80 protein-coding genes and 2 riboswitches (1 of these 82 running past the window's edge) are annotated in these 115,343 nt (G+C 45.0%); of the genes, 21 read left to right on the forward strand and 59 right to left on the reverse strand.

The genetic code is table 11. The annotated features are described in order from the left end of the window. The first annotated feature begins 375 nt into the window (after positions 1–375). On the forward strand, positions 376–1,317 hold the full coding sequence (gene glsA, locus AC0YN6_RS22225) for a glutaminase A (RefSeq protein WP_475749567.1): 942 nt from the start codon (positions 376–378) through the stop codon (positions 1,315–1,317). 74 nt (positions 1,318–1,391) lie between these two features. Here glsA and AC0YN6_RS22230 read toward each other — a convergent pair whose 3' ends face one another. From AC0YN6_RS22230 to arfA, 5 genes are all read right to left on the reverse strand, one after another. Beyond that, complete coding sequence (locus tag AC0YN6_RS22230; RefSeq protein ID WP_475749569.1) at positions 1,392–1,955, reverse strand: DUF1232 domain-containing protein; 564 nt, start codon at positions 1,953–1,955, stop codon at positions 1,392–1,394. Positions 1,956–2,037: 82 nt separating this feature from the next. Then, complete coding sequence (locus AC0YN6_RS22235) at positions 2,038–3,885, reverse strand: ABC transporter ATP-binding protein (RefSeq protein WP_475749571.1); 1,848 nt, start codon at positions 3,883–3,885, stop codon at positions 2,038–2,040. Continuing rightward, positions 3,878–5,608, reverse strand: coding sequence for an ABC transporter ATP-binding protein (locus AC0YN6_RS22240; protein ID WP_475749573.1), 1,731 nt, complete (start codon positions 5,606–5,608; stop codon positions 3,878–3,880). Before AC0YN6_RS22240 ends, AC0YN6_RS22235 begins: the two co-directional genes overlap by 8 nt. Positions 5,609–5,772: 164 nt before the next feature. Next, a complete protein-coding gene (locus AC0YN6_RS22245) occupies positions 5,773–6,693 on the reverse strand; it encodes an ArsR/SmtB family transcription factor (RefSeq protein ID WP_475749574.1) in 921 nt (306 codons plus the stop codon). Positions 6,694–6,780: 87 nt separating this feature from the next. Next, positions 6,781–8,289, reverse strand: coding sequence for an arabinosylfuranosidase ArfA (gene arfA, locus AC0YN6_RS22250; protein WP_475749576.1), 1,509 nt, complete (start codon positions 8,287–8,289; stop codon positions 6,781–6,783). A gap of 317 nt (positions 8,290–8,606) precedes the next feature. On the opposite strand from arfA, the gene AC0YN6_RS22255 reads away from it, so the two are divergent. Both AC0YN6_RS22255 and AC0YN6_RS22260 read left to right on the forward strand, forming a co-directional pair. Next, positions 8,607–9,533, forward strand: a complete 927-nt coding sequence (locus AC0YN6_RS22255) for a sensor domain-containing diguanylate cyclase (protein WP_475749577.1) — start codon at positions 8,607–8,609, stop codon at positions 9,531–9,533. Positions 9,534–9,670: 137 nt separating this feature from the next. Next, positions 9,671–9,790, forward strand: a complete 120-nt coding sequence (locus AC0YN6_RS22260) for a hypothetical protein (RefSeq protein WP_475749578.1) — start codon at positions 9,671–9,673, stop codon at positions 9,788–9,790. Positions 9,791–9,799: 9 nt separating this feature from the next. Here the strand turns inward: AC0YN6_RS22260 and AC0YN6_RS22265 are convergent, their stop codons facing one another. After that, positions 9,800–10,366, reverse strand: a complete 567-nt coding sequence (locus tag AC0YN6_RS22265) for a Uma2 family endonuclease (protein WP_475749580.1) — start codon at positions 10,364–10,366, stop codon at positions 9,800–9,802. Between the two features lie 133 nt (positions 10,367–10,499). Here AC0YN6_RS22265 and AC0YN6_RS22270 point away from each other — a divergent pair, with 133 nt between their 5' ends. Together AC0YN6_RS22270 and AC0YN6_RS22275 are read left to right on the forward strand one after the other, a co-directional pair. After that, complete coding sequence (locus AC0YN6_RS22270) at positions 10,500–11,951, forward strand: SpoVR family protein (protein ID WP_475749582.1); 1,452 nt, start codon at positions 10,500–10,502, stop codon at positions 11,949–11,951. A gap of 117 nt (positions 11,952–12,068) precedes the next feature. Continuing rightward, entirely contained in the window at positions 12,069–12,242 is a 174-nt protein-coding gene (locus AC0YN6_RS22275) for a hypothetical protein (protein WP_475749583.1), read from the forward strand. A gap of 68 nt (positions 12,243–12,310) precedes the next feature. Here the strand turns inward: AC0YN6_RS22275 and AC0YN6_RS22280 are convergent, their stop codons facing one another. Next, positions 12,311–12,544, reverse strand: coding sequence for a hypothetical protein (locus AC0YN6_RS22280; RefSeq protein ID WP_475749584.1), 234 nt, complete (start codon positions 12,542–12,544; stop codon positions 12,311–12,313). Between the two features lie 495 nt (positions 12,545–13,039). Between AC0YN6_RS22280 and AC0YN6_RS22285 the strand changes: the two genes are divergently transcribed. The 6 genes from AC0YN6_RS22285 (at position 13,040) to AC0YN6_RS22310 (ending at position 19,533) form a co-directional block, all read left to right on the forward strand. Further along, the gene (locus AC0YN6_RS22285) at positions 13,040–14,611 is read left to right on the forward strand and encodes a spore germination protein (RefSeq protein ID WP_475749585.1); all 1,572 of its coding nucleotides are present in this window, start codon (positions 13,040–13,042) and stop codon (positions 14,609–14,611) included. Positions 14,612–14,641: 30 nt separating this feature from the next. After that, positions 14,642–15,844, forward strand: coding sequence for a Ger(x)C family spore germination protein (locus tag AC0YN6_RS22290; protein ID WP_475749586.1), 1,203 nt, complete (start codon positions 14,642–14,644; stop codon positions 15,842–15,844). Positions 15,845–15,850: 6 nt separating this feature from the next. Beyond that, entirely contained in the window at positions 15,851–16,084 is a 234-nt protein-coding gene (locus AC0YN6_RS22295) for a hypothetical protein (protein WP_475746308.1), read from the forward strand. An 83-nt stretch (positions 16,085–16,167) separates the two neighbouring features. Continuing rightward, positions 16,168–17,271 carry a GerAB/ArcD/ProY family transporter gene (locus tag AC0YN6_RS22300; RefSeq protein ID WP_475749587.1) on the forward strand — a complete coding sequence of 368 codons (1,104 nt, stop codon included), beginning with the start codon at positions 16,168–16,170 and terminating at the stop codon, positions 17,269–17,271. A gap of 54 nt (positions 17,272–17,325) precedes the next feature. Next, a complete protein-coding gene (locus AC0YN6_RS22305) occupies positions 17,326–18,435 on the forward strand; it encodes a GerAB/ArcD/ProY family transporter (protein WP_475749588.1) in 1,110 nt (369 codons plus the stop codon). A gap of 99 nt (positions 18,436–18,534) precedes the next feature. Next, positions 18,535–19,533, forward strand: coding sequence for an NAD(P)/FAD-dependent oxidoreductase (locus tag AC0YN6_RS22310; protein WP_475749589.1), 999 nt, complete (start codon positions 18,535–18,537; stop codon positions 19,531–19,533). 60 nt (positions 19,534–19,593) lie between these two features. Here AC0YN6_RS22310 and AC0YN6_RS22315 read toward each other — a convergent pair whose 3' ends face one another. From AC0YN6_RS22315 to AC0YN6_RS22430, 24 genes are all read right to left on the reverse strand, one after another. Continuing rightward, positions 19,594–20,247, reverse strand: coding sequence for a helix-turn-helix transcriptional regulator (locus tag AC0YN6_RS22315; protein ID WP_475749590.1), 654 nt, complete (start codon positions 20,245–20,247; stop codon positions 19,594–19,596). A 44-nt stretch (positions 20,248–20,291) separates the two neighbouring features. Next, positions 20,292–20,654, reverse strand: a complete 363-nt coding sequence (locus tag AC0YN6_RS22320; RefSeq protein ID WP_475749591.1) for a globin domain-containing protein — start codon at positions 20,652–20,654, stop codon at positions 20,292–20,294. Between the two features lie 118 nt (positions 20,655–20,772). Further along, complete coding sequence (locus tag AC0YN6_RS22325) at positions 20,773–21,540, reverse strand: polysaccharide deacetylase family protein (RefSeq protein ID WP_475749592.1); 768 nt, start codon at positions 21,538–21,540, stop codon at positions 20,773–20,775. 83 nt (positions 21,541–21,623) lie between these two features. Beyond that, a complete protein-coding gene (locus tag AC0YN6_RS22330) occupies positions 21,624–22,313 on the reverse strand; it encodes a YhcN/YlaJ family sporulation lipoprotein (protein WP_475749593.1) in 690 nt (229 codons plus the stop codon). Between the two features lie 114 nt (positions 22,314–22,427). Continuing rightward, positions 22,428–26,531: a beta-N-acetylglucosaminidase domain-containing protein gene (locus AC0YN6_RS22335; RefSeq protein WP_475749594.1), complete on the reverse strand. Its 4,104-nt coding sequence runs from the start codon at positions 26,529–26,531 to the stop codon at positions 22,428–22,430. 211 nt (positions 26,532–26,742) lie between these two features. After that, positions 26,743–27,609, reverse strand: coding sequence for a carbohydrate ABC transporter permease (locus AC0YN6_RS22340; protein WP_475749595.1), 867 nt, complete (start codon positions 27,607–27,609; stop codon positions 26,743–26,745). A 12-nt stretch (positions 27,610–27,621) separates the two neighbouring features. Continuing rightward, positions 27,622–28,539: a carbohydrate ABC transporter permease gene (locus AC0YN6_RS22345; RefSeq protein ID WP_475749596.1), complete on the reverse strand. Its 918-nt coding sequence runs from the start codon at positions 28,537–28,539 to the stop codon at positions 27,622–27,624. Positions 28,540–28,624: 85 nt separating this feature from the next. Beyond that, on the reverse strand, positions 28,625–29,986 hold the full coding sequence (locus AC0YN6_RS22350; protein ID WP_475749597.1) for an extracellular solute-binding protein: 1,362 nt from the start codon (positions 29,984–29,986) through the stop codon (positions 28,625–28,627). Between the two features lie 212 nt (positions 29,987–30,198). Next, on the reverse strand, positions 30,199–33,195 hold the full coding sequence (locus AC0YN6_RS22355) for a sialidase domain-containing protein (RefSeq protein ID WP_475749598.1): 2,997 nt from the start codon (positions 33,193–33,195) through the stop codon (positions 30,199–30,201). 275 nt (positions 33,196–33,470) lie between these two features. Then, positions 33,471–37,382, reverse strand: coding sequence for a glycosyl hydrolase family 95 catalytic domain-containing protein (locus AC0YN6_RS22360; protein WP_475749599.1), 3,912 nt, complete (start codon positions 37,380–37,382; stop codon positions 33,471–33,473). An 83-nt stretch (positions 37,383–37,465) separates the two neighbouring features. Continuing rightward, entirely contained in the window at positions 37,466–43,336 is a 5,871-nt protein-coding gene (locus AC0YN6_RS22365; protein WP_475749600.1) for an Ig-like domain-containing protein, read from the reverse strand. 77 nt (positions 43,337–43,413) lie between these two features. Further along, positions 43,414–46,119: a cohesin domain-containing protein gene (locus AC0YN6_RS22370; RefSeq protein WP_475749601.1), complete on the reverse strand. Its 2,706-nt coding sequence runs from the start codon at positions 46,117–46,119 to the stop codon at positions 43,414–43,416. A gap of 97 nt (positions 46,120–46,216) precedes the next feature. After that, the gene (locus AC0YN6_RS22375) at positions 46,217–51,103 is read right to left on the reverse strand and encodes a discoidin domain-containing protein (RefSeq protein WP_475749602.1); all 4,887 of its coding nucleotides are present in this window, start codon (positions 51,101–51,103) and stop codon (positions 46,217–46,219) included. A 118-nt stretch (positions 51,104–51,221) separates the two neighbouring features. Then, positions 51,222–55,175 (reverse strand): family 20 glycosylhydrolase, encoded by a 3,954-nt coding sequence (locus tag AC0YN6_RS22380; RefSeq protein WP_475749603.1) that lies wholly within the window; start codon positions 55,173–55,175, stop codon positions 51,222–51,224. A gap of 99 nt (positions 55,176–55,274) precedes the next feature. Next, complete coding sequence (locus AC0YN6_RS22385) at positions 55,275–60,362, reverse strand: endo-alpha-N-acetylgalactosaminidase family protein (RefSeq protein WP_475749604.1); 5,088 nt, start codon at positions 60,360–60,362, stop codon at positions 55,275–55,277. Positions 60,363–60,540: 178 nt separating this feature from the next. Then, on the reverse strand, positions 60,541–61,554 hold the full coding sequence (locus AC0YN6_RS22390) for an S-layer homology domain-containing protein (RefSeq protein ID WP_475749605.1): 1,014 nt from the start codon (positions 61,552–61,554) through the stop codon (positions 60,541–60,543). A gap of 189 nt (positions 61,555–61,743) precedes the next feature. Further along, positions 61,744–63,414, reverse strand: coding sequence for a response regulator transcription factor (locus AC0YN6_RS22395; protein WP_475749606.1), 1,671 nt, complete (start codon positions 63,412–63,414; stop codon positions 61,744–61,746). 17 nt (positions 63,415–63,431) lie between these two features. Beyond that, positions 63,432–64,790: an ABC transporter substrate-binding protein gene (locus AC0YN6_RS22400; RefSeq protein WP_475749607.1), complete on the reverse strand. Its 1,359-nt coding sequence runs from the start codon at positions 64,788–64,790 to the stop codon at positions 63,432–63,434. Positions 64,791–64,951: 161 nt separating this feature from the next. After that, positions 64,952–66,739 carry a sensor histidine kinase gene (locus AC0YN6_RS22405; protein WP_475749608.1) on the reverse strand — a complete coding sequence of 596 codons (1,788 nt, stop codon included), beginning with the start codon at positions 66,737–66,739 and terminating at the stop codon, positions 64,952–64,954. 252 nt (positions 66,740–66,991) lie between these two features. Then, on the reverse strand, positions 66,992–67,882 hold the full coding sequence (locus AC0YN6_RS22410; protein WP_475749609.1) for a transglutaminase family protein: 891 nt from the start codon (positions 67,880–67,882) through the stop codon (positions 66,992–66,994). Then, positions 67,879–68,874 carry an alpha-E domain-containing protein gene (locus AC0YN6_RS22415; RefSeq protein ID WP_475749610.1) on the reverse strand — a complete coding sequence of 332 codons (996 nt, stop codon included), beginning with the start codon at positions 68,872–68,874 and terminating at the stop codon, positions 67,879–67,881. The genes AC0YN6_RS22410 and AC0YN6_RS22415 overlap by 4 nt, the downstream gene beginning before the upstream one ends. Before the next feature lie 15 nt (positions 68,875–68,889). Next, entirely contained in the window at positions 68,890–70,347 is a 1,458-nt protein-coding gene (locus tag AC0YN6_RS22420; protein WP_475749611.1) for a circularly permuted type 2 ATP-grasp protein, read from the reverse strand. 116 nt (positions 70,348–70,463) lie between these two features. Next, the gene (locus tag AC0YN6_RS22425; protein ID WP_475749612.1) at positions 70,464–71,468 is read right to left on the reverse strand and encodes a protoglobin domain-containing protein; all 1,005 of its coding nucleotides are present in this window, start codon (positions 71,466–71,468) and stop codon (positions 70,464–70,466) included. 164 nt (positions 71,469–71,632) lie between these two features. Next, positions 71,633–73,528, reverse strand: a complete 1,896-nt coding sequence (locus tag AC0YN6_RS22430; protein WP_475749613.1) for a PrkA family serine protein kinase — start codon at positions 73,526–73,528, stop codon at positions 71,633–71,635. A gap of 251 nt (positions 73,529–73,779) precedes the next feature. On the opposite strand from AC0YN6_RS22430, the gene AC0YN6_RS22435 reads away from it, so the two are divergent. Further along, positions 73,780–74,505, forward strand: coding sequence for a DUF2161 family putative PD-(D/E)XK-type phosphodiesterase (locus tag AC0YN6_RS22435; RefSeq protein ID WP_475749614.1), 726 nt, complete (start codon positions 73,780–73,782; stop codon positions 74,503–74,505). On the opposite strand, the gene AC0YN6_RS22440 is transcribed toward AC0YN6_RS22435, so the two are convergent. The 3 genes from AC0YN6_RS22440 to trmL form a co-directional block, all read right to left on the reverse strand. Continuing rightward, positions 74,489–75,685 (reverse strand): aminotransferase-like domain-containing protein, encoded by a 1,197-nt coding sequence (locus AC0YN6_RS22440; RefSeq protein WP_475749615.1) that lies wholly within the window; start codon positions 75,683–75,685, stop codon positions 74,489–74,491. The two genes, AC0YN6_RS22435 and AC0YN6_RS22440, sit on opposite strands and share 17 nt — an antisense overlap. Before the next feature lie 342 nt (positions 75,686–76,027). Next, positions 76,028–76,276 (reverse strand): AbrB/MazE/SpoVT family DNA-binding domain-containing protein, encoded by a 249-nt coding sequence (locus AC0YN6_RS22445; protein WP_475749616.1) that lies wholly within the window; start codon positions 76,274–76,276, stop codon positions 76,028–76,030. 176 nt (positions 76,277–76,452) lie between these two features. Continuing rightward, positions 76,453–76,917 carry a tRNA (uridine(34)/cytosine(34)/5-carboxymethylaminomethyluridine(34)-2'-O)-methyltransferase TrmL gene (gene trmL, locus AC0YN6_RS22450; protein WP_475749617.1) on the reverse strand — a complete coding sequence of 155 codons (465 nt, stop codon included), beginning with the start codon at positions 76,915–76,917 and terminating at the stop codon, positions 76,453–76,455. A gap of 150 nt (positions 76,918–77,067) precedes the next feature. Between trmL and AC0YN6_RS22455 the strand changes: the two genes are divergently transcribed. Then, positions 77,068–77,790 carry a response regulator transcription factor gene (locus tag AC0YN6_RS22455; RefSeq protein ID WP_475749618.1) on the forward strand — a complete coding sequence of 241 codons (723 nt, stop codon included), beginning with the start codon at positions 77,068–77,070 and terminating at the stop codon, positions 77,788–77,790. 103 nt (positions 77,791–77,893) lie between these two features. Here the strand turns inward: AC0YN6_RS22455 and serC are convergent, their stop codons facing one another. The 11 genes from serC to liaF all read right to left on the reverse strand — a co-directional run bounded on the left by serC (position 77,894) and on the right by liaF (position 90,613). Then, on the reverse strand, positions 77,894–78,979 hold the full coding sequence (gene serC, locus AC0YN6_RS22460) for a 3-phosphoserine/phosphohydroxythreonine transaminase (protein ID WP_475749619.1): 1,086 nt from the start codon (positions 78,977–78,979) through the stop codon (positions 77,894–77,896). Between the two features lie 217 nt (positions 78,980–79,196). Next, positions 79,197–80,621, reverse strand: a complete 1,425-nt coding sequence (gene glnA, locus AC0YN6_RS22465) for a type I glutamate--ammonia ligase (RefSeq protein ID WP_475749620.1) — start codon at positions 80,619–80,621, stop codon at positions 79,197–79,199. A 287-nt stretch (positions 80,622–80,908) separates the two neighbouring features. Then, positions 80,909–81,970, reverse strand: a complete 1,062-nt coding sequence (aroF, locus tag AC0YN6_RS22470) for a 3-deoxy-7-phosphoheptulonate synthase (RefSeq protein ID WP_475749621.1) — start codon at positions 81,968–81,970, stop codon at positions 80,909–80,911. Positions 81,971–82,214: 244 nt separating this feature from the next. Next, the gene (locus AC0YN6_RS22475; RefSeq protein ID WP_475749622.1) at positions 82,215–83,201 is read right to left on the reverse strand and encodes a 4-hydroxy-3-methylbut-2-enyl diphosphate reductase; all 987 of its coding nucleotides are present in this window, start codon (positions 83,199–83,201) and stop codon (positions 82,215–82,217) included. A 46-nt stretch (positions 83,202–83,247) separates the two neighbouring features. Beyond that, on the reverse strand, positions 83,248–84,762 hold the full coding sequence (locus AC0YN6_RS22480) for a sensor histidine kinase (protein ID WP_475749623.1): 1,515 nt from the start codon (positions 84,760–84,762) through the stop codon (positions 83,248–83,250). 4 nt (positions 84,763–84,766) lie between these two features. After that, positions 84,767–85,459, reverse strand: coding sequence for a response regulator transcription factor (locus tag AC0YN6_RS22485; RefSeq protein ID WP_475749624.1), 693 nt, complete (start codon positions 85,457–85,459; stop codon positions 84,767–84,769). Positions 85,460–85,547: 88 nt separating this feature from the next. Then, a complete protein-coding gene (locus AC0YN6_RS22490) occupies positions 85,548–87,209 on the reverse strand; it encodes a S1C family serine protease (RefSeq protein WP_475749625.1) in 1,662 nt (553 codons plus the stop codon). 192 nt (positions 87,210–87,401) lie between these two features. Next, positions 87,402–87,815, reverse strand: a complete 414-nt coding sequence (locus AC0YN6_RS22495) for a YugN family protein (protein WP_475749626.1) — start codon at positions 87,813–87,815, stop codon at positions 87,402–87,404. Between the two features lie 75 nt (positions 87,816–87,890). Continuing rightward, positions 87,891–88,556 (reverse strand): response regulator, encoded by a 666-nt coding sequence (locus tag AC0YN6_RS22500; protein WP_475749627.1) that lies wholly within the window; start codon positions 88,554–88,556, stop codon positions 87,891–87,893. 17 nt (positions 88,557–88,573) lie between these two features. Next, positions 88,574–89,587, reverse strand: a complete 1,014-nt coding sequence (locus tag AC0YN6_RS22505; protein WP_475749628.1) for a sensor histidine kinase — start codon at positions 89,585–89,587, stop codon at positions 88,574–88,576. Between the two features lie 6 nt (positions 89,588–89,593). Further along, on the reverse strand, positions 89,594–90,613 hold the full coding sequence (gene liaF, locus AC0YN6_RS22510) for a cell wall-active antibiotics response protein LiaF (protein ID WP_475749629.1): 1,020 nt from the start codon (positions 90,611–90,613) through the stop codon (positions 89,594–89,596). A 269-nt stretch (positions 90,614–90,882) separates the two neighbouring features. On the opposite strand from liaF, the gene AC0YN6_RS22515 reads away from it, so the two are divergent. Next, positions 90,883–92,178 carry an ammonium transporter gene (locus AC0YN6_RS22515; RefSeq protein WP_475749630.1) on the forward strand — a complete coding sequence of 432 codons (1,296 nt, stop codon included), beginning with the start codon at positions 90,883–90,885 and terminating at the stop codon, positions 92,176–92,178. A gap of 67 nt (positions 92,179–92,245) precedes the next feature. On the opposite strand, the gene AC0YN6_RS22520 is transcribed toward AC0YN6_RS22515, so the two are convergent. The 9 genes from AC0YN6_RS22520 to metA all read right to left on the reverse strand — a co-directional run bounded on the left by AC0YN6_RS22520 (position 92,246) and on the right by metA (position 101,729). Further along, on the reverse strand, positions 92,246–92,629 hold the full coding sequence (locus tag AC0YN6_RS22520) for a hypothetical protein (RefSeq protein ID WP_475749631.1): 384 nt from the start codon (positions 92,627–92,629) through the stop codon (positions 92,246–92,248). A gap of 154 nt (positions 92,630–92,783) precedes the next feature. After that, positions 92,784–92,924, reverse strand: a complete 141-nt coding sequence (locus tag AC0YN6_RS22525) for a hypothetical protein (protein ID WP_475749632.1) — start codon at positions 92,922–92,924, stop codon at positions 92,784–92,786. Between the two features lie 61 nt (positions 92,925–92,985). Further along, a complete protein-coding gene (locus tag AC0YN6_RS22530; protein WP_475749633.1) occupies positions 92,986–93,588 on the reverse strand; it encodes a 3D domain-containing protein in 603 nt (200 codons plus the stop codon). A 60-nt stretch (positions 93,589–93,648) separates the two neighbouring features. Next, on the reverse strand, positions 93,649–95,586 hold the full coding sequence (gene thrS, locus AC0YN6_RS22535) for a threonine--tRNA ligase (protein WP_475749634.1): 1,938 nt from the start codon (positions 95,584–95,586) through the stop codon (positions 93,649–93,651). 445 nt (positions 95,587–96,031) lie between these two features. Then, on the reverse strand, positions 96,032–96,964 hold the full coding sequence (locus tag AC0YN6_RS22540; protein WP_475749635.1) for a putative sporulation protein YtxC: 933 nt from the start codon (positions 96,962–96,964) through the stop codon (positions 96,032–96,034). Positions 96,965–97,138: 174 nt separating this feature from the next. Continuing rightward, positions 97,139–98,275 carry a cyclic dehypoxanthinyl futalosine synthase gene (mqnC, locus tag AC0YN6_RS22545; protein ID WP_475749636.1) on the reverse strand — a complete coding sequence of 379 codons (1,137 nt, stop codon included), beginning with the start codon at positions 98,273–98,275 and terminating at the stop codon, positions 97,139–97,141. A gap of 169 nt (positions 98,276–98,444) precedes the next feature. Next, a complete protein-coding gene (locus tag AC0YN6_RS22550) occupies positions 98,445–99,617 on the reverse strand; it encodes a trans-sulfuration enzyme family protein (protein ID WP_475749637.1) in 1,173 nt (390 codons plus the stop codon). 3 nt (positions 99,618–99,620) lie between these two features. Next, positions 99,621–100,784, reverse strand: coding sequence for an aminotransferase class I/II-fold pyridoxal phosphate-dependent enzyme (locus AC0YN6_RS22555; RefSeq protein ID WP_475749638.1), 1,164 nt, complete (start codon positions 100,782–100,784; stop codon positions 99,621–99,623). A gap of 27 nt (positions 100,785–100,811) precedes the next feature. Further along, on the reverse strand, positions 100,812–101,729 hold the full coding sequence (gene metA / locus AC0YN6_RS22560) for a homoserine O-acetyltransferase MetA (RefSeq protein WP_475749639.1): 918 nt from the start codon (positions 101,727–101,729) through the stop codon (positions 100,812–100,814). 100 nt (positions 101,730–101,829) lie between these two features. Beyond that, positions 101,830–101,938: riboswitch (SAM riboswitch) on the reverse strand. Positions 101,939–102,245: 307 nt separating this feature from the next. Between metA and corA the strand changes: the two genes are divergently transcribed. The 5 genes from corA (at position 102,246) to AC0YN6_RS22585 (ending at position 106,554) form a co-directional block, all read left to right on the forward strand. Next, positions 102,246–103,181, forward strand: a complete 936-nt coding sequence (gene corA, locus AC0YN6_RS22565) for a magnesium/cobalt transporter CorA (protein ID WP_475749640.1) — start codon at positions 102,246–102,248, stop codon at positions 103,179–103,181. A gap of 153 nt (positions 103,182–103,334) precedes the next feature. Next, positions 103,335–104,237, forward strand: a complete 903-nt coding sequence (locus AC0YN6_RS22570; protein ID WP_475749641.1) for a LysR family transcriptional regulator — start codon at positions 103,335–103,337, stop codon at positions 104,235–104,237. 44 nt (positions 104,238–104,281) lie between these two features. Next, positions 104,282–105,091 carry a histidinol-phosphatase gene (locus AC0YN6_RS22575; RefSeq protein WP_475749642.1) on the forward strand — a complete coding sequence of 270 codons (810 nt, stop codon included), beginning with the start codon at positions 104,282–104,284 and terminating at the stop codon, positions 105,089–105,091. Between the two features lie 162 nt (positions 105,092–105,253). After that, positions 105,254–106,099, forward strand: a complete 846-nt coding sequence (locus tag AC0YN6_RS22580; RefSeq protein WP_475749643.1) for an EamA family transporter — start codon at positions 105,254–105,256, stop codon at positions 106,097–106,099. A gap of 146 nt (positions 106,100–106,245) precedes the next feature. Further along, a complete protein-coding gene (locus AC0YN6_RS22585) occupies positions 106,246–106,554 on the forward strand; it encodes a winged helix-turn-helix transcriptional regulator (RefSeq protein WP_475749644.1) in 309 nt (102 codons plus the stop codon). Positions 106,555–106,714: 160 nt separating this feature from the next. Here the strand turns inward: AC0YN6_RS22585 and sdhB are convergent, their stop codons facing one another. Genes sdhB through AC0YN6_RS22600 form a run of 3 tightly spaced genes read right to left on the reverse strand, consistent with a single transcriptional unit; the run spans position 106,715 to position 109,935 of the window. Further along, positions 106,715–107,479, reverse strand: coding sequence for a succinate dehydrogenase iron-sulfur subunit (gene sdhB / locus AC0YN6_RS22590; RefSeq protein ID WP_475749678.1), 765 nt, complete (start codon positions 107,477–107,479; stop codon positions 106,715–106,717). Between the two features lie 2 nt (positions 107,480–107,481). Next, positions 107,482–109,239, reverse strand: coding sequence for a succinate dehydrogenase flavoprotein subunit (gene sdhA / locus AC0YN6_RS22595; RefSeq protein ID WP_475749645.1), 1,758 nt, complete (start codon positions 109,237–109,239; stop codon positions 107,482–107,484). Positions 109,240–109,263: 24 nt separating this feature from the next. Beyond that, positions 109,264–109,935 (reverse strand): succinate dehydrogenase cytochrome b558 subunit, encoded by a 672-nt coding sequence (locus tag AC0YN6_RS22600; RefSeq protein WP_475749646.1) that lies wholly within the window; start codon positions 109,933–109,935, stop codon positions 109,264–109,266. A gap of 304 nt (positions 109,936–110,239) precedes the next feature. Between AC0YN6_RS22600 and AC0YN6_RS22605 the strand changes: the two genes are divergently transcribed. Further along, the gene (locus AC0YN6_RS22605; RefSeq protein WP_475749647.1) at positions 110,240–111,148 is read left to right on the forward strand and encodes a LysR family transcriptional regulator; all 909 of its coding nucleotides are present in this window, start codon (positions 110,240–110,242) and stop codon (positions 111,146–111,148) included. A gap of 78 nt (positions 111,149–111,226) precedes the next feature. Here the strand turns inward: AC0YN6_RS22605 and AC0YN6_RS22610 are convergent, their stop codons facing one another. Both AC0YN6_RS22610 and AC0YN6_RS22615 read right to left on the reverse strand, forming a co-directional pair. Continuing rightward, a complete protein-coding gene (locus AC0YN6_RS22610; protein WP_475749679.1) occupies positions 111,227–111,889 on the reverse strand; it encodes a potassium channel family protein in 663 nt (220 codons plus the stop codon). Between the two features lie 18 nt (positions 111,890–111,907). Beyond that, a complete protein-coding gene (locus AC0YN6_RS22615; protein ID WP_475749648.1) occupies positions 111,908–113,248 on the reverse strand; it encodes a TrkH family potassium uptake protein in 1,341 nt (446 codons plus the stop codon). Between the two features lie 91 nt (positions 113,249–113,339). Further along, a riboswitch (cyclic di-AMP (ydaO/yuaA leader) is annotated at positions 113,340–113,543 on the reverse strand. Positions 113,544–113,788: 245 nt separating this feature from the next. Between AC0YN6_RS22615 and AC0YN6_RS22620 the strand changes: the two genes are divergently transcribed. Next, on the forward strand, positions 113,789–115,343 hold the 5' portion of the coding sequence (locus AC0YN6_RS22620) for a CPBP family intramembrane glutamic endopeptidase (RefSeq protein WP_475749649.1). 74 nt of this gene lie beyond the right edge of the window; 1,555 of the gene's 1,629 nt are visible here — the first part of the coding sequence; its start codon is at positions 113,789–113,791; the stop codon falls past the right edge of the window.

Raw genomic sequence — 115,343 nt, forward strand, 5'->3', positions numbered from 1 at the left:
TTTGACTTGCTCATTACTTTTTTATCGCTTTTTCTCACGATTCGTTAGAATCGTAAGGGCAGTTTATTACTCGTTGTTCAGTTTTCAAAGAGCAATCTATTCTTTCGTTTGTGTTGCTTGTTTTTCTTGTCGTCCGCGTGTTTCTCTCGGCCGGAATTAGAATATATCATGCACCCCTACAATTGGTCAAGCATTTATTTAAAAAAACTTTAAAAGAATTGTTTTTAGTCATTTTTCCATCAATAATATCCATTAATCCTAAAAACTTGAACGGAATCCCCTTCTTTATAAAAACGAGGGGATTGTTATAGAATAATAATGAAAGCAACCATTTTTCATTAACTACATATTAGGTCCGCTGGAGGGAACAACAAAATGTCATTTTCAGAAATCGATCGGATCCATGCCCTTCTGCCACAGTGGGTTGAATCAAGTAAAGAACTATGCAGCAGCGGAAAGGTCGCCTCTTATATACCCGAGCTTTCGAAAGCACCCATAGGCGCTTTAGGTATTCACATCATCGATTCTAGTGGTCATGTGATATCTGCAGGGGAAGCAGACTTGTCCTTTACAATGCAAAGTATATCTAAAGTTTTCACGCTCATACTGGCACTCATGGACAATGGCGAAGCTGTTGTCTTCGACAAGGTCGGCATGGAACCTACAGGAGACAACTTTAACTCGATGCTTAAGCTTGAGCTTGTACAGCCAGGTATCCCTTTCAATCCCCTCATTAATGCGGGCGCCATTGCGATCTCATCATTGATTGCGGGCGAGAATTCAGCTGAGAAATCTGCTCGTGTATTAGATTTCCTTCGGCTTCTTTCTAATAATAGCTCGCTAAGCTATGACATGGACGTTTATCGATCCGAAGCCGATACTGCCAACCTGAATCGCTCGATGGCCTATTTCCTAAAAGATAACGGTGTGCTTCAAGAATCCGTTGAGGACGTTCTTGAAGTTTATTTCCGGCATTGCTCCATAAGTGTCACCTGCGCAGACTTAGCTCAAATGGCGTTAGTGCTGGCGCATAATGGGAAAAACCCAATAACCGGAGTAGAGCTTATTCCCCGTCGTTATGTTCAAATCGCCAAAACGTTTATGGTTACTTGCGGCATGTATAATGCATCCGGCGAATTTGCAATCCAAGTCGGCTTGCCAGCCAAAAGCGGTGTATCCGGCGGTATCTTATCATTAGTACCTGGTCGATACGGGATTGGACTCGTTGGTCCATCACTAAATCGCAAAGGAAACAGTATTTCAGGCGTCGCTCTTCTGGAGTCCTTGTCTAATGAATTTGATTGGAGCTTATTTTAATCGATTAATAAAAAGAAGGATGTCCCTCTAGGCGATTAATATCGCTGGGTCATCCTTCTTGTTTACTACACCAGTTAAGGCTGCTCATTAATTAGCTTCACATTTTTGTTTAAAATGAAAAATTGCTCCGCCTTCTCGCGGTGCTCATCGGTAATTTGGCCGCTAAGTGCCTTATAGGCAATAAACACAGCTGTTGCATCATCGACAAAGCCAGCTACGGGAATGAAATCAGGAACAAGATCGAGCGGCAGTATCCAATAGGCAATCGCTCCAATAGCAGTTGCTTTAGCCGACAACGGAGTTTTGGGGTCAGCCGAGCAATAATACAGCGTTACAACTTCCTTAGCAAACGGCACCTTTGCTGCGTGTCGCTTTACCTTGGCCCAGAAACCTTCCTCTACATACTTCGCCTGCTTGTCATGGTCACCAATTTTTCCGACCCACTTATTTATGTCGACTTGCTCTAACGGTTTGTTTTCATTAGCATTCAGGGATGATTTAAGATCTTCATCCCTGACCTCATATGGGACAGCGTCTTCAATCAGCTTCGTACCGCAAGAGGAGCATTCTACAACCATCAGCCTGTTCGGATCGACATCGATTTCTTTTCCACAGTTGGCGCACTGGGCAATAGTCATACATCCCACCTCCTTCATATACCTAGTAATACTTCCTATCCACAAAAATAGTTACAATAAGGTTTCGATAAACGAATTAGTTTCATTCGTTAGGTTCGTTATTATTTAGCTGGCCGTTTACGAGTGAGCTATAGAAACCTTTTTGCCTCAAGAGCTCCGCATGTGGCCCCTTCTCCAAAATAGCGCCATCCCGCAGCACAATAATCTGGTCTGCTTGTTGAATGGTGTTGAGACGATGGGCGATGACGAAGCTTGTTCTTCCCTTCATCAGCCGCTGCAGCGCCTCCTGAATTTTGATTTCAGTAACGGTATCGATACTGCTTGTCGCTTCGTCGAGCACAAGTATTGAAGGATCAGCAAGAATAGCTCTAGCTATGACAAGCAATTGCTTCTGTCCTTGGCTAATACCGCTGCCATCTGATTTAAGGATTGTCTTATAGCCGTTTTTCAAACGTGAGATAAAGGAATGTGCATTCGCTAGTCTAGCTGCCTGCTCGACCTCAGAATCTGTAGCATCAAGCTTGCCGTAACGAATATTATCATGGATCGTACCCTCGAACAAAAAGGGATCCTGCAGTACAAATGCCATATGCGAGCGTAAATTTTCACGTTTAAGCGTACGCGTGTCGTGTCCATCGATCAGAATACTGCCAGAGCTCGGATCATAAAACCGGCATAAAAGCTGGATCAGCGTTGTTTTTCCCGCACCCGTTGGACCCACTAGCGCAATGGTCTCCCCTGGAGTTACTTCAAAGCATACATCACTAATCGTGGCGGTACGTCCTTCATATGCAAATGATACTTTTTCAAATACGACATTTCCTCTTACCTCAGCAATCTCACGAGCAGCTTTCTCATCCTTCCTCTCCTCTTCTTCGCTAAGTACTTCAAATACCCGCTCCGCACCTGCAACCGCAGATAACAAAGTGTTCCATTGATTAGCCAAATCATTTAGCGGACGTGTAAACTGTCTTGAATATTCTACAAATATTATGATAGTACCGACTGTAATTTGATCATTTAGAACAAATATAGCCCCAATACCTGCAATAATAGCAAAACTCAAATTGTTAAGCGCGTTCATGAGCTTTGGAATAAATCCAGATATCGTCTGAGCCCAGAAGCCCGAAACTCGAATACGTTCGTTACGTTCCTTGAAAGCGGCAATAACCGTTTTTTCCTGAGAAAAGGCCTTTACAATACGCTGCCCTGACAAGGTCTCTTCTATATAACCATTTATATCTCCAAGATTACGCTGCTGAGCCTTGAACAGTCGGCCCGTTTGCTTCGTAATCCATTTCATCCCAAATACCATTAGAGGCACGACAAGAAATGTAAGCAAGGTTAAGAGCGGACTTAGCGATAACATGACACTTACGGTACCAATCAGCAGAAGTATACTTGAAAACACTTGAATGACTGAGCTATTTAAAGATGAGCTGACATTTTCGATGTCATTCGTAACGCGGCTCATCAGTTCTCCATGCTGGCGTTTGCTGAAATACGGAATGGGCAGTCTGTGTAAATGATCAAACAATTGTACCCGCATGCGATAGACCGTTTTTTGCGAAATGGTGATCATCCAAATGCTTTGGAGCCACATAGTGACCGAGTGCAGCACATAAACAACAGCCATTAAAATAATAAAAATAAAAATTCCACTGTCTCGGTTTATTAAAAAACGATCAATCGCAGTTCCTGCCATATACGGGCCTAACAATGAAAAGCTAGAGCTCAAAATAACCATAACGATGACGGCAGCTAATCTTCCTTTGTACGCAATCAAGTAGCTCCACATTTGCTTCAGCGTTTGGGACATATTTTGAGCGCGAGGCTTCTGTTTGCCTTTTCCCTTGCCTTCTACTGCAGTCTGCTGCGCCCCTTCAACTAATTTCTCATACTGGAAAGGCTTCTTTAATTGTCTAAGCACTGGACACACCTTCCTTCCCGAACTGTGATTCGTAAATTTTCTGATACAAGCTGGAATCACGAAGGAGCTCCTCATGCTTACCATGTGCGAGCAATTCGCCTTCATCTAACAAGAGGATGGAATCAGCCGCTGCTGTTGAACTGATTTTTTGAGTGATGAGAAAGGTTGTGCATTTCATGATCTTAAGTGCCTGCAGCAGCGCTGCTTCGGTCTGTACATCAAGCGCACTTGTGCTATCGTCAAGCAGTAAAATAACCGGTTTTCTTACTAAAGCTCTAGCAATGGTAAGCCTTTGCTTCTGTCCCCCCGACAAATTAACGCCCTTCTGTCCCACAATCGTATCGTATTGCTCAGGAAGCTTCATAATCGTGTCATGAATTTGAGCTAGCTTAGCAGCTTCTACTATTTCTTCAAAGCTGGCATTCTCCTTGCCCCAGCGAATATTTTCTGACACGGAACCGGTGAAGAGCATTATTTCTTGCGGTACATAGCCTATCTGCTTGCGAAGCTGCTCGAGCTTCATAATACGATTATCATTGTCATCAACACGTATCACTCCTTCCTGTACATCGTACAGTCTAGGAATAAGTTGAATGAGCGAGGTTTTCCCAGAGCCTGTTGCACCCATAATGGCAATCGTCTCACCAGGTTTGACAGAGAATGATATGTCCCGCAGTACAGAGAGATCCGAATCAGGATATTGGAAGGTTACGTTCTCAAAGGACACGCTCCCGTCACGAAGCTTCACCGCCTCTTTACTGTCAGCCGTATCCGTTAAGTCGATGTCGGTGAGTACAACTTCTTCAATTCGTTGAGCCGATGCGCGTGCTCTCGAGAAATTGACTACAATCATAGACATGATCGACAATGCGCCAATGGTCCTCATCGCGTAGTTGAGGATGGCAATCACCTCACCAGCGGTCGCCCCGCCCTTATCCAGCTCGATCCTCCCGAACCAGAGCACTGCTATAACAATTCCATTCATAAATAGCAGAACTATAGGCATCGTAACCTCCGTCAAACGAAGTGCTGCGACAGTGCGATCCATCAATTGCTCACTCGAATAAGCGAATCGGCTCGATTCATGTTTCATCCGAACAAATACACGAATAATTCTCATCCCAATCAAATTTTGCTGCATAACATTATTAACTTGGTCCAGCTGCTGTTGAACTGAACGAAATAATTTTTCGCCCTTCTTTAACACCCAAAGAAGAAAAATTCCTAGAAACGGAATGACGGCAGCCAGCCAAATCGCTAGCTTAGGCTGTACGATAAACGCCATTATAATGCTTCCGATGACAAGCAGCGGGGCACGAAGCATTATTCGCAGACCCATAAATACAGTATTTTGCAGCTGTGAAACGTCATTTGTAAGTCTAGTAATGAGTGAAGATTCCGGAAAACGATTAAAGTTAGCAAATGAAAACGATTGCACTTTTTCATACAGTCGTTCTCTTAAATCAAACCCAAAGCTTTGGCTCACATGAGAGGCGTAGAAGGAGCTAAGTATACCTACAGCAAAAGCAATAATAGAACAACCAATTAGAAAGCCGCCCCATTTAAGTACTACCGACAGATTATTCATTCCAATACCATCATCAATAATTTTGGAAATGATAAAAGGCTGCAGCAGCTCCACCATGAGCTCCACCAGCATGAGCAGCAGAGCTGCATAAGCAGCAAATCGGTATTTTTTGAGAAAGGTGAACATCGTCAGCATCTTTGTTCCTCCGAGTAGTAATGGCTTTTATTAGCGATCATACTCATTATATCTGCTAGATAAGAAAATGGCATGCGGGATCATTAAATTCCAATCGGATTGGAAGCATGAAATTGTAGCGATGTTGCGGAGGGACTGCGCCAGTTCAAGGCAGCTAAGCTGCCCTAAACACTGCGCGCATCTTCGTAAAATACTCGAAACAAAATATCATGATTGTAGTTTCCAAAGCCTTTTCCGTACAAAGTTAAACCACCTACATGAATAGCATCCTCTTTGACACCTATACGGAATGTCCAGAAATTACGCTCGAGACCAATTTCCCCGATTCTGATGGATGACATATGCTGTCCGTCAATGAAGGTGCCGTCCTCTTGAATGCGAATCACCTTAAGCAGCCCGTATTGATTGACACGATCTCCCCACCATGCCGGTGAGAATCGCCCTCTTACTTCGCCATAATCACCAGGGCTCGTCCACATACCGATATCCATCCCATTAAGCGAGAAATCAATGTCCGATGGCCAGTTATCGTTGACGCCTGGCGCTTCTGAACCCAGCTCAAGTGTTATTTCCAGCGCTACTGGACGTTGTCCCGCAAGCAAATAATTCGGCACCTTGTATTCCACATAACCTTTGCCGAACCATAGAATACCTGCGTTCATACGCTCTGGCTCCAAGAAGAATCGCGGGTCATCAAATTGTCCAATCAACTTATCTACCGTAGCAATGCCACAAGTTGGAAACACCTCAAACTCCGTAAAATGTCCTACTGGCACGCTAACGTCGTGTACCTTCTTCACATTTTGAGCCTTGTGCGGCAGCTCGATCGTGATCGTATGCTCGGCGAGTTTACAAATTTTATGCGTGCCGCCTTGCTTGCGAACCATCTTCGTCTGTACGATGCCCGCTTTCTCCAGCTTCCGAATATGCATCGTTACGATCGCACTGCTTAGACCGATAGCTTCAGCGAGTTCCTTCACGTTCATCATGTTTTCAGCAAGCAAATTAATGATAGAGAGTCTAACCGGGCTAGCTAATGCTTCATATAATGGCAGCCATGTTTCATCTGTATTGGCATTTATCATCTTTGTCGCCTCCTTTCTCTATTCTATAATAATAGAAGGGCATCACAAAAGCCGCAATTGCGGCTTTCGGATCCCCTGTTTGTTTACTTATAGTTTAATACGGATAACGTTCCACGATGCCTTACTAAGTGAAGCTTCAATTTTCCCGCCATTTGCGAGAGCAGCATTGCCTGAGGAGTGCGGTGTTACGCGGTTAGGCGACTCTGCTGTGTTCGTCATTTTCAAATCCTCATTCTCAAGCACGATATGTTCGATAATTTGGAAAGATCCAAAACTGCGCAAATCGATTTCAAATGGAAGCGAATCTTCGATGTTACGGTTCACAGCAAAGATCGTTACTTCCTCTTTCTCTTCGTTATGAACAGCAACCGTCTCCAAGTAAGGCACGTCTGTAAAATCCTTCGTATCCTGCTTTGGAGATTTCACAAGCGGTACCAGCACCGTTCCGCGACCGAACACACTTGCATGCATGTATGGATAATAAATCGTTTGTTTCCAAGCAGGACCGCCATTTTGCGTCATGATTGGCGCAATAACATTAACAAGCTGCGCAATACAAGCCATTTTAACACGGTCAGCACGTTTAAGCATACTGATCAGCATACAGCCGACAACTAGCGCATCTTCATGATTATAAACATCCTCAAGCTGCGGAGGCGCAATTTGCCATGGGTCCAGCTTCTGATCTTGTGAATGGGAATGGAACCAGACGTTCCACTCATCAAAGGAAAGGTTAATTTTCTTCTTGCCGCGTTTCTTCGCTTGCACATAATCACAGGTTGAAATAACCGTATTAATGTAGGAATCCATACTCATGGATTGCGCAAGGAAGTTATTTGTGTCGTTATGAGGGTTCCCATAATATTGATGAATGGACACATAGTCAATCGTATCGTATGCAAGGTCGAGTACAGTAGCTTCCCACTCTGGGAAAGTCGGCATACCTATATGCGAGCTTCCGCAGGCGACAAGTTCAATAGCGGGATCAACCCATCGCATCGCTTTCCCGGTTTCGTTAGCAAGGCGACCATATTCTACCGAAGTTTTGTGTCCGATTTGCCAAGCTCCGTCCATTTCATTGCCAAGACACCAGGTTTTCACATTGTGCGGATCCTTGTAGCCATGGTGGATACGAAGATCACTCCAATAAGAACCAGACTTATGGTTTGAATACTCAATCAAGTTGCGTGCTTCATCAATGCCCCGAGTACCGAGGTTAACTGCCATCATCGCGTCTGTATTCGCTTTCTTACACCAGTCCATAAACTCATTAAAACCGATCCAGTTTGGTTCAATCGTTCTCCAAGCAAGCTCAAGCCTTTTTGGACGCTGGTCTACAGGACCGACTCCATCTTCCCAGTTGTAACCGGATACAAAATTACCTCCTGGATACCGAACGATTGACACAGCAAGTCCTTTGACAAGCTCAAGCACGTCAGAGCGAAAGCCCTGCTCGTCCGCATGCGGATGATCTGCTTCATAAATACCACCATAAACGGCACGTCCGAGATGCTCTATGAATGAACCGTATATACGTTTATCTACTTCCCCAACTTGAAAATCCTTATCCACTATCATTGTCGCTTTGTTTGTCATGATCATCCACCTCACCTGAATTAATAGTTTCATTAATTAGTTAGTTAATCATTTATAGAAATTTCTATTAACATTTAACTATAGGTTTTAGATTAATTCAAGTATTAATTTTAAACTGTTTGGAATAATGTATTTATTAATTCAAACTTGCGCGTAAGATCGTAGTTTCAACTTAAGGCAAAGCTTAAAGCTAACATAAAATATAGTTCAATTTTCCTACTATTTATCATTTGTTTCTTGAGTTAGCCCTCTTTTTAGACTACTATGGAACTATAAGATATTTCCTTTGTTTCAACACTACGGCAGGAGTTGAGAACATGAGCAGTAACATACGCTCACTAGAAGATGCAGCCGACCATATCATCGACACCCTGAAGCACTTTCTACAAATTGATACACTATTGGTATCTACTATGGATTGTAATGAAAGCAGAATCATCCGGGCGTTCAACCGTCATGAGGATTCCATAAATAACATTTCGCAATTGCCTTTGTTAAAAAGTTATTGCAATCTTGTTCTGAAGCAAGCTTCATCCATACTCAGTATCCCGAATATATTCGATGATCAGCGCACTGCTGCTTTGCCCATCACCCAGCATCTTGATGCAGTTTCGTTTGTTGGAATCGCTATAAGAACAGCTGACCAAGTACCAGTTGGTACGATATGCGCTTTTCACAGAGAGCCCATTCTTATGGACGATAATCAGCTAAGCTTCCTCAAATCGATGGCCTCTTTTTTCGGATATATTGTTGATCTAGAAAATGTCAGCGTCACAGACAGCTTAACTGGCTTATACAATCGACGTTATTTAACCGATTTATACCGTAATGGATTGGACAAGCAGTTTAGGGTGATGTTTATTGACATCGATGATTTCAAAGAGGTAAATGATTCGTTCGGTCATAACTTTGGAGATCTTCTTTTGCTCCAAATTGCCAGAAGACTTAAACAAGGCGTTAGAAAAACCGATATCCTTGTCAGATATGGCGGAGATGAATTTGTGATCTGCTTTCAACACTTGGTGGATAACCACGACATCGATTTAGTTGCCAGAAAAATAAAAAAATCCATCAGTGAACCATTTTTAATTGATGGGCATACGATTCATGTTTCTGCTAGCATCGGTGTCAGCTCGACACATGGCGCTGCTAACAGCCTAAAAGAGTTAATCAGCGATGCTGATCTGGCTATGTATGATAATAAGCAAAATGAAAAAAACTTTGATAAGTCGGACCCGCTTTGAGCTCAAACTCTAAGTGGTCGACCTCAAAGTTTTTTTATTATTTTTGGAACAGTCAATCCCGCGCTCATCGTCATATCCTTGCCCACCTTCTCATACACATGGTATGAATCGTATTTTCGAATGCGGAGGGATAACGGATGAGACAAGATGAAATGCGCGCGCTGGAGCGATCCATTGATGAGATAACAGAAATATCGCAAATGCGATTCGACTGGAGGATAAAAAAAACCGGTCGAGATTGGTATCTCACCGGCTGATTGTATTTGTTATTCCAGACTAAACAATTTAGTCATTGGCACCTGCAAATTTTTAAATACGACCGATTGAATCATTTCCTGCTCCGTATACAAATGACGCACCTGGTAACTGCCATCCTGCAGCGCATACACATGAACCGTTCGATTGCCGGGATCAACAATCCAATATTCCTGCACCCCATACTTCTGATATAAGTTGAACTTCTCATTAAAATCCTTTAATGCCGTTGATGGCGACAGCACTTCAATGATTATGGTCGGCGCACCGTGACAGCCGTTCTTGGATATTTGATCCTTCGAACATACGACCGAAAGATCAGGCTGCGTGACGTGATCAGGTATCTTATAATCCTCACTCTCGCTGAAGAACACATCAAATGGAGCAACGAACACATAGCAGCTCCGATTCTGAAAGAAAGTCCTCAGAGCGAAATGAAGCTCACCAACAATAAATTGATGCAACGAGGTCGGAGCCGGCGACATATTATAGGCTTTGCCGTTAATTAACTCCCAAGTTCCGTCCCAGGTCAGCCAATCTTGATAGGTGTGAATTTTCTTCTCATCCGGATTTGACACGATGTTCGACCTCCTTCTGATTTTACGTATCATATTAATCTAATTGTAACATGATCAAGCAGATCGTTGCTATTTTTACTCATTCATTACCATAAGTATTACCAAATAATATGAAATCTTTGGAGGTATATTAATGAGCCCAGATGAGATTCGAGCATTAGAGCGATCCATTGATGAGATAACAGAAATTGCGAAAGGTTTTGGATTAGACTTTTATCAAATGCGCTATGAGATTTGTCCAGCAGAAATCATTTATACATTTGGAGCCTATGGTATGCCGACAAGATTCAGTCATTGGAGCTTCGGAAAAACATTCAACAAAATGAAGCTTCAATATGATTTTGGCCTGAGCAAAATTTATGAGCTCGTCATTAACTCCAATCCCTGCTACGCGTTTCTTCTTGAAGGAAATTCATTAATTCAAAACAAACTCATCGTCGCTCATGTACTGGCTCACTGTGATTTCTTCAAAAACAATGCTCGCTTTGGCGTTACCAATCGCAACATGGTCGAGAGCATGTCCGCTACAGCCGACCGCATTCATCAATATGAAATGGATCATGGCACAGAAGCGGTGGAGAAATTTATCGATGCGATTCTTGCTATTCAAGAGCATGTCGATCCAACCCTTATTAAACCCTATCAACTAGATAAGAAACGTTATATCGAAATGGTGCAAAAGGACAGCGAGCGCTCGGAATGGAATATTCCCGCTTCCTCTTATGATGACTTGTGGAATCTGGACCCAGACCGGACGGCTGCTGCTGCATCAGCCGCTCAGTCTCAGGCCGCTGACGCGAAGCGGTTTCCGCCACGCCCAGAAAAAGATCTCATCTGGTTCATTGAGGAGTATTCCCCTACTCTTCAGGATTGGCAGCGTGATATCCTGTCCATGCTTCGTGATGAGATGCTCTATTTCTGGCCGCAAATCGAGACCAAAATCATGAACGAAGGCTGGGCTTCCTACTGGCATCAGCGCATAATTCGCGAGCTTGATCTCACCAGCGACGAAACGATAGAATTCGCTACGCTGAACTCCTCTGTCGTCCAGCCGTCTCGCCATAGTCTGAATCCTTACTATTTAGGATTAAAAATATTCGAGGATATCGAGCGCCGCTTCGATAATCCAACGAAAGAAGAACAAGCACGCTTCGGACGCGTTCCCGGCAAGGGCAGGGAAAAAATGTTCGAGGTGCGTGAGCTGGATTCCGACATCTCCTTCCTTCGCAATTACTTGACTAAGGATTTGGTTAACGACCTCGATCTCTACATTTTCGAGAAAAAAGGCCCTGAATGGAAAATTACCGATAAGTCATGGGAGAACATTCGCGATCAGCTCGTATACTCCAAAGTAAATGGCGGGTTTCCCAGCTTGATGGTTAAGGATGGGGATTTCAATCGTGTGGGTGAGCTTTATCTGATTCATGAATACGAGGGTATGGAGCTTGATCTCAAATATGTAGAGCGCACGCTTCCTCATGTTGTTCAACTCTGGGGCAAAAACGTGCATTTAGAGACTTTCGTTGAGGATAAGAAGATCGTGTTTAGCTGTGATGGGAAAAAGACGAGTAGGAAGTTTGTTTGATTTTTACGGATATTGTGATTTAACTCGGCCATGATGAGTTATCATGCATAATGCTTATATAAAGAACCCGATCTAATTCGATCGGGTTTTCTATTTTTCGGCCAGAAGGGGCGAGGGGTGGCACCTCCCTCTAAAATTCGGGAATCGGTACATTTTCTTGTCATCCGACAATCTAAGGACAGCGAGCGCTCGGAAAGGAATATTCCCGCTTCCTCTTATGATGACTTGTGGAATCTGGATCCTAATCGAACGGCTGCTGCTGCATCTGCCGCTCAATCCATTGTTTCCTGATCTGTGAAATGATCACTCTTAATTTGTCGAAGCCGGTTTAACGCCGTTTCGGTCCATGGGGCTATCAATTACAACTCACCATGCTTCACCATTTCAAGCAAATCATCTGTCAAGTACAGCTTACCTTGCTTAATGTCCTTCTCGGATGTTTCAATCATCTGGCGAATATCCGGATCGGAATCCAGTTCGTCTACCGGGTTGTAGACTTCATATACCAAACCGGCAATACGAATAAATTCCTTATGATTTTTCTCATACGATTCTATGACGGTGCCATCAGGAGCTTTTAGACTAAAATTCATCTTTGCAACCTCCTTTGAAGAAATCGTTATGCCTGCTGAACATAACACTAATAGCTGAATTATAGCATATTGTCACCTTCATCAATGCTCGGTAGCTCATTCCTAAAGCTTCCACTGACCTTTGTCTTAGATCGAATAACTTCGAAGGTGAATTTAACTCCTTGTGTACAAGTAACATAACTAACCGTACTCAAAATTTCATAATTAAATTAGTTGTAAGCTTTGCTTTCAGTTTCGTTCTAGATTTAGGGTATGTGGCAAATATTTTGGGGGTATACAGGTAAGTAGAAGAACGCCTTATGACAGAACAAGAAAAGTCAAAGCAAACACCCTTTGGAAACACCGTTTACGGCCTGTTGCTCTTATACAAGGATTTGAGAACTTTATAGATGTCGTTGAACATGCTTACCCAAGGAATTGGCTGCCTTAAAAAGTCTAAAACGCTCCCTGCAACAATGGATTACTGGACACCAATAATAGCCGAGGAGTAAGATCATGAAATTTTCTAAATTATTGAAACCATCGTCTGAGAAAAGTGCTGCAACAAAGAAGACAAATGAGAAAGAGCCACTGCAATCAAGCCTTAAATTAAACATACAAAAGGTGCATGATACTTTCGGCAACAGTACGGATATCGTTGTCCGCGAGGTTCAAATCAAACCCGGAAATCAGCTGTTGGGGGTATTTTATACCGATGGCTTGGCGGATAAAAAAGCGATCAACGATTTTATAATGGAATCGGTGATGCTGGATACTGGTGCGTCGGAGCAGTTTTCGTCGCCCCCGGAAGCCATACAAGCTTTGAAGAACCACGCCCTCACGATCGGCGATATCAAAGAGGTTACTGATTTTGATACGTTATGCCATTCGGTTTTGTCCGGAGAGGTCGTCTTCCTGCTGGACGGGCATGCGATAGGAGTAGCGGCCTGTACACAGGACTGGCAAGACCGCGGGGTAACCGAACCTTCGACCGAATCCGTCATTCGCGGACCGCGCGAAGCGTTCTCCGAAACGCTGCGCACGAATACCGCCTTGCTTAGGCGTAAAATTAAAGACCCGAATCTGTGGTTAGAAACCAAACAAATCGGACGGGTGACCAAAACCAATGTAGCAATAATGTTTATCAAAGGAATAGCGAGTGAAGAAGTGGTCGAAGAAGTTCGCACGCGTTTGGACCGGATCGACATCGATAGTATCCTGGAAAGCGGCTATATCGAAGAATTGATTCAAGACGAAACATTCACTCCTTTTCCGACCGTTTACAATTCGGAACGCCCGGATGTCATTGCAGCCGAGCTGTTGGAAGGAAAAATCGCCATTCTGGTAGATGGAACCCCATTCGTTCTAGTCGTCCCGGCTTTGTTTATTTCCTTCTTACACGCCGCGGAAGATTATTACCAGCGTGCGGATATCAGCAGCCTTGTTCGAATCCTTCGCTACGTCGGTGTGATGATCTCGTTACTGGCTCCTTCACTATATGTCGCGATTACGACGTTTCATCAGGAAATGCTGCCCACGCCTCTGCTGCTCAGTTTGGCGGCACAGCGGGAAGGTGTTCCCTTTCCCGCCATCATCGAGGTGCTGGTCATGGAACTAGCCTTCGAGATCTTACGGGAAGCCGGTCTTCGCATGCCAAGAACGATTGGTCCTGCGGTATCGGTCGTCGGAACTTTGGTCATTGGACAGGCGGCCGTAGAGGCGGGAATTGTATCTGCAGCGATGATCATCGTTGTCGCCATAACGGCCATTAGCAGCTTTGTATTTCCTTCCTACAGCATGTCCAACGCCTTCCGTATTCTTCGGTTCCCGATGATGGCGCTTGCCGCTTCCTTTGGGTTGTTTGGAATTATTGTCGGAATCATTGCAATTGTGCTCCATCTGTGCAGTCTTCGCACGTTTGGGGTTCCCTATATGAGTCCTTTTGCTCCGATGATACCTGTTGATCAAAAGGATGCTGTTATCCGGTTGCCATGGTGGGCCCTATTTTCCCGCCCTCGCCTCATCAATCAGACGAATGTGAATCGCGGAAAAAATACTCCGCCTCCGAAACCAAAACCGCGAGAATGAGGGTCGAATGTTTTAAGAAGGAGTTGTACCGTGAAACGAAATACGTTCTTGTTATCTTTTGTTCTTATCCTGCTGATGTTTGTGACCGGATGCTGGAGTCGCCGTGAGCTCAATGATCTCGCCATTGTGGGAGCTATCGGTATTGATAAAGTAGGGGGCAAATATGAGGTTTCCGTCCAAGTCATCGATCCGAGTGAAGTATCCTCAAAGAAACCAAGCAGCGGTCGAACGCCGTCCGTGATGTATAATGCGAGAGGAGAAACGGTGTCTCAGGCCGTCAGAAGAATGGCAACGGTTGTCCCAAGGCAACTCTATTTTTCGCATACTCGGATGCTTATTTTAGGGGAACAGCTGGCGAGGGAAGGCATCCGCGATACGCTTGACTTTATGTCGAGGTACTACGAGTTCCGAACGGACTTTTACATTGCTGTATCGAAGGGATCGACAGCAAGAGAAGTATTGGGGTTCTTAACCCCCTTGGAAAAACTCCCGGCGAACAAAATGTTTAAATCGCTTGAGGTCTCTAATAAAATTTGGGCACCGACCGCTACCACCCATTTGGATGAGTTGGTTTCTGATCTCATTAGTGAAGGAAAACATCCGGTATTGAGCACCATCCAGATTAAGGGCGATCGTAAACAAGGCGCAAGCAATAAAAATTTGGAAAAAATCGATTCTCCCGCTAATTTGATATACACGGGAATCACAGTGTTTAAAAAAGATAAACTACTTGGCTGGCTTAACGAAAAGGAAAGCAAAGGGTACAGCTATATCAACAATAAAGTGGAACGAACCGTCGGTGTTATAGCATGTCCCGGCGGAGGTAAAATATCGAACGAGGTGATCCGCTCGGAAACAAAAGTGAAAGGAAAAGTTGAAAACGGTCATCCCAAAATTGATATCGATATTCGAATCGAACAAAATGTGCAGGATGTGGGATGCAATGTCGACTTAACGAAGCCGGAGACGATAGCCGAATTGGATAAGATAGCGAATCAAAAAGTTGAGAATATAATCAAACAAACGATCGAAACTGTACAAAAGAAGTATAAAGTCGACATTTTCGGATTCGGTGAAGCTATTCATCGTGCCGATCCCAAGGCATGGGCGAAGTTGAAAAAAGATTGGGACCAGTATTTTACCAACGATTTGCAGGTAAGTGTGAATGCGGATATAAACACACGTCGTTTAGGGACCGTATCGAATTCTTTCCTGCATGAAATGAAGGAGTAGTCGAGCATGTGGGCGATCTTAGGAATTCTCGCGGCAGCCGCCGCCATCTTCATATTCGAAGCCCCTGCGCTATTCAGAAAGCAGTTAATAAAGGAACTGTGGGTATTTTCAGCCTTGCTCGTAATAGGAATCGGCTTAAGCATATCATTGAGTTTACATGTTAAGCTTCCGAACCCCCTCGACTGGTTGACCGTCATTTACCGACCGTTTAGTGATTTCTTAGAGAGCGCCTTGAAATAAGGAAGAATCGCCCTCCATAGCATGAGCGTTTATGCATCAGGTACATCATGTTTGTGAGCGTTGAATGAAAAGGGTGAAAGTCCATGCAGGGGAATAAGAAAATATCGACGAGTCAATTTATAATCGTCGTAACTTTATTTACAATTGGGAGTGCGATCTTAAACGCACCATCAGGTCTAGTTTTTAATGCCAAACAAGATGCTTGGATTCCCGTATGCGTTGGAATACTGATCGGATTATTGCTTATATGGTTGTATAACACCCTTTGTGCCCGGTTTCCCTCGAAGACGTTGGTTGAAATAAATGAAATACTGTTAGGAAAATGGTTGGGTAAATTCGTTTCTTTTATTATAAGTTTTAGTTTTCTTCTTGCCGCTTCGGCTCTCTTGTTTTTTTTAGGAAACTTTCTGACCACACAGATCATGACTGAAACACCTATTGAAACGATTCTAATTATTTTTACATTAATTATCGTTCAAGGGGTACGTCTCGGAATTGAAACGATCACACGTGCAGCCGAATTAATATTTCCTTTGTTTATTATCCTATTTATTACTCTTATCCTTTTTGTTTCTCCTCAAATCGATTTTCTAAAACTGCAGCCTGTTTTGGAGACGGGGATAAAACCGATAATATCATCTACTTTATTGATTTTAAATTTTTCTTCACTGCCGCTTATCAGTCTATTAATGATTTATCCTGCCCATATTAATCAACCGAAACAAGCAGCAAAAGCTTTCTTTGCAGGACATATTATGGGTGGAGTTGTTCTATTAATCATTACTCTTTTATGTATTCTAGTACTTGGTGTTGACAATTCGGAAAGGCAGTTGTATCCAAGTTATGTGTTAGCGAGAAAAATCAACGTGGGAGGTTTTATTCAACATATAGAAGCCATACTCGCTACACTATGGTTTATTACTCTCTATTTCAAAATTACACATTATTTTTATGCTTCTGTATTAGGACTTGCGCAAACGTTCAATATAAAAGAATACCGGCCGCTTTCATTGCCGTTAGGCATAATATTAGTGGTCACTTCTTTAATCATGTACCCCAATGTTACATATGAACGGACAGCGAGTATGGAAGCTTGGACTCCTCATTTGCTAACAATAGGGCTTCTTCTACCGCTATTGTTGTTAGGCGTGGCTATCATACGAAAAAAAAGAACAATCACGAAATGAGCTAGGCTCGGCTTGGGGAGACAATCGAACGGTTCAGAAGGGAAGTCAACGGAGATGCTCGAAAAAGGCAAAATCGGAATACGTCAATTTACCATACTTGTTGCTCTAAATACGATTGGAGATGCAATCTTGGTTTTGCCGTCCGTACCTGCAATTGAAGCCAAACAGGATGCGTGGATATCCACTATAATAGGATTGGCCATTGGCCTGCTGATCGTTTATCTATTTACGATTGTTGGCAGGCTCCATCCAAACTTAACTATAGTTGAATACAATGAAAAAATTTTGGGCAGATGGTTTGGAATAGCCGCATCTCTATTTTTTTTGGCTTATCCCTTCATCTCTGTCGCGGCACATCTCAGGGAAATTAGTGATTTTATGACAACACATATCATGCCGGAAACCCCTGTTCAAGCTATTAGTATCTTATTTCTAACTATTATTGTTATGGGGGTAAGATTGGGGATTGAAACTTTATCGCGTGCAGCGGAAATATTATTCCCCTGGTTTATCTTATTTTTTCTGATGTTCGTCCTTTTTCTATCTCCTCAAGCGGATATACATAACTTGCTGCCGGTCTTTGAGGATGGAGTAAAGCCGGTAATACGCGGATCTATTACATCCATTGCTTTCCCCTTCGCGGAACTTGTCGTTTTATTAATGATATTTCCTTATGTGAATCAGACTAGTCAGATAACAAGAAGCTCCATATTGGGAGCTCTGATAGGAGGAATCATATTAATAACGCTAATCTCTCTTTGCGTTCTCGTACTTGACGCGGATCTTGTTGCGCGAAACTTATATCCCAGTTTTTCCGTAGCCAAAAAAATAAATATTGGAGGATTTCTGGAAAGAGTTGAGGCGCTATTGGCTATTATGTGGTTTATCACGACCTATTTCAAGATAACCCTTTATTTTTATGTATTCAATTTGGGATTCGCTCAGGTGTTAAGACTTAGAGAATATCGGTTTTTAACCTTGCCTTCGGGCATGGTGCTGGTTGTATTATCAATTGTGATGGCTCCCAATATAACCTACTTCAATAAAGTATTATCTACATACTGGCCACTTATGGACTTCACGTACAGTATACTTTTCCCTTTATTGTTGTTAGTCGTATATGCCCTGAGAAAAAAGTTCAAAAGGAACAATAATACGAACTAACCTATTAAACAACATTGTCCACATTGACTCCCTCGATTGAATAAGGTAAATTTATTATATATTTTAGTATACTATATATAATAAAGGAGAGAGCTTTACATGATACATGAACAACCTGATCAATTTACAGACATAACGATTATTGGAGGCGGTCCTGCGGGGATGTTCGCTGCATTTTATGCAGGTATGCGTCAAGCAAGCGTAAAAATCGTTGACAGTATGCCTCAGCTTGGCGGGCAGCTGGCCGCTTTATATCCGGAAAAATATATCTATGATGTTGCTGGCTTCCCTAAGGTGACTGCCCAGCAGCTTGTAAATAATTTAAAAATCCAAATGAACCATTTCCCTGTGCAAATTTGCCTCGAAGAGAAAGTTCATCACGTTATTAAGAAGGACGAGCATCATTTTGAAATCGTCACTGACAAAGGCACACACTATAGCAGGTCAGTTATTATTACTGGAGGTGTAGGCGCTTTTGAACCGCGTCGGTTAGAGCTTCCAGAAGCAAAACAGTTTGAGAATTCGAACCTGCAATATTTTATCAAAGACTTAAATCAATATAGCGGCAAAAGCGTTATCATTAATGGAGGCGGAGACTCTGCAGTTGACTGGGCGCTGATGCTTGAGCCCATCGCAAAAGAGGTTACACTCATTCACAGACGGGACAAATTCCGTGCTCATGAGCATAGCGTTGAAAATCTGATGAAATCAAACGTAAATGTCGTTACGCCAGCGGAGATTACAGCACTGCATGGAGAAGACCATATCGAGAAAATAACGATTACTGCTCACAAAACAGGTGAAACACGCGACATTGCTTGCGACGCTCTCATCGTTAATTTTGGTTTCATCTCATCACTTGGTCCGATTTTAGAATGGGGATTGGAAATTGAGAATGGTTCCATTGTTGTTGATACTCGAATGGAGACGCGTATTAAAGGGATATTTGCAGCAGGTGATATTACAAGCTATCCAGGAAAAATCAAGCTCATAGCTGTCGGATTAGGCGAAGCCCCTACTGCAATTAACAACGCGAAGGTTTATTTAGATCCAACCGCCAAGCTTTCCCCTGGTCATAGCAGTAACTTAAAGCTTTAGCAGTTATCCGAATTATCGTTATCAGCAAAAAAACAAGAACAGTGAGATATTAATAACCTCTCACTGTTCTTGTTTTTTTCTCTTTTTAATGGAATAAGTACATCTTCGTTCGCCCTTAGCAAGACAATCCGTTCTTGAAACCTCTACATCACCCAGCATCGATTCAAACAACTTGAGCTCACATTGGCAGGCGTGCTGATATTTGGTCGCCACTTGCTCAATGGGACAATTATTTTCTGTTAATATAAATTGTTCATCATCGATCTTTTCCAATTCCACCATATAACCGTTCTCGTTTTGAATTTCTGCAAGTGCCATCACTCGATCTTCAAGAGCTTTGCTCTGCATTTTCGACTCGTGTTTTTTAATCATTTTATTTTTACGACCCTCAAATAGCGACTCCACAGCTGATGTGCCTAATTGTTCAGTAAGCTCATCTAGCAATTCAAGCGTTAACGTATCATATTTTCGCGGAAAAAAACCATCGGCGTGCTCCGTTAAGCAATAAACCGCTGTAGGTCTACCCATTGATTGTCTTATCGTCTTCGAGGAAATGAGATTATCTCTTTCTAACGATTGGATATGACGTCTGACAGCCATGACGGTAATTCCTAACTCTTCAGTTAGATCCTTTGTGCTTAAGCTGCCTTTCGTCTTTAGAAGCTGAACAATATATTCTCTAGTTGAAAGCTGTCCTTGTTCTATATCGGTCATACCTTATCACCTACCAATAATCGTTACATATAATTGCAATCATTTTATGAATTAACGAAAAAATGAGCAGATACTTTCAATCTTTCTAAGACTGCTTGTCGAAGCGGCTCTGATTCAACGGTTTCTTCAAGTGCTCGGCTCATACAAGACAACCATGCTTCAGCATGTTCTGTCGTTATTGTAAACGGCATATGGCGAGCCCGCATTCTTGGATGACCATTTTGCTCTGTATATAAGTCTGGCCCTCCGAAAAATTGACTTAAAAACAATTCCTGCTTATCCATAACCGAAGAGAGGTCCGGCGGAAATAGAGGCGCCAATAAAGGGTCCTTCTGTACTTTTGGATAAAAGGATTCAACTATTTTACGTATCCCAGGCTGACCGCCTAGTTCATCGAATATGATCATAAGTAACCTCCAACCTATTAATAACTATATTTTATATATTTTTATCGATAAAGTATATGATGAATTATTTCAAAAAAGCTAGGCCGCTATTCAGCAGACTAGCTTTCATTATTGTATATCATGGTTGCTCCAAAATGTTGCCGTTATCCTCGGTTTTAGACTCGATGCTTGTCGTTGACTTCATTAATTCCGTTACCGTTACGAATTCAAATCCCCTTTTATCCAGCTCGAACAAAATCGTGTCCAAAGCTTTGACTGTCTGCTGAGAACCTGGGATATAATCATGCAGCAGTACGATATCACCGTTTCTCGCATTATTTAACACTTTGTTTACGATTTTGTTTACGCCCGGGCTTCTCCAATCATTCGTATCTTGATGCCATGACCACAAAATCGTTGTATAACCTAATGTTTTGGCAACTTGAATCATTTTTTCATTGTAGTAGCCTCCGGGCGGGCGAAATAACAGCGGTTTTTTACCTGTTAATGCCTCTAGTGCATTTTCTGTTTGTACAATTTCATCACGAATGGTCGCTTGGCTGATTGACTTCAAGAAATAAACATGATTAAACGTATGATTTGCTACCTCATGTCCCTCTGCGATCTCTCGTTTAATCGTCTCTGGATAACGTTTAACCTTGTTGCCTAACACAAAGAACGTTGCTTTCGCATTATATTTTTTCAATAAATCAAGTATAGCTTCCGTTGTTTCCGGATAAGGACCATCGTCAAAGGTCAAGGCAATTTTCTTGTCTTCCGTTGGAACCTCCCATACAATTTCTCCCCTCTTCTCATAAAAAGAACGATCCCGTCTATCCGGATTAGAGAATCCCGCTAAGAACACGAGCACGAGCAGCAATAGTAGGCCACGCTTACTGATTAACAACAAATTTCCTCCTAGCAGCTTATCGATATGTATGGTTAGAGTGTAACGGCAGCTCCCAAGGAGCTGCCGTCTGCAACGATTTATTAACGCAAAGGAGCGGTTAACGCGTTACCGATATCTCTAATCATAATGGTTACATCATTGCCTAATGTCTTCAATGGATGACCATTTGTTATGCTAGTGTTCATCGTTTGAATTTTTTTATGCATGTTTTGATCCGATGTTACATGAATGTTGTACTGTGGATATTGACCTTTTAAAGCAGCATACACTTGTTTCTCAATAATTGCTTTTTTACCCATATTGTCACAATCAATACCTACGATTGCATCTTTATTATGAATAACGACCGTCGCTTTTTTCACACCGCTAACCTTATTAGCACGATTAGCTAATTGGTTTTCATTTTTTGCAGGATGAGTACTATTCATTCGGGTATCATTTCTATTTACTGTTCCATCGATTCCATCAACTCCGTCTACCCCATACGTATGATTAGTACCGTAAGGATTAGTCGTACCATAAGGAGTAGCCGTATTCGTTAATGGGTCCACACCATACGCTCTGTTATCCAAATTGTTTATTCTTCGATCAGTCGTAGTAGTGCCGTAAGGGACGATTTTATTCTCGGCCTTATTCTCAAGACGATGCATATCATTTTTAACTCTCATCATTTTTTGATTTCCAGTATGATAAGTACCACACGCCGCTATCGAAAAACTAAATGCAAGCACCATAGCTGAAGTCATAACTGGTTTTAAATATTTGTTCACTACAAAACACCTCCTGTTTGATGCTTATAACTTGTGCTAAATGAGATCATTCATACATGGGACTAAATGAGAAAGGAGCATCCCGATTACGGAATGCTCCTTCAGCAAGTACCCTTACTCTATAATTTTTCTCGCTAACAGTGCCAAATCGTCGATATTAATGATACCGTCGTTTGTTACATCTGCGTGCTTCACTTGCTCCCAATCCGGACTAGCTGAATCTTTGCCGTAGTTCGCAGCGACTAAAGCAAGATCGCCGATCGACACTTTACCATCATGGTTTACGTCTCCAGGAATGCCTGCAGGCGCCGCTGTTACTTGAAGACGGAAGTTTGAGACCTTCGCCTCCGTCTCTGTTCCCTGATCATTACCCATGATCATTTTGGATACCGCTATGCTGCTATCTTTCGTTTCTGTCACTGTCTTAGCTTTAAATACAAGCTCTAATAGCTGTGCATCTCCTGTAATGGCATGAGCAGAACCTTCGCTAACCATAATCATCCGAACTTGCCCAGGTGTATCGTTCACAGAATCCAGCAGGGTGACTCCATCTTTCAGTGAATTCGAGGTTACAAACTCAAGCGTACTCGAATCATATTCCAGGTTAATGTCAAGCGCATAGACGCTTTCTGTCACACTCTTTAAGCCGAGCTGCACAGTGAACGGCTGGCCTCCGGCGACAGAAGCGGCACCCGTCAGCTCTGTGTATGCTCCTTCAGGAGTCACCACTCCACCCGTTCTTTTTACCGGTATCATCTCGTGAATCAATGGCATTACAGCCCCATTCCAAGCAAGCTTAACTTCCAGCACATTCGTATACTTAGACGTATCAATCAAGTTGTACGACTGTGACAATGTACCCGCTTGATGCCAGCCTTTGCTGTCTCGAATCGAAACCTCCGCATTCGAGATTGCGAGCGGGCTTTGCATAATAATGACGCTGCCAAGCTCGGTTTCATTCGATAGCTTATAATTCAGTACGCCTGAGCCTGATGCAGATACTGGCGCATAGAAAGTCGACAGCTTATGGTCAATGGCTTGATTTGCTTCATTTCCGAGCAGCCCTTGCGGGTTTGCTTGAATAGAAGCATTTTCTCTTCCTGCGTTTGGCAATCCTTCATTAATGATAATCTCATTTAACGCAAGCCACGTGGAATCATTTACAGTAGAAATTAGCCTTACGTATCTAGCTGGTTTGTTATCCACCTGTACTCTTTTAAACCGATAAGGAACCTCATGCTCAGGGAAATTCAAGCTCCGGTCATTGGGATTGTTAAAGCTGTGAATCGTTTCCCATGTCTTGCCGTCAACGGAGATCTGAAGATCGCCTTTTCGGAAATAATCTCCTTCTCCATCGCCGATCACACCAGCTGCATTTTGCACATTAACGATCCCGCCCAAGTCCACTTGAACATATTTGCCAAGCCTTTGTTCTCCACCGAACCAAACTTTGCTTTCTAGCTTTCCGTTAAAAATATCCTGCAGATTTCCTTGATAGACGCTCTCATAATTATGAGTAACTACAGGATCGGAGAACTTATTCAGCTTTATCGTTAAGCGGCTTAAATCAAATGAAATGGAGTCATTCCCTTTATTGATTAATCGGATATATGCGGCATTGTTATAAGGTCCGCCAGACGTAACCGCGCTCCATTCAACGCCATTTTCCGATGATTCAAGCACTGCCTCTGTCGTGCTGCTCTCTATCGAAATATTTGAGATCTTCTCGATAGTCGGCAGTTTAATCCCTACATACTGTGATGGTTCAAGCGTAACTTGGCTCAGACTATTTAGCCCAATGATAGATGCTTCAGATGCGGTGACGCCTGTTTGCTTCAGTCCGTCCACATTCGTATAAACGACTGCTTTTCCTTTGCCCGCATTAACCGTAAACTCCCTAACAGCTGTCCACAAGTCAGGCTTTCCTCCAGGAATTCCTGCATGTGTCAAACGGTATCTAACGTATCTTGCTTCCAAATCAAGCTCGTTAGCAACGATCTTAAAGCCGGATCTTTCCTCGCCAATAGCTGTCCAAGCCTGCTTGTCACTCGAATATTCCAAGATTCCTCTTTGGAAAATATCATGATCGGTGTCCGTTCTGCCCTGCGTGATCGCAATATCTTGAACCTTAATCGTTTTGCCAAAATCGATTCCATACCAGTCGCCGTTTTTTTGCAGCGTTTGGAAATAGATCGATGTCGTGTTGTCCCCATCTATCATTTTGTTTAAGCCGGATGGTGAACCATAGGAGGTCATTGCCATCGGAATAACAAATTCAGGATCAATCGCCGTATAAATTTGCGCATCCAGCTTAGCAATTAACTGTTCTGCAAAGGGGACCAGACGCTTAGCTCCTGCTTCTACCGTTACATCGGGAAAGTTTAATTTCTTAATCGTAACCTTCTTCGATTCCGACATCGCATTTGTCGCTTTAGCCAATCCTTCCCAAGCTGAGCTGAGGTCTCCCTTCTGAAGCGCAATCGCCGATTGGATGACCGATTTGCTTGACTGAGCGACATAACGCAAGCCATCCAGCCATGGGTTAATTTCCTCAACCATATTCGCATTTTGACTTTTTTCTCTAAACGATGAGATGGCCTGCAGCACATGATTAAACTCAGTAACTAATCGCTGTCCCACCTCTTCAACGGATTGCTCGCTCGCGAATCGGCTTAAAAACAGCTCTAGATCAGCCTTTATATTTTCTGATTCCCCAAGCACCAGTCCATGCCCGCTTGGTGATGGATCGCTCAGATGATACGCGATCGTCTTAAGCTCCGCTGCAGCCTCCGGCGCAACGTAATCGAATGAGTTCAGCCAGCTCTCGTCGCTGTTGAAGTCATCCACGTTCCATGTATAATCCGCAACCGCGAACAATGCGATTTTGGATAGCTCAGCATGCCCCATTGGGTTGGATACAACACCGGAAATATTATGCGTGCCCGGTTTGAGTACTTCCGCCTTGCCGAGCAGCAGTCTCGAATCCTTATAGTCGTTAACTGGCCAGTTCAGCCACACATATGGATCTCTGCCATGAGCGTCCTTCGGCCACTGCATATCTGTTGTGTTTACCGTTCCAACAACGCCTCTTCCCGTCCACATAATTTCTACATTTTCCGGAACGTTCCTTAATGCTTGCAGGTAAGGCTTGCCCGTCTCGCCGGTCCAGCCTTGATTGTAAAAGGGCGGGCAATAGATCAATGATTTGACATCACCCTTTGATTTGACCCAATTAGCGACATCCGTAATCAGCTTCACATGTTTGTCCTTGTCGGTCAAAGATTGCGAGGTGCTGATATCGTCCATGAACAGGCCGAATTGGCGGACGCCCACGCTGTAAAGCTGGTTCAGCTTAGCAAGCAGCGTTTGCAGCTCAGCGTCGTAATTATTCCAATTGATCATGTTGAAGCCGGGATGGATCGCCCATACAAATTGCGTTTTAGATGCATGGCCGACATCAACAAGCTCTTTGATTTTCGTAAGTTCATTTGCCGGGTAAAGTGTTCGCCAAGCGGAATTATGATACTTATCGTCCTTTGGCGCAAAAATATAGGAGTTCATTTTAAATTGACCGCCAAATTGCATTAAGCTCATACGATCCTCATGCGTCCACGGAAATCCATAGAACCCTTCGATGAATCCGCGCCACTTCGCGTCGGAATAGTCTTCGTATTTCACTTTTTGAATGCTTTTTGCAGCCATTTGGTCAAAAATCATTTTCAAGGTCGCAAGCCCATAATAAGCGGCATCCGTATTCGCCCCTAATATTGCGATGCTTCCAGCCTGCGATGGCTTTTGGTCTATATCCAAAACGTAAGCGTCATTTTTTTTGAAAATTTCAGCATCATACGCGACATTTTGATTAAAAAAATCGCTTACATTACCATTCGAGTTTCTTGTGCCGATAAGAATATTCGTTTTGTCAGATACAATCGACTCCGAACGAGTTACATCAATAGATTTTGCTGCTAAAATGCTAGAAATAAAGTTAGTCGTTGGTGCATCAATCGCATCCTCAATAACGAGGTTCACTTCATCCGTAATTGTGAAGCTGGAGCCTTGATAGGTTTGATTGTGAGGCAGCGGATAAACCTCATAACGGCCATCGTTGGCCATGGTCGAGGCATCATTCGATGTTGCGGCGTAACTCACCAGGTTTGAAAATACAGTAGTTAGCATAAAGAGTGCAGTTAGCAGGCTAATCGTCTTTCTGGACATTTGCTTATTTCCTCCCTTTTCGTTTTTTCATTATTTTTAAGCTAAATGCGCTCATTTGGGCATAAAAAAAACCTCCTTCACGATTTCCGGAGATCTTGTTGTGAACATCCCTAGAGTTCATTGGGGCGATTCCATCGCCTCCAATGTCTCTTTAGCTGACTCTGCGGATGAATACGTATGCTTTGTGGATGGGCGGCGGCAGCGCTTTGCATTAACCCTTCAAAGCGCCTGCCGTAAGTCCGCCCGTGATTTGCCTTTGAAAGATCACATACATGAGAATAACGGGGATCATCGAGATCGCTAATCCTGCAAATAAAGGACCCCACTCCGTCCTGTACTGCATCTCTGCTTGCATAATCGCAATCCCAACAGGGACGGTATATTTCTCGGGATCATTGATCAGAACAGTTGCCATAATATACTCATTCCAGACGGTTAAAGCGTTCATGATGCCTACGGTCACTAGTCCCGGCTTCGATAACGGAAGCATAATACGGAAGAAAATTCCGTAATTCGAGCAGCCATCTATGGTCGCAGCCTCTTCCAGCTCCTTTGGAAGCGTCTTATAGAAGCCCACCAAGAAAAAGATAGCGAATGGGAGAATGCCGATTGTGCCGACCGAATAAACGAGCATTAGGCCAAATAAAGAATTCGACAAATGAAGATCGCTAAGCAGAAAAAATAACGGGATTAATCCAAGCGTTGTCGGAATCATCATCGAGGCGACATACACAAAGAAAAGCGTGCCTCTTCCCCTAAAATTATATCGAGCCAATATGTAAGCCGTTGTCGCGGCCAATACCAATGACACGATCATGCTGCCGACAGTGACCATAATCGAATTGAAGAAATAGTCGCCAAAATGCGCCCGGCTCCATACTTCTGCGTAATTTTTAAAGTGAAACAGCGTTGGTATATCCCACGGCTTCCCCTGCATAACCTGTTTGTTATCCTTCAATGAGGTTAAAAATGTCCAAATGACCGGGTATAGGACTAGCAGCGTCCAGAGCAGAAGCAATAGACGAACTACTGATTTCGATAGGAATAGCAGCGGCTTTTTGGTTGCAAGCTCATTCATTTGTTCACCTCATTACATTTCTATAGTGTCCCGACGAAGAATTCGGCTCAGAATCAAGGTTGTAACTAGCGATAATACTAAGATCAGAACCCCAATGGTTGCCCCATAACTGAGATGATATTGTTTGAAGCCCATTTGATACAAATAATAGCCTAGAACCTGCGTCTGATTATCGGGACCGCCCTCCGTCATTAGCTTGACGATAATGAATGAGCCATTAAGCGTCGTAATCACGATGTGAATAATGGACGTCTTGAATTGCTCCCAAATGAGCGGCAGCGTAATTTTCTTAAACTGCTGCCATTCGTTAGCACCGTCTATGCCTGCCGCTTCATACAAGGAGCTAGGAATGGCAAGAATCGATGCGATGATAAGCAGCATATAAAAGCCAATTCCTGCCCATACGCTTGGCGGCAGCAGCGACCATATAGCAAGATTCGGAGAGCCTAGCCAATTTGTTGATACAGGGTTGTCGGTAAATAAGGAGAGGAACGCATTCAGAAAACCAAGCGTCGGGTTATAAATAAAGCTCCATAATACTCCGATAACGACAACGGATATGATGTTCGGAAAGAAGAAGATGACACGGTACAAGCCATATTCCTTAAGCTTTAACCGCGTTAAGGCAACCGCAAAGAAAGTAGCCAGCAGCATGATTAGGATGACCTTCCAGAAGATGAGGAAATAATCATTTTTGATCGCTGTCGGGATAATCGAATCGGCGAATAGCTCCTTATAATTATCAATTCCGATAAAATTCATCGTTTCCGACCCGCCGGACCAGTCAAAGAAGCTTAAATACAATCCGCGGAGCAGTGGATAGATCGTAAATAATGAAAACAAGGCTAAGGTAGGAAGCAGAAAGCTTGCAATAAACAGCGTTCGGCTTCTTGCGCTCGTATTTTTCTGTTTCTTCGTTATCGAAACCATGATCCTATGCCTCCCTTATGATTTGAAAGAACAATCAGAGGAACATGCGTCCCTCTGATTGTTGGAATGAAGAGAGGTGAAGCTATTAGCGGGCTTTCGCAGCTGCTTTCTCCATCCGATCGATCCACTCATCCGGTGTAATCGTCTTTTGCAGCAAAGCGATCGTTGCATCATTTTGCGCTTGCTCAAGGTCAGCATTTAATTTGAATACCGGTGCTACGATCGTGTCACCGCCGTTGAAATAGTTCATTGCTGTTTTTACCACGTTGCTTGCGCTGGATGATTCCAAATCCGCTTTCACGTTCATGAGAGCGCCTGTAATTTCCGCCCAACGAACTGCTGCTTTTTTCGTGAAGATAAACTCGATGAACGCTTTTGCAGCTTCTGGATTTTTAGCTTTTTTCGCAATCGCGATATTGCTCGTGTATGGAATCGCTACATATTTACCACCTGCATTTTGCATAACCGACGGAATGAATCCGAATGTAAAGCCTTCAGGCGTGTCCTTGCTCATTTCATTTTCCAGCCACAAGCCGTTCGGAATCATAGCATCCTTATGCTGCAAGAACAGCATTTGCGAATCCGTATGATTCATGCCGAAGGAAGCATTGTCAAAGTAGCCTTTATCGCGCATATCAACAAGCTTAGCTAATGTTTTCTTAACGGCATCATTGTTGAAAGAACCTTCTTTAGCCGCTTCCTGATCCTTCAGGATTTGAGGGTTGTCGCCATTCTCGGAAACAAAACCAGAGTTAAGCAAACCGCCAACGATGTAGTAAGGATATTTGCCTGTGTGAATGTAAGGGTTAATGCCTGCTGCTTTAATTTGTTCGCTTGTCGCCAAGAAGCTTTCCCAATCCGTTGGCACCGCCCAGCCCTTCTCTTTGAAGAGAGCAGCGTCGTAGAACGTTCCCCACGAACCGAATACCATTGGAATCGTATAGTTTTTGCCGCCAAAATCTTGAGGACCAGCAATCAAATTGCTGACAAGCGCTTCACCGTCAACATTATTCGCTTGCTTCACCCAATCCGTGATGTCCATCAACTGGTCATCTTGAACCATCTGTGTTTCATTTGATCCCGCACCATCAATGTAGACGACATCCGGCGGATTGCCTTGAATCCAGCGCGGCTTCATTTGCTCATTGATTTGGGAACCAGCAGATTCCTTGATTTTCAGATCTGGGTACTTTTGCTGAAACTCGCCGATAACTTCTTTCCACCATGCATCGCCATATCCGCCGACGAAATATTGAATTTCAAAATCCCCTGAAATTTTCGGCTCCTCTGCAGGCTTCGCAGTCTCTTCAGTCTTCGGAGCATCTGTCGGCTTGTCAGTCGCTTCTGCTGGTTTATTGTTTCCGTTGCCGCCGCAGCCAGATAGAGCTAGCAGCACTAAAAATAGCGCCATACCAAATGTTACTCTTTTTTTGAACTTGTTCCCCATTTCGTGTAATCCTCCTTAAAGTATCGTTCAGGCTTTCTTTGTCAAAATCCTACGAACTCTAGCTGTTTTCATCCAATCTGTTTTTTCATTATATAAGTTGTAAAAGCGTTACCACATGATATCTTTTGTTGTGAAGTTGATGTTTTTTGTCCTAATCTTAATTCCTTATCCCTATTAGAAAAGGGTAGGCCATGTGGCCTACCCTTCGTTCATTATTCTAAAATGATTTTGGCAACGGCTGCGAGATCCTCAATATCGATTTTGTTGTCTTTATTGATATCCGCGCGTTTTGCTTGCTCCCAATCCGGACTAGTTGAATCCTTGCCGTAATGAGCAGCCATGATACCAAGATCGCCTATGCTAACCTTGTCATCGCCATTGATATCTCCAGGTATTACTGTTGCAGCAGGAGTCACTTCGATGCTAATCGACGTTGGAGAAGCATCTGTTTCCGCTCCGAGCTCATCCCCGAGTACAGCGGTCGAGACTTCTATCGTACCCGCAGCCGCTTCGGTCACATCCTTCGCCTTAAAGCTGAGCTCTAGCAATTTCGCATCTCCAGTTACGCCATGATCGGCACCAGTGCTAGCCAATATGAAGCGAATTTTGCCCGGCTCGCTAGTAATCGTTTCTATTATTTGAATACCGTTAATTAAAGATTTTACAGACGCATATTCCATGACAGCAGCATCATATAGCACCGTAATGTCTTGTGCGTATATGCTTTGTGCTACATTTTTCAAGCCTAATTGAATATTGAATGCTTCACCGGATACAGCTGCGCTTGCCCCCGTTAACTCAGTCGAAGCACCCTGCACTTCAATTTTGCCTGAAACGACTTGCGTTTCCAGCTTATTCTCAGCCGCTTGCGTATTCAATGCATTTCCGAAAGCGTTGTAGGCTTTTAGATTCGTTCCAAACGCTGCCTTCAACGTATAAGAGCCTGGCGCAAGCTCAGGGAACTCCGTTTCAAAGATAAATTCGGTGCCCGAGCCATTTTGGCTCGCTAATTGGAAATCGACCGCCTTATCGCCGATTGTACCTTTTAAGCTTTTGTCGCCGCTAAGTATCATAAAATGATTAAATACTGCTTTAATCCGCAGCTTATCGTTTGCCGCATATCCGTCTGGCTTAGGCGCATCAATCGCAATAGCATTTAGCTTAGCTTCAGGACTGCTTACTTGACGCTGCCATTTCAAATATTTTTCATTAAATTTGATAAAGCTCATTTGCTCGCTTCCAGTACCTTCATAGAATAGTCCAATTTCACCATTTGCTAGATTCGCTAGACTCGAATACGCATAATGACCTTCCTTCACCAGCTGCGAATATTTCCAATCGAACTCATATTTTGTTCTGCCATTCGAATGCTTTCCGTTTTCAACGATCAAGCCCGCTTTGACCGTACCGTTAATTCGGCTTGACGAGCTTCCAGGGCTGGCAAAAATAACAGCTTCCTTCCCATCAATTTGTCCGTCATAGCGAATAGCCGTCATTTGACAGTAAGCCGCAGGCAGACCCCGTTCGGTCACAACCTCAGAATCCCATGTTTCACCGCCGTCAAAGCTTGTCGCGATTTGAGCAAAGCCCGAATAATTCCGCATGAACAGCTTCAGCTGGCCATCCGGCATTTCGACAACCTGTGATTCTGTAAGCTCATTGCCTGTAAAAGTTCTTTCATTTAAAGTAACGCCGTTCACAATACGCCCTTCATTAGGCGATTCGCCGCGATGCCAGGTAACGCCATGATCATCGCTATAGATGACTGCGCTTGCTTGCGAGCTATTCTCATTTGTGAAATACACTGGGAAAACAAGTCTTCCTGCTTTATCCCCTTTAGTCAATTGAATGCCAGTTCCCGGTCCTGCTCCAAGGAAAGCCATCCACTCCTCTTTCATCCCTGGATTCAAATCCACCGGACCTTCCCACGTTAGACCCTCATCATCACTGTGCCAAAGCTCAAGATAAGAAGTTCGGATCGGCTTTAATGGCGAAGCAGGCAAGAAAATATGGCTTACCTTTACATTGTTGTTATATAAGTTTCGCTTCTGATCTACCTTGTACGTTGTTTTAACGTTTGAGCTGTCATACACCTCGCCATTTTCTCTAACGGTGTACTCGTTATTGCTTTGATCCTTAAGTAGCAAATATTGCTTTCCATTTACTGTCTTAAAGCCGCTGCCTTTCACTGACGTCGGATACCCTCCGCCATCGGGAAAGCCCAGAACTAGAGAAAAGATTCTTTTCGTTTCACGATCCTGCAGCAATGCCTGATCAATATTGGATGCGTTTCCAGGATAGTCGTTAATGAGAACTCCGTTAGCTTCCCACGTCTTCCCATTGTCCAAGCTTCTTCTTACGAGCATATCAATATTTGCCGGGGAATCGCCGCCATGATTAATCCGTTTGTCGATACCTGCCAGTAACGTCCCGGCTTCCGTTTGCAATAACGCAGGAATGCGGTAAGCGTTAGAACCATAGAGGCCCGGATAAAATACCGAAGTAGGCTCTGTAATCAAGGCACCCTCAGGCAAAGGGTTTTGAACCTGAGTTGTATTCGTTACTCCTGTAATGGCAATCAGCTCCTGGTCGGCAATCGGTTTGCTGTACACCTCTGCAAAATCAATCTCGCCGTTAAATGTGTATTGATTGGAGCCGGCAGCTCTTTCCGTACGCCCCAATTGCGCGCTATTAGGTTCAAAAACATTGCTCATAAACTTTCTTGCCGATGTCGTGTCCGTTTTAACGAGCTTTCCATCAAGGAAATATTTATAGCCCTGATTTTTGTCTACGACCATTGCCACCGTATGAACCTCATTCTGTTTCACGGCAACATCCGCTTTGACATGCGTATTGGATGCTGTCTGACCCGGCGCTTCTAATCGGTTTTCACTGCCAATGGCTGCCGGGGTAATGTAAAGATGAAAATGTCCGTTAGCCTTAGTACTATTGCTAAGCGAGAATAAAGACATAATCGAGGTGCCTGTATAACGAAATCTTACGATAATCGTGCCTTCCTCCAGCCCTTTCAGCGCACTCACTTTATCGTTCAGATTTGTATAGTTATTGTTGTAGATTTGCTGATTTTCGGCACGAAATACTAAGCTTGGATCAGTTGTCTCCAAGGGTTGTTCATTGGCCATTATCGTCGCAGGAAGCATGGTGAACATCAGGATCAATGCAAGAATGGCTGATGCAGCTCTTTTCAATGGATACAGCTCCTTTAAACCATATTTGAGTATCTCCTTACTACAAACTTAAAATCACCGTCCCTTATTCACTTATTTCGCATACCAGATCACTGCCGCCTATCTCTAGCTGCTTCAAATACCAGCTGCCACTTTATTTTATAGACTTTGTAAACATATCTAAATGATGTCTTTTGTTGTCGCTTTGATATTTATTGCTCTCATCTGCATCTCTTCTTTAATAGAAGGGGGAGACGCATGCTAATAGCTCATGCATCTCCCCCTTTTTGAAAATGTTATTCCAGCATTTTTTTAGCGACAGCTGCAAGATCTATGAGATCGATTGTATCATCTCCATTGATGTCAGCATGCTTGATTTGAGCCCAGTCTGGACTAGTTGAATTTTTGCCATAATGTTTAGCAATAATGCCAAGATCCCCGATGCTAACTTTACCGTCGCCGTTAACATCCTCAGAATTCCCTTTCACTTCCGGCGTAACCTCAATCTCCATAGAGGCAAGACCTATTCTCGTCTCGCTTCCCTCTGCATCCCCAAGCTCGGCAGCAGTAATTGCAACGCTTCCTGCAGCAGTTTGGGATGTTTCCTTTGCTTTAAAAACAATATCCAGCACCTTTGCATCACCAGTCACAGCATGACCAGCACCTACACTAGCTAGAATGAGCCGCAGAACGCCGGGCGAGCTGTGCTTCGCTTCCAGCAGCTGAACGCCGTCCTTAACTGCTGCTGCAGATACAAAATCGAATCGATCTGCATCATAGCTGAGCTTGAAATCTTGCGCATAGACGGACTGTGTAACGCTTTTGAGGCCGATGCCTAGAGTGAACGTTTTACCGCTGACTATGGACGTTGGTCCCGTTAGTTCTGTTGTCGGAAGTTCCGCTTCTTCGTCAAATGGGACATACTCGAAGGCGTCAATCATGCCTATCGTATTAGATGAGGCGTTGTTTTTCGTTCCATTCACCACAACTTTTATCGTATGTGTCCCTTTAGACAAACCAACCTTTTGGAATAGAATTTGCTGTTTTGATGTAGCCGGCCCGTAGCCATCAATATTTTCAGCCGCTAATTCACCATCGATATAAACATTAATTAAGCCATGGTTCGCCTGACGGGCGCTTATCAGCTTAATCTCTGTGCCTGCGAACGTAAATTCCGCATAGCTGCCTGCTGTGCTGCTAAACGATTCCGTACCTTTATAATCGCCTGAATCATTGTAAGGCCCCCATGTCCCTGAATACACAATCGATTGGTCGCGATCATCTACTTTGATCGGCAAGATCGGAGGCTTCACATGCGATACGAAGCGGTATTGCTGCCCTGCTTCTGTGCCGAATGATACGACACCGTCTTTCAAGGTATACTTGACTGGTTTATTGTCTCCCACGCGAACGATATCGAAGGAGCCTTGCTGAGCAAAATCTTTATATTTCACTTTTGCCTCATTGCCTTGCTTTGATGTAATTGTCGCTTCCTTAAGCGTTGTGCCTTTCCATGCCATCGCTACCTCAAAGCCGCCCCTTGCGACTAAGCCCTTCACGCTTCCCGTCTCCCAGGCGGAAGGCATAGCCGGCAACAGGTCAATCGTTCCGGTATGGCTTTGCAGCAGCATTTCCGCTATGCCCGATGTCGCGCCAAAGTTTCCGTCAATTTGGAAAGGAGGATGCGTATCAAATAGATTTGGCAAGGTGCTGCCTTTCAACTGCTCGCCAAGCAGCTTATGCGCACGGTCGCCATCTTGCAGACGCGACCATAAATTAATTTTGTTCGCCTTGCTCCAGCCTGTTCCGCCATCGCCGCGAGCATTCAAAGTCACCTTTGCGGCTGCAAATAAATCTGGCGTATCCACTTTATTAATGAGCGTGCCCGGATATAAGCCGATCAAATGCGAGATATGACGGTGCTGGTCGTTTGGATTGTCGATATCGTTTTTCCATTCCTGCACTTGTCCCCAGCTTCCGACCTTCGGCAGCCAAAGCTTGTTCCGCTTCTCGATAGCTTCCGCTCGCAAATTATCATCCACACCTAGAAGCTCGCTTGCTTCAATAAATTGTGTGAACAAGCCCCAGATGAGCTCTTGGTCGTATGACACGCCGATTGCCACATCACCTTGCTCAGGAGAATAGGATGGGGACGACACCAAGCTTCCATCCGAATCCTCTACCAAATATTCCAGCCAAAATTGCGTTGTTTCTTTAATAATGTCATACAACTGGCCTTTTAATAGGTCGATATCGCCGCTGAAAGCATAACGATCCCACACCTGCTGAACCATAAATGCATTAGCTGCTGGCGACCAGCCCCAATAAAAATCAGAGCCTGGAGCAGTATAGCCAAATGGATTGTTAACGGTATGAATGGCCCAGCCCTCTCCTTGAATGCCATGCTGTTTTTTCGCCGTAACACGTCCCGGCTCACGCAGCGAATCAATGTAATCGATATAAGGAATATCCGTCTCTGCTAGGTTAACAACTTCAGATGGCCAATAGTTCATTTGCACATTAATGTTCGTATGATAATCGCTGTTCCAAGGCGGATTGTTCACCTGATTCCACACGCCCTGCAAGTTTGCCGGAAGCGAGCCTTCCCGCGACGATGCAATCAATAGATAGCGCCCATATTGGAAGAAAAGAGCCTCCAGACTTCTTTTCTCGCTCTCTGATGCGTTCGTTTTATATTTATTCAACAGCTCATCGGTAGACATTTCAGGTGTTCCACCGTTTAAATCAAGTGATACACGATCAAACAGCTCCTTGTAATCCGCGAGATGAGATGCGCGCAGCTGCTCATACGTTTTAGCTGCCGCTGCACTCATATTTGCTTCAACCTTCGCCTTAGGCGTTATATCACTCTTGTAGGTTGGGAAGTTATTTGCGTAATCCGTAGCGGCAGTTAGCAATATAGTGACTGCATTTGCCCCGTCTACTTTAATTTTTCCTCCGCTTGCGGTAACCGTTCCGCCCTCGTTTTTCACTTTAAGCTGAGCTTCATAGCCCATCTTATTGCTAGGCACCAACCCTTTCAAAACTAAGGTGTCATTCCCTGAAGCCGCAACGGAATTGGACGGCTGCGCGCCTGTTACGCGCACGTCAAAGCTGAGCGGATGGTTCCCTTCCGTCGTCAGCCTCATAACCATCACCTTGTCCGGATAGCTCAGAAAATACTCTCGCTTATACTGCACATCATTTTGCTTGTAGGAGACGCTTGCCGTTGCGTTCTGAATATCCAGCTCACGGCGGTAATCAGCTACATTGTTTGGTACTCCTACCCCGTCGTTCATCTTAAGCTCTGACATTTGAATTTGCGTTCCGCCCTTGCTTACAAGATCAAATTTATAGTACACATAAGGCTGACTATTCGTAAACGTGTACGATTTCGTTTGCTTGCGGCTTGCAAATTCTTCATTGGTCCTTGTATCCAGTACCGTCCATTGCACGCCGTCATTAGAGCCTTTTAGCGTCCAGTTTTTCGGGTCGCGATTGACTACATCATTCGCTGATGTAAATGAATAACTAGCAATCACCTTCGCCTCGCTGTACTGCCATTGAATCCAAAATGGCGGCTGGCCGTCACCGGAATACCATTTCGTATCGACGGACCCATCCGTAAGCTTCTCAATCCCTTCGCCGTAAGCCGGATTTGACGAGCTGGCCGTTACAGTAAAGGTCGATTGCTTATTGAAGTCCAGAAACACATCACCAAATGCCTGATAAGCTCCGAAGGATGAATCATTAGCGCCCATGTTGCCCGTAATGCGGCCGACCAGCGCTTTGGCCTCATTTATTTTCCCTTCCTTCAGCAAAGTTCGAATCGTCTCCACATGCGTTTGAGCGCCTTCTTTTATCCCGTATTGATAATTCGGGTCCGCACCGGGACCGCCGCTCCACAACGTCTTTTCATTAAATTGAATGCGCTCCTGATCAACGCCTCCAAAAACCATTCCACCCATATGTCCGTTGCCGATCGGCAGCGCCTGCGTCTCCCAGCTAGTAGCCGGCTGGCGGTACCAGAGCGACAGATCGTTCTCCGAGGGCGAGGCTACTACCGCTCGTGCAGCGGCATCCGCAGAAACCTTCATTCCCAGCCCGCCCGATGTCGGTACGATATAGCTTGCAATAATGGAATAAGTCATCATTACCGATAATAAAAGTGCTGTTTTGGCGGCTATCCTATTTATTCCAATACTCATTTCATTAAATCCCCTCTCATGAGTCATATAGGGACTACCGTTTCACGGATAGCCCCGTTTGGATTTTGTTGAATCAAAGCCACTTACTCCAAAATTTTTGTTGCAATAGCTGCAAGATCCTCAATGCCGATCTTGCCGTCGCCATTGATATCCGCGCGCTTAGCCTGCGCCCAATCTGGACTTGTCGAATCCTTGCCATAATGAACCGCTGCGATACTCAGATCGCCGATGCTCACTTTACCATCTCCATTCACATCCGGGTTAGACGGAAGGTTGATCGGAGCAATATCAATGGTAAGGGAAGCTTGCGCAGCATTTGTTTCTATGCCCTCTGGATCGCTTACAATTGCTTGCGTTGTATCGATTTTCCCTGAAACTGGCTGCTCGGTTGCTCTCGCCCGCCAAGTCATCTCGATGATTGCACCATCCGAACGAATCGCATGCTCTGCCCCTTCGCTGACCACGATCAACCGTAACTGTCCAGAGGTTCCTGACACGGTTTCGATCAATTTAACATGTTCCAGCTTGGAGTCTGCCTTAACGAATTCGAATTTGTCGGCATCATAACGAACGATGATGTCCTGCGCTTGCACCGGAGCCGTAACATGCTGCAAGCCTAAATCAACCGTAAAGGTTTGCTGCGATTGCACCGCTTCCGGTCCGTTTAGCTTCATGCTCAATGGCTGCGGCGTTCCATCATCCTCGATGCTAAAATTAATGTTATAAACGGTTGTTTTCTTGCCATCCTCCGATTTCACAATCACCTTCGCGGTAGACGGAGCCGAAACAACCGGCACGATCGTAACACTTGAATTCCCCTCACCGTTTGCCGTAATTTGCGGAATGTCAGATCCGTTGCTAATAAGGACGCTGTATTCATAATTTCCGCTAGTCTGCACAAACCCGTCAATTATGCTTTTTCCGTCTAGCTGAATATCGGAAACGCTCGGCTCGCTATTTTCCGCTGGGCGCTTCGATACGACTTTCAGCTCGGTAATGGCTAAGCTTTTACCTGTCTGAGCGGTCATATTCACCCTCAACGCCGACGTCTTCACGCGATCAAAGGTGTAGTTGTTCGCTTTGTTCAATGATGGCGTCGAAGGCTCGCTCCTTAAATGAGTAACGTCCACCCAGCTGTCGCCGGATTTATATTGGATCTTGAAGCTAGCCGGATAAGATGTGCCGCTATCTGCGAACCAATGAATCTCCATGTTGTCTACATCGTATTCGGTAGGCTCGAAGTCACCAAAGGTAATCGATACCCAGTCGCCGGAACGCGGTACGCTTTGCCAGTTCGTCCAACGATTATGCGGCTCTGCCGAGTAAGAGATGACATCATCGTTAATCGCTTCGATTCGGTCAAACGATCCAGGCCCTCTGTTCGTGAAAGAAGCTTCTGCCTTCGGGTATTCGTAACCATTTTTCGCTCTGCTAATATTTTGCTGCTCACCAACTTGGTCGGTTACTCTAATACTCGCCTTCGCTTGAAGCTCAATGCCTTCTACATGGCCTGCAAGCTTAAAGATTCCAATCGTTTCTAAGCTGCCTGGCAAAATATCCGCCCAATCAACCGCCATCTGCTCTGTCGTGCCGTCACTGAAATAGACGGTTAACGTTTCGGGCAAATTAGGTTTTTGGCTGCGCAATACCGCTTTGGAAACTTGCTCGACAGCAACAGCTCCCTTGACGATGACCTTGGCCTGAGCCTTAATATTCGTCCCTGCAACGCTGCCCAGCACGCCAAACTCGCCTAGCTTCGCGTATTGAGATGGAGCAATATTCCCCCATATAACGTTGACATTTTGAGGGAGTCCCGTTTTAAAATGAGCGACAACCGTTTCAGGAAGAACAGGTGCGATGCCCCGATCTACGATAACCGTAACGGGCTCCAAGCTCTCAATTACTTTCTCTGCCGTATTTTTAGCGATCGTAATCAACAGCTCCGGCGTCGTTACTGTAGAGCCCTTGTACGTTGCAGTTGCCGTAACTCTTACCTCTCCTTCATGAAGCGCATAGAGCTTGCCATTTTCAATCTTGACAATATTAGGGTCAAAAGCAAACGTTGGATTTAATCCGGTTAAATCAACCTCCTCTCCATTTTCAAGCAGCCCGCTAACCTTCAAGTCAATCACATCGTCCGCAATAATAGCGGTTTTCTCTACTTCCAGCTTTGCAGAAATCAGCTTAGCCTCTTCCATCCGTGTACGCATGACATATTCGGAGCTTACAAGTCCGTTCTCCGAGGTTACGTAAATTTTAGCTATTCCAGGGAAAGAAAGTGCTGGCAGTATCGTTACTGTCGCATGATCCGCACCAACAGCTTCCACTACCGGTAGCTCACTTCCATAAGGCAAAGCAAGCTCATAATCATGCTTCGCGGCACTAAAGTCCGCTAAAGCTTTGCCATTGACGGTAATCCCGCTAAGATTAGCAGTCGCACCCATCGCAATCTGATCCGCATAAATTTCAACCTCCGTAAGCGCCACATACTTGCCGGCTTGCGAAGGAGTCATATGAAATTTCAGCTTGCTCGTCGTTACGGAATCAAATCGGATCACGTTCTTCTGAACGACATAAGGCGATGGGTTCGTTTGATTGTTCACATCTGCCCATGCCGTGCCATTCCAATATTCCACCTTTACCGTACCGGGCACTACCGTCCCGGAATCCGTAAATACGAACAAATCTAATTCGTTTACAGAGTAGGCCTTCCCAAAATCGACCGTAATAGAATCGCCCTCATTACGGGGTGTTCGGGTCCAATTGGTCCAACGATTTACTGGATTTTCGTTATAGCTCTTAATTCCGTCGTTAATATGAGCTAAATTATCGGACGGATTCGTGAAAGTGGCCTCGAGCTGCGGAAATAACGAGCCTTCCTTGCGCAGCATTATATTTGCCTGCTGGCTTTCGCTCGTCACTCTAATCACCGCTTTTGCACGAATGTCCGTTTCGCTTACATTTCCCTCAACGATAAAGCTGCCCGCCTGATTTACTTTGTCTGCAGGTATAGCATCCCAGTTGACAGGAACATTCTTCACGGAATCATCGCTGTAGAGCAAGCTGACTTGAGATGGCAACTCAGGAAGCACGCCAACTTTTGTCACAATTGCAACGGGCTTTACAGCAACAATGCCCATAACTGTCACATTAGCGACTGCTTTTTCCGTAATGCCTTCCACCGTACCTTCAATCGCAAACTTACCGATTTTAGCGTAAAGGGATGGATCAACCGCTGCCCAACTCACTTTTTTGGCGGAGACCGATGAATCGCTGTAATAAACTTTGACCGTTGCTGGCAATACAGGTTGTTCATTCAGGCCAGTAGTCACATGAATTCCTTCGATTCCAGCCACCTTCAGTTGATCGTCCTCAGGGATCGGCACAGTAAACACCGTAGTGGAAGCTCCGAGAAGTCCAGAGGAAGCGGCGGTCAATGTGATTTCGCCTGCCTGCTTATCCGATTGGATAATAGCCAATGCTTTGCCGCTGAACGCCTTCCGTTTATTGTCCTTAAATCTCTCGATGCTGGCCGCATTGCCATTGTCTACACCTGCTAGCTTGCCGCCTCCTGATAAGGTGAAGTTTACGAGATTGTCAGCGGTAGGCACGATGATCCCTTTGCTGTCAACAACATCTACCGTTATGAAGGACAAATCACTGCCGTCCGCCGTGATCACATGCCGATCAGCTGTCAGCTTCAAGGCAGCCGGAGCACCCGCAGTTACAACTTTATCTCTTGCAATAATCTTGCCCGCTTCATCTTTGGCAACCGCTTCCAATGTACCCGATTGGAAAGGCACCGCCCACTCCAAATACGTCTTTCCTTCCGCAGTTTCTTTATAAGGGGCTCCCCATGAGGTGGTCTTGTTCACATAGCTTCGCTCACCCAGCGATTTGCCATTAAGCAGCAGCTCTACCTTATAAGCGTTTGAGTAAGCTAGTACCCGAACCGTTTGCCCTTCTGTCCAATTCCAATGAGGGAGAAGATGTACCATTGGCTCTGCCTTCCACTGACTTTGGTAATAGTAGAAAATATCTTTCGGAAATCCAGCCGTATCCACCGCGCCGAAATAAGAGCTTTTGGCCGGAAATGCGTTGTAATAAGGTGTCGGCTCGCCGATATAGTCAAATCCTGTCCATATAAACTGTCCGGCGATATGCTTCAAATCTCTATCCCATTTCCAAGCATCCTCCGCCGTACGTCCCCAGCCCACATAATCGTTGTCATAGGAGGATTGCTGCATATCCGCATATTTCGTGCTCTGATTATAAGCGTACGGATGTGTATATACGCCTCTCGAGCGTGTTGCAGACGAGGTTTCAGCGCCATAAATTTTCCAGCTTGGATTTTGCGCATGATAGCCCGCATAATTATTTTCGCTATAGTTCAACCCTACAACATCCACTATATTGAAAATTTCCTTGACGAAGCTATTAATCGGCGTGACATTAACCTTGTCGCCCCTAGTCTTGTCTTCACCGATCGTCGTTGGCCGCGTCGTATCTACCTCTTTCACCCATCGAACGAGATTGCGGGCAATCGTCACTCCGTTAGCGTTGGTCGTATCGTAAATCTCGTTTCCTAAAGACCACATGATGATAGACGGCTCATTCTTTCCTCTATCTACCATTTCCTTAACGTCATGCTCTGCCCATGAAGAAAAAAATCTACTGTAGTCATACGTCTTCTTCGACTGATTCCAAGCGTCAAAAGCTTCCTCGATCACAAGCAGCCCCAATTGGTTGGCAGCTTCCAGCAGCTCAGGCGAGGCTGGGTTATGAGTAACCCTAATGGCGTTCACACCCATATCCTTCATGATTTGCATTTGCCTCTCTACGGCGCGAGCATTCGTTGCGGCTCCAAGAGCACCAAGATCATGATGCATAGATGCGCCATGCAGCTTCATGTATTTTCCGTTTAAAGAAAAGCCTTCATTGTTATCGAGCTTAAAATATCTGGCGCCAAAGCGAGTTTGATACGTATCTACAAGCTGTCCATCTACGAAAACTTCGGATTGCAGCGTGTACCTGTATGGGTTATCGATGCTCCACAGCGTCGGATGCTCAATGACCGCCTTATCCTCGAAGAGAGTAACCTTGCCGCTTGCAGCTGTTGCTGGGTTCGATTCGACTGTTGAGACCGCCGTCCCATCAGCTGCATAAATCGTTGATTTTACCTTTACCTGTGCCGGCTTGCCGGAATCATTGTTAACTTTTGTCTGAATCTTTACATCTGCTCTGCCCTCGGCGTAGTCAGCTTCTAAATTTGGCGTAGTGACGAAGGTGCCATATCTAGCCACATGAACGGGGTTCGTAACGGTTAAATATACATTTCTGTAAATCCCGCTGCCCGAATACCAACGGCTGCTTGGCTGGGTGTTATTCACCTTCACCGCAATTACATTCTCTCTGCCATCCGTGTACAGTTTATCGGTAATATCGTAGGAAAAAGCATTATAGCCATAAGGGTATGTACCTATCAGCTGCCCGTTCAAATAAGTAGTGCTGTTCATATACACGCCGTCAAAATCAATCGAAATACGCTTTCCTTCCATTGATGATGGGATTGTAAAGGCTTTGCGGTACCAACCGATTCCGCCGTCCAGAAATCCCCCTTCATGGGTCGCGGGCGAATTCGCGTTGAAATCAAGCTCGATGCTCCAGTCGTGAGGTAAATTAAGCTGCCGCCACGAAGAATCATCAAAGCCCGGTGCCTGTGCGCCTACGATACTGCCGCTTGTTTCTCTTTGAAAAAGCCAGTCGTCATTAAAGTTCATTCGCCGTTCTGACTCGAAGTCAGTGCTGCTGTCGGTGCTATCAACTACTGGTAGAACCGTCATTGAAGAATCTCCCGCTGCCTGGGCAAAAGCCGGAAGCGTAAAGCTGGTAACTAGCATAGTTGTCATCAAGCAAAAAGCTATCCCTTTTTGTAACCATCGATTAGGTCTCATATGATTTCCTCTCCAATTCAAATAATAGGGAGAGGGGAAGAACTGCGCTGCGCAGCTTTCCCCCCTATATCAATCCATTACGCTAAAATTTTTGTAGCAATAAATGCGAGATCTGCGATATCGATCTTACCATCGCCGTTCACATCAGCTTCTTTAGCCTTGGCCCAATCCGAACTTGTCGAATCCTTGCCATAATGAGCCGCTGCGATGGCGAGATCGCCGATGCTGACTTTGCCGTCTTGGTTGATATCGCCTGGTATTCCTTGTTCAGCAGCTGTCACTTCAACGCTGAGCGTGGAAAGCGCTGCTTCCAATTCGGTGCCGCTGCCGTCGCCAAGAGTTGCCTTCACTACCTCTATATTTCCTGTAAGCGTTTTCTTGATATTCCTCGCCTTAAAACTCAGCTCTACCACTTGCGCAGCCCCATTGATTGCATGCTCTTGACCTGTACTAGCAACAATGAGACGAATCTTCCCTGGCGTTGCCGCTGCACTTTCAAGAACCTGAACGCCATCGATCAAAGAATGAGCTTCCACAAATTCCATGACTTGTTCATCAAAGCTTAACGTAATGTCCTGAGCATACACATTTTGAATAGCTCCGCTTAGACCTAGTCGGACCTTGAATGGTTCTCCGGCTGGAACATTGACCGCTCCTGTTAACTCCGTCTTCGCATTCTCGCTTTCCGTTTCGATTGCTTCTCCGAATAACTTGAAGTCCCAGAAACTTGCTTTAGTGCTAGCGTTAGGAAGCCCCGTCACCGAAATTTTCACATAACGCCCCATGCTGCTAACATTATCCTTCAGCACGGCTCCAGCTTCCGTATTGTTCATGCGATCTACAGCAATATCCCATTTTTCGCTGCCTTCATCCCGCACTTCAATTTTGTATTTGTACACTTGATCGCTTTTTTCAAAAGAAATTGAGGAGGACTTCATCAAATGTCTGCTCCCCAAATCGACCGTCCATTCATGATTAGGATTTACGTCTAAAGCAGACCATTTCGTTGCCATGCTGCCGTCATTACCGTTTGATGCAGGAAAGTCCGGTCCCTCACTGTCGGAGGATGCTGGTTTCCTGCCTGCTATCTCGTGTGCAATAGGCTGCGCAGTCACTTCGATTTTGTCAAAATCAGGAGAGAAGGAACCTGTGCTCGTGTTGCTGAACCTGATCGTATTCATACCTTCGTTTAGATCCACGTTAATGACACTTGTGCGAACACTGCTCCAACCTCCCGATGAGGCCATGGACAGATTTGAAAAATGAATGCCGTTCACATATAATTCTGTGCTTCTTGCATCACCGCTAACGTAACTAATCGTTACCTGATAGGAACCTGCTGCCGGAGCAGCAATGTTGTTGAATTGAAGTGAATTTGCAATACCGTTTCCTACATAACCAACGACTGAACCGCCTGATGCTTCAGGCACGGCACGCAGTCTAACCGCTCCGCTTAGCGTATTTCCGCTAGCTTCAGCCTCATATTTTACAATCGCCTGCTCTTCCGGCTGTTTAGGATTGTAGGTTCCGCTCACTTTCAGCATGACGCTTCCATGCGCGGGAACGGTGTCAGAATAACTGTAAGCAAAATTGCCCATATCTTTGTGCTTCCATAGATCACGTACCGAGAACGTGTTCAGCAAGCCCATTTGGTCGGCGTTAACCGTCATCTTCACCGGAGCATTCGAGCGATTAAGCAGAACAACGGCTCTTTCACCGCTCGTTTTGCTTCCTAGTGGCTTGGAGTATACTTGCAAGCCTGGCGTTGATTCATCTACCTTCTTGCCTTGAATGCCGGCCGGGTCTTGGTTTACAGCTATCACTTCAGCGTTTTTGACAATAGATGCAAATTGGCTGCTGTAAGAGCTCGGGTCATCCATAGTCGTTACATCCAAGCCGAGCATAAGCGGAGAGGCTAGCACCGACCACATGCTGAAGTTGGATACAGATTCATCGAAGTTCAAGCTTTTTCGCCCGGGTTTATCTGAGATAACGCCGACCTCCAAGCTGTCAGGATCATTAAAATGGCCAGGACCTGCAATATCGGCATGCGGAACGGTCTGATCGATTTCATAGAGCACGCCGTCCCAATAATCGCCTTGATTGTCGATATCGAATCCGACTCTCCATGTATGGCCGATTGCCGGAGCCCAGTTCCAAGGCTTCTGTTTTCCCCACTCGCAAATATTAAGAAGGATATCCCGCTTCGGGTTCGCATTTTTCAATGCTTCGGCGAATTGCTCGTATTGCGTCTTGAAGTCAAGTCCTTGCGAATCGGCTCCGCAAGCATCTACTTTGACATAATCAAAACCCCATTCGGCAAACTGATCAACATCTTGCTGGTAATAGCCATAACTGCCAATTTGACCGCCGCAGCCTATCTTACCGATATCCGTGTAAATTCCAATCTTGAGCCCTTTACTATGTACGTAATCGGCAAGCTCCTTCATCCCATTAGGGAATCTAGCAAGGTTGGGCTGCAAGGCCCCGTTGCCGTCCCTTTTACCTTGCCAGCCATCATCGATATTGATATATTCGTAACCCAAATCTCGTAAACCGCTGCTAACTATGCTGTCGGCTACATCTCGAATCAGCTTGTCGCTTACATTGAAACGTACCGCATTCCAAGTGCTGTAGCCCATCGGCGGGGTAGCAGCTAAGTGGTCATTTGGCTTATGCGATGCAGATGCCTTTAGCGGAGCGATGCCGGTAAGGCATGTCGTCAAGAGCAAGAAAGCGCTTACCATTGTCGTGAAATATCTTTTTTTTCGTAAAGCATTCATCTTAATTACCTCCAAATATTTTTTATGAGGTCAGCCGCTTCCGCAGCGGCGGAAGCGGCTGACCTGCCAAATTTGAATAAGACTTACAGCTTAATCCCTATCCAATAATCTTTTTGGCAACTTCCGCTAGATCAAGGATGTCGATGATGCCGTTTTTATCAAGGTCCATATGTTTGATTTGCGCCCAATCCAAGCTATCCTTACCTTTGCCGTAATTAACAGCAATAAGTGCCAAATCTCCGATGCTAATTTTTCCGTCGTTGTTCGTATCGCCAGGGATTCCTGCTTCAACAGGGATGACCTCTACGCTAATAGAAGAAGATTTCAGCTTCGTCTCCATTCCATTCTCATCAGCCAGTGTGGCGTCTGTTACAGTAATTGTTCCAGTCACCGCTTCCTCGCTGTCCTTCGCCTTGAAGCTCAGCTCCAGCACCTGCACATCACCTGTCAGTGCGTTGGCTTCACCAGTGCTTGCAATAATGAAACGAAGCTTGCCCGGCGAAACCGTCATCGTTTCAATAAGCTTTACACCTTCAATTAACGACTTAGCCGAAATGAACTCCATAACAGATGAATCAAAATCGATAACAATATCTTGCGCATAAGCCATGTTCATCACATTTTTTATTCCAAATTGAACAACAAACGGCTCTCCGCTCTGTACACTTTCCTTGCCGGATAGATCAGTTTGCGGCTCTGCAGATGCTTGCTCTACTTGAAACACGGTTAATTCAGCCGCCGAAGCAAACTCGCCAACGCCTTGAATCGCTTCCAGCTTTACAAAAGCAGCTTCGATCGGTTTGAAATTGGCTTCCTTCAACAAGTTGTTTCTGAGCCATGTACCGCTCGTTACCTTCGTATAAGTCTCACCATCGATGCTTGTGTACACGTTGTAGCCGGTAATGGTTCCATTGCCGGAATCAGGCCTTGGCAAGTAACCGAGCTTACTAATTTTGAACGTTCCGCCTAAATTCACAATAATCGACTGCGGCAGCGGATCAACGTTGAACCACTTCGTATGCCAATGCGTATCCGGATCTCCGTCAAGCGCATACTTCGGATCATTGGTACCTGTTTGCGTGCTAGTTGCCGATGCGCTCATCTGGCTTTGTGGAATTTCAACTAGATTCTGCTGACCAGTTACAGTTACATCACTCGTCGCTGTAAAGCCTCCGTCTACTGTCGTCACCGTAATCGTCGCCGATCCCTCGCCCTTCGGCGTTACCTTGCCTTTGCTATCAACCGCTGCCACGCCTGGATTACTGCTTACCCACGTTACCTCTTTGTTCGCTGCGCCTTCAGGCTCTACGCTAGCGATCAGAGTAACCGGCTCACCCAGCACGTTTAGCGCGAGAGTCTCTCGATCGAGTGTTACGCCTGTAGTCTTCTGATCCCCGATTAATGACATACCGAATAATTTAAACTCGGAGAAGCTGGCTTTTGTATTCGCATCCGGCAGACCCGTAATCGTTATTTTTGCGTATCTGCCTTGGCTGCCGAAGTTATCCTTCAGCACAGCCCCAATGGTTGTGTTGCTTGAACGGTCAACGACCGTAATCCAATTTGTACTTCCAGCTTCTCTCACTTCAATCTTGTATTTATAAAGCTTATCGCTATGCTCGAAGGAAACTTCCGACGATTGAATCGAGTACATACCTCCTAAATCAACGATCCAACTATGGTTTGCTAACGCATCGTTTGCTGACCATCTTGTGCCCAAATCCCCATCATTTCCAGCAGCTGCCGGGAACGCTGGGTCCTCGCTGTCTGCAGAAGCAGCTTTGCCTTCTGAAATGAGCTCGATTCCCGGCGCCTCCTTCGGTGCTTCATAAACATCAAGCTCAGTAGCGGATACGAAGCCGCCCACTGCAGCTACTGCTTCCAGCTTCACATAACGGGCAGAAACAGCGTCGAAAGAGACATATTTTTTCAAATTGTTTCTGATCCACGTTCCGCTTGATATGTTCGTATACGTTTGGCCGTCTGTGCTGACATATAAGTTGTAAGAGGTAATCGTTCCGTTTGCAGCGTCCTTCCGCGGTGTATAACGGAATTGACTGATCTCATAAGCCTTGCCCAGATCAACAATGATCGATTGCGGCAATTTATCCGACCCGTCCCATTTCGTATGCCACACGGTATTCGCATCGCCATCGATTGCTTTAGAAGCCTCGCTTCCAGACTGGAAGCTTATTGCTTGGGCGTTCATCCCTTTTTTCGCAATCGGCGTCGGCGCAGGCTTCAGCAGATCTCGGTACACATTGATCTCCGCCGCTGAAGCAAAGTTCCCAACTCCCGCAGTCGCTTCTAATTTCACATAGAGGGCTTCAACGGTATCAAAGGTATCGACCTTCTCCACTTTATCGGCCTTCCATTGTCCGCTGCTCACCAGCGTGAAATTCGTGCCGTCCAAGCTGACGTACACGTTGTAGTCGGTAATGATGCCATCTGTGCCGCCGTATTGCCTTGGCAGGTATTTGATCTTATTTACAAATTGTTTGAATCCTAAGTTCAACGTCACCGACTGCGGCAATTGTGCGCTGCCATTCAGTGCAGTGCTCCAAATTGATTCGAAATTGCCGTCAAGCACATTGGACGCAGGAGCAGCAGCATCTGCATTCGTTGCCGTCGCAATCATATCGTCCTGCGGAATTTTGCTCGGGTCCGTATCTGTCGTAGGCAATTCAATAGCAACCGCATCAACAAGAGGTGTCGTATCCGCTATGAAGCCGGACACCTTCAATTCAAATCCTTGATTAGTTGGCAAATCCAATGTTTTCACATATAGAATGCCTCCTTTGTCCTGTGCATCGTAATACCAGCCGCTTGCTGCAGCATCCCATGCAGACTTCGTCGCAATCTCCGAAGAGCTGGATGAATCAATAGAAACGGCAGTCGGCTTATTGGGCATATGAATCATAAATTGATTCGTACGCGAAGCAAGCTTGCCTTTATAATCGCCTACGCTCGCTCCAACCTGAACGACAAGATCTCCTGTCCCTTGTTCAGGCGCCTTCGAGGTAATCAACGTTTTAGCAAATTTGCCATTGCGATGTTCTTTAGTCACGCCGTCATCCTCATACATTTCAAAGCTTGATGTTTGATAAGGATAAATATCGTACGTAATCGGATTCGCCGGAACCTGCCCGTCATAGAGCGACTCCGGGTACATCGGAATGATCGCTCCGCCCTTTACTAAAAGCGGCAGACGACCAAGCGGCGCAGCATATTCATCGAGCATTTTGGAGCCATAATGTTTATCGCCTGTCCAGTAATCAATCCATTTGCCTTTTGGCAAATAAATTCCGTTTCTGCTTGTTGTATCCGAATATACAGGAGCTACAAGGAACGAATCGCCGGACATAAATTGATACTGTGTCAGCAATCCCTTCCCATTCGGATCGTTTGGATACTCATATACCATTCCTCTGACGAGCGGTGCACCTGATTCATAAGCTTCATTCAAATATGTGTAGAAATATGGGGTCAATCGCTCTCTTAATTTCAAAATATCGCGATTGTAGCTAGTATAAGGCTCGCCCCAAACCCATGGCTGTTTATCCTTCGAGGCCCAACCTGACATACTCATCAGAATTGGAGTGAACGCCTTCCACTGCAAATCACGTACATACGTTTTGGCGCTTCCGCCAAATATGCCGTCCACATCGCCTGTAGCATAAGGGATGCCAGATAGCCCGGCTCCTATCAATGTTGGAATGTGGAACCTAATATATTCCCAATCTCCCGACTGATCGCCTGACCATACGGTCGAATACCGCTGCGTTCCCGCCCAGCCTCCGACAGACCAAACGTAACCCCGCTCATCCGAATTATTTTCAATGCCTTGGAACGCTTGTTTCGTTCCGTTTAAGGCGAAGTCATAGCCGGGTCCGACCCAAGCGACATCAAGCTTGGCGAGTCTGGTTCCGTCTACGCCAACCTCTTGCGCAATATTAGCAACGCCGTTTTGTGTCCATAGCCCAGTATGAAAGCCCAGCTTCTCCAGCTCATCCACCGTTTTTCCTAGATCGGTGTATCCGCATCCATAACCGTCATTTGGCAAAATCCATGCGCCAGGCATATCATGCTCCCGATATTGTTTGGCAACCCTGTCTACGACGTCAATCGTCGTTCCAGGAGCTCTGTTATAACAGTTCGCATCTCCAAAGCCCATTCCCCATCTTGGAATCAAGCTCGGCTTGCCCGTTAGATCGGTATAGCCATTCAAAATGTCTTTCATCGTGTCGCCATAAAAATAATAAGCATCAAAGTTTTTTTCATTATGAGTCAAAGAAAGGGTGCTATCGAAATCATAGGCCCCCGTCTGGAACGTATTGCGCAGAACGCCATAGCCAGCAGTACTGAGGTAAAATGGGGATGGGTTCGACACGGTGCCGCTTCCCCAGTTGCCGTATTTGTTCGCGATGTCAATTTTTTGGCCTCGATGCGAGAAAAAACCGTTTTGCATCCCGCCGCCATAAAAATATTCATCATCGCCCCGAACGAGCTTCTGCGTCGTAGATGAATCATTGTAGGTTAGTCCGCTCGCTTCCTCCCATACAAGCGTTTCATTATCTTTTTTATACATGGCGAACTTTAAAGAATTTTTGTAAGCGCGCAGTATAAATTTGCTTGTCTCCATCTTGTAATAAGTGCCCTCATCGGACGACGTAACCGCAACCGCTCCAAAGTCCTCCTTAATGACGATAGGCTCAGCCGGTTTAGCTGACGTTTTCCCTTTCAATTCGGTAAACTGGCCGCCGGCTCCGAGCCAAATACGTACCATATCCTCCTTCAAGAAAATAACTTTGACCTTATCGCTGCCAGAGGTTATCGTGAACGTTTTATCATCCGTTTTTTCAAAATTGGTAATCTTGCCTACTGCGGCAGCCTTAACCGCTATTGGATTAAACAATAAGAGCGTTGCCGCAGCCATAAAGATAAAAGCAAGCGCACAACCCCAGCGGTATTTAAAAGTTTCCAATTGATCTCCCCCGTTCGGTTAGTGGAATTTCGAATGATGCAGACAAGGTACAGCGTGTATCATGCAGCACAACATGCACCTTGTCTTGTCATTTTCCAAAGGTTATTGGTTGCTTAGTCTACTCCAATATTTTCTTCGCAATATACGCAAGATCGTTAATGTCGATCATGCCGTCTTTGTGCACATCTGCCCGCTTCGCTTGCTCCCAATCCGAATCGGCCGACGTTTTTCCATAGTAAGCCGCAACGATAGCAAGGTCGCCAATGCTGACTTTGTTATCACCGTTCAAGTCTCCCGGAAGCCCTGGAAGCTCATACTCGAAGTTAACCTGGACTGTGGATGAACCTGCCTTAAATTCTTCTCCGCTGCCAGTGCCAATCAAAGCATCCGACACGGTAATGGTCCCGGTTAGAGGCTGTTCCAGCTTCTTCGCCGTAAAGGTAAGCTCCGCAATCACCGAATCTCCTGCTATTCCATGCTCTGCCCCTTGGCTAGCCAAGAGCAGCCGGACGGAGCCCGCTCCTTTCTTCACCTCCAGAATCGCAACACCTTCGATCATCGATTCAGCCGACCCAAAGTCCATAAGGCTGTCTTCGTACTGGATCGTGATGTCCTGTGCGTAGACAGACTCGGTTACACTTTGAAGACCGAAGCTGACTTTGAACTGCTCACCGTATGCAACTTTGCTTGGAGCCGTAATTGTAGTAGATAAAGCTTCTGTATTTGCAGGTAATACCGTCACTTTGCTGACAGCTGTAAAGCCGCCTGATTCGGTCGTGACCGTTATATCGGCACTGCCCGCTCCAATCGCCGTAACGATTACCTTGCCATCCGCGACAACAACCTTAGCTACAGCCTCATCGCTGCTCACCCATGTTGTATTTTTGTTCGTTGCGCTTCCTGGCAGCACAGTGGCAGTAAGCTGAGCCGTTTCCCCTTTTTTCAATTGAATGGACGGTTTATCCACTCTAACGCCCGTTACCGGCACTTCAGCCACATTATTGTTAAACTGGAAATCATCAAACACAGCAATCGTAGGCCCAAATACACGTGCACCCATTTTGCCCTCTTCAATTGGAAGACTAGGCAGAGCGCCTTCAAAATATGTCTTACCATTTACGATCAGAGTAATAAACGTTCCCTCGAACTTGACCTTAACGGTTGCTGTTTCACCCTTACGCAGCATAGCACCTTGATCGGAAGTCATTGCTCCATAGCTGTCCTGCGCGTTAACCCAGTACCAGCTGCGCTGGTCAAAGCCAACTGAAGCCCATGACCCTTCATTCGCATACCGGAAAATAATGCCTGCACGAACAACATCGCTCTGCGGAGTCACTTTGAATTCAATTTCACCGTTTGTAATCATCGGAGAATTACCATCCACAAACACGTTGTTGCTGCCATTTGCAGTGAGCTTCAATGCATGCTGCCCTGCATTCCCCGGATCGTCAACGAGGGTCATGCTGCCGCCGCCAGCCCCGATCGCATGATTCCAGCCTTCCAGTGTATTCGCTTCGAAATTTTGCTTATAGCGCACTGGGATCGGTACCGGAACAGGATCATTCGGATTCGCTGGATAAACCTCGAATTCATATAAGGAATAGCCGTATTGCCCTATGCGCTTCGTACCCTGCATACGTACATATTGCGCGCTTTCCGTTGGAAATTTAACGATTTCCACGCCGCCAAGGCCCGCGCTAGTGGAATAAACATCACGCCAGGAAAGAGCATCATCCGAGACTTGAATCTTGTAGCCCTTGGCATTGGCATTTTCCCATTTCAGAACGACCTTGCCAATATCGATGGATTGACCCAAATCCACATAAATCCATTCATTGTCCGTATATTTCGATGACCAGCGTGAAGAGCTGGACTCAATCTCATCGAAGGCTAGACCTGGTTGGAATGCGCTGACTTCAACAGAAGAAGCGATTGCCGTTTTATGTGCAGCTGCATTGACCGTCCATGGAGGTGAGCCTGCTTCCTCCCCAATCTCTTTCCCTGTTAAAACGCGGTCATAAATTTTGAGCTCATCCAAAGCTCCTATGAAGGAGCCCGTCTTGCTGCCGATGGAAGCCGCAGGAAGCAGCGTCGTTTCGGATAAGGTGCTTTTGAGTTCCCCATCAATAAATAAGGATGTTCCCTTCAAATCTCCCCGAAAAGCGACATGCACCCAGCGCCCCGTTGGAATGGCGGAGTTGAAGGTGAAATCAAAGCCTTCTCGCGAGAACCCGGCATTCGCGCTGCCCTTTTGCTTCAGCTTCAGCATGCCGTACTCCGACTCCAGTAAAATCGCTTCATCTGACAACGAGTTGTCGTCCAGCTTCACCCATGCTGCCGCCGTCCAAGGGAAGCCTTTAATCGTTAAGCCAGTATCGATCCGATCCGTCTTCTCGTTAAACATCACCCCTTTACCCATTTTCCCTTCACTCGTCCGCTCCACGCCCTTTAGCGTGCCGTTGTACAAGTTTCCGGATTGATCAGCTGTCGATGTTGCATTCCCTTCTTCAAAAGAATAATGAACGATTGTTTCTCCAACCGAATCCACCTCATGCAGAAGATCGTTTCCAGGCCCAATACCAAGCAAATCGCTAAGCTGCTTGAACTCGGTGTAAGTCGAATCGCTGGATTGCCCTCTCCACATTTTTTCTGCCATCACCGGCAGCGCCTGCTTCACCCGATCATGGACATCTGCCGCGCTTACCTTCTTGCCAAGCAGATCGTTCCATACCGCGAACATGCCGCCAAGCAAGTTAGGCTCCCCATCCTTCAAACGAAGAGTGTTGCCGAAGTAGGTCGGCTCCCAGTTGTTGTAAAGCCAATTCGCATCCAAGTAATCGCGGTAATAGCCCGCCTTTGGCACCATGTACAAGTAACCATCCAGCGTATTGATTACTTTATAGCCCTGTGCGACTGAATCGGCCGGATTTTGCCAGCCATTGTTCCAGATGTGAGTAATAATGTCCTTGTCAACTGGCGTCGTTCCTGTGAATAGCGACAAGCTGCCCCACATTCTGGATACTTTCCCTTTGCTTTTTAAGTACTCGTTCATTTGATTGAGATATTGCCTGTAATACTCGAAGGTCGTTCTATCATTCCGATCAAACTCGTCAGCGCCAAAATGAATTTCTTTGCTGTCGAACCATTGATTATCCAAATATTCGTCCATGACATCTTTGACAAATTCGATCGTTTCCGGACGTGTAATATCAAGATGATCGACAGGCAAATTATCTTTTACGAGATCTGGCCTAACTTTCGTCAGCGCCAGCGCATGGCTAGGCGACTCGAACTCAGGCGTAATGTTAAGCCCGCGGACACCTGCAATATCCTGAAGCTCGCGGAAATCCTGCTTCGTATAGTGCCCGTCCTTAGCAGTCAACTCCGGGTATTTGGTGCTTTCCAAACGGAAGGCAGAATATTTATTCCAGTTCAGCCTGCTCGTATCGGAGAAAATCTCGTTATCATTAAGATGCAGCTGAAAATCATTCAGCTTGTAGTAGGACATCATTTTGGCATATTCCTTCAGATCGCTCATCGGGAAAAATTTACGCGCTACGTCCAGCATGAAGCCGCGCTCTTGGTATTTAGGAAAGTCCTTCGCGATTCCTTTCACGATGCTCGACTTTGCAGGATCCTGCTCCAAAATTTGCAGTGCTGTTCTCGTTCCGTAAAAAACGCCCTTCGTCGTATTGGCGTTTATTTTTACGTAATCGCGGGCTTCAAACGTATAACCTTCATCGCCAATCGCGCTATCTCTCGTGCTGTTCACCCCAAGAACGAAGTCACTCGTTAAGGCTGGCTGATCATTGACAATCGGAATATCCTTACCTGTTATTTCTTTCAGATCGTCCTGGAACACTTCTGCTACAGCTGCTAAATCATTGGCGGCTAGAACAATACGCGAGTTATTTGTCAGCACGAAGGAGCCGCTTCCGCCCGTCCACTCCTGCAAGCTTGGTATGACCTTCGGCTTAGCATTAACGGCAGCTTCCGCCGCACCGGCTGATTGCAGAGGTACGGAACAAAATATCATGCTAGTTATGCCGATGATACTTATCCACTTTTTCAATTGAAATTCACCCCAATTTATTAATTTGAGCAGGCAGAAAGAAAGCCAGCTGCATAATGCTATCAATCACATCATGCAGCCAGCCGTGTTGGAGTTTATTTATTCCACAATTTTTCTTGCTACTGTAACAAGGTCTTCCAGATCAATTGCGCCATCTCCGTTAATATCTGCTTTCTTCGCTTGCTGCCAATCCGAGCTGGATGCTGTTTTGCCATAGTGAGCTGCGATAATCGCCAAGTCGCCGATACTTACTTTACCGTCACCTGTAATATCGCCAGTAATGCCCTTCTCAGCAAACTCGATGTCAACTTTAGAAGACGCCGCAGTCAATTCCACACTGCTATCGGCAAGCTCCGCGCTAGTAACGGAAATCGTTCCGATCGTCTTCCCTGCCGCATCCTTCGATCTGAAGGTTAACTCAAGAACATCCGCACTACCTGTTACTCCGTGCGCAGACCCTTCGCTTGCAAGCAAGAAACGAAGCACGCCCGGCGTTTCGTCCTGGTCAGCGACGATGCTAACACCTGTAATTAACGATTTTGCTCCTACATACTCCATCACATTAACGTCGTATTGCAGCTTAATATCCTGCGCATAAATATTTTGTTTAATGTTGCGCAGTCCAAGCTTCACTGCAAATTCCGTTTTAAACGGCACGCTTGCTGGAGCGATTAGAGCCGTCGCCGGCAGCAGCTCAACATCTGCTTTTTGCACCGTAACTTTGCTTACAGCTGTAAATTTCCCGTCTACCGTCGTTACGGTAATATTTGCTGTGCCAGCTTTCAATCCCGTCACGACTACATGACCATCCTGCGAAGCCACTGTCGCAACAGCCTCGTTGCTGGAAGACCAGGTTACATTTTTGTTCGCTGCATTCTCAGGCAATACGGTTGCAGTAAGCTCAGTTGTTTCGCCTTCCTTGAGCGTCGCTTCCGCCTTGTCTAACTGAACGCCAGTTACTCCAATTTCTGATGGGTCTGCTACTTTAAACACGTTAAGCTCTGCTGCCGATGCAAAATTGCCTACACCCTCTATGGCTTCGAGCCTCACATGAGTAGCCGCTGCCTCCGCGAATCTTACCGACTTCACCTTCTCGTCACGAGCCCAACTACCGGTTGCGACTTGCGTGAAGTTGACGCCATCCGTACTAACGGACAGATTATAACGGGTAATTGTGCCGTTAAGCGCGCCTGTTCTTGGCGTATAATTAAATTGATTTACCGTATAGCTTCCACCAAGATCAAGCGTAATGGATTCCGGTAAATGCGCTGGGCTCCACTTCGTATGCCAAAGTGTGGAAATATCACCATCTAGCGCGTTTTCTGGATCATCGCCTGGCTGGAAGCTTGATGCGCTCGCCGTCATCTCCGATTGTGGAATGAGCGTATTGGCATCATAAACATGAATCAACACCGCTGCGCTCACTTGACTGCCATCCGTAGATGCCGCTGTAATCGTAGCTGAACCAATGCCTACCGCGGACACTTTGCCCGTTTGATCAACGGTCACCACATTTTCATCGCTTGATTGCCATTGCAGTTTTCTATTAAATGCATTAGCTGGAGCAACAAGCGCATTGATTTGAGAAGCTTCACCTTTATTCAATTCCATTTCTTGCTTGGAGAGCTTCACACTATTAACAAGGACTCCCTCAACCGGTACGATCGGGCCTTCATCGTTAACGCGAATGTTATCGACGACTAGCGTTCCTGTTAATTCCTTCTGGTTGTTCAATTTGTTTTTAATGATAGCTAAGTAAGCGTTTTTGGCACCTTCCGTAGCAAAAGCTAAATCTAACGTATTTTTTCCTGCCTTGAGATTTTGGGTAGCAAGATCGCGCACGACGCCATTCTCGTTGACGCGTAGAGCAACCGTGTACATATCCAGCTCGTCAGAATTGTAATCCATCGTCAGATGATATAGATTATCCTCCTTCATTCGGAGCGTGTGCGGCAGCGTTCTCAGCCATTCTCCTGTTCCTTCTTCATTCGTTTTGAGCGACCAGCTGTCGTCGAGCACATAGGTTTGAATCTGATTGCCGCCCTTTTCAACCAAGTGCGTGCGAACCGGTCCTGTTTTCGAATAAACGAATGGTCCCCAGCCCTCATCGACATTTTCGAAATCTTCAAACAGGATGGAATCTCCCGCATCTGTTTTAGTTGGGTTCTCCCAAATCCTTGCATCATCCAGCACAACATTGCCGCTGCCCTTCTCTACTTTCAAATACAAAGTGGCTGTATCGCTCACCGCATCAAACGATACTTTGATCCGTTGATATTTGGTGTTTGCATACTTATGCTGCTGCGACAAATACCCAAGCTCGGTATCCTCCAAATGGTTGACTACCTCGGAGTCGCCTTGCTTCACGCCGATTTGCACTGTCCGTTTTCCGGCCACATTCACCCATACGGAAGCGGAGTACGTTTTACCGGGTTCAAGTCCAGTAATAACCTGCTCGATCTTCGCATCATCTGAACCGCTCACCCGAAGCTGATCTTCCGCATTGTTATTTTTGACAATTTGAATATGATCTGTATTCGCTGCTGTCGAGGATTTGCTCCAGTTATTGAAGGTTTGGCTGTCAAAGCTAGGATCCTTTACCAAGCCGCCATCGCCAAATTTCATATCCTTGTTTGCCGGAGCTGTCGTTTTGTAAAGAGCATAACCGACGCCCTGCTCCGCAGTTAACGTCACTTGACCGGCTGTCACTGGCACGCTGCCCACAAGCTCATGTCCGAGATCTGTCAGCTTATACAGCTGCGCCGTTTGCACATCGCTCCAAGACGCTGGAACTTTCCATGTCGTAGCTCCGCCTGACGGATTCCAGTGATAAATTTTTTCTTCTGTTTCCGGGCTCCAAGGAATGAAGACGGTACTGTTGCTAATACTGCTGCTATCGGTCATGATTGCAATGTCATTGCCGTCTTTGCTCAAGTGGATTTTGCCATCTTGACCGCGTTGTACGACCACATTGTTTTCAAAATCAATACGATTGTCCGTCATTTTCGTAATCGGGAAATGCTGCATATATTTGGTCGGCAAATTGTGATTAAAGAATGCCGCAGTCGTATCCTTGTAGCTGTTGAAAGCAGAACCGCTTTGCCAATACCCCACACCAACCTGCTTATTCCCTTTCAACAATGGCGTTGTTAAAAATCCATCCAGCACGTGATTGCGCACGAAACGGATAATTTGGCTGCTATTCCCTTGATTCGGATAGCCTGGATCTGTTCCCCAATGCACCCATGCCGCTTGTTGATAGAGCGGGCCAGCAAATTCTGTACCGAGCATCCACCCATTTCCGTTAATATAATCGGAAAGCTTCTTCGCATTGTAATCTGCGCCTGAATAGACATCTACATATACGAATGATAGATTATCCCCGGTATCGCTCTTGAGCATATCAAGACGACGTTTTAATTCACCGGATTCCACATCTTTTGTTTTGTTTACGTAGTAAGCCTGGTCGAGCCAGCCCCAGCCTTTGCTTAGCGGCTGGTTCATATTTTCCATCTTCGTTTCGAAAGCATCCAGCATATATTCCGTAGCATTGATATGAACGCCGCCAAGGATGTTATACTTTTTGCCTTCGCTAAGTACGTAATTGAAATCATCAATACCGCCCTGACGAATTCCGATATGACCGCCATAATCCGGATGGGAATCATCATGTCCTTCGGCTTGATAGCCTTTAAACAAAATGATTTGTCCAAAACCGTCGGTCAAATTCGAAATTTTCTTCGCGTTATCGAAAGCGCGTAGAAACGGAGTTGATGTAGTAGAGCCAATGTTCATACTAACGTAAGAGAGATTATCGCGAATTTTCTCACTGCCAAACGGCACTTCCGCATGCTGGCGATAAACAATTGCGCCATCCTGCCAGTCAACTATGCTGTCATTGTTCGCATCCGGTGTCAGTATAACCTTTGCCCAAGGCAATGGCTCCGGATCTATCACATCGCTGCCTCGGTAAACCCACGATCCACCTGAGATCGCCGCTTTCTTCGTTCCGAGCTGCGTATCCGTAGCTACCTTCACGCGCACCTTATCGTAATCATTCAAGACATTGGTGATCATCGTTGCAGCTAATTGGTCCGAGTTAAGGAACGCATACGTGCGGCCTCCGCTAACATCGGTTGCTCCCGCTTTAAGGTCTTTATATTCCTCATTAACTTCATTCCAGCCGCCCGTAACCCATGCAGCCGTTTCTTGCGCTTTTTCCTGCGTTCCAAGCACGGATACGAGATCATGGTTAGGAAATTCGATCGTTTTAACTTTTACGCTGCCCTTTTCCTCAAGGCTAACGACGTTAAAATTAAGAATGTTATGAGATAATTCCATAGCAACCTTCAAATCCACATTAATTTCAGGAATATGAAGGGTGTACAATGCTGTTTCTCCTTTATCCGTCGTTGCCGCGCTTTTCGCATAGGCAGTTGCCGTAGGATAATAGGATTTGTTATTAATTTTCAATTCATTAAAACCGTTTAATTGGCCTTTCATTTCCGCGCCGCTGCTTTTCCACACGTAATTTTTCACCCGCGGGAATTCCTTGTCAATTTCTACGTTCATCAAATCGGATGTGAGCGTATCAACGACGGTAATCGGCTTTGGATCAGGAGCAGTAACCTTTACCTCGGTCACTTTCAGGTCATCAATCGCAATCGTCTTATTTGCGAACCAGCTGCGGAGTCCGATTTTACCGGCGCCTGTTGGCACACTCGGCAAGCTAGTGCTTAAAATACTAACTCCGTCAACAAACAACTCCACGCTGTCTTTCACATATTTCAGTTTAAACGTATATTGCTTACCGGCTGCAAACGTTGGACTGGTAGAAGCAATATTTCCGTAAGTTTCTACGCCAGCCTTTACAGAATCCCAGCCCCAGCTGTTCAAATCGTATTGGAGGACATTGTAATTGCTGCTGTCGACATAACGGTAAACTAGCCCAAATCTCGTTGGCGCCTCATTAAACTTCAGCTTGACCTCATACTCGCCGTCCGCAAATTGAGGCGAAGTTTGATCGTATACAATAACAGCTCCTTGCGTAGCAGCTTTAACAGCCCCATTATCAGCAGTAAACGTCGTTGACCCTTTGCCTGCTGTCCAACCCGTAATGGTTCCGTCATTATAATCCTTGAAATAGACCGTATCTTGCTCTGCTGCGAATACCGAGGCTGATGGCATGCATAGCTGTATTCCCAATAACATTGCCAAAAAAACACGATAAGGCTTGGTGCTACTATTCAATTTGATCTCCCTCTCTGTGCTTAATAAAAAATGAAACGCAACTCGAACTGCCAAACGTGACTTTTTTTGCATCCCCCCTCAAAAAAATCACTTAAGCACGATACAAAATGTATCCTTAATTACCTGACAACAAACGTTTTATGACGACAGCCGACTCCGCTCTAGTTGTAAACTTTTTAGGAGCGAAGGAGCTTGCTGTTCTTCCTTTCAACAATCCAGAAGCAATGGCGAACCCAACCGATTTTTTGGCCCATTCGCTAATGTCGCCTTCATCTTTAAAACCTTTTAAGCTGCCTGTTTTCAGGCTGTCAATTTTCACTCCCGCAGCGTATGCCTTCGCACGCATCAGCATGACGCTCATTTCCTCACGCGTTATGTTCTTATTAGGTGCAAATGACGTACTGGTTAAACCATTGATAATACCTGCCGCATAGGCGCTTTTTACCGTCTCCTCATACCATGAGCCTGCTTTAACATCAGCAAACGGATTTTTACTGCTGCCCTCCTTCAGCTTTAATGCTCTAGCGATCAAAGCTGCGAACTGCGCTCTTGTTACGTTGTTGTTTGGAGCAAAACGATCGTTATCGATGCCCTCCACTATGCTTTTATTCACCATTTGCATAATATCGTCTTTCGCCCAGTGCCCGGCAATATCGCTGAATATTTTGGTGAAATCGACGGACTGTGTTAGCGTAAAAGACTGATCCTTAAGATTCTGATCGATTATTTTCATGGAAGTCCAATTCACCTTAGAGGTACCAGCCTTTTTCGCTTTGAAGGTGATCGTGCTTATATCCATATCTCCGGCTTCACCCTTTACGTTACCGATCTTGGTGTGGGCGAACGTAATTTCATTGTTTTTGACAATTGGAGAGACAGAAAATCCTTTTATGCTCGATTCTGCTTTTACAACCTCCAATTGATTTGGATCAAACTTGAATTTCACTTCATATGCGTACAGATCCTTTATGTTTTCTCCGCTTAGCGTAATCGTAAATTGTGCTTTTGCAGACTCCTTATCCGACGCCTTCATTACAAAATCGGATGCCTTCTCCGCGCTAACTGCAGACATCCACAGCATCGTACAAATCGTACAGATCATCGTATTCATCAAAATTTTGCGATACATTATATATCCCTCCCCTTATTTTTATTGACCCCTCTATCATACAAACCGTGTAAACGGATACAAATGATCTATTTTGAAGTAAAGTTGATCATTTTTGCATTTCATGAGTTTATTTGCTCTCGAACGCAAAAAAACCTCCAAACCACATAAAAGTGATTTGAAGGTTGTTTAAGTGATGTCCCTATGAAGCTAAATGTAAGAGGAGATGACGAGACGCTTATCTTTCTCCTTACGATAGGCTACTGGGCTAAGTCCTGTTACTTTCTTGAATATCCGGCTAAAATGCTCCGGGTTCACGTATCCTACTTTCTCCGCGACATCATAAATTTTCAATCCGTTTTCGAGGCCTTCCTTCGCTTTCTCAATTCTCAAATTCGTTAAATAAGTAATGAAATTGATACCGGTTTCTTTTGCGAATTGTTTACTTAAATAGCTCTCGCTAACGCCGACCATCTCACTTATATTCGATAAATGGATATCCTCATCAAAATTATTTTCTAGAATCGCCTTTGCTTTCGCAACGACGGGGCTGAGCCAAGCGGCTGTGCATTGTGATTTGGGATGCAGTTTCTCATGCAGCTTCTCTAGAAATAGCTCTACCCAACTCATGGTCTCATCCCACGTCTCCAGACTGCGAACATGCTCAACTGGATGTGGAAATTTTTCATGCAGCGTCTCCCAAGACACGCCGTTTTTGTGCATCAGCGTGCCCGCCTCCCAGATCAGATCACTGAGTGCCGACTTGATATCGTCCGGAGAGGAAGGAAACCTCTCGACTAACCGCTCGAGGCCATGCTGCAACTGCTGCTTCCACAGCGAGCTATCTGCTTCCTTTAATGCTTTCAGCAGCTCTGACTTAAACGAAGACCACTCATCCTTCCAATCATCTGCTTCAATCCGAAATGGTCGTTCAGCTTCAGGATATAACAAACGATCGTATCCATGATAGTAGCTAAGGATCGACAGTCGTTCAGCTTGCCTAAACAAACGGCTCCACTGCATCACACCGCTTGCAACATCACTGATTCCAATCGATAGATTCAGATTCAAAAACTGCTTCAGCCTAATTTTCACATCGGTTAATACACTTTGGGTTAGACTTCTAATGGCTAGCGTGCTGCACTGCTCGGGAAATGTGAAAAACAGAGTATACTGACGATCATCATGACGGCAAACGCGGCATACTCCTTCATTCCGGTCAGTATTTGTAACGGTTCGAATCGTCTGTAGAACCATTCGATGAATATGCTCGAATGGAATGACCTCCGACAATCTAATCAGCGCTACCTCTTGATTTTTCTCTCCTAAATGATTTCTCACAAATTCCAATCCTTGCTTCAGCTCTTCATCTTGTTCATAATCCGCTAGATTCGAAGCATTCGATAAGGAAAGACGGTGCAGGATGGAGCATACCTTCTCTTCTTCGTCTTGAGAGGGTGATACGATATCCTCTGTTCTTTGGCGCCTTTTTAATTCATCTATCGTTTTTTTCAACACAGGAGCAATATACGCCTCGTCCAATTTCGCTTTGAGCATATAATCAAAAGCGCCAAGGACGAAGGAATCCCTTACATAACCGTAATCACCATACGCACTGAGCATGATGACGAGCGGCTGCCGAGTCAAGGAAGCATCGCGAAGGGCTTTAAGAAGCTCAACTCCATTCATTCGTGGCATCTGAATATCGGCTAATATGATGTCGACATCCTGCCGTTCCTGAAGCAGAGTTAACGCCTCTTCCCCATCGCCTGCCTCCCCAGCAATTTCAATGTCTGTTGAAGTTAATGAAATATACTCCCGTAGTGCCAATCTAGCTAAAGGTTCGTCATCAATAATGAAAGCTTTGTATTTCGCCATCATATTTCCCCCTTTTGATATCACTTATCAAAATATAATGGAAAATGGATATCGTTATTTTCGACGTATTGAACCGCCTTGCTCCAATTTTCATTCATTTTTTTTAGAATATCAGCTACGGATGCGCCGGCAAAAATCTCTTGAGCCATTTTCTTCTCGTCATATTGTGCGGCATTTTTCATCTTCACGAATTTCTCATCAAGCCCCTGATACATAAAGGGTACGAAAGGATGCATGTTGTTCACTTTATTAAAGAAAGGCAGATCAGATCTCACATCATTCAATGTTGAGGCGTTTTGCGAATTGTTGATGTACGATTGATAGACATCTGGACTGAACATCCACTCTAAAAAAGCTATCGTTTCTTCCGTGTTTTTGGAATTTTTGTTGATCACCATATATTGATCGGGCATGGTGACAGCTTGCAGCTTCTCCTTGGTCGTAGACCTCCAAGGCAAAGCAAATGCATCAATATCCTTATCCCAACTTACCTTAGACATATGATCGGAGTAATACCATTGGCCGAGAGCAATCATGGCTGCTTTGCCTGTTTGAAACAATTGTGTCGCTTGATCAAAGCCGATTGCAAGTGCATCATCGCCGGCAAGCTTGTTCACCGCTATCTTCTTGAGCATGTTCGCTGCTTTCTCAAAACCAGAGCCTGCGACAAACGGCCTTTCAATATCAGCGAGATTAGCCAAATAATGCTCATCCTCCGTCAAGATAGGAGGTCCAAACTCGATAAACGGATAAAATGTCCAGTCATCCTTCCCACCGATTGCTATCGGTATATATTTGCCATTTGCCTTGATTTTCTCCAGCACATTCATAAACTCGCCATAGGTCTGCGGCACCTGGACCCCAACCTCTTGAAATATACTAGGGCGATAGTATACATATTCCGAAAAGGATACGAGCGGCAAACCTAAAATATGGCCATCAAGCCCAGCCGGATATCGATTTCTGCGCGTCGCATTTAATCCGTCGAGGGGAAGAAGAGAATCTTTATAGATCGTGAGATGACCTGATTTCAAATAGAACAGGTCTGGCAAATCATTTGCCGCCAGACGAACCTTTAAATATTGGCCGCTGTTATCCGGGATCGTTTCAACTTCAACCGTTACATTTGGTTTAATGATGGAGTACTCTTTTACTTTTTTCGTCCAAAAAGCGATGTCTGTCTTTGCTTCCCAAATCCCTAATTTAATTTTCACCGGCTGATTATGGTTTGACGTTATTTCCGATTGTGAATGACTCGAGCCGAATGAATTAACTCCATTATTGATTTCGATCTTGTTAAACCCGATATAACCAACAATCAGACCAATAAAAATAAGGCTAATAAGGAAGGCGGAACCTACTCCTTTTCTCAATCTCATTCATTTATCTCCCCAATGAAGCATGGCATGTTTAGGTTTGTTTGCGCTTTCATCGTCATAGATACCATCATACACGGTAAGAGGAATGGACGATATGACATTTTTGGCTCAGACATGATCTTTTATGAATCATAATCCACTCTTCCCTGCTCTAGAGCCAGTTACCTCTTCAATGTTATGTCCGCCATTTCCTCATCGGGCTCATTAATGAATGGCAGCCGTATCTTCACCTTCGTACCATGAGGGTGATTGAACTCATACTGTAATCCGTAACGTTCGCCATAATGCAATTGGATTCTCCTGTGCACATTACGATTTCCCATCCCGCTAAAAGCATAGCTAGGCGCTTTGTCATGAGTTTGAATCATCAGCTCCTCCGGCATGCCTGCGCCATTATCTGCAATCGTAATAATCAAGTCATCTTCCACCGCTTTGATTGCAACGTCTATTCTTCCCGGATAATCGATTTCTTTCAAACCATGAATAATGCTGTTTTCCAGTATCGGCTGCAGCAGCAGCTTCAATAAATAATGACTGGAAATTCCATTATCGATATCCCACTCCGTCTGAATCGGTCTGCCGAATCGAATCTCCATAATATATAAATAATGCTTCAAGTGATCGACTTCTTCCTCGATCGTTGTCAGCAGCCCGCCTCTATTAAATGAAGAGGCTAACAAGCGGGTTAATGCATGAGTCATGTTGCGGATATTGTCCGCTTTGCTGATTAAGGCCATGTACTTGATCGAATTTAATGTGTTGATTAGAAAATGAGGATTGATTTGTGACTGAAGCGCTGCAAATTCAGCTTTGCGTTTCTCTACTTCCTGCTTCTCATGCTGATCCAGCAATTCCTTCACCTGCTCCGTCATCTGATTAAAGGAATTGCCGAGACGAACCATTTCCAGGCTGCCTGAACCGGTATACTTTGCATTTAAGTCACCCCCGGTGACGCGGACCATTTGACGGAGCAATTCGCGAATCGGCTCCGTCACATTAGATACGAAATAAAAAGAAACGAGTACAAATGCTAAAATGATCAAAATCGCAAGAAACCAAACAAATGAATTTACGCTGCTGTAATTTTCGAACAAATCCTTATACGGAAGCATCTGTACAATGTACCAATCCGAATTGTCCACTCTCGCATAAGTAATCAATTTACGATGATCTTCCGATTCATCCACGAAAGAACCTTTCACCTCTCGTCCAATTTTCGTCTGCCAACTGTCTGGAATTAAGCTGCCTCGATCAACGATCGTATTGGATGCGATAATTTCACCTTTCTCGCTTACAATGTGCAGAACGGATTCAGAATTATCACGAGACTGCAAAATTTGATCAAAAGCACCGCTTTCAAACGTAAACAAAATCATCTCTAATTTTGAAAAAGGATTAGGGTCACTGGGAGATAGCCCTGCGGCCATAATGTACGGATTATAATTGCCATAAAGCATATTTGGAAGCATGCCTAGAAAGCGTACGATGTTAGGGGTGTGGGTTGTATCACGGTACCATTCTTGCTGACGAATAGCGGATTCTTCAACCATCATGTTTTTTAAATAGGAGTAGGATTTGCCATTATCAAAAAAGAAGTTGACAGAATGGACACGCCCAGAGACGGAAGCTGTGTATTTCTCGATTAATATTTTAAGTTTATTACTCGCAAGCTGTTTCTCAATACCTTCCTTATGGTGTACGTCAAACACCGTTAAAATAACATCTTGATCGACCCCGATAGAAGCGAACAAACCTGCCATCCGATTGATTTCCTGACTTACCGAGTAAGCAACTGCCTGTGAGGTTTGCAGCGACCTTCCCGTATTTTGCTGAAGGATATCCCGCTTATAAATGTTCAATATAACCGCGCAGATCAATATGACCGGCACAATGACAACGAGAATAAAAAAAAGTCTGAGTAACGTGGACATTCGCAAATTTTTTTGCATAGTGACTCCTTAGACATTTTTTTTCAGAGCCTATCTTATTCGACAATTGGTGATAAACCGCTTTTCTAATGTGACTATATGTAGAAAAAGTAAATTTATAGATTAATCATAAGCGAGGATTCCTCATATTTATTTAGCTATAAACGTGATTATGTGGACAATTCCGTTATGATTTTGCACACCAAAAAGGAACAGTCACCCGCATTCTCCACAAGCGGTTTACTGTCCCTTTTAACGTTGTTTATCCATCATTTAATCCTCAACATTTCTTACGTCTACCGATACTTGCAATATTTGCTCACCTGTTCCTCTGTATACACCTTTAACCGGTACGATATCCTTATAATCTCGACCATGCCCAAGCTTTACGTAGCGCTCACCGACAGGATCTACATTTGTCGGATCAAAGCTGCACCAGCCAAGACCTGGTACGAAAGCTTCAACCCATGCATGCGACGCCTGCTCAAAGTCCGCGCTTCCCCCTTGCAGATCTCCAACAAAGTGATATCCACTTACATATCTAGCCGGTATGCCGAAAGCTCTGCAGCTAGCGATCATTAAATGCGCAAAATCCTGACATACACCTCGTCTGCTCAAAAACATATCCGATGTTTTCGTCTTTACATCTGTCGCTTCAGGATCATAAATGAATTCACTTCTAATCTTAGTCGATAATGCACTTAGCCAGTCCAGAACACTCGCCCGGCTCAAATCATCTACGCTTGCGACTTCATGAGCAAATTGCTCTACCTCGGTCGTTATAGCGGTGTATTCCGTCGTAAGCAGAAATTCTGTGAAACGGTTAGCTGCTTCATCCGACTTAAGCCAATTCCATGCTTGCTCTGGCGGTCGCGTGCTTAAGTATTGTTTTCGCTCTTCCGAAGTAGGCGCCTGCTTTGTCACGACGGTCATAGTCGTCCGTATCGTAAGCCGCTTATGAGGTCCGTTCACAGAAAAAGCATGAACACGATTCCCAAAATAATCCTCATACGTAAACAAAGAAGCATTCGGTTCAATCGAAATCGCTTGCTGATAACAGGACTGTCTTTCATTGGTGCTCGGTGTAAGTCTAATTTCATTGACACTGTCCGTTACTGATTCGGCATACTCGTACTGTGTCACATGTGAAATACTCAGCTTCATGCGCTTGCCTCCCCCATACAAAAAAAGGTTTTGGCGAAAACCACCCCAAGCTGTTGACAAGCTTCCAGCAAATGAGCAACGATTGTACCGTTGCGATCAATGACCATATCCTCACGCTCTAGGCATGCTAAATCTGCTTTCACCTTGCTCACTTGGCGGATCACTCTCTCATGTGCCGCCCGCAGCTGCTTATCCTGCAGCTCGATATGCCGCATATGATCATCAAGCGTGTGGAGCGCAAAATGAAGAGAACGCGGAAACGCGCCATTGAGGACGACGAACTCAACGATAGTCTCAACCGATATTCCATCTGCATAATAACGGCGAAATGCCTGATAGCCGCTTACGGAACGCAGTACCGCTTGCAAATACGGATATGCCCTCGTATTGTCCCATCCATCGCCGCTCGCTGCATTGCCTACCGCTTTAATGATACGCAGTGTATTTTCAGAGCGTTCCAAGTATCGGCCGCATTCAATAAAATGCCATTCATTTTCCCTCGGCATGACCGATTGGCTGACACCTTGAAAGAGCGCTGTCCATTCTTTAATTCGACCAAAAAACAAATGTGGAGATTCTCGCAGCAAATCATCGGGCTGCTTCTCGCGGAGCCATAAATAAAATGCATTTGTCGCATCCCACATTTCACTTGGAACCTTCTCACGAAGCGTGCGTAAATTTCCGCGAGCGTGACTGACGCAGGAAACTAAGGAATTTGCATTATCGCGATCGAGCGTCGTATAGAAGAGAACATCCTGCTCATTATAGCTGCTATACTGTTGTTCATATGCTTCTCGGCTGCCTAAGGCGTCTACGATTCTTGCCCATTTCGAGTAAGGCTCAGCCACATCGCCTTCCAGCCTTCCTTCCGCGCTGACGGTATCATCATCAACCTGAAGGTGGTAATGAACATCAATTAATCTAGCGTGGTTCTCCGCACGCTCCATATAGCGGCCAATCCAAAACAATGCCTCTGCATTCCGGTTCAGCATCGCATTCCCTCCTAATTATCGATTTAGGACCCACGTATCCTTAACTCCGCCGCCCTGTGAGGAGTTAACTACAAGCGAACCTTCTTTCATCGCAACACGCGTTAACCCTCCCGGAATGATATGCGTCTCCTCTCCCATCAAGGCAAATGCACGTAAATCAATGTGCCGAGGCGACATCTCGCCGCCTATCATGACCGGTGCACGAGATAGCTTCATTGTCGTCTGTGCGATGTAACGCTCTGGCTCACGTTTAATCGCTTCTGCAAAGGTATTAATTTCCGTCAAGGTAGCACTTGGGCCAATCAGCATTCCGTAGCCCCCAGAGAGCGAAGTCTCCTTGATCACAAGCTGGTCCAAATGATCGAGCACATATTCACGTTCTTCTTTGCGTGACAAAATATACGTTGGAACGTTATGCAGAAGAGGCTCCTCTCCCAAATAGTAACGGATCATATCCGGCACATAGGCGTAAACGGCTTTGTCATCCGCTACTCCCGTGCCTGGCGCATTAGCAATGGCTACATTACCTGCGCGGTAGGCATTCATGAGTCCCGGTACACCAAGGAAGGAATCAGGTTGAAAGGCAAGTGGATCAAGAAAATCATCATCGATGCGTCGATAAATGACATCAACTTGACGATGTCCGCGCAAGTCGCGCAAATAAATTTTGTGGTCTTTATATACGAGGTCCCTGCCTTCAACGAGGTGAATGCCCATCTGCTGCGCCAAGAAGGTATGTTCATAATACGCCGAGTTGTATTCACCTGGTGTAAGTAACACGATCAGGGGATCGCGTTTGCCATTAGGCGAAAGGGCGCGGAGTGAGCTCAAAAAACAATTTAAGCTGCGGTCTATGCTTTGAACGGAACTTGATAAATATAAATCATGGAACAACTCATTCATTAACGTTCTGCCCTTAAACAGATACGAAAAACCGGAAGGAGTTCTCAAATTATCCTCCAGCACATAATAGCAGCCCTTCTCGTCACGAATTAAATCAATGCCCGATGCTGTAATATATACACCGCCGGGAACATGTAGACCAGCCATTTCTGGACAGAAATAAGTATTTGAAACAATCATTCGCCGTGGAATGATGCCGTCTGCAACAATCTTCTGACCGTGATATACATCATGAAGGAATGCATTTAAAGCACGGATACGCTGTCTTACCCCGCGGTCTATAGCTTCCCATTCATACTTAGGAATAACTCGAGGAATATAGTCGAACGGAATCGTTCGCTCCAGCGGTTCATTCTGCACGCCGTTATACAGTGTGAAGGTAATGCCCTCCTCCATCATCCTTTGGTTAATCGCATCCTGACGAATAGCAAGCTCTGCAGCGTTCATCCTACCGAATAAACGATGAACATTCTCGTAGTGTTCGCGAACGGAAAAGTCCTTGTCGAACATTTCATCGTAAAAGGTTTGAGCATCGTAATATTGCGATTGCGACTGTTTGGCCGTCGACATGACAACCGCCTCCTTCATGATGGGCGCTGCACTAATTTGGTACTAACTAGTATATAACACGAAAGCAGGAACCCTCGGTTGAGAGAATTCCTGCTTTTTCTAAGCTGCGTTTTATTTTATGATTGATTTAATTGCTGCAAATCATTGGTAACTTTATCGACCATACTAACAAATGAAGCAAGTTCCTGGGAACGTGCGGCTTGATTACGCGCTTCAACCGTCGTCTGCTCTGATTCAAGGCGTACAGCTGACAGCTTCTTATCAATTTCTTCTAGCTTTGACTGTATCCCTTCAAGCGCGTTGCGTGATGAGGCAGCCAGCTTACGCACTTCATTCGCAACAACCTCGAAGCCTCGCCCATTCTCTCCAGCTCTTGCCGCTTCAATCGCCGCATTAAGACCTAGCAGATGTGTTTGATCCGATATTCCACGAATCAACGTACCCATCTCGTTAATGCCGTCAAGCTCCTCACGAAGCTCTCCCAATAGTGTATGCGTCTTATCTTGAGATTGCGAGGTTGAAATTGCAGTTGCAGCAATGGATTGTGCACCCTCGTCCAATTCGAACATAAGTGAAGCAAGCTCCTGCACAGCACCTGTAACGGTGGTAAGCATCCTTGAACGATTATCCGCCAGCTCCTGAACCTTCTTCTGCTCATGTTCGTTATAAGCTTCGAGTACGAATTGTGAATCTAGATTAAACAATTTCGTCAAAGCATGGACGACTTCCTTCCAACGTTCAGGAAGAACTTTTTTCAGCACATCCATTGAAATATCTAAATAGATCATATATGTACCTAGGTACCAATCCGTGGTCAATCCGATACGGGAATGAACAGCGCCTATTTTGATACGGTTATCAATATAAGACTGATCAATTACACCTTCGGTAAGTGACATATAGTACCATATTTGCGTTTCCTTTAATCGTTCTATGTTGCTTACTTTCGAAATAATCGCAACTAATTCCGGCTGTTTGCCAATGCTATCATAAAAACGATCGACTACCTCATGAACAATATTTTTAAAAATAGGCTTGCATTCCGCTAAAATTTTTAAATCCAACTCTGTAATACCTGTGTATTCAAGCTGTTTCCTGCGTTCTGCCGATAATTTGATCAATATAGTCCGACTCCTTCGGTGTATAGTAGAACACTATTACCTATTATATCGGAAAACATACAAGAAACAGTATGGTCATTTTAAAATCTTTTTATACCTAGAAGCCGTAAAGAAAAGCCGATAGACATTTGTCTATCAGCTTCTCTAATGCTCCGGCCGTTCATTTACCGGTTCAATAGGCTTCCAACATAACGCAGTAATTCATTCGAACATACCGGGCAATACGCATGTTCATCCATAAGACGCTTCGTTACTTCATTAATACGCTTCAGCTGGCTCTCATCCGGAGTTTTTGTAGAGGTCGTGATTTTGACGATATCCTTCAGATCGGCGAACAGCTTTTTCTCTACAGCCTCACGCAAACGCTCGTGACTCGTAAAATCGAATTTTTTCCCTTTTCGTGAGTAAGAGGAGATCCGTATTAATATTTCTTCGCGGAATGCTTTTTTCGCATTTTCAGAAACACCGATTTGTTCCTCAATGGAACGCATAAGGCGTTCGTCCGGATCCATCTCTTCTCCGGTTAACGGGTCCTTGATTTTGGCCCAGTTGCAATACGATTCAATATTATCCAAGTAGTTTTCGAACAAGGTGCGAGCAGACTCCTCATACGAATAAACAAATGCCTTTTGGATTTCCTTCTTCGCCAGCAGGTCATACTCTTTACGTGCGACCGATATGAAATTTAAGTACCGCTCGCGCTCATCCTTCGTAATTGAAGGGTGATGATCCAAACCTTCTTTAAGCGCACGCAGCACATCAAGGGCGTTGATACATTGCGTGTCCTGCTTAATCAGCGCGCTGGAAATTCGGTTAATGACATAGCGCGGATCAATACCGGTCATGCCTTCCTCTAAGTATTCATTTTGCATTTCCTTTAAATCCGCTTCCTTGAAGCCTTCTACCTCTTCACCATCGTACATCCTCATCTTCTTGACGAGGTCCATGCCTTGCTTCTTCGTTTCCTTCAGTCTTGTTAAAATAGAGAAGATCGCAGCCGCACGAAGCGCATGAGGTGCTATATGGATGTGGCGCATATCACTCTGTGCGATCAACTTCTTATAAATTTTCTCCTCTTCGGATACTCTCAAGTTATAAGGAACCGGCATGACGATCATCCTGGAATGCAAAGCCTCGTTTTTCTTATTGCTTATGAACGACTTATACTCGGATTCATTGGTGTGCGCGATAATAAGCTCATCTGCACTAATTAATGCGAAGCGACCCGCTTTGAAGTTGCCTTCCTGCGTCAGTGAGAGCAAATTCCATAGAAACTTCTCATCACATTTGAGCATTTCTTGAAATTCCATTAATCCACGGTTTGCTTTATTAAGCTCTCCGTCAAATCGATAAGCACGAGGGTCGGATTCAGATCCAAACTCCGTTATCGTGGAGAAATCAATACTTCCTGTGAGATCAGCAATATCCTGTGATTTCGGATCGGATGGACTGAATGTCCCGATACCAACGCGATTATCCTCTGAAATGAACACTCGCTCAACGAATACGTTTTCAATGTCGCCGTTATATTCCGTTGAAAGCCTCATCTGGCATGAAGGACATAGATTGCCTTCAATTCGAACGCTTAGCTCCTTTTCAATATCAAGACGAAGCTCATTTGGAATAAGATGCAGCGGATCCTCATGCATCGGGCAGCCTTTAATCGCATAAACTGCTCCTCTTTCTGTTCTGGAGAAACGCTCTAGACCCTTTTTAAGCATCGTAACGATTGTTGACTTGCCTCCGCTGACGGGCCCCATTAATAACAAAATCCGTTTCCGAACTTCTAGCCTGCGCGCTGATGAATGGAAATACTCCTCAACTAGTTTCTCGACCGCACGATCTAGACCAAAAATCTCTTGATCAAAAAATTTATACTTCTTATTGCCGCCAACAACTTCCACCCCATGAGATTCAATCATTTCATAAACGCGAGAATGTGCAGTCATGGCCGGGGACGGGTCCTTCCTCAGCAACTCAACGTAATCCTTGAATGTTCCTGTCCATGCAAGTTTCTCACTCTCAGCCTGATACTCCGATATTCGCTTGAAAATGTCCATACCGTGCCTCCTCCCATCGCTTCCGCATTCCACTTATCATTCTACGCCCGGGATTTGTCTCTAGACGCTCTATCGAGTGGTGTTAACTTTTATTGAGGTATTACATTCCTATGCTTATTCGGAGAGATAATTGCACACTATTTTTGTCCTTCATCCATCAAAATACGACAAACGCTCAAATTCCTTTGTTATAATGAAACATAGAATCATTTAGAAATCATTTGAAACAAACCGGAGAGGAGGATGCTAACGTGGCAGTAGCACGCGAAGAAGAGCTCTACATTCCTATAAAAAGGTACTATGAGCAGCTTGGGTTCATTGTAAAAAGCGAGGTCCTTCATTGTGATTTGGTCGCCATTCATCCTGAAAAAGCGGATACGATAATTGTCGAAATGAAAAAAACGTTCAACCTAGCCTTGCTTTTGCAAGGGGTTGAACGTCTGCGATTAAATAGCAGTGTTGTGCTCGCTGTTGAACGGAACCGAACGAAGCGCGGCGCTCACAATCAACGCTTTGGCGATCTGACAGAACTGTGCCGGATGCTGGGACTCGGTTTAATGACGGTTACGTTCTACAAAACAAAGCCGCCGTTCATCGAGATGTTATGCGAGCCAGGCGACCCTCCCCAGCGTGGCGTAAGACGTAAGAAGCAAGCGCAGCTGTACACTGAATTTAAGGAGCGCAGCGGCGACTATAACGTCGGCGGAAGCACCGGACGCAAACTCGTTACAGCTTACCGCGAGAAGGCGCTGCGGTGCGCTTATGCGCTTCAGACCTCAGGTCCTCTAGCTCCGCGAGAAGTAGCAGCTATTACAGGCTACAGACGCAGCGGAGAAACGCTGCGCAGCAATTATTACGGCTGGTTTGACCGCATCGAGCGCGGCAAATACAGCCTGCGCCCAGAAGGCGAGGCTGCATTATCCGAATATGGCAATGTTATTGCTGAATGGGCAGCCTCGGTTAGCTCCGCGCCGTAAATTCACCAAGCGCCTCAACAAAACGCGCTACCCCTTGCTCTGTACGCGCTCCTGTATTGAATGTATAGTTCAGCCTAGCTGTGTTGCGCTGCGGCTGGTCGCCATAGAATGAGCTTCCTGGTACGAACGCAACCCCTTTTTGAACTGCACACCGCAGGAGCGCTTCAGCATCCAAACCGTCTGGCAGTTCAAGCCATAGGAACATGCCGCCTTTTGGTTTTACCCAAGAGACACCCTCTAGCTGCTGACGCTCCAGAAGACTATTCATTTCCACCATACGCTCACCGTACGATTTCGATATCAGTCGTATGTGGTCATCGAGATCAAATCCTTTAAGTAATTGGCTTAATATTTGCTGATCAATCGCACTGGAATGAAGATCAGCCGCTTGCTTCGCCTTGGCAACCATGTTGATGACTTTGCTGTCTCCAATTGCCCATCCCGTTCTCAGTGCAGGCGCTACCGTTTTGGAAAACGTGCTCGTATAAAAAACGGCACCTCCCTCTACTTGTCCCTCTAGTGAAAACAGCGTAGGGAATTGCTCATTCTCATCAAATTTAATGTCTCCATAAGGATCATCTTCAATAATAGGCATTTCATTTTGTTTACATAGCGCAAGCAGCTTTTTCCTCCGTTCAACACTCCAGACACGTCCTGTAGGATTGCCAAATGTCGGTACGGCATATAGCAGCTTCGGACGATACTCACGGATAAGGCGCTCCGCATCCTCAGGAATAATCCCATGCTCGTCACTCTCTGCAGCTACTACCTTTAAACCGTGGAGCGCAAATACCTGCAAGCTCGCCAAATACGTCGGCTTCTCAACGAGAATCACATCTCCAGGCTCAGTAAGCACACCCACTAGTAAATCAATCGCTTGCTGTGAACCCGTTGTCAAAATCATTTGTGCAGCATTAACATGCATTTGCTTAACTCTCATACGCTCACACAGCTGCTCTCGAAGAGGCAAATACCCTTCCGTTAAACCATATTGCAAAGCGCTCGCTCCTGCAGTAAATACACGATCAGCCGCTTCACGTATTGCTTGTACGGGGAACAATTCCTCAGCTGGAAGACCTCCAGCAAATGAGATCATGTCCTTTCCTTGTGTCAGCTTCAGAATATCTCTAACGGCTGACGATTTAAGCTGTGACACTCTAGATGAAAAACGATAATTCATATTAATTGCTCCTCCTCGCAAGCTTTATTGCTTTGCTTCTACTCTCTATGTTAACAATGTGTTCACAACTTTTAAAGTTTTCTTTTTTGCTGACGTTGGTTATAATAAAGACAGCTTACTTGGAGGTGTCCCACAGATGAACTTTATTATCGTTATGACTGTGTTTGCATTGTTCATTACGGCGATGCTTACCAGCTCCTACAATGATGACAAAACAAAAGGTCTATAAGCCAGCTTGAACAGCTTATAGCAAACGCAACAAAAAAAATGAAGCTTCCCGAAGAGCATCAACACTCTTCTCGGAAGCTTCATTTCGTTTAAAGCAGTAAGCCAAGTCGCTGATTAGCGTTGCAATACTGCCATTTCTTCCATACACACGCCACAAACATAGCGATCCTTGAATTCACGAACTTCAACCATCGAACCGCAAAAAACGCATTTTGGACGGTAACGTTCCAAAATGATATGGTCACCTTGGACGAAAATTTCAACGGGATCGCCCTCGTTCATCAAATAACGTTTACGTAATGATTTTGGAAGTACAATACGTCCGAGTTGGTCCACTTTTCTTACTACACCTGCTGGTTTCATCACTTTCACCTCTTCTGTGTCTGGTTTCGCAAGCTATTTTTGAGAAACCTCTGCATTATAGTCTTTCGATGGTACTTCAGTATTTCCTTCCTAATTTCATAATTTCTTAATATCCTGCAATAATTGTTTGTTTTCCAACAAAAAAATTCCAAAAAATGATAAAACGATTAACATTTTCAATCCAAACCTGGAAAATTATTTTGCCGAAGCGCTTCATACACAATTATCGCTGCAGAATTGGACAAATTGAGTGACCGCACTGTATCCGTCATCGGCAATCTAATGCAAGTTTCTATATTCGCATCTATAAGCTCTTGTGGCAGACCCTTTGTTTCTTTGCCGAACACAAAGAAATCTCCATCCTGATACTCGAATTGTGAATATGTCTTGCTCGCTTTCGTGCTTGCATAGAAAAATCGTCCTTCTGGATAACTTGCGAGCACCTCTTCGAAGGAATCATGGTATTCGATATGAACCGAATGCCAGTAGTCGAGCCCCGCCCGTTTCAAAGTACGATCATCTGTGTCAAAGCCCAGCGGTCTTACTAAATGCAAAATGGTACCGGTCGCTGCACAGGTGCGTGAAATATTGCCCGTGTTCGCCGGAATTTCTGGTTCTACCAAAACGATATGAAATGGCATAGCTTTCTTTCTCACCTCTCATTTTGCCTATTATACACGAAAATGACGAATATTTTTACACCCACTTTACGTACCGTTAATCTCAAGCATAATTTCAACCCTCATAATAGAAAACATAACAGGCGGAAACACATGAAGGAGAGCTGAATCATGCGAAAAAAGATATTGATCGTGGATGACGAACCATCTATTTCGATGCTGATTGAATTTAATTTAAAGCTAGCAGGCTATGATGTACGATGCGTAGGCGATGGAGAAGCTGTATTCGAAATGCTTAAGCCCTTTCGTCCCGACTTAATTGTCCTAGACCTCATGCTGCCCAAAATGGACGGAATCCAAGTTTGCCGCGAGCTGCGGAAGCAAAGCAATGCTGTACCGATCGTTATGCTAACCGCACTTCAAGATATATCCGATAAGATTGCAGGACTTGATAACGGCGCCGATGATTATATGACCAAACCATTTAGCCCACAAGAGCTCGTTTCTCGTATTCAAGCTATATTCCGCCGAGTTCAATCTCTGCCGGGAGTTACCGATGACACGAGTTTCAACATTGGCCGATTGAGAGTTCATGTAGAGCAGCGTGAGGTATTCATTGACGGCAAATCCGTTGAGCTTACTCCCAAGGAATTCGAGCTGCTGTTGTTCCTATGCCGCCACAAAGGAAAAGTACTAAGTCGTCAACAACTGCTCCACGGCGTTTGGGATTATCATTTCCTAGGTGACACTCGAATCGTTGATGTCCATATCAGCCATCTGCGTGACAAGATTGAGAAAAACGCTCGCACACCAGAATATATTATGACCGTTCGAAATGTTGGCTATAAATTGAATGGGCCTCATATTACCGAGAATACACTAGCGCAAGCCTGACAAACTTATGATTTGCACATGCACAAAAAACCGCCTGCTTCTTTTTAAAAAAGAAGACGAAGGCGGTTTTTTTGCATCCTAATTACTGTAAACGGAAAACCGATTAGCCATTCCGTTTCTGGAAGTCGGTCATGAATTGCGCTAGTGCCTGGCAGCTTTCAAGCGGAACAGCATTATAGGTTGACGCTCTCAGACCGCCAACATCACGGTGTCCTTTCAAACCTACGAAACCTTCCTTCAGCGATTCCTTAACGAACAGGTTCTCAAGCTCTTCCGTTTGAATACGGAATGTAATGTTCATTAGGGAACGGCTTTGCGGCTGTGCACAGCCCGTGTAGAAGCCGCTGCTTTGATCAATTGCATCATAGATCAGCTTCGTCTTATCACGGTTGTACTGCTCAAGCTGAGCAACTCCTCCTTTATCCTTGATCCATTGTAGTACCAAGTTCATCATGTATACCGAGAAAGAAGGCGGTGTATTATACAACGAGCCGCTCTTAGCATGCGTGCTGTAACGGAACATCGTCGGAATCGTTTTTGAACCATTCTCGACAAGATCCTTACGAATGATGACCACGGTAACACCCGATGGGCCTAAGTTTTTTTGTGCGCCGGCATAGATCACACCAAATTTACTTACATCAATCGGCCTGCTCAAAATGTCACTGGACATATCAGCAATAAGAGGCACATCGCCAGTATCCGGAAACTCTTGGAACTGTGTTCCACCGATCGTTTCATTCGAAGTTAGATGAAGATAAGATGCATTGCTAGGAACTTCAATCTCAGCCAAAGTCGGCATACGCATAAATTTGTCAGCTTCTGTCGAAGCAGCGATTACCGTTTCTCCGACAAGTTTCGCTTCCTTTAGCGCTTTGTCAGCCCAAGCCCCTGTCATTACATATGCACCCGGCTTGCCAGGCTGCAGAAAATTAAGCGGCAGCATCGCAAATTGTGTGCTTGCGCCGCCTTGCAGCAATAGCACTTCATAATTGTCTGGTACACTGAACAATTCACGAAGCAAAGCTTGTGATTCATTGTTCACTGCTTCATACAATTCGCTGCGGTGAGACATTTCCATAATGGACATCCCTGCGCCCTGGTAATCTACAAATTGCTCCCCGGCTTGCTTCAGTACCTCTAGCGGTATTGCAGCTGGTCCTGCATTAAAATTAAATGCTCGTGTCATCTTCGGATACCCACCTCTGTTTCATTATTTATGATATGGATATGATAGCAATTTTGGAGGGCTGCATCAAGTGTATTCCACATATTAAATAAATAAAAAGTCGAACGTATGACGTAATACCGACATAAAACATTCGGTTTTCGTTCATTTTTCTCTCGAAATTCACAAAAAAACGGGCCCTTGAAGGACCCGTTTCTTATATTTCTTAACGATTGGATTAGCAATCGTAGTAAAGGCTGAACTCATGCGGATGAATACGAGTTGCAACAGCTTTCGCTTCTTTACGTTTTACTGCAACGTAGTTGTCGATAAAGTCTTGTGTGAATACGCCGCTTTCTGTCAAGAAACCGGAATCCGCTTCAAGAGCGTTAAGCGCTTCGTCAAGCGTTCCAGGAACGCTGCGGATTTCTTTTTTCTCTTCTTCTGGCAATTCGTAGATGTTTTTGTCGAATGGACCGTAGCCAAGAGCCGTTGGATCAAGCTTACGCTTAATGCCGTCCAAACCAGCAAGCAGCATTGCTGCGAAGCAAAGGTAAGGGTTAGCAGTGTTGTCAGGAGTACGGAATTCAACACGACAGCCTTTAGGTGTTACAGCAGCAATTGGAATACGAACTGCTGCAGAACGGTTGCCTTTCGAGAATACAAGGTTAACCGGTGCTTCATAACCAGGCACAAGACGTTTGAATGAATTCGTGCTTGGGTTTGTAATTGCAATCAAAGCCGGAGCGTGATAAAGAACGCCGCCGATATAGTGCATTGCCATTTCACTTAGGTTGGCATAAGCGCCTTTCTCATAGAACAAAGGACTGTCGCCGTTGAAGATAGAAGCATGAACGTGCATACCGCTACCATTGTCACCAAATAGCGGCTTCGGCATGAAAGTAGCCGTTTTGCCATATTGGCGCGCTGTGTTGTGAATAATATATTTAAATTTCATAAGATTATCAGCTGTTTTTGTCAAAGTGTCAAAGCGGAAGTTAATCTCTGCTGCGCCAGCTGTTGATACTTCATGGTGATGACGCTCTACACGAAGGCCAGACTCTTGCAACAGGCGAACCATTTCGCTGCGGATATCTTGTTGGGAGTCAACTGGAGCTACTGGAACGTAACCGCCCTTAACTGGAACTTTCGAACCAAGGTTGCCGCCTTCTTCAACACGATTCGTATTCCAGCCAGCTTCTTCGGAATCTACCTTGTAGAAAGAAGAATTGATCGAGCTTTCATAACGAACTTCGTCGAAAATGAAAAATTCAGGTTCTGGTGCAAAAAATGCTGTCGTACCAATACCCGTTGTTTGAAGATATTCCTCAGCCTTTTGAGCGATGCTGCGCGGATCACGGTCATAACGATCGCCATCAGGTGTATGGATATTACTCATAATGTTTAATGTTGGATGATCAGTGAAAGGATCAATAAATACGGACTCTGCATCCGGCATCATAACCATGTCGGAATTTTCAATACCGCGGAAACCTTGAATCGAAGAACCGTCAAAAGCTACCCCGTTTACAAAAGTATCAGCATCAACCTCAGCAGCAGGAAGAGTGATGTGGTGTGCACGACCAAGAAGATCCACGAAGCGGAAATCTACAAACATAATGCTGTTTTCTCTAATTGTATCCAAAACGTTTTGAACTGACATTATAATTTCCTCCATTTCCGAACATTAGCGTAGTGTTGAACAAGTATTGTTCAATTATTGCTCCAAATCCATGTCGTTATTATAAAACTAGCTCTCAATCTCCGTCAATAGTTATGTAAGGTATTTTTTGAACTCATGTTAGGTTTACTTACAAGTTTGTACGTTTGATCACAAATCCACCTGTATAAATGGTGAAATCCATGAATTAACAAGCCTTTAATCTCGTGGAATTACAGACAAAAAAAGCTTTGCCATCCACAGATGGCAAAGCTTCGTTCAATGTCATGTTAGATTTTCCATTCCTTAAAATCCTCGGCTGGCGCTTTCGGTGTATCAAATTGCTTGCCCACGATCGGAGCTAACTTCTCCAGGTCCTTCAAAAGATTAGCGAATTGATCCGGGAATAATGACTGCACGCCGTCACCCGTCATCGAGTTATCAGGATCGGTATGCATTTCAACAATCAATCCGTTCGCACCTGCGGCTACAGAAGCTTTAGACATTGGCTCTACCAGCTCACGACGGCCTGTTCCATGGCTTGGGTCTGAAATCACAGGCAAATGACTTAGAGATTGAAGTACAGGAATCGCTGATAGATCAAGCGTGTTGCGAGTGTAAGTCTCAAACGTTCGGATTCCACGCTCACAAAGCATAACATTTGGATTGCCGCCAGCCAAAATGTACTCCGCGGCATTTAAGAACTCATCATAAGTTGAGCTGAAACCACGCTTTAACAGCACTGGTGTTTGAATGGTGCCTAGCTTGCGCAGCAAATCGAAGTTTTGCATGTTGCGCGTTCCCACTTGAAGAATGTCAGCATATTCAGCACAAACATCTACATACTCTGGCGTCATAACCTCAGTAATCGTCAGAAGCCCGTGCTTCTTGCCTGCTTCCGCCATCATAACAAGACCTTCTACACCTACTCCTTGGAAGCTGTAAGGGCCTGTACGAGGTTTGAACGCTCCTCCGCGCAGCACTTGCCCGCCAGCCGCTTTCACCAAACGAGCAATTTCATCGATCTGCTCTGGTGTCTCTACCGCACAAGGACCGCCCATAATAACGAGATTGCTTCCTCCAATTTTTACACCTTTTATATCAATTACAGTGTCATCAGGATGGAAGTCACGGCTTGCAAGTTTGTAAGATTTGGAAATTTTAATAACGTTCTCTACACCTTTCATTTGACGCAAATGCTCGGCAAGCGTAGGTTCTGCTTTGCCAATAATTCCGATGACTGTACGATCAGTCCCTTTTGATACATGCGCCTGAACACCTGTTCTTTCAATATGGGCAACGATTTCTGAAATACGTTCTTCTGCTATGTTTGAATTTGTAATAACGATCATATGGATCACTCCTTAGTATTTGGGTGGGATTAGACAAAACTCAATCATCTATCATTCGCTTTATGACTTCTACGCTTCGTAGCTTTTATGCTTCGTAGCTTCTACGCTTTTAATCACTAAAGTAAATATACAAGAGAAATCCGTTTCCGTCAACCCTACTCTAAAAAAAAGGAGATGAAACAAACAGCTCATACGTCTTCACGCATAAATCCGTTGTTCCATCTCACTATTCATAGAGCAAAAATTATTCAGGTTTCACTTCTGTTGCCGTTGTGGATTCCGTATTGGTAGACTTCACCCGAACGTTTGGCAGCAGCTTGTTCATATTGACCGTACGACGGATTTCCCATGTCTCCGGGTTATTATGATCGTATTGCTCTAGATAGGTAATGACCTCCTTGGTAAGCGGCGTCGGCGTAGAAGCGCCGGATGTAACCGCAACACGGTCAACCCCTTTAAGCCATTCCTGTTCGATCTCTGACACATCAGATACCCGGTAAGCCTTGACTCCGGCAATTTCCTCGGATACTTGAGCAAGACGATTCGAGTTGTTGCTTCTAGGATCGCCGACAACGATGCAAAGCTGCGCTTCACCCGCTTGCTCTGCTACCGCTTCTTGACGAACCTGAGTCGCCATACAGATTTCATTATGAACCTCTGCCGTTGGATAATGCTCTAGGAGACGACTAATAACATGACGAATGTCCCACTGTGACATCGTTGTTTGGTTAGTTATAAGAATACGGCCTTCCGGCACGTTAAGGCTAGCAATTTCTTCTTCCCGTTCAATAAGGTGAACCTGCTCCGGCGCAACGCCGATCGCCCCTTCCGGCTCTGGATGACCCTGCTTGCCAATATAAATAATATGATAGCCCTCTGCCGACTTCTCGCGAATAAGATCATGAGTCCTCGTCACGTCCGGACAAGTTGCATCCACCACTGAAAGTCCCTTTTCACGAGCACGTCTGCGCACTTCTGGCGATACACCATGCGCAGTGAAAATAACGGTACCTTGATCGATTTGATCCAAAATGTCGAGTCGGTTGGCACCATCGAGCGTAATAACACCTTCTTGCTCGAACGCCTCTGTTACATGCGCATTATGGACGATCATGCCTAATATATAAATAGGTCGCGGCAGCTCCAAGTTTTTGACCGTCTGCAAAGCCAGCACCATCGCGTCGACGACGCCATAGCAATAGCCGCGCGGTGATATTCTAACGATTTCCATTCATTGCACCTGCTTTCTGACCGGATATGCTAAACTTCTATTATTCCTAAATATCATCCGTTGCTACTATTATAGACGAATGAGACGTGTCAGAAAAGCTAATTGGCAGCCAAATCGTAAACTTCGTTCCATTACCTTCGCTAGTGAGCACTTCAACATAACCTTTATGCTCATCAATAATCCATTTTGCAATAGATAAACCAAGGCCCGTACCGACAGTAACCCCGCGAGATTCATCCGCCCGATAGAAGCGATCGAAAATATGCGGTATTTCTTCTGGATTCATCCCAATTCCGGTATCTTTAATAACAAAGCCAATATGATCATCGTTCCTGACTGCGCTCAGCTCAATGTAACCCTCATACGTATACTTAAAAGCATTTTCAATAAAAATAAACAGCATCTGCTGCAAATAATTGTGGTTTGCATTGACACGTACTTCATTCAGAGCAGAAAGATCGCCTACCTTCCATTCTGCCATACGAGGAAGGAGCTGCGCTCTGCGCACGACCTCTTCTGTAAGCGGCAGGAGATCAAGCGGCGTCTTCTCCATGATATAACCCGCATCGGCTCTAGCAAGAGCCAGCAAATCGTTCACAAGCGTACTCATCCGCCTCGCCTCAGCTGATATATCGCTCATCGCTTCCTTCGACATATCCCATCGATCGGAATCAAGCGGCATCCATTCACCAGTCTCCGCATCTTGGTTGGACTCCTTGACCTTTGTCCACATCCGCTCCAGCAGCTCAATATTACCTCGTATCGTAGTTAATGGCGTACGCAGCTCATGAGACGCATCGGAAACGAATCTGCGTTGGGCCATATACGCTTCATCGAGCTCGTTGTATGCCATCTCCAAACGCGCGAGCATCACATTAAGCGTACCTGCGAGCCTTCCAATTTCATCCTTCGGTCCCATGACAGGAATTCGCACACTGAGATCTGAGCCTTTCTCAATTTGCTCTGTCGCACGAATGACACGTTCGATCGGACGTAACGCCTGTTTAGCAATAAATAAACCTATAGTAAAAGCGATGAGTACGACCAGTGAAGAGGAGAAGATGAGTGCCGTACGAATACTGTGCAAAAATTTCTCTTCGTTATATGGAATTGCACCAACTTGCAGCAGACCGACTAAATCACCATCCGTTGTATAAACAGGTCTTTGATGAATCATCATGTTATATTTTTTTTTATTAATATTCACTTGGATGTTGACAAAACCCTGTTCGGGATTAGTAGAAGCGTCAGCGTATGGGAGAACAACTCCAAATTGCATTAAATTGGGGGATTGCTGCACTGCACCCTCTACATAGTTTACGAGTTGAATATACATATCTTTCTCTTCAATTCGAGATTGTCGACCTAAACTTAGATCAAATTGATTCCAAAAAGTGGTTCCGGCAGTAAGCACAATGTCTCGATCCTGCTTCTTTAATTGCTCCTTTAAGTCCGAGTAAGTATTCCAATTTAGAAATAAATAAATCGATACGCCGAAGACAAGAAGAGTAACAGCAAGCAAACTTGAATACCAGAGCGTCAGCCTGAGTCTAATGGACATATGCTTAACCTGCCTCCCCGCGAAGCACATAACCGGTGCCGCGAACTGTCTGAATGAGACGATTCCTGCCTCCGTCCTCTACCTTCTGCCGCAGCATCGCGATATACACCTCCAGCACATTCGATTCTCCGCTAAAGTCATAACCCCATATTTTCTCCATAATGGCATCGCGTGTAAGCACCCGACGAGGATTTTGCATAAATAACAGTAATAAATCGTATTCCTTCGACGTAAGCTCAATTCTGCGTCCTGCGCGAATGGCTTCTCTAGCATCCATATCCAAAATCAAATCCTCATAAACCAGTTGATTGCTAGACTGCTCGATCTTATCTGCTTTGCGGCGCAGCAAAGCACGTGTCCGAGCAAGCAGTTCCTCAAGCGCAAACGGCTTGACCAAATAATCGTCAGCACCAAGATCAAGACCTTTGACACGATCATTGATGTCGTCCTTTGCTGTCAGCATCATAATTGGAACTGCACTGCCTCCCTCTCGTACGCGGCGGCAAACCTCCCATCCGTCCACTTGGGGCATCATGACGTCCAAGATGAGCAAATCCGGCTCCGTCTTAAGCAGCACCTTTAGTCCCTCCATGCCATTCGCAGCCGTAGTTACCTCATAACCTTCAAATGCTAAGCTTCTTCGGAGCAAAGAAATAATTTTATCATCATCATCAACGACTACAATATGCTGTCTCAACTGCTTGTCCCCCTCTATTTGCAGCAAAAAGCACAGAGCCTGCTGTCTCTCTGCGCTTTATTTGCTTTACGTACAAATGCTTAAACTACTATTGAGCGCCCGATAAATTTTTATCACCGATCTCGACCTTAAGATTCATTGCATTGCCTTTGCGCAAGATGTTCAGATCGATTTTATCGCCGACTTTTTTAGCTTTAATCGCGGTAATAAGAGCTTCTGAATTGGAATATTTCTTGCCGTCAATGCCTACGATGACGTCAAATTGCTTCAAATCCGCCAAATAAGCAGGAGAATTGTAGTACACATTGCGAACGATAGAGCCTTCTACTTTATCCATCCCTAACTGCTTCGCAATCTCTTCATTCACATCCGATAGCTCAGCTCCAATGTAAGGTACAGCCGGTTTTGGAATCGCTTTGTTCGTTTTAAGATTTTCGAGCACTTCCTGAATCGTGCTTGTCGGAATCGCAAAACCGATGCCTTGTGCTTGCGAGCTTACTGCTGTGTTAATTCCGACAACCTCACCATTGACATTCAGGAGCGGCCCTCCCGAGTTCCCGGGGTTAATTGAAGCATCCGTTTGCAGCAAATGCTCATACTTACGTTCACCTTGTGCATCTTGAATATCGATTGGACGTTCTTTCGCACTCAACACCCCAACTGTAACCGTATGGTCAAAACCGTAAGGATTGCCGATTGCGACTACCCAGTCACCAATATTAATATTATCGGAGTTGCCTAGCGGAAGCGTTGGGAACGCTTTGTCTCCTGTTACTTTAAGAACAGCTAGGTCTAATTCATAACTCGAACCGAGCAATTCAGCCGTGAATGGCTTATCATAACCTTGAACAATAACCTTGATTTGATCCGATTCTCCAACTACGTGCTGATTCGTTAAGATGTAGCCTGTTTCATCGAAGAAAAATCCAGTACCAATGCCTGATTGCTGCATGTTACCTTCCTCATTTTGTTGTCCGGTTTCCGGCTCAGTAATTCCAGGGTAGTCATCGCCAAAAAATTGGCGGAAAAATGAATCATCGAGCATACCGCCGCCGCTGTTGCTCCGTTTGGCTGTATTTACAAAAGTTTCAATTTTCACAACTGCCGGACTAGCTGTCTCGAACAGCTTAGCAATGTTATCTGGTCTAGCTGCGACTGTAGATGCTCCGCCGCTGGCGCCAGTACCGCCAGAAGCAGTCGATCCATTTCCGCTAGATTGTGTATTTGTTGTAAGTGCTGTTTCTCCCGTGAACCAGTTGTTCAAATCTGCAGTATACATCAAGGTACCTACGACAAGAACCCCAGCTATAAAAGAAGTGAATAAGGATTTAAAGGAAGTGCGACGCGGTTCCCGTACTTGCCAAGGCCCTTTAGAGGACTGCGGCGACGGGGTGAACGTCCGAATTTGCGATTGTACGGGTGTCTGTGGTCTTACCCGCTCAGATTCACTGCTCGTCTCTTGCTGCACTTGTGTATTCTGGGACAGCGTATCGTGCGTGTTGCCGTAAGGTTGGTCCTGAATGAGCTTAGGCTTATCTGCTCCAAAGCCTTGTGAGGAAGAACTTGCTCCCTCTTGTGAAGTCACCTTAGACGGTCCATAAGAATAATAATAAGATGGCTTAGCTGGCTGCTCCGGTGTCTCATTCGAAAGTGAGTCGTTTCCAGTATCGCTATTATCAGCAGCGCTATGCCCCTCTTCGTTTTTGTTGAAAAAATCGTCAAATCCTTTTTTGTTGTTTTGATCGTCCATGTATGTTCTCCTCCTTGAATCTTACTGCATCATGTGTCCATTTGGCGCTCTTTCCGAAAACATGTTATTTAATATAGTTCTATCATGCACATTCTACCTTAAAACAAACTTAAAAGGAATTTAAACAGAAATAAAAAAAACGTTCCCAAATGATTTTGGCAACGTTTTTTCGGGATCCCTTCTTGATCATAATCAGTGTGGAAAAAGCTGCTCTACTTCATTCAAAGCATCTTTTGCACGGTCGATCCACTCCGGTTCTACATCCGCATCAGGATTCGAAGGCGATTGAAATTGATCAAACAGCGCGCCCGCTACACGCACGGAAGCTTCAGGATCATTTCCTTCTCGATAGAGATGCTTAAGCACGTATGGAGTACCCAGCTTTATCGTCGCTTCATTATCTTTTTCCCCATCATCGATATGACCGGCTAATACTTCAAATGGGATGCGAAGCCATACTTTATGCGCTTCATCAAGCGAGCGGTCAAAGGTTCCGCCATCGTACTCCCAATTGCCGCCAAGCGTGAATTGCTGCGACTCCAGCAGCTCTTTCGTCTCCAAAAAATGTTGCTCCCGTGACTCCAGCACGGACGAAATAGGTATCATGAAGGCTTCTCCTTTTCACTAGCTTGTTTCTTATCTCTTTATGCTAGTAGGTAGTATACCCGCCCATTTCTTCCTTTATGTGCGACTCGCCCAGCCCTTGCGATGAGCCAGCACAGCTAGCTGCGTCCGATCGTCTAGCTCACACTTCATAAGTAAATTGCTGACATGTGTTTTCACTGTTTTTATACTAATATGAAGTTCTTCCGCTATTTCTTTGTTCGACTGGCCATCGGCGATAAGAAGCAGCACTTCCTTCTCCCGCTCCGTCAAGCCCTCATCGCCAGACTGTGCCGTCCGCTGCCGCAATCCTCTCGTTAGCGCTTGGGATACGTCAGTAGTCATAACTGGCATTCCTTTGAACGCACCGCTAATGGCATAAATCAACTCTTCAGCGGACACGGTTTTGAGCACATAGCTGACAGCGCCTGCTTCGATAGCTCCATAAACCTTATCATCCTCAAGGAAACTGGTCAGCATAACGATTTTCATGTCAGGAAATTTGGACATAATCGCCCTCGTCGCTTCGATGCCATCCATGCCGGGCATCATAAGATCCATCAAAATAATATGAGGCCTCATTTCATCCGAACTTGCTTTCAATATGTCTATAGCCGACTGTCCATTACCCGCTTCTGCAATGACCTGAAGCTTCGGTTCTAACATGAGATAAGTCCGAAGACCCGTCCTAACCATATCGTGATCATCCACTATCATCACTTTTATAAGATCCGATCCGCTCATTAATCCTGCTCTCCCCGCTACATTTTTGGTATCGTAACCTTTACCCTCGTCCCGCTTCCGGCTTTGCTCCAAATTTCAGCAGCCCCGCCAAGCTTCTGTGCTCTCTCCTGCATCGTAGACAGTCCATATGAGCCTCGCTTCACTTCATCTACCTTGAATCCAATGCCGTCATCCTGTAAAATCATGCTAACCTGCCGCTCCGTATCTGCCATTGTTAGCGTACAGCCCTTTGCTCCCGCATGCTTGACGATATTCGCCATAGCTTCTTGCGCAATGAGAAACAGCTGAAGCTCCTTCGCTTCAGATAAGCGCTCCTTCAAACGCCATTCGAGCTCACCTTGCAAATTGTTCTGCCGGCAATAATCAGGGAACCACTTATCAAGCGCTTCATATAAAGTTCGACCTTCCAGCTCCATTGGCCGCAGCTGTGCGATAAAGTTCCTCATTTGGATTTGAGCCAAATTAGACATACTGACGAGCTGCTCAAGTACGGAATCTGCTCGTTCACGATCAACCTGCTGCAGCTTAGGCAGCGAAGAAGCGCACATATGAATAGCGAATAATTGCTGGCTTACCGTATCATGCAAATCTCTCGCCAGACGTTTGCGCTCCTCGAGCACAGCCGCTTCGTTCGACGCTGATTCAATCATGACATACTCTTCTCCGCGAATTTGCAGCCATTTCATCTTTTCTTCCATCTGCTGTGCCAGCTCATTAAATTCACGATAAACCTCAATAAAGGAATTATGTCCGCCCTCTGTGATGCGAACGCCGAAATTGCCGTTTGCAGCTTGCTTTAATGATAAATGAAGCGTATCGATTCGCCGTCCAATTCGCTGCGCTGCCCAATAGCCGAAAGCCACGCTCACAAGAATGAAGACGGAAGCGGCCCCTAGCCGTACTTCCGTCTTATGAGATTCATCCATTAGTCCATTCCAGGTTAAAGCCCCCAGCAGAACGGACACGAGAGAGGAAATGACGAACATTCCGATAAGTTCCCACTTTCCGCTTCTCAAAAAACGAACCATCATAATCGATCACCCTACCTTTGTAACGCGAACATCACCGATAAATGTACTAACGACCAGCTTAATTTTTTTGTTCGATTCGGGGTAGGTAGGCGATTGAATATTGATATTTGTAAACAATCCGCCTTCTTTCTGGCCAAGCACCTTAACATCGCCGATAAATGCGCTTGATACCACCTGTACGCCTACCTCGTAATCATTAGGAACATATACTTTGACGTCGCCTATAAAAGAGGAAACATTAATTTTCGTTTCACCATCCGAAACCTGAGCTTTAGTCAAATCGAGCACTGTATCTCCAATGAAATGTGAAATATTAAGCGGCTTCAAATCCCAATAATCTTGACCGATATGAATATCGCCAATAAACCCGGAGCGATTCTGAACATTAGAATCGTTGTGATTCCACCATTCCACATGCTCCTTATGATTTCGTTTCCATTCCTGCGCATTTCTTTTGACCTCTGACTTATGATGCGCCTTCCACTCTTTAAATTCCTTCTTGCTGGATGAATAATCATCATAATGCTTCTGGTCAGCACTCTCTCGCTTCTCTTCATACGCAGTCGTGCCAAGCGGCGACTTTGTTGGATCAGGATGCAGAGGCGGCGCTGGCGGAACATTTGATTCATCCGTATAGGGCCGGTATGATTTCCAATCATCTGTCGGAGGCGATTGTCGCTTAGATTTAGGTCTCCAAATGATATTGATACCGATCAAAATTATGGCCACCGGCCAAATGTAAGGAATGATATCACCAATGGACCAAGAAAAGAGATCTAAGTTGCGCCCCAGAAAGATACAGCCTATCAGCAGAACAATTGTACCCCACCAGCCTGAACTCGCCCCGTGAATCCGACAGGATAGCAATCCGCGAATACCTACAACTATGAGAATTACTGGCCAATAAGTAGAAAACAGGTCACGAATTTCAAAATCCACATAACCTGTTTGATTCAATAAAAACAAGACGCCAACTGCAATGATGACTAACCCGGTGAATAACCGGTTTGCGAAATTTCCGTTCATGAGGCACCAGCTCCTTACGATTCCATCGTCGTTTGATATTCTTAGTATAACTGACAGCATTCAATAGAAAAAGGGACGTCCGATTGAAATCGTCATCCGTCTCCAGACTGAGCTTTTGTGGATTCCTTCCATTTCAACTTTTCACTCACGTCATGAAACATGACGTGGGTCGTTGACATTAATTACTACTTCTCTTTATAATGATGAACAGATTAGGAAAATAGAAGCAGTTACACATACGACGAATATTATGAATGGGGGATGAAGCAGTGGACGTTATCGAACTGTCAAAGGGTCTAGATACGATCTGGGTCGTCTTGACAGCAGCCATGATCCTACTCATGGAAGGTGGATTTGCTTTGCTTGAAGCTGGCTTTGTCAGGCAAAAAAATGCCGTCAGTATTATTATGAAGGTTTTTGTCGACATTGCTTTTGGCGCACTCGTATTTTACTTTTTTGGATTCGCGCTCATGTATGGACAAGACGTCGGCGGTTTAATTGGAACGACCGGCTTTCTCATAGATGGAGACCTGTCTCATATCAAACTAAATATTACTCACGAAACGTTCTGGTTATTCCAATGCGCATTCGTAATCGCCGTTATATCGATTGTTTCTGGTGCAGTTGCAGAAAGAATCAACTTTAGAGCATATATTTTATTAACCATCGCAATGACTGGCTTCATTTACCCGCTAGCCGGACATTGGGTTTGGTCAAGCAGCGGCTTTCTTGGAGCCCTTGGCATGATTGACTTTGCAGGTTCGGCTGTTATTCATGCTTTAGGCGGCTTTTCCGCACTCGCTGCTGCTATCTTTATTGGTCCGCGAATTGGCAAGTTTGGGCCTGATGGCAAAGTAAATATTGTACCGCCTTCTAATTTGCCGCTCGCTTCTGTCGGTGCATTCATTCTTTGGTTTGGCTGGTTCGGCTTTAACGCCGGCAGTACACTTAGCGCTACAAACAGCTCTATCGGTCATATTGCAATTACTACGATGTTATCGGCAGCTGCAGGTGGAGCGACATGTATCCTATTCACAATGTTCCGCTACAAGAAGGCAGATCCGCCAATGGTCATCAACGGCTCTCTTGCCGGCCTCGTAGGCATTACGGCAGGCTGCGCATTCGTATCTGACCTCGTCGCTATCGGTATCGGTTCCGTTTCTGGAATTGCAATGGTGCTGGTTACGGAGTGGCTTGAGCGACGGAGAGTCGATGATCCTGTCGGCGCCTTCGCCGTACACGGCATCAGCGGCAGCATCGGTACACTCGCCGTAGGCTTGTTCGCATTACCTGAGCTGACAACTGGCGTCGGGAAGGGCTATTACGGATTATTTTATGGCGGAGGCTTCAAATTACTAGGCATTCAAACACTTGGCCTAGTGATCGTAGCCATATGGGGCTTCGCGCTGACATTGGCGGCATTATGGCTTATTCGTAAGGTATTGCCCGTCCGCGTCTCCAAGGACGAGGAGCTCATCGGTCTCGATGTCGGTATTCACGGCGTTCCCGCTTACAGTCAAGAGCATGATTTCCTTGATTATGATCGTTTGAAAAATAGTAAATAAACAAAAAAAAGCCGTCGAAGCCATTGCAGCCGAAACGGTTTTTTTCTTGTTTATTTCTTTGTCGTAATTAATCATTCATCTCATTAGCAAGCTCATAGGACACAGTCACAATATCAGTTGGAGCAGATACGTTCTTAATGGAACGAGCGCTTTCGATTTCTAGACGGAGCGCACGGGCTTTCTCCATCGGCTTTCTTACAAAATGAATATATTCAACGGCCAGATGATGATCGGGCTTCTTGCCTGTCAGCATTCTTCTTATAGTTGACATCGACTGATATGCACGGTCTTCCATCAGTCTTCTCTTCTCATAACGCTCAACCATCTGTTCAATTTCTGCTATTTCCTGCTCTTTCTTAGCAACGTAGGCATCAATAAAAGGTAAAACCTCGCCCGCTTTACGATGATGGGCAGCAATTACAAAGCCTGAATGAATGATTGGATCTGTCATGAGAATTCACCTGTCTCGTCATGTTATTATTTCTTACATAAGTAATCATACACCAAACGAATATGATTTGAAAACACTTTTTTCAACAAAAGAAAAGAGGAACCATGAAGGTTCCTCTAGTCTGAATGCTTTGTTATCGCATAGCAAAAAAATACTACTTCTCAGCTTTTTGTTGAGCGTTGTTCGCTGCTTGTTTACCAGCAGCGTTATTCTGGTTCAACTCTTCCGCGAATTCTGCATTGAATTCTGCATTGTATTGATTGTTTTGGGCTTTATTGTTTTTGTTTTTAGCCATTGTTTTCACCTCCCCGGTTCAATGATAGTATGGCATTCTTGGCGATTATTATACGGTCAATTTAAGATTCTAAATAAGTCTGCGGAATAGGCTTCCCGGCTTCTACAGCCAGATTAATTTGATTCAGCCAAGCCTGCGAAAGCTTGCCCGTTCCTACTCGCAGTACCTCTACATGAACCGTACGCTTCCCCCACTGCTCGTAAACCTGCTTGATCGTTTCAAAATACAAATCGATACGTTTTCCTTTTATGGCTGAGCCTGTATCAGCTACTACGCCATATCCGTAGCCAGGTATATAGAGCAATGTTCCGATAGGAAAAATCTTCGTATCCGCGGCGATCGTAGATACTTGATCCCTGCGCACCTTTACCCCCGAATAGGTAATCCCGTACTGCGGATGCCCCGGTCGTTTACCGGTCGATTCCACGCCAGCGGTGTAGCCTGTAGCGATAACCTCAACCCTATTTGTTTTCTCTTTCTGTGTTGTACGTGCAGCTTCTCCTGTCTTATCTAGGCTATCGTAATTGCTTGCAACAGAGCTTTGTGCAGGCTTCTTTGATTCAGCCAGAACAATATTGCTCTTTGTATTGAAGCCAGCGCCGATAACCGTTAGGAGCAGCAAAACGATGAAACCTTTTCGAAAATAAAAAAAGCTTGTAACCATCTGGGTACTTCCTCCTCAGAAGAATATTGCCCCGATGGCCCAAGCTTTATGCGTGATTCATTATTGTTCTTTGTTTACGATTTGCTTTTGCAGCAAAGAAATCAGCTCTGCAACAGGAAGCGCGCCTAGATCGCCTTCGCCGCGTTTCCTCACAGAAACCGCTTCTGCTTGCATTTCATTCTCACCAACTACGAGCATGTAAGGTGCCTTCTCCAGTTGAGCCTCGCGAATTTTGTAGCCCAGCTTCTCATTGCGCAGATCACTTTCTACACGAATGCCGTTTTCTTGCAGCTGTTCTGCTACTTTGCGTGCATAACCTTCATAAGCAGTCGATACTGGGATTACCTTTGCTTGTACTGGCGACAACCATAGCGGCAGCGCGCCGGCAAAGTTCTCAAGCAAGAAAGCAGTCATTCTTTCCATTGTGCTTATAATACCGCGGTGAATAACGACTGGACGGTGCTTCTTGCCATCCTCGCCGACATACTCAAGCTCAAAGCGCTCAGGAAGCAAGAAATCAAGCTGTGCAGTCGACAATGTCTCTTCTTTGCCAAGTGCGGTTTTAATTTGAACGTCAAGCTTAGGACCGTAGAATGCAGCTTCTCCCTCAGCCTCGAAGAACGGAAGCTCCAGCTCTTCAACAACCTCGCGAAGCATACGCTGCGACATTTCCCACATCTCATCATTTTGGAAATACTTCTCAGTGTCCTTAGGATCACGGTATGATAAACGGAAACGGTATTCTTTAATGCCGAAATCCTCATATACCTTACGAATCAAGTTAACAACGCGCGCAAATTCTTCTTTAATTTGATCCGGACGACAGAAAATATGAGCATCATTAAGAGTCATGGCACGTACGCGGTGCAAGCCTGTAAGCGCACCTGACATTTCATAACGGTGCATTGTGCCAAGCTCAGCAATCCTCACTGGCAGGTCGCGGTAGCTGCGCATGTCGCTCTTAAACACCATCATATGGTGCGGACAGTTCATTGGACGAAGAACAAGCTCTTCGTTATCCATGATCATTTTCGGGAACATATCCTCGCTATAGTGCTCCCAGTGACCGGAAGTTTTGTAAAGCTCAACGTTAGCAAGTACTGGTGTATAGACATGCTCATAGCCCAGTCTTTCCTCTAGATCCACGATATAACGCTCCATCGTTCTGCGAAGCTTTGAACCATTCGGCAGCCATAGCGGCAAACCTTGACCAACCTCACGCGAGAATGTGAACATTTTCAGTTCGCGGCCAAGCTTACGGTGATCGCGTTTCTTTGCTTCCTCTAAGAAGTGAAGATGCTCATCAAGTTGTGCTTTCTTAGGGAAAGCTGTTCCGTAAATACGCTGCAGCATTTTGTTCTTCGAATCTCCGCGCCAGTAAGCACCAGCTACACTTAATAGCTTGAAAGCTTTAATTCGACCTGTAGACGGCAAATGCGGTCCTCGGCATAGGTCAAAGAACTCGCCTTGATCATACATCGTAATAACCGAGTCAGCAGGAAGATCACGGATTAGCTCAAGCTTAAGGTTATCATCAAGCTCGGTGAAAATGGACAATGCCTCGTCTCTGCTTACAACACGGCGGCGGATATCGATATTTTGCTGAACAATTTTATCCATTTCCTTCTCGATCTTCACAAGATCCTCAGGTGTCAATGATTGCTCCATGTCGATATCATAATAGAAGCCATCCTCGATTACTGGACCGATTCCAAGCTTAACATTCGTGTTGCCGTACAGGCGTTTGATCGCTTGTGCTAGCAAGTGAGCCGTACTATGACGATAGACTTCAAGTCCGTCTGCCGAATCAACGGTAACGATCTCAATTGCAGCATTGTTATCTATTGGCGTATATACATCGACTACCTTACCGTCGATTTTTCCAGCAATCGCATTTTTACGTAAACCCGGGCTGATGGAGCCCGCTACTTCTTCAATTGTTGTGCCAGCCGCATATTCTCTTACTGCGCCATCTGGCAAAGTGATTTGAATAGTCATTTTTATTCATCCTCCATTTTGTCTGTAAGCGTAACGCTTCATTTCTTTATCCAAGCAAAAAAGAGCACAAAAAAAGCACGCATCCCTAAAAAAGGGACGAGTGCTTGTGTGCTCGTGGTTCCACCCTACTTCGACTGCTTCAATCATTCAAACGTTGCAGTCCTCGTATTATCTGTTAACGGAGATATCCGGTACAGCATACTGCCATAGCTTTGCTTCGTAATAAGCAGGCTACAGGTTGGGCTATACAGCTTCAAAGGGGTACGTCTGAGGACATTGTGGAAGGAAATTACAGCCAAGTTTCCTCTCTCTGGACCAAATATCATAAACAGACACATGTCTTTGTCATTGCCGATTACATCGTATATGTGTGTCATTATAGCTCGACTTGTGCGATTGGTCAAGTCTATAAGCCCTATTCGTTATTTCCTTATGAAAATTCAACTTAAGGTTGAACAAGCTCATCAAGGCCGCTGCTGCAAGAAGCACATTGCAGGCATACCGTTACCCGCTGATCAAATATCGTTTGAATGGTTCGTATCACTTGCATATCCGGCTGTTTGGTATGAATCGTGATATGCTTCGGAGATACGGCAATCAGCGAACTAATAACCATGTCTTCAATATTCATTTCCGTTTCAAGCATTTCTGCTACAATTCGATCCGTTGGCGGGTTAGGGTCAAGCGGTTGAAAGCTGTCATCATAGAGCATAAATTCATGCCCGCCCTTATGCAATAGATGAACCATAGGCAGCTTCGTGTCTTGAAGAAAAACAAAATATTTTAACAGGGATATAAACTCCTGATATTGTTTTTCGAGCACGTATTCATCTAATGCATAATCTACAACTTCAGTTAATTCCTTCCGATAAGGCTCCAATCTAAACGTCGTAAATCCTTTTATGTCGAGATGCATATTGTCACGTAAGAAAACCTCTACCTCGGCAGCTACCTTATTCTTACGTCTTAAACGATCTGCATCCAAAAACCTCGTCCCAAGACTGTCCCATTCTTTTCCATGCAGCAAATCATGACAATAACGCTCGATCGCAGCTGTTTCCGCAGAGCTATGATTACGATACTTTTTGCGAATAATGACCGAAAGCATCGCTGGCTCCATTTCACTAACTACGAATTCAGCTATGGCAAGCGATGCTGCTTTAAACACCGCTTCGCCGTGTGTTTTTAATTGAAAATACGGAAGCAGCGCAATGCAGCTTATATCCTGAGCAGATATCTGCTTCATTTCAATGAGGGCAGATTGCTCCGTTTTTGTGTCAATATGTAAATCGACGAGCACTTGTTCTGTCAACAAATTAGTTAGTTTATTTACCGACTTTTGGAGACTTGCAGGTAACGATACCGTGAATAGCTCCATCAGCTCACCCCTTTCCTTCCTTATCAGTATATGGTACCGCGTACGGGGATATACGATGAAGACATTGGAATGTAAGGGAAGCAAGCATACAAAAAAACGTCTGTCGAGTCCCCCGCTGCTTACGGAGATTGTTCAACAAACGTTTTTTCATTACGGATATTGCCTGAAAAGTAATTAGTTTTGCATGACAAAATCTAAATCCGCTTTATCCAATTGGTTGTAAACTTTCAAAATATTGTACTTCGTATCCCGCTGTGCAGGAATCTTACCGCATTCGCGAATCAACTGAAGAATAAGTTCGATGTTTACTTTATGAGTCGTTCCCGCTGCGGACACTACATTTTCCTCGATCATAGTGCTTCCGAAGTCATTGCAGCCATACGACAGCGACAACTTACCCATCTCAGGTCCCATCGTCACCCATGATGATTGGAAATTCGGAATATTATCGAGCATGATACGGCTAGCCGCTACGATGCGCAAATATTCCTCTGGCTTCGCCTTCTCCAGTTTCAAGTTCGTATTGTCCGGCTGGAACGGCCATGAAATGAAAGCCAAGAAGCCCGTTGAATCATATTTGTTCGCGATGCATTCATCTTGAGCGTCACGGATACGCAGCATGTGCAAAGCTCGCTCTTCTACTGTCTCACCAAGACCGTACACCATCGTTGCAGTCGTATTCATACCATGACGGTGTGCTGATTTCATCACATCCATCCAGTCCGTCCAAGAGCCCTTCATACGGCTAATCTTACGACGTGTGCGGTCATCTAAAATTTCAGCGCCGCCGCCTGGCAAGGAATCAAGTCCCGCATCACGCAGCTGCCTAATCACTTCATCTAAAGAAAGCCCATCCGATACAACCTTCATCTTCTGAATTTCGGCTGGAGAGAATGAATGCATTGTAATGTCCGGATAATGCTGTTTAATTTTGCGAAGCAGATCCAAGTAATAAGTAAACTTCAAATTTGGATTCGTTCCGCCCTGCATCAATATTTCAGTACCGCCAACGTCTATCGTTTCTTGAATTTTGTTCAAAATCGTTTCATCAGGAAGTACGTAACCTTCCTTCGACCCTGGAGCACGATAAAACGCACAAAAGCGGCAATAAACATCACACACGTTCGTGTAGTTTACATTTCGTCCTACAACAAATGTCGTTATTGGTTCGGGATGATGCTTTAGCATAATCTGATTAGCTACATGCCCCATCTTCTCGATTTGATCTGAGACTAACAATTCCATGCCTTCTTCGAGCGTAATTCGCTCACCACGCAACGCTTTATCCAAAATATGGTCCAACGTTCCCATTCCGCAAGACCTCCTTATTTCCGTTCATTTTTTAAAGAAACTATCACTTTATCCTAACATATATCTCTACTCCAAGTCACCCGCCGCAGGATCTCCTCTCGCCCTGAAATAAGAAAAAACACGGAATGTTCACTAGAACATCCGTGTTTCCCTTTAAATTCATTCCCATTTAGGAGCGCAGAGCTCTATCCAAATCTCCAAGCAGATCCTCGATATCCTCAAGCCCTACCGAGTAACGAACCAATCCGTCTGTAATATCGCGTGCATGACGGACTTCTCTAGGCATTGAAGCATGAGACATCATCGCTGGATAAGAAAGTATGCTCTCTACTGCCCCCAAGCTTACAGCTACGAGAGGAATTTGAACTTTGCTCAGCAATGATTTTGCACGTTCGCCGCTCCCAACGTCGAAGGATACGACAGCTCCATATCCAAGAGACTGCTTCTCATGGATTTCCCGGCCTGGATGGTTCTCAAGACCAGGATAATAAACAGCTTTTACTTCCTCATGCTCCGACAGCCATTCCGCCAGTCTGCGAGCGCTTTGTTCGCTATATTCCATCCGAGCTTTCAACGTCTTCATGCCGCGCATCAACAGCCACGATTCTTGGGCGCTAAGAACCGTTCCCATGCCGTTTTGAAGCTGCTTCAGACGTTTACCGAGGCCTTCATCCGCGGTAACCGCAAGACCCGCCAGCACGTCGCTGTGACCGCCAAGAAACTTTGTCGCACTGTGCAGTACGATATCAACGCCATGTTCAATCGGACGCTGATGATAAGGAGTCATAAACGTATTATCAAGCAGGGTAAGCAATCCGTGTTCTTTCGCCCAAGCAGTGGTCTCAGCAATATTCGTAATTTTGAGAGTCGGGTTTGACGGCGTCTCCATGAATACCGCTTTCGTATTTGGCTTAAGCGCTGCTTTGACCGCTTCAAAATCGGTCATATCAACAAAGGTAGACTCTATGCCGAGTCGATCCAAAATCGTCGTCAGTAAACGATACGTTCCGCCGTAAACATCCTCCGTTACGATAACGTGCTCCCCAGCAGAAAGCAGCAGGAATGTCGTTGAAATAGCGGCCATCCCTGAAGCGAACGCGAAGCCGCGCGCCCCGCCCTCAAGCAGTGCGATATAATCCTCGAGCGCTTGGCGGGTAGGATTGCCTGAACGACTGTAATCATATTGAGGCGGGTTGAAAATATCATGATGATGGAACGTTGAAGCTTGATAAATAGGTACGCTTGATGCTCCTGTATGTTCATCAATCTCTGCGCCGAAATGAATCAGCTTCGTTGCAAAACGCCGATCTTGAGGTTTAATTTTGTTGTTATCATTACTCATCGGTTATTGGACCTCCTCGACTTCACGTTTGGCAGCTGCGAGCGCCTGTGCCAAATCACTAATTAAATCATCCGAATGCTCGATGCCTACTGAGAAACGAAGCAAACGGTCATCAACACCGATAGCTTGACGAATTTCAAGAGGGATATCCGCATGTGTCTGAACCGCAGGATAAGTCATCAACGATTCAACTCCGCCTAAACTCTCAGCGAATGCAATAAGCTTAATGTGGCGAAGAATCGGCTCCACATAACGAGCGTCCTTTAGACGGAAGGAGAAAATACCCGTATTTCCGGAAGCCTGCCTGTTCTGAACATCATGTCCTGGATGATGCGGCAATGCCGGATAATAGACATCCTCCACCGCTGGATGTTCAAGCAGATAGTTAGCAATCGCAGTGGCATTATACTGATGACGCTCCATACGAAGCGCCAGCGTCTTCATTCCTCTCATAAGAAGCCATGAATCCTGCGGTCCAAGGACTGCCCCAATGGAGTTATGCAGAAATGCCATCTCAGCTGAGAGCTCCTTGCCTTTCGTTACGATCAGACCTGCAAGCACGTCATTATGACCGCCTAAATATTTGGTTGCGCTATGAATGATAATATCTGCTCCGAGCTCAATCGGACGTTGGAAAAATGGTGTAAGCAGCGTATTATCTACAATGGTAAGCAAGCCTTTAGATTTCGCCCACGCCGTTACTTTCTCAATATCCGTAATCATCATGAGCGGATTTGTTGGTGTTTCGATAAGCACCGCTTTCGTGTTTGGCGTCCACAAAGCCGCCATCGCATCCAAATCGTTCGTATCCACATAGGAAGCTGATACGCCGAATCTCGACATAATCCGCTCTAACAGGCGATACGTGCCGCCATATAAGTCAAGAGATACAATTAAATGATCACCTTGACTGAATAATGCAAATACCGTTTGCAAAGCAGCCATACCGGAGCTGCATGCAAATGCTGCATCGCCAGCTTCCAATTGTGCAGCAGCTTCTTCTAGTACAGCCCTTGTTGGACTTTTCGTACGTGCATAATCGAAGCCCGTGCTCTCTCCAAGCTTAGGGTGACGAAATGCCGTTGCTTGGTAAACTGGGAAGCTTACTGCACCCGTTACAGGTTCTTTTATAGATCCAATCTGAGCTAAATGGCTTTCTATCTTCATCTTAATGTAGCACTCCCTAATATAGTTTTAAATGCCTCCACCCAAATCATAAGGTGTTTGCTGATAAACATAATAGTTAAGCCAGTTTGAGAACAATAGGTTCGCATGAGCACGCCAGGTTGATAATGGCAGGTTGGCCGGATTATCGCCTGGGAAATAATTTTTCGGAATATCTATTTCCATCCCTTTGGATTGATCACGATCATACTCATACTTAAGTGAGGTTGGATCGTATTCGGAATGTCCTGTAACAAAAATTTGTTTACCATCTTTCGATGCAACGATGTATACGCCTGAATCTGAAGATTCAGATAAAATATCCAACATTTCCACCGTATCTATATCCTCGCGGCGCACCTCGGTATGACGAGACTGCGGCACAAAAAACATTTCATCAAAGCCTCGGAGCAAATTAACATTTCTTTTCTCAATCGTATGCGGGAATACGCCGAACATTTTGTTGTCTAAATTATATTTCGGCACGTTAAAGTGATGGTAAAGTCCAGCTTGTGCCGCCCAACATATATGGAAGGTCGATGTTACGCGCCTTGTGCTCCAATCCATAATTTCCTTAAGCTCTTCCCAATAGTTTACGTCCTCGAAAGGCATATGCTCTACAGGTGCGCCAGTGATGATAAGACCGTCATAATACTCATCCGCGATCTCGTCAAATGTTTTATAAAAGGATTCTAAATGATCAGCCGACGTGTTTTTGGATGTATGTGTTTTTGGATGCAGCAATACGACCTCGACTTGTAATGGCGTGTTGCCAATAAGTCTAAGCAGCTGTGTTTCTGTCGTTTCCTTGGTGGGCATTAAGTTCAGAATCGCGATTCTGAGCGGCCTGATATCTTGATGATAGGCGATACTCTCATCCATAACGAAAATGTTCTCGTTGGTTAACACTTCTTTTGCCGGTAAGTTGTCAGGTACTTTAATTGGCATTGGTTTCACTCCTCTTGAGGAAGATTGACCGCATGAGCATGAAAAAGACCCTTTCTGCTGTGAGAAAAGGTCGTATGCTCTATACATAAGCCATCCGCCTCTCTCATCTCCCAGAAACATTAAAGTTTCCGCAAGAATTAGCACCGTGCGTTTACACGCCGGTTGCCGGGCTTCATCGGGCTAGTCCCTCCGCCTGCTCTTGATAAGAAAGTAGTCTATTCAATTTTCCGCGGTATCATTACACTTTCACTTTAAATCATTCTGTCAATTGCGTCAAGAACCAACGGTGCATATTCTAAACTTATATATGAGAAAAGTGTTGTTTTTATGCTTGAATGTAAAGCTGTCGCGGGAGTATACTAGACAAGAATTATTTCGTTTATTTGACTAACAAAGGAGTGGACATGGACATGGAGGGCGACAGACCGAAGCCTGAGAACTATCGAATACGGTTACTGCCGGCCCAGTCCCATTCAGCCGGCAGTTTCCTCTAGCGAAAGAAAGGAGTGACTCCGGATGAAAATCCGTCTTGTTAGCAATGGCGTTTTTACAGTTATTGAAGATATTAATGAAACACTTACGCCTTCGAAAGAAGGTTTTTACTGGATCGACGCAGATGTGGAGGACCTCGCTGTTTTGCAGCCGCTTTTCAACATGCATGATCTCGCTGTAGAAGATTGTCTCAGTGAAGAGGAGCAGCGTCCAAAAATTGAAATATACGAAAGTCATTACTTTATTGTTATTAACAGCATTCGATTCGATGATGAGGAAATATTTCTTAGGGCGCTCAACATCTTTCTCGGTCGTCACTTTATTATTACCGTCACCAAACAAAAGATTAATGAGCTCCGTTCTTTAAAGCCCGTTCTCTGGGAACAAGAGGTTAGCCGGCCTGACTATTTCTTATACCACCTCGTCGACATCGTTGTCGACAACTATTTCCTCGTTGGTGATCGGATCGATACACGAATCGAGACACTGGAAGAAGATATATTGATGCACACGAAGAAATCGCATTTGAATGAAATCATCGGGCTGCGCGGTGAAATATTGTGGCTGAGGAAGGTACTTGGTCCTCAACGCGACGTCATTGCTACGCTTAACAAGAAAGACTTAAAGCTCATTGACGATCAACTGCAAAAGTATTTTAGCGATATTTATGAGAATGCGTTAAAAATTGCGGAATCCTTCGACACATATCGCGATCTCATGGGTAACTTACGTGAGGCCTACCAGTCCAGTGTATCGAACCGTGCCAATGAAATCATGCGTGTATTTACTGCAATTACAACGATATTCATGCCACTCACCTTCATAACCGGCATATACGGAATGAACTTTGACTTTATACCGGGTCTCCACCTCAAATTAGGCTCATATATATTACTTGGTATTATGCTGCTGCTTGGCATAAGTATGTTTTACATTTTCCGTAAGAAGGAATGGCTCTAGAGACGACCTGCTCCAGATAAGATTAAAGGGCTGCACTCGCAGGGGAAAATTCCCGCCTTGCGCGTGCAGCCTTTTTTTTGCTGTTGCGGTAACTATCATTTATAATAGTAGAATCAATATTTGAGAGTACTTACCTTTGAGAGGGGGATTGACGTGAATATTAGTCAGCTTGAAACACTCCTTACGATATCCAAGACGATGAGTTTCCGGAAAGCCGGCGAACTGCTGAATCTCACCCAGCCGGCTGTATCGGCACAAATAAAAAGTCTTGAGGATGAATTCAAGACGATCCTCATTAATCGTAACCAGCCAGTCACTCTAACCGATCATGGACAAGTTTTTTTGGAGCATGCAGAGCAAGTCCTTACGATTGTGGATGAATTAAAGCATAAGCTTTCCGATATGAACCTAACACCGCAAGGACATATTTTACTAGGAACAACAGCATCAATTGCAATTCAAATTTTGCCGCGCGTCCTTTCATATTTCCAGAACCAATTTCCTTTAATCAAAACAACGATACATTCCATGCCCTCTTCCCAAGTTATGGCCAGTGTCGAGAACGGTTCAGTCGATATAGGGATTACATATCTCACTGAAAAAAATCCGAACGTCTCCTCCTCCGTCCTTTATTACGATACATTTGAACTTGTCGTTCCTCCTTCCCATCCGATGAGTAAATTGACGCATACGACGGTTGACACGCTCAAGGACATTCCTATGATTATGCTTGCTCCCGACACGCTGGGGCGGAAATTCGTCGATAAAATTTTCCGTAAATACAATATTCAGCCGAACATCATCATGGAGGTTTCCAGCAGCGAAGAAGTGAAGCGTATGGTTGAAATTAATTTAGGCGCCGCAGTCGTATCGAAACTTTCGATTGCCAACGAGCTTCGTTTGGGCACACTAAAGATGATTAAAGTCAACGAGCTTGAAATGAGTCACCCTGTCGGCGTTGTATATAAATCCGGTCGTTACATCAATACGGCATTGCAGCAGTTTTTAAGTGATCTAAAGGGCATGCCGGAGCATCAATTCATTAGCAGTGAATAACGGATCAGAAGCGTCCATCAGAAAATCAACTAGGAGAGATGACAATGAAATTCGACTTACATACTCATCATGTTAGATGCGGTCATGCCGATGGTACTATCGAAGATTATATTGTTGCAGGAATGAAAGCTGGTCTTCAAATTATCGGCATCTCTGATCATTCCCCCTACTTCTATCATAAGGAGGATCAGCCTTCACCAGCCATCGCCATGGCTAGAAGCGATTTCACTAATTATGTTAATGAAGTGCTTCGCTTAAAGGAGAAGTATGCAGGCAAAATCGAAGTACTGTTGGGTATAGAATCGGACTTTTTTCCTAATTATTTGGATAGCTACAAAAAAGCATATGAAGGTGTTCCTTTCGACTATTTAATCGGCTCCGTGCATCAGGTTGGCGAAGTCAGTATTTTCAACCGTAATCGTTGGAAAGGATTAAATGAACAGCAGCATGTCGAAGTAAAGCGCAGCTATTACGATCTTATCAAGCAATCTGCACGCAGCGGAATGTTCGATATTTTGGGACATATTGATGCAATGAAAGGGTATTATCCCGCATTCTCTGACATTCCGGCGAATAAGGACGTTGATGATACGTTGCAGACGATTGCCGAGTGTGGTGTTTCCATTGAAATCAATACGTCTGGCAGCACGAAATATGTGGGAGGATGGTATCCATCGGATGCGATTCTGGAACGAGCACTTCATTACGGAGTCAATGTAACCTTCGGATCGGATGCGCATGTGCCGAGCAGAGTTGGCGACGAATGGGAGCTTGTTCAAAAAAGGCTTAAGGAAATCGGCTTCACACAGTGGGTTTATTATCGGGGGCGCCAGCAGGTCATTGTACCGATATAAGCACGCGAGAACAATTGTGGACAAAAAAAAGTGGACCTGCACGTTGCAGGTCCCAAGGGATATATTAAAAGGGGGTCTTGTTTATTATAATAGCCCATTAATATGATGAGAAAATAACAGAACTATTTCATTTGTGTAACAAATTTGAGGGGTTGAACAACGATGTGGCTCGTTACGGCCATTAGCAGCGCAATCTTATTCGGACTAGCGGGCTGGTGGATGAAAGTATCACAAATGCGGGGCGGCTCTACAAGAATGCTGCTGCTTGGACTATATGCTTCCGGATCACTCGGTTTTGGCGTGCATGCAGCGCTGGAAGGAACGTTTACATTTCTCGCAGATCCGCATGTATGGATTGCTGGAATCGTTATCGGCGCAGGTTCTGCCTGGGGAAACTCCCTATTTATGCAAGCACTTCATTTTGGTCCAGCCAGCTTAACTTCTCCTCTGACGAACATGAATATCATCTTAGTCATTGCGCTCGCAACATTATGGTATAATGAACCGCTCAGCGCCTCTGAAGCGATCGGAATTACTCTGCTCTTGCTAGCCGTAATCTTTATTGCTCATAAACGGAAAGAACCTCTAACAATTACTGAAAAACGCTGGTTCGTTCTCGTCTTTATGGCTGTCGTGATGTTCGCGCTGCGAAACGGCGGATTAAAGGTCACGGATGAGCTTGAACTACCCAGTGCCCCGATTTTATTCATTGCCTACGCGCTCTCCCTTTGCTGGTTTCTTATTCCTGTCAAAACAAAAACAAACCGCTCCGCAGAGCGGACTGGCCTATGGTTTGGGATTATTGCCGGTCTATTCTCATATGGCGGATTGCAACTGTATGCGATCGCAATTGCCACTGGACAAGCGAATTTGGCAGCTCCTATCTTCGCAACGAACAGTCTTGTCGTAGCCGCTGGTGCGATTATTTTTTATAAAGAGAAGTTGACGATCGTGCAGTGGACAGCCTTTGCTTGTACCATACTCGGGTTGATCATTATTCGTTTGTGAGGTATGAAAATTAACTCACGCCTTAACACTAACTTTTGTATTGTAAATATTCTTTTTTGGATTGAGTATTGCATTCCCAGTGAAATTAACTTACTTTTAGTTCGTTCATATGCTACAATAGAATTACAAAAAGCGGGGTGATATGGTTGGATTATTCGACAATGTGCCCAAAGTATGAAGCCGCAGCCGACATATTAGGCAAGAAGTGGACTGGCAGAATTATTCGGGTATTGCTTGGAGGACCAAAGCGGTTCAAAGAGATTAAAGAACAAATTCCCGAAATGAGCGACAAGATGCTGACGGACCGTATGAAAGAGCTTGAGACATTAACGATTATTAAACGTCAAGTATATCCTGAAATGCCTGTACGTATTGAATACGAGCTTACCGATATGGGCCGGGGGCTTGAACCAGTCATTGAGTCCATTCAAGCATGGGGCGAACAATGGATGTAAGATAAGAAACCGCTACGGCGGTTTTTTTTATTGCCCTCTCCTCTGATGACGCAATTGACAAAGGAATATTAATCTACTATCATTGATAATAATAATCAATATCATAATTTACAAAAGAAAAACCCCCGATTGAATCGAGGGTTTCCTATAAGCAATATGACTACATCCCAAGCCATTTCTTGAACAAATGTTTAGTTGTATCTTTATTGATTGCTGCGATTGAAGTCGTAAGCGGAATGCCCTTCGGACATGCGCGTACACAGTTTTGCGAGTTACCGCAGCCTTCGATGCCGCCATCGGTCATCAAAGCATCCAGACGCTCTTCTTTGTTCATCTCGCCCGTCGGATGAGCATTAAACAAGCGAACCTGAGAAATTGCTGCAGGACCGATGAAGCTGTTGCGATCGTTCACGTTCGGACAAGCCTCAAGACAAACGCCGCAAGTCATACATTTGGAGAGCTCATACGCCCATTGACGCTTCGTTTCTGCCATCCGCGGTCCTGGACCCAGATCATACGTTCCATCAATCGGAATCCATGCTTTAACGCGTTTCAGAGCACCGAACATGCGCTCACGATTAATAACAAGATCACGAACTACAGGGAACGTTCTCATCGGCTCAAGACGAATCGGCTGCTCCAGCTTATCGATCAGAGCGCTGCACGCCTGACGAGGCTTACCGTTTATGACCATCGAGCATGCGCCGCATACTTCTTCCAAACAGTTGGAATCCCAGCAGACAGGCGCTGTGCTCGCGCCATCAGCCTTCTTCGGATTACGTTGAATTTCCATCAATCCGCTAATTACGTTCATATTAGCGCGGTAAGGAATTTCAAATTCTTCCGTATAAGGCTTAGAGTCAGGAGTATCTTGCCGTGTGATGATAAACTTAACCGATTTTGTAGCAACAGTCGTTTCAGCCATCATTATTCTCCTTTCTTCTTGTCGCTTGAATAGTCACGTTTACGTGGCTTGATCAAACTAACATCGATATCCTCGTAAGAAATTTGCGGACCTTCCTTCGTCCATTTCGCAATCGTCGATTTCATGAAATTGTCGTCATCGCGCTCTTGGAACTCAGGCTTATAGTGTGCTCCGCGGCTCTCGTTACGCAGCAATGCGCCAAGCGTCATCGCTTCGGACAGCTCAAGCATGTTCCATAGCTGACGAGTGAATGCCACGCTTGAATTGTTCCATTGCGCCGAATCGTTAATATTAATTTTCGCATAACGCTGCTTAAGCTCTTTGATCTTGTGAATCGTTTGCTCAAGCTTGTCATTAAAGCGAACAACGGTCATATTGTTCGTCATCCATTCACCAAGCTCTTTGTGAATGACATATGCGTTTTCATTGCCGCTCATGTTGATGATGCTGTTATACTTGTCCGTTTGACGCTTGTTCTCGCGATCAAATACAGAGGAAGCAACGTCTTCAGCCGATTTCTTCAAGCCTTTGATATACTCAACCGCTTTAGGTCCAGCAACCATACCGCCATAAATAGCAGAAAGCAAGGAATTCGCACCAAGACGGTTCGCACCATGATATTGATACTCGCATTCGCCAGCTGCAAACAGACCAGGAATGTTCGTCATTTGATTGTAGTCAACCCACATGCCGCCCATCGAATAATGAACTGCCGGGAAGATTTTCATCGGAATTTTACGTGGGTCATCGCCCATGAACTTCTCATAGATTTCAATGATACCGCCGAGCTTAACATCAAGCTCCTTCGGATCTTTATGAGACAAGTCAAGGTAAACCATGTTTTCTTGATTGATGCCTAGCTTCTGATCTACGCACACGCTGAAGATTTCACGCGTTGCAATATCACGAGGCACAAGATTTCCGTAAGCTGGATATTTTTCCTCTAGGAAGTACCAAGGCTTACCATCTTTGTAAGTCCAGATCCGTCCGCCTTCACCGCGCGCTGATTCAGACATCAAGCGAAGCTTGTCGTCACCTGGAATAGCGGTTGGGTGAATTTGAATGAACTCGCCGTTCGCGTAGTTAACACCTTGCTGATACACTGCGCTGGCAGCTGTACCTGTGTTAATAACGGAGTTCGTCGTTTTGCCGAAAATAATGCCAGGACCGCCGGATGCTAGAATAACTGCATCTGCGCGAACCGTGTGTATTTCCATCGTACGCAGGTCTTGCGCTGAAACGCCGCGGCAAATGCCATCGTCGTCAACAACAGCGCCAAGGAATTCCCAGTGCTCATACTTGTTAACGAGTCCCGCTGCTTCCCACCGGCGAACTTGCTCATCCAGTGCATATAGAAGCTGCTGTCCTGTCGTTGCACCTGCAAATGCGGTACGTGAATGCTTTGTGCCGCCGAAACGACGGAAGTCCAGCAGACCTTCGGATGTACGGCTGAACATAACGCCCATACGGTCCATAAGATGGATAATGCCTGGTGCAGCATCACACATCGCTTTAACTGGCGGTTGATTCGCGAGGAAATCTCCACCATATACGGTATCGTCGAAATGCTCCCATGGAGAATCGCCTTCTCCTTTTGTATTTACAGCGCCGTTAATGCCGCCCTGTGCACATACTGAGTGGGAACGTTTGACCGGTACTATTGAAAACAGATCAACGTGTACGCCAGCTTCTGCAGCTTTGATGGTAGCCATCAAGCCCGCAAGGCCGCCGCCTACGATGATAATTTTATTTTTAGCCATAACGTTTCGCTCCTTGTCTACAAACTAGCCGATATTCGTAAGTGCCAATGCAGCACTTGCAGCTTCCTTGAATTCATCTCCGCTAAATGCGATAAGCGAAAGAATAAACAAAGCAGATACGATAACAAAAACACCCATGCAAATATAAGAAGAGATGCGTTGCGCTTTAGGGCCGATCGTAATGCCCCAGCTGATCAGAAACGCCCAAAGGCCATTACTGAAGTGGAAAACAGCCGCTAAAACACCAATTACGTAAAGTACGAAATAAGTAGGGCTGCTCGCAATCTGATTCATCGTTGATCCCAGTTCATCATGCGTGATGTTGCCTAGATAAACTTGAATCCGAGTTTGGAATACGTGCCAGAATACGAATACAAAGGTAATTACCCCTGTTACTCGCTGTGCTGTAAATGCCCAGTTCCGGCCGTACTGAAAACGTCCCGTATTTGTGTTCGATTGGTATGCCACATATAAGCCATAGATACCATGAAACAATAGCGGTAGGTAAATGCCGAAGATCTCAAGCAGCGGCAGCACAGGCATGCTGTTAATAAGTTCTACACCTTTGCTGAAGCCTTCAGGCCCGCGTTCAAACGCCTGAAAATTAGTCAGACCATGCACGACGATAAAACCGCCGAGTGGAATGATCCCGAGAAGCGAGTGAAGCTTGCGCGAGAAATACGAGTTTCCTTTCATGTCATTCCTTCTCCTTTCAAAACTGTGAGTGCTAGCATGCTTTTTCTTAAAATATAAGAATGTATCGGTTGTCCCTTTATACATTGCTTATATTTCAGCGTAAACAAAGCGCTGTGCCGCTGAAGATAGTCATTCGCTGTTTACGCCTGGTAAACCATTCTACATTGTACCCTTAGCATGTATGTCCGTCAACAAAACTCGACACATATTAGCCACACTTCCCATCCTACTCCTTTTCAGCTTATAATGGAATTGCATATTTTTTATAATTTCTTATAACAAATTAACATAAGGAGTTTCATACATGAACGAAGAGATGCATGTCTTCACCGTTATTGTCGAGCAATCCAGTATGAACAAGGCTTCCGTACTTTTAAATTTATCTCAGCCGGCGCTCTCCCGCAAAATAGCGAAGCTAGAGCAGGAATTAGGATCTCCTTTATTTCATCGGATCGGTAAGCGGCTTGAGCTCACGAGAATCGGGCAGCTGACTTATGAATACGCTCTTGAGCTTCGCCAGCTTCATCGCAAATATTTGCAGACCGTCTCTGAGTTCACATCGGCTGGACATACCACGCTGACAATTGGCGCAAGCTTAACGACGCTGCAAACCACATTGCCTGATCTCATTCAAACCTTAACGTCAACGCATCCCGAAATCGACATTAAAGCGATTACCGGAAAAACACATGAGATCGTCTCGCTCGTACGCGACCATAAAGCCGATATCGGCATCGTAGCTTCCAGCATCGAGGATTCGACACTCAGATGTATTCCATTATTTGAGGATCATCTTTCGTTAGTTGTTCCGCGAAATCAGGTTATTACCGATAAAGGCACGCTCGGCATACAGGATTTGACCGGGATGCCGATGATCTTATTTTCCAAAGGCACATGGTATCGGCTGCTCACTGACGAGCTTTTTGACAAATACCATCTTCAGCCGGACGTGCGAATGGAAATAGATTCGTTCGAAGCAATATTGCGTCTGCTTCACACCTGCCGATCTGCGACACTATTGCCGCAATCTTATATGCGCAGTCAACTTCTTGAAGACAACGAGCTGATCGTCATTCCGATCCGCGAGCTTGAGGATACGAAGCGCACAACCTCGCTCATTCATGCGGATTCCGCTGCACTCAGCCCGTCGGTTCGCCTATGGATTAATGAGCTCGCCGCAGGTTTTCCAAACAAAAAGGACAGCAGCTTCTAAATTAGCTGTTGTCCTTCAGCATTTCCAATATTACACTTCCAAATCCATAGCTGCCAGACCTGTGTTTCTAATGACGGATTAACGTATGACAGACGTCTCAAAATCTTCAATCTGCTCGTTTGTTCCAATAATAACCATGACGTCACGCAGTGCAAGTACATCCGTTGCGGTTGGGGCGATAATGATACCATTTGGCTTATTGATCGCTACAATACTACAGCCAAATCTAGCGCGCGGATTAAGATCATGCAGTGACTTGCCATCTAAGCATTGTGGAACAGCAAGCTCAGCAATTGTATATTCCTTAGAAAGCTCAATATAATCAAGCAGGTTCGGGGAAACAAGCTGATGTGCAACCCGGATGCCCATGTCACGCTCTGGATAGACGACACGGTCGACACCGATTTTCTCCAACACACGGCCATGCAGCTCAGTCATAGCTTTCGCAACAACTTGCTTCACACCTAAATCCTTAAGCAATATGGTCGTCAAAATGCTCGATTGGATATCATCTCCAATTGCAACGACGCCGCAATCAAAGTTGCGTACGCCAAGCGAGCGCAGCGTTTCCTCATCCGTACAATCTGCAGATACCGCATATGTTAGAACACTGCTCATATCCTGAACAGCTTCCTCATCTTTGTCGATTCCAAGCACCTCATGACCGAGCTGTGTCAGTTCTCTCCCCAAACTCGAACCAAATCTCCCTAAGCCGATGATTACAAATTGCTTCTTTTTCATTCCCACTTGCGAAATCCCCTATCCAATCGTTATTTTGCCTTCTGGATGCCGGAATAACTCTTTTTCTGTACGAGGCCCAAGTGCGTATGCTAACGTCAAGGGTCCGAGCCTTCCAACAAACATGGTTAAAGATATAACTATTTTTCCAACGATACTCAGCTCCGGGGTAACCCCTACCGATAAGCCTACCGTTCCAAACGCTGATGTTGCTTCAAACAATAACATAATGAAGGCTTGTTCTTCCGTCATCGATAAAATCATCGTTACTACAATGACAAGCGCTAATGAGATTAAAGTAATCGTCAGCGCTTTAAAAATGCGGTCCTTACCCAGCCTGTAACGAAAAAGCACGATGTCCTCTCGTCCCCTAATCATTGCAATTACAGCACCGATTAACGTGGCGAAGGTTGTTGTTTTGATTCCGCCCCCCGTTGACCCGGGCGATGCTCCGATAAACATTAATATAATAGTAAAAAACATTGTAGCTTGCCTTATAGCTGTGTAATCAAGCGTATTGGCTCCTGCTGTTCTCGGCGTAACCGCTTGGAAGAGCGAAGACCATATTTTACCGCCCCAGTCTAAAGAGCCCAGCGTCTTCGAATTCGAAAATTCAAAAATAAATATGACCAAAGCTCCCACTGCGATCAATGTTCCCGTCATCGACAGAACAACCTTACTATGCAGCGACAGCTTCCGTTTTTTGCGGAATTCCATTAGGTCGGACATGACGACAAAACCAAGACCGCCCGATATGATAAGCATCATGGCTGTAATATTGACGACTGGGTCGGATACATATAAGGTCAAGCTGCGATAATGTCCAAAAATATCAAAACCAGCATTATTGAATAATGAAACCGCATGGAATGCTCCGAAATAGATCGCTTTGCCTAGCGGCATATCGAATGCAAACCGTGAGGCGAACAACGCAGCCCCAATAAGCTCTATCGTTAATGAATAAACAATTACTCGCCTAATTAAACGCACGATGCCTTCCATACTCGACTGATTCATCGATTCTTGCAGCAGCAGCCGCTCACGCAATGAAATTCTTTTGCGAAACACGAGTGCTATTAGCGTTGCCATCGTCATAAATCCTAGACCGCCAAGCTGGAACAAACACATCAATATGATCTGGCCCCAGATGGAGAAATAGGTTCCCGTATCCACAACGACTAGCCCAGTTACACAAGTAGCCGAAGTAGCCGTAAATAGCGCATCTATAAAAGGCAGCCGCTCACCGCTCACCGATGCAAACGGCATGGATAATAATAAGGCCCCAAGTAAAATAATAAGTGCGAATCCACTGACCAGAATTCGAGGGGGCGACCACTTCAGAACATTCAAATTGACCTTCATTCCTTTGCCTTCTTTTCGATATGTTTTTTAGTCATTTTCTGTTTTTAAGCATAAAAAAAAGCACTGGAATCTCAAAGTGCTCAGTGCAATGAGTCCTGTTCCAATATGCCTACGAGGTTAGCTGACGGATTCGGGCCTGAACAGGCAGCCCTATTCAGCGGAAGAAGTTAAATTCCACCGCTAAAATTCACCCCACGTCGCCAATGTATGAATAGCTTTGCTCTCTGCTGGTTCATCCATTTGGACAACTTTATGGTTCCCCCGATTTCCTTCGGAAATTCGGCTGTGCTATGCAATTAGTATGACGTTAACGATTATAATCCCTAACCGCTCTCGATATAAAGGTGACGTTTGCGACAAACAGGACGATTTTGGACCAAATACGGGCAATGGGACGAAGCAGCATGCTGTTAGCTTGCTGGACATCGTTATTTCGCATTATTTTGAAAGTAAATGGTCATTTCCATTGGATAATATAGGGATTTGTATGTTAAGGTATTGAAATGAACTACTCATATTAAAGACAGTTGAGGTGAACCTATGATTGACTCTATTAAACCCCGCGAATGGAAACGTTTTATATGGGCAGCTGTTGCTTGCTTTATCATTTATGCAGCCGTTCAAATTGTACCGATGATCGTGTCTATCTCCTCTGGTGAATTAAACACCAAAGTCATTGAAAAATCAGCAGCAGAGGATCAAGCATCCGCATTTGCTGAGAAACAAACGGGTCTAAAGGTGAAATCGGCTAAAGCGGTACATCAAACCGATAAGCTCATGAACGGCTACCTATCCAAACATGAGTTGATAAAAACATACTCTGATAAATACGATCCCAATTTCCCTACTGATACGTATCAGGTCGACTTGAAATTCGCAGGCGGCGACAGCGGTTTCGTATACGTACATATGCAAAGCGGTAAGATTGTATCTTGGAACCTAAAGATTAAAGGGCAGCCGTTGTCTGGCACGGAGAAAACGAAGGAAGCTATCGCTTTTCTAACTGCAAATAAATTCAGCGGCGTTGAATTTATAGGCAGTCAAATACTTCCAAATGGTGATTGGCAAGCCCAACCTCCTGCGGGTTATACCATTAAGGATGCTAAGCTTACACTCCTTGTTGACGCTCTAACCGTTAATGATCGAATTGTCATCAGCAAATATAAACCATCGTTTATTGCTCCAGATGATTACATTAAATATGTAGAGAAGCAAGATAAAATAGCAGAATACCTGACCTCGATCGGTTATCTGTTTATGAGCTTCGTGCTGTTCGTCTTAGCCATCATTTATGCGGTGCTGTATCGGAAATATACTTCCTTCAAATACGGCTACATTCTGACTATCGTTTATTTAATCACTTATATCATCATGAATCTTAACGTAATCGATGGTATTCGGTCCACGCTCGGTGAAACTGACATGGCAGGTCCGACAGCTACGATCACAGCCGTTGTCAGTGTTTTACTAGCGATTCCGATGGCTGGATCCATTTATATATCTATCGTTGCGGGTGACGGTCTCTGGAAGGCGCAGGGCCGCTCATTGTGGCCGCGCTTCGGACAGAAGGGATATGGCGATTACGTTTGGCGCAGCATGGGCTTGTCGTATTTATTCGCGATCATCCTGTTCGCTATTCAATCCGTTATCTTTATCGCACTGAAGCTGGTGATCGGCACTTGGGAAACTTCAGACGCTACCCAATCCCCTTACAACATGGGTATTTTATGGCTGATGCCAGTACTTGCTTGGGCAGCTGCAATCGGCGAGGAAGCCGTGTTTCGTTTTTTCGGTATCGGCTTATTCCGCAAATGGTTCAAAAACACGTTTGCAGCGGCCATTCTGCCGACCTTCTTCTGGGCGCTGGGGCATGTGATGTATCCGTTCTATCCATCCACGACGAGATTGTTCGAATTAATGATTATCGGACTGCTGTTCAGCTTTATATTTGTCAGGTACGGCTTCATTACAGCGATGTTCACCCATGCGATCTTTAACAGCGTTGCAGTTGGCCTATCCTTGCTTACAATCGGGACTGCGCCGAATATTATTTCAGCCGTCTTCTTCTCCGTACTGCCGGTGCTGATCGCATTTG

It is taken from the genome of Paenibacillus sp. J22P15, assembly GCF_056269345.1.

Excerpts from the sequence above, each read along its gene's own strand:
- glsA (WP_475749567.1), top strand. The coding sequence starts at position 376 with ATGTCATTTTCAGAAATCGATCGGATCCATGCCCTTCTGCCACAGTGG.
- AC0YN6_RS22230 (WP_475749569.1), bottom strand. The coding sequence starts at position 1,955 with ATGACTATTGCCCAGTGCGCCAACTGTGGAAAAGAAATCGATGTCGAT.
- AC0YN6_RS22240 (WP_475749573.1), bottom strand. The coding sequence starts at position 5,608 with ATGCTGACGATGTTCACCTTTCTCAAAAAATACCGATTTGCTGCTTAT.
- AC0YN6_RS22245 (WP_475749574.1), bottom strand. The coding sequence starts at position 6,693 with ATGATAAATGCCAATACAGATGAAACATGGCTGCCATTATATGAAGCA.
- arfA (WP_475749576.1), bottom strand. The coding sequence starts at position 8,289 with ATGACAAACAAAGCGACAATGATAGTGGATAAGGATTTTCAAGTTGGG.
- AC0YN6_RS22255 (WP_475749577.1), top strand. The coding sequence starts at position 8,607 with ATGAGCAGTAACATACGCTCACTAGAAGATGCAGCCGACCATATCATC.
- AC0YN6_RS22260 (WP_475749578.1), top strand. The coding sequence starts at position 9,671 with ATGAGACAAGATGAAATGCGCGCGCTGGAGCGATCCATTGATGAGATA.
- AC0YN6_RS22270 (WP_475749582.1), top strand. The coding sequence starts at position 10,500 with ATGAGCCCAGATGAGATTCGAGCATTAGAGCGATCCATTGATGAGATA.
- AC0YN6_RS22280 (WP_475749584.1), bottom strand. The coding sequence starts at position 12,544 with ATGAATTTTAGTCTAAAAGCTCCTGATGGCACCGTCATAGAATCGTAT.
- AC0YN6_RS22285 (WP_475749585.1), top strand. The coding sequence starts at position 13,040 with ATGAAATTTTCTAAATTATTGAAACCATCGTCTGAGAAAAGTGCTGCA.
- AC0YN6_RS22295 (WP_475746308.1), top strand. The coding sequence starts at position 15,851 with ATGTGGGCGATCTTAGGAATTCTCGCGGCAGCCGCCGCCATCTTCATA.
- AC0YN6_RS22300 (WP_475749587.1), top strand. The coding sequence starts at position 16,168 with ATGCAGGGGAATAAGAAAATATCGACGAGTCAATTTATAATCGTCGTA.
- AC0YN6_RS22305 (WP_475749588.1), top strand. The coding sequence starts at position 17,326 with ATGCTCGAAAAAGGCAAAATCGGAATACGTCAATTTACCATACTTGTT.
- AC0YN6_RS22310 (WP_475749589.1), top strand. The coding sequence starts at position 18,535 with ATGATACATGAACAACCTGATCAATTTACAGACATAACGATTATTGGA.
- AC0YN6_RS22315 (WP_475749590.1), bottom strand. The coding sequence starts at position 20,247 with ATGACCGATATAGAACAAGGACAGCTTTCAACTAGAGAATATATTGTT.
- AC0YN6_RS22320 (WP_475749591.1), bottom strand. The coding sequence starts at position 20,654 with ATGATCATATTCGATGAACTAGGCGGTCAGCCTGGGATACGTAAAATA.
- AC0YN6_RS22335 (WP_475749594.1), bottom strand. The coding sequence starts at position 26,531 with ATGTCCAGAAAGACGATTAGCCTGCTAACTGCACTCTTTATGCTAACT.
- AC0YN6_RS22340 (WP_475749595.1), bottom strand. The coding sequence starts at position 27,609 with ATGAATGAGCTTGCAACCAAAAAGCCGCTGCTATTCCTATCGAAATCA.
- AC0YN6_RS22345 (WP_475749596.1), bottom strand. The coding sequence starts at position 28,539 with ATGGTTTCGATAACGAAGAAACAGAAAAATACGAGCGCAAGAAGCCGA.
- AC0YN6_RS22350 (WP_475749597.1), bottom strand. The coding sequence starts at position 29,986 with ATGGGGAACAAGTTCAAAAAAAGAGTAACATTTGGTATGGCGCTATTT.
- AC0YN6_RS22360 (WP_475749599.1), bottom strand. The coding sequence starts at position 37,382 with ATGAGTATTGGAATAAATAGGATAGCCGCCAAAACAGCACTTTTATTA.
- AC0YN6_RS22365 (WP_475749600.1), bottom strand. The coding sequence starts at position 43,336 with ATGAGACCTAATCGATGGTTACAAAAAGGGATAGCTTTTTGCTTGATG.
- AC0YN6_RS22370 (WP_475749601.1), bottom strand. The coding sequence starts at position 46,119 with ATGAATGCTTTACGAAAAAAAAGATATTTCACGACAATGGTAAGCGCT.
- AC0YN6_RS22385 (WP_475749604.1), bottom strand. The coding sequence starts at position 60,362 with ATGCCATCAGCCTCGGTATTCGCAGCAGAGCAAGATACGGTCTATTTC.
- AC0YN6_RS22390 (WP_475749605.1), bottom strand. The coding sequence starts at position 61,554 with ATGTATCGCAAAATTTTGATGAATACGATGATCTGTACGATTTGTACG.
- AC0YN6_RS22395 (WP_475749606.1), bottom strand. The coding sequence starts at position 63,414 with ATGATGGCGAAATACAAAGCTTTCATTATTGATGACGAACCTTTAGCT.
- AC0YN6_RS22400 (WP_475749607.1), bottom strand. The coding sequence starts at position 64,790 with ATGAGATTGAGAAAAGGAGTAGGTTCCGCCTTCCTTATTAGCCTTATT.
- AC0YN6_RS22405 (WP_475749608.1), bottom strand. The coding sequence starts at position 66,739 with ATGCAAAAAAATTTGCGAATGTCCACGTTACTCAGACTTTTTTTTATT.
- AC0YN6_RS22410 (WP_475749609.1), bottom strand. The coding sequence starts at position 67,882 with ATGAAGCTGAGTATTTCACATGTGACACAGTACGAGTATGCCGAATCA.
- AC0YN6_RS22415 (WP_475749610.1), bottom strand. The coding sequence starts at position 68,874 with ATGCTGAACCGGAATGCAGAGGCATTGTTTTGGATTGGCCGCTATATG.
- AC0YN6_RS22420 (WP_475749611.1), bottom strand. The coding sequence starts at position 70,347 with ATGTCGACGGCCAAACAGTCGCAATCGCAATATTACGATGCTCAAACC.
- AC0YN6_RS22430 (WP_475749613.1), bottom strand. The coding sequence starts at position 73,528 with ATGGACATTTTCAAGCGAATATCGGAGTATCAGGCTGAGAGTGAGAAA.
- AC0YN6_RS22440 (WP_475749615.1), bottom strand. The coding sequence starts at position 75,685 with ATGAATTATCGTTTTTCATCTAGAGTGTCACAGCTTAAATCGTCAGCC.
- AC0YN6_RS22445 (WP_475749616.1), bottom strand. The coding sequence starts at position 76,276 with ATGAAACCAGCAGGTGTAGTAAGAAAAGTGGACCAACTCGGACGTATT.
- trmL (WP_475749617.1), bottom strand. The coding sequence starts at position 76,917 with ATGCCATTTCATATCGTTTTGGTAGAACCAGAAATTCCGGCGAACACG.
- AC0YN6_RS22455 (WP_475749618.1), top strand. The coding sequence starts at position 77,068 with ATGCGAAAAAAGATATTGATCGTGGATGACGAACCATCTATTTCGATG.
- serC (WP_475749619.1), bottom strand. The coding sequence starts at position 78,979 with ATGACACGAGCATTTAATTTTAATGCAGGACCAGCTGCAATACCGCTA.
- glnA (WP_475749620.1), bottom strand. The coding sequence starts at position 80,621 with ATGTCAGTTCAAAACGTTTTGGATACAATTAGAGAAAACAGCATTATG.
- aroF (WP_475749621.1), bottom strand. The coding sequence starts at position 81,970 with ATGATCGTTATTACAAATTCAAACATAGCAGAAGAACGTATTTCAGAA.
- AC0YN6_RS22475 (WP_475749622.1), bottom strand. The coding sequence starts at position 83,201 with ATGGAAATCGTTAGAATATCACCGCGCGGCTATTGCTATGGCGTCGTC.
- AC0YN6_RS22480 (WP_475749623.1), bottom strand. The coding sequence starts at position 84,762 with ATGTCCATTAGACTCAGGCTGACGCTCTGGTATTCAAGTTTGCTTGCT.
- AC0YN6_RS22490 (WP_475749625.1), bottom strand. The coding sequence starts at position 87,209 with ATGGACGATCAAAACAACAAAAAAGGATTTGACGATTTTTTCAACAAA.
- AC0YN6_RS22495 (WP_475749626.1), bottom strand. The coding sequence starts at position 87,815 with ATGATACCTATTTCGTCCGTGCTGGAGTCACGGGAGCAACATTTTTTG.
- AC0YN6_RS22500 (WP_475749627.1), bottom strand. The coding sequence starts at position 88,556 with ATGAGCGGATCGGATCTTATAAAAGTGATGATAGTGGATGATCACGAT.
- AC0YN6_RS22505 (WP_475749628.1), bottom strand. The coding sequence starts at position 89,587 with ATGATGGTTCGTTTTTTGAGAAGCGGAAAGTGGGAACTTATCGGAATG.
- liaF (WP_475749629.1), bottom strand. The coding sequence starts at position 90,613 with ATGAACGGAAATTTCGCAAACCGGTTATTCACCGGGTTAGTCATCATT.
- AC0YN6_RS22520 (WP_475749631.1), bottom strand. The coding sequence starts at position 92,629 with ATGACAGATCCAATCATTCATTCAGGCTTTGTAATTGCTGCCCATCAT.
- AC0YN6_RS22525 (WP_475749632.1), bottom strand. The coding sequence starts at position 92,924 with ATGGCTAAAAACAAAAACAATAAAGCCCAAAACAATCAATACAATGCA.
- AC0YN6_RS22530 (WP_475749633.1), bottom strand. The coding sequence starts at position 93,588 with ATGGTTACAAGCTTTTTTTATTTTCGAAAAGGTTTCATCGTTTTGCTG.
- thrS (WP_475749634.1), bottom strand. The coding sequence starts at position 95,586 with ATGACTATTCAAATCACTTTGCCAGATGGCGCAGTAAGAGAATATGCG.
- AC0YN6_RS22540 (WP_475749635.1), bottom strand. The coding sequence starts at position 96,964 with ATGGAGCTATTCACGGTATCGTTACCTGCAAGTCTCCAAAAGTCGGTA.
- mqnC (WP_475749636.1), bottom strand. The coding sequence starts at position 98,275 with ATGGGAACGTTGGACCATATTTTGGATAAAGCGTTGCGTGGTGAGCGA.
- AC0YN6_RS22550 (WP_475749637.1), bottom strand. The coding sequence starts at position 99,617 with ATGAGTAATGATAACAACAAAATTAAACCTCAAGATCGGCGTTTTGCA.
- AC0YN6_RS22555 (WP_475749638.1), bottom strand. The coding sequence starts at position 100,784 with ATGAAGATAGAAAGCCATTTAGCTCAGATTGGATCTATAAAAGAACCT.
- metA (WP_475749639.1), bottom strand. The coding sequence starts at position 101,729 with ATGCCAATTAAAGTACCTGACAACTTACCGGCAAAAGAAGTGTTAACC.
- corA (WP_475749640.1), top strand. The coding sequence starts at position 102,246 with ATGAAAATCCGTCTTGTTAGCAATGGCGTTTTTACAGTTATTGAAGAT.
- AC0YN6_RS22575 (WP_475749642.1), top strand. The coding sequence starts at position 104,282 with ATGAAATTCGACTTACATACTCATCATGTTAGATGCGGTCATGCCGAT.
- AC0YN6_RS22580 (WP_475749643.1), top strand. The coding sequence starts at position 105,254 with ATGTGGCTCGTTACGGCCATTAGCAGCGCAATCTTATTCGGACTAGCG.
- sdhB (WP_475749678.1), bottom strand. The coding sequence starts at position 107,479 with ATGGCTGAAACGACTGTTGCTACAAAATCGGTTAAGTTTATCATCACA.
- sdhA (WP_475749645.1), bottom strand. The coding sequence starts at position 109,239 with ATGGCTAAAAATAAAATTATCATCGTAGGCGGCGGCCTTGCGGGCTTG.
- AC0YN6_RS22600 (WP_475749646.1), bottom strand. The coding sequence starts at position 109,935 with ATGAAAGGAAACTCGTATTTCTCGCGCAAGCTTCACTCGCTTCTCGGG.
- AC0YN6_RS22605 (WP_475749647.1), top strand. The coding sequence starts at position 110,240 with ATGAACGAAGAGATGCATGTCTTCACCGTTATTGTCGAGCAATCCAGT.
- AC0YN6_RS22610 (WP_475749679.1), bottom strand. The coding sequence starts at position 111,889 with ATGAAAAAGAAGCAATTTGTAATCATCGGCTTAGGGAGATTTGGTTCG.
- AC0YN6_RS22615 (WP_475749648.1), bottom strand. The coding sequence starts at position 113,248 with ATGAAGGTCAATTTGAATGTTCTGAAGTGGTCGCCCCCTCGAATTCTG.